This window comes from Streptomyces sp. NPDC038135 (assembly GCF_055601245.1).
This window is the reverse complement of record NZ_JBVJXS010000002.1, coordinates 469,629-583,103: the sequence shown is the minus strand read 5'-3', so window position 1 is coordinate 583,103 and position 113,475 is coordinate 469,629. Positions and strand designations below refer to the sequence as shown.

The 113,475-nt window shown below is 72.8% G+C and carries 100 protein-coding genes, 2 tRNA genes and 1 pseudogene (2 of these 103 running past the window's edge); 32 read left to right on the top strand and 71 right to left on the bottom strand.

Features of this window, described 5'->3' with window-relative positions; all coding sequences use genetic code 11:
- The 3 genes in view from ACZ7JA_RS06940 to nirD are tightly spaced (each overlapping or abutting the next) and all read left to right on the top strand, a layout consistent with a single transcriptional unit that may run on beyond the window.
- On the top strand, positions 1-652 hold the 3' portion of the coding sequence (locus ACZ7JA_RS06940) for an NAD(P)/FAD-dependent oxidoreductase (RefSeq protein WP_470807539.1). It extends 566 nt beyond the left edge of the window; 652 of the gene's 1,218 nt are visible here — the last part of the coding sequence; its start codon lies beyond the left edge, outside the window; it ends in the stop codon at positions 650-652.
- Positions 652-3,273 (top strand): nitrite reductase large subunit NirB, encoded by a 2,622-nt coding sequence (nirB, locus tag ACZ7JA_RS06935; RefSeq protein ID WP_470807538.1) that lies wholly within the window; start codon positions 652-654, stop codon positions 3,271-3,273. Before ACZ7JA_RS06940 ends, nirB begins: the two co-directional genes overlap by 1 nt.
- Positions 3,270-3,620 carry a nitrite reductase small subunit NirD gene (nirD, locus tag ACZ7JA_RS06930; RefSeq protein ID WP_351659644.1) on the top strand — a complete coding sequence of 117 codons (351 nt, stop codon included), beginning with the start codon at positions 3,270-3,272 and terminating at the stop codon, positions 3,618-3,620. Before nirB ends, nirD begins: the two co-directional genes overlap by 4 nt.
- Positions 3,621-3,694: 74 nt before the next feature.
- Here nirD and ACZ7JA_RS06925 read toward each other — a convergent pair whose 3' ends face one another.
- The 6 genes from ACZ7JA_RS06925 to ACZ7JA_RS06900 form a co-directional block, all read right to left on the bottom strand.
- On the bottom strand, positions 3,695-4,618 hold the full coding sequence (locus ACZ7JA_RS06925; RefSeq protein ID WP_470807537.1) for an oxidoreductase: 924 nt from the start codon (positions 4,616-4,618) through the stop codon (positions 3,695-3,697).
- 109 nt (positions 4,619-4,727) lie between these two features.
- Entirely contained in the window at positions 4,728-5,228 is a 501-nt protein-coding gene (locus ACZ7JA_RS06920; RefSeq protein WP_389446810.1) for a GNAT family N-acetyltransferase, read from the bottom strand.
- 84 nt (positions 5,229-5,312) lie between these two features.
- The gene (locus ACZ7JA_RS06915) at positions 5,313-5,981 is read right to left on the bottom strand and encodes a class I SAM-dependent methyltransferase (protein WP_351659635.1); all 669 of its coding nucleotides are present in this window, start codon (positions 5,979-5,981) and stop codon (positions 5,313-5,315) included.
- A gap of 71 nt (positions 5,982-6,052) precedes the next feature.
- Positions 6,053-6,661 (bottom strand): CAP domain-containing protein, encoded by a 609-nt coding sequence (locus ACZ7JA_RS06910; protein ID WP_351659632.1) that lies wholly within the window; start codon positions 6,659-6,661, stop codon positions 6,053-6,055.
- A gap of 305 nt (positions 6,662-6,966) precedes the next feature.
- Positions 6,967-9,687 (bottom strand): pyruvate, phosphate dikinase, encoded by a 2,721-nt coding sequence (ppdK, locus tag ACZ7JA_RS06905; protein ID WP_351659629.1) that lies wholly within the window; start codon positions 9,685-9,687, stop codon positions 6,967-6,969.
- 396 nt (positions 9,688-10,083) lie between these two features.
- Complete coding sequence (locus ACZ7JA_RS06900) at positions 10,084-11,304, bottom strand: ROK family protein (RefSeq protein ID WP_450749232.1); 1,221 nt, start codon at positions 11,302-11,304, stop codon at positions 10,084-10,086.
- 121 nt (positions 11,305-11,425) lie between these two features.
- Here ACZ7JA_RS06900 and ACZ7JA_RS06895 point away from each other — a divergent pair, with 121 nt between their 5' ends.
- Both ACZ7JA_RS06895 and ACZ7JA_RS06890 read left to right on the top strand, forming a co-directional pair.
- Positions 11,426-12,928 carry an MGH1-like glycoside hydrolase domain-containing protein gene (locus tag ACZ7JA_RS06895; protein WP_470807536.1) on the top strand — a complete coding sequence of 501 codons (1,503 nt, stop codon included), beginning with the start codon at positions 11,426-11,428 and terminating at the stop codon, positions 12,926-12,928.
- Positions 12,925-14,862 (top strand): amylo-alpha-1,6-glucosidase, encoded by a 1,938-nt coding sequence (locus tag ACZ7JA_RS06890; RefSeq protein WP_470807535.1) that lies wholly within the window; start codon positions 12,925-12,927, stop codon positions 14,860-14,862. Before ACZ7JA_RS06895 ends, ACZ7JA_RS06890 begins: the two co-directional genes overlap by 4 nt.
- Positions 14,863-15,065: 203 nt before the next feature.
- Here ACZ7JA_RS06890 and ACZ7JA_RS06885 read toward each other — a convergent pair whose 3' ends face one another.
- Entirely contained in the window at positions 15,066-15,569 is a 504-nt protein-coding gene (locus ACZ7JA_RS06885) for a hypothetical protein (protein WP_470807533.1), read from the bottom strand.
- A 24-nt stretch (positions 15,570-15,593) separates the two neighbouring features.
- Between ACZ7JA_RS06885 and ACZ7JA_RS06880 the strand changes: the two genes are divergently transcribed.
- Positions 15,594-17,204 carry an alkaline phosphatase family protein gene (locus ACZ7JA_RS06880; protein WP_470807531.1) on the top strand — a complete coding sequence of 537 codons (1,611 nt, stop codon included), beginning with the start codon at positions 15,594-15,596 and terminating at the stop codon, positions 17,202-17,204.
- A gap of 7 nt (positions 17,205-17,211) precedes the next feature.
- Here ACZ7JA_RS06880 and dusB read toward each other — a convergent pair whose 3' ends face one another.
- Positions 17,212-18,354 (bottom strand): tRNA dihydrouridine synthase DusB, encoded by a 1,143-nt coding sequence (dusB, locus tag ACZ7JA_RS06875; protein WP_351659612.1) that lies wholly within the window; start codon positions 18,352-18,354, stop codon positions 17,212-17,214.
- Between the two features lie 81 nt (positions 18,355-18,435).
- Between dusB and ACZ7JA_RS06870 the strand changes: the two genes are divergently transcribed.
- A complete protein-coding gene (locus ACZ7JA_RS06870) occupies positions 18,436-19,887 on the top strand; it encodes an MFS transporter (RefSeq protein WP_389299646.1) in 1,452 nt (483 codons plus the stop codon).
- Between the two features lie 30 nt (positions 19,888-19,917).
- Here ACZ7JA_RS06870 and ACZ7JA_RS06865 read toward each other — a convergent pair whose 3' ends face one another.
- A complete protein-coding gene (locus tag ACZ7JA_RS06865; protein ID WP_351659606.1) occupies positions 19,918-20,799 on the bottom strand; it encodes a helix-turn-helix transcriptional regulator in 882 nt (293 codons plus the stop codon).
- A gap of 101 nt (positions 20,800-20,900) precedes the next feature.
- On the opposite strand from ACZ7JA_RS06865, the gene ACZ7JA_RS06860 reads away from it, so the two are divergent.
- Complete coding sequence (locus tag ACZ7JA_RS06860; RefSeq protein WP_470807528.1) at positions 20,901-22,331, top strand: MFS transporter; 1,431 nt, start codon at positions 20,901-20,903, stop codon at positions 22,329-22,331.
- Positions 22,332-22,433: 102 nt separating this feature from the next.
- On the top strand, positions 22,434-22,658 hold the full coding sequence (locus ACZ7JA_RS06855; RefSeq protein ID WP_351659601.1) for a hypothetical protein: 225 nt from the start codon (positions 22,434-22,436) through the stop codon (positions 22,656-22,658).
- A gap of 19 nt (positions 22,659-22,677) precedes the next feature.
- On the opposite strand, the gene ACZ7JA_RS06850 is transcribed toward ACZ7JA_RS06855, so the two are convergent.
- From ACZ7JA_RS06850 to ACZ7JA_RS06840, 3 genes are all read right to left on the bottom strand, one after another.
- Positions 22,678-23,280 carry a TetR/AcrR family transcriptional regulator gene (locus ACZ7JA_RS06850; RefSeq protein ID WP_470807525.1) on the bottom strand — a complete coding sequence of 201 codons (603 nt, stop codon included), beginning with the start codon at positions 23,278-23,280 and terminating at the stop codon, positions 22,678-22,680.
- Positions 23,281-23,306: 26 nt separating this feature from the next.
- The gene (locus ACZ7JA_RS06845; protein ID WP_470807524.1) at positions 23,307-24,317 is read right to left on the bottom strand and encodes an aldo/keto reductase; all 1,011 of its coding nucleotides are present in this window, start codon (positions 24,315-24,317) and stop codon (positions 23,307-23,309) included.
- Between the two features lie 171 nt (positions 24,318-24,488).
- The gene (locus tag ACZ7JA_RS06840) at positions 24,489-25,871 is read right to left on the bottom strand and encodes a glycine--tRNA ligase (protein WP_389299631.1); all 1,383 of its coding nucleotides are present in this window, start codon (positions 25,869-25,871) and stop codon (positions 24,489-24,491) included.
- Positions 25,872-26,034: 163 nt separating this feature from the next.
- Between ACZ7JA_RS06840 and ACZ7JA_RS06835 the strand changes: the two genes are divergently transcribed.
- Genes ACZ7JA_RS06835 through ACZ7JA_RS06820 form a run of 4 tightly spaced genes read left to right on the top strand, consistent with a single transcriptional unit; the run spans position 26,035 to position 29,187 of the window.
- Entirely contained in the window at positions 26,035-27,018 is a 984-nt protein-coding gene (locus ACZ7JA_RS06835; RefSeq protein WP_470807522.1) for a metal ABC transporter substrate-binding protein, read from the top strand.
- Between the two features lie 17 nt (positions 27,019-27,035).
- Positions 27,036-27,806: a metal ABC transporter ATP-binding protein gene (locus ACZ7JA_RS06830; RefSeq protein WP_389447058.1), complete on the top strand. Its 771-nt coding sequence runs from the start codon at positions 27,036-27,038 to the stop codon at positions 27,804-27,806.
- On the top strand, positions 27,806-28,708 hold the full coding sequence (locus ACZ7JA_RS06825) for a metal ABC transporter permease (RefSeq protein WP_389299627.1): 903 nt from the start codon (positions 27,806-27,808) through the stop codon (positions 28,706-28,708). Before ACZ7JA_RS06830 ends, ACZ7JA_RS06825 begins: the two co-directional genes overlap by 1 nt.
- Before the next feature lie 59 nt (positions 28,709-28,767).
- On the top strand, positions 28,768-29,187 hold the full coding sequence (locus tag ACZ7JA_RS06820) for a Fur family transcriptional regulator (RefSeq protein WP_351659581.1): 420 nt from the start codon (positions 28,768-28,770) through the stop codon (positions 29,185-29,187).
- Positions 29,188-29,385: 198 nt separating this feature from the next.
- Here ACZ7JA_RS06820 and ACZ7JA_RS06815 read toward each other — a convergent pair whose 3' ends face one another.
- Genes ACZ7JA_RS06815 through ACZ7JA_RS06805 form a run of 3 tightly spaced genes read right to left on the bottom strand, consistent with a single transcriptional unit; the run spans position 29,386 to position 31,279 of the window.
- Positions 29,386-30,225, bottom strand: coding sequence for an isoprenyl transferase (locus ACZ7JA_RS06815; protein WP_470807520.1), 840 nt, complete (start codon positions 30,223-30,225; stop codon positions 29,386-29,388).
- A 33-nt stretch (positions 30,226-30,258) separates the two neighbouring features.
- Positions 30,259-31,005 carry a DNA repair protein RecO gene (recO, locus tag ACZ7JA_RS06810; RefSeq protein ID WP_351659575.1) on the bottom strand — a complete coding sequence of 249 codons (747 nt, stop codon included), beginning with the start codon at positions 31,003-31,005 and terminating at the stop codon, positions 30,259-30,261.
- A gap of 49 nt (positions 31,006-31,054) precedes the next feature.
- On the bottom strand, positions 31,055-31,279 hold the full coding sequence (locus ACZ7JA_RS06805) for a hypothetical protein (RefSeq protein WP_351659572.1): 225 nt from the start codon (positions 31,277-31,279) through the stop codon (positions 31,055-31,057).
- Positions 31,280-31,328: 49 nt separating this feature from the next.
- Between ACZ7JA_RS06805 and ACZ7JA_RS06800 the strand changes: the two genes are divergently transcribed.
- Both ACZ7JA_RS06800 and ACZ7JA_RS06795 read left to right on the top strand, forming a co-directional pair.
- A complete protein-coding gene (locus ACZ7JA_RS06800; protein ID WP_470807518.1) occupies positions 31,329-31,643 on the top strand; it encodes a hypothetical protein in 315 nt (104 codons plus the stop codon).
- Positions 31,644-32,570 carry a dihydrodipicolinate synthase family protein gene (locus ACZ7JA_RS06795; protein WP_351659569.1) on the top strand — a complete coding sequence of 309 codons (927 nt, stop codon included), beginning with the start codon at positions 31,644-31,646 and terminating at the stop codon, positions 32,568-32,570. It abuts the gene before it with no gap.
- Positions 32,571-32,608: 38 nt separating this feature from the next.
- On the opposite strand, the gene ACZ7JA_RS06790 is transcribed toward ACZ7JA_RS06795, so the two are convergent.
- Complete coding sequence (locus ACZ7JA_RS06790; protein WP_470807516.1) at positions 32,609-32,887, bottom strand: hypothetical protein; 279 nt, start codon at positions 32,885-32,887, stop codon at positions 32,609-32,611.
- Positions 32,888-33,156: 269 nt separating this feature from the next.
- Between ACZ7JA_RS06790 and ACZ7JA_RS06785 the strand changes: the two genes are divergently transcribed.
- Positions 33,157-34,617 (top strand): FG-GAP and VCBS repeat-containing protein, encoded by a 1,461-nt coding sequence (locus ACZ7JA_RS06785; protein ID WP_470807514.1) that lies wholly within the window; start codon positions 33,157-33,159, stop codon positions 34,615-34,617.
- 22 nt (positions 34,618-34,639) lie between these two features.
- Here the strand turns inward: ACZ7JA_RS06785 and ACZ7JA_RS06780 are convergent, their stop codons facing one another.
- From ACZ7JA_RS06780 to leuA, 3 genes are all read right to left on the bottom strand, one after another.
- Positions 34,640-35,827: a sialidase family protein gene (locus tag ACZ7JA_RS06780; protein WP_470807513.1), complete on the bottom strand. Its 1,188-nt coding sequence runs from the start codon at positions 35,825-35,827 to the stop codon at positions 34,640-34,642.
- Between the two features lie 55 nt (positions 35,828-35,882).
- On the bottom strand, positions 35,883-36,578 hold the full coding sequence (locus tag ACZ7JA_RS06775; protein WP_351659561.1) for a tellurite resistance TerB family protein: 696 nt from the start codon (positions 36,576-36,578) through the stop codon (positions 35,883-35,885).
- Between the two features lie 184 nt (positions 36,579-36,762).
- Entirely contained in the window at positions 36,763-38,484 is a 1,722-nt protein-coding gene (gene leuA / locus ACZ7JA_RS06770; RefSeq protein ID WP_470807512.1) for a 2-isopropylmalate synthase, read from the bottom strand.
- A gap of 352 nt (positions 38,485-38,836) precedes the next feature.
- On the opposite strand from leuA, the gene ACZ7JA_RS06765 reads away from it, so the two are divergent.
- From ACZ7JA_RS06765 to ACZ7JA_RS06750, 4 genes are all read left to right on the top strand, one after another.
- Positions 38,837-39,907 carry a M4 family metallopeptidase gene (locus ACZ7JA_RS06765; RefSeq protein ID WP_351659556.1) on the top strand — a complete coding sequence of 357 codons (1,071 nt, stop codon included), beginning with the start codon at positions 38,837-38,839 and terminating at the stop codon, positions 39,905-39,907.
- A 21-nt stretch (positions 39,908-39,928) separates the two neighbouring features.
- Positions 39,929-40,195 (top strand): protealysin inhibitor emfourin, encoded by a 267-nt coding sequence (locus tag ACZ7JA_RS06760; protein WP_351659553.1) that lies wholly within the window; start codon positions 39,929-39,931, stop codon positions 40,193-40,195.
- Between the two features lie 70 nt (positions 40,196-40,265).
- On the top strand, positions 40,266-41,579 hold the full coding sequence (locus ACZ7JA_RS06755; RefSeq protein WP_470807511.1) for a GH1 family beta-glucosidase: 1,314 nt from the start codon (positions 40,266-40,268) through the stop codon (positions 41,577-41,579).
- Positions 41,576-42,826 (top strand): MFS transporter, encoded by a 1,251-nt coding sequence (locus ACZ7JA_RS06750; protein WP_470807510.1) that lies wholly within the window; start codon positions 41,576-41,578, stop codon positions 42,824-42,826. Before ACZ7JA_RS06755 ends, ACZ7JA_RS06750 begins: the two co-directional genes overlap by 4 nt.
- A 3-nt stretch (positions 42,827-42,829) precedes the next feature.
- Here ACZ7JA_RS06750 and ACZ7JA_RS06745 read toward each other — a convergent pair whose 3' ends face one another.
- Positions 42,830-43,675 (bottom strand): NAD-dependent epimerase/dehydratase family protein, encoded by an 846-nt coding sequence (locus tag ACZ7JA_RS06745; RefSeq protein ID WP_389446778.1) that lies wholly within the window; start codon positions 43,673-43,675, stop codon positions 42,830-42,832.
- A 123-nt stretch (positions 43,676-43,798) separates the two neighbouring features.
- Between ACZ7JA_RS06745 and ACZ7JA_RS06740 the strand changes: the two genes are divergently transcribed.
- Positions 43,799-44,647, top strand: a complete 849-nt coding sequence (locus tag ACZ7JA_RS06740) for a helix-turn-helix transcriptional regulator (protein WP_470807508.1) — start codon at positions 43,799-43,801, stop codon at positions 44,645-44,647.
- 18 nt (positions 44,648-44,665) lie between these two features.
- Here ACZ7JA_RS06740 and era read toward each other — a convergent pair whose 3' ends face one another.
- Positions 44,666-45,619 (bottom strand): GTPase Era, encoded by a 954-nt coding sequence (gene era, locus ACZ7JA_RS06735; protein WP_351659539.1) that lies wholly within the window; start codon positions 45,617-45,619, stop codon positions 44,666-44,668.
- Positions 45,620-45,793: 174 nt separating this feature from the next.
- Here era and ACZ7JA_RS06730 point away from each other — a divergent pair, with 174 nt between their 5' ends.
- Complete coding sequence (locus ACZ7JA_RS06730) at positions 45,794-47,116, top strand: ammonium transporter (RefSeq protein WP_403678678.1); 1,323 nt, start codon at positions 45,794-45,796, stop codon at positions 47,114-47,116.
- Entirely contained in the window at positions 47,113-47,451 is a 339-nt protein-coding gene (locus tag ACZ7JA_RS06725; protein WP_351659533.1) for a P-II family nitrogen regulator, read from the top strand. The genes ACZ7JA_RS06730 and ACZ7JA_RS06725 overlap by 4 nt, the downstream gene beginning before the upstream one ends.
- 16 nt (positions 47,452-47,467) lie before the next feature.
- Here the strand turns inward: ACZ7JA_RS06725 and ACZ7JA_RS06720 are convergent, their stop codons facing one another.
- From ACZ7JA_RS06720 to ACZ7JA_RS06690, 7 genes are all read right to left on the bottom strand, one after another.
- Positions 47,468-47,830, bottom strand: a complete 363-nt coding sequence (locus ACZ7JA_RS06720; protein WP_389299603.1) for a cytidine deaminase — start codon at positions 47,828-47,830, stop codon at positions 47,468-47,470.
- 65 nt (positions 47,831-47,895) lie between these two features.
- Complete coding sequence (locus tag ACZ7JA_RS06715; protein WP_470807507.1) at positions 47,896-48,918, bottom strand: S66 family peptidase; 1,023 nt, start codon at positions 48,916-48,918, stop codon at positions 47,896-47,898.
- A gap of 41 nt (positions 48,919-48,959) precedes the next feature.
- Positions 48,960-49,319 (bottom strand): MmcQ/YjbR family DNA-binding protein, encoded by a 360-nt coding sequence (locus ACZ7JA_RS06710; protein ID WP_470807505.1) that lies wholly within the window; start codon positions 49,317-49,319, stop codon positions 48,960-48,962.
- A complete protein-coding gene (locus ACZ7JA_RS06705) occupies positions 49,316-50,614 on the bottom strand; it encodes a hemolysin family protein (RefSeq protein ID WP_351659522.1) in 1,299 nt (432 codons plus the stop codon). The genes ACZ7JA_RS06710 and ACZ7JA_RS06705 overlap by 4 nt, the downstream gene beginning before the upstream one ends.
- Before the next feature lie 16 nt (positions 50,615-50,630).
- A complete protein-coding gene (gene ybeY, locus ACZ7JA_RS06700) occupies positions 50,631-51,128 on the bottom strand; it encodes an rRNA maturation RNase YbeY (protein WP_365123631.1) in 498 nt (165 codons plus the stop codon).
- Between the two features lie 12 nt (positions 51,129-51,140).
- Positions 51,141-52,220 (bottom strand): PhoH family protein, encoded by a 1,080-nt coding sequence (locus ACZ7JA_RS06695; protein WP_351659516.1) that lies wholly within the window; start codon positions 52,218-52,220, stop codon positions 51,141-51,143.
- Between the two features lie 147 nt (positions 52,221-52,367).
- Positions 52,368-53,510, bottom strand: a complete 1,143-nt coding sequence (locus tag ACZ7JA_RS06690; RefSeq protein WP_351659513.1) for a carbohydrate kinase family protein — start codon at positions 53,508-53,510, stop codon at positions 52,368-52,370.
- Between the two features lie 275 nt (positions 53,511-53,785).
- Between ACZ7JA_RS06690 and ACZ7JA_RS06685 the strand changes: the two genes are divergently transcribed.
- Entirely contained in the window at positions 53,786-55,021 is a 1,236-nt protein-coding gene (locus ACZ7JA_RS06685) for an MFS transporter (protein WP_351659511.1), read from the top strand.
- Here the strand turns inward: ACZ7JA_RS06685 and ACZ7JA_RS06680 are convergent.
- The 10 genes from ACZ7JA_RS06680 to hrcA all read right to left on the bottom strand — a co-directional run bounded on the left by ACZ7JA_RS06680 (position 54,985) and on the right by hrcA (position 65,840).
- Entirely contained in the window at positions 54,985-55,977 is a 993-nt protein-coding gene (locus ACZ7JA_RS06680; protein WP_470807502.1) for an adenosine deaminase, read from the bottom strand. The two genes, ACZ7JA_RS06685 and ACZ7JA_RS06680, sit on opposite strands and share 37 nt — an antisense overlap.
- Positions 55,978-55,997: 20 nt before the next feature.
- Positions 55,998-56,903 carry a ribonuclease Z gene (locus ACZ7JA_RS06675; protein WP_470807500.1) on the bottom strand — a complete coding sequence of 302 codons (906 nt, stop codon included), beginning with the start codon at positions 56,901-56,903 and terminating at the stop codon, positions 55,998-56,000.
- A 6-nt stretch (positions 56,904-56,909) separates the two neighbouring features.
- Positions 56,910-57,263 (bottom strand): histidine triad nucleotide-binding protein, encoded by a 354-nt coding sequence (locus tag ACZ7JA_RS06670; protein ID WP_389299589.1) that lies wholly within the window; start codon positions 57,261-57,263, stop codon positions 56,910-56,912.
- A 64-nt stretch (positions 57,264-57,327) separates the two neighbouring features.
- Complete coding sequence (locus tag ACZ7JA_RS06665) at positions 57,328-60,534, bottom strand: S41 family peptidase (protein ID WP_470807499.1); 3,207 nt, start codon at positions 60,532-60,534, stop codon at positions 57,328-57,330.
- Between the two features lie 46 nt (positions 60,535-60,580).
- Entirely contained in the window at positions 60,581-61,135 is a 555-nt protein-coding gene (locus tag ACZ7JA_RS06660; protein WP_351659498.1) for a hypothetical protein, read from the bottom strand.
- A gap of 102 nt (positions 61,136-61,237) precedes the next feature.
- On the bottom strand, positions 61,238-61,630 hold the full coding sequence (locus tag ACZ7JA_RS06655) for a VOC family protein (protein WP_351659495.1): 393 nt from the start codon (positions 61,628-61,630) through the stop codon (positions 61,238-61,240).
- A gap of 16 nt (positions 61,631-61,646) precedes the next feature.
- The gene (locus tag ACZ7JA_RS06650) at positions 61,647-62,399 is read right to left on the bottom strand and encodes a 16S rRNA (uracil(1498)-N(3))-methyltransferase (protein WP_351659492.1); all 753 of its coding nucleotides are present in this window, start codon (positions 62,397-62,399) and stop codon (positions 61,647-61,649) included.
- Entirely contained in the window at positions 62,396-63,517 is a 1,122-nt protein-coding gene (locus tag ACZ7JA_RS06645) for a nitronate monooxygenase (RefSeq protein ID WP_470807497.1), read from the bottom strand. The genes ACZ7JA_RS06650 and ACZ7JA_RS06645 overlap by 4 nt, the downstream gene beginning before the upstream one ends.
- Before the next feature lie 169 nt (positions 63,518-63,686).
- Positions 63,687-64,823 (bottom strand): molecular chaperone DnaJ, encoded by a 1,137-nt coding sequence (dnaJ, locus tag ACZ7JA_RS06640; RefSeq protein WP_351659486.1) that lies wholly within the window; start codon positions 64,821-64,823, stop codon positions 63,687-63,689.
- Positions 64,824-65,840, bottom strand: coding sequence for a heat-inducible transcriptional repressor HrcA (hrcA, locus tag ACZ7JA_RS06635; protein ID WP_389299580.1), 1,017 nt, complete (start codon positions 65,838-65,840; stop codon positions 64,824-64,826). It abuts the gene before it with no gap.
- 160 nt (positions 65,841-66,000) lie between these two features.
- Here hrcA and ACZ7JA_RS06630 point away from each other — a divergent pair, with 160 nt between their 5' ends.
- Together ACZ7JA_RS06630 and ACZ7JA_RS06625 are read left to right on the top strand one after the other, a co-directional pair.
- Positions 66,001-66,723 (top strand): MBL fold metallo-hydrolase, encoded by a 723-nt coding sequence (locus ACZ7JA_RS06630; RefSeq protein WP_393430732.1) that lies wholly within the window; start codon positions 66,001-66,003, stop codon positions 66,721-66,723.
- A 34-nt stretch (positions 66,724-66,757) separates the two neighbouring features.
- Positions 66,758-67,567, top strand: a complete 810-nt coding sequence (locus tag ACZ7JA_RS06625; protein WP_470807495.1) for a DUF3097 domain-containing protein — start codon at positions 66,758-66,760, stop codon at positions 67,565-67,567.
- 37 nt (positions 67,568-67,604) lie between these two features.
- On the opposite strand, the gene hemW is transcribed toward ACZ7JA_RS06625, so the two are convergent.
- The 4 genes from hemW to lepA form a co-directional block, all read right to left on the bottom strand.
- Entirely contained in the window at positions 67,605-68,837 is a 1,233-nt protein-coding gene (hemW, locus tag ACZ7JA_RS06620; protein WP_470807494.1) for a radical SAM family heme chaperone HemW, read from the bottom strand.
- Between the two features lie 27 nt (positions 68,838-68,864).
- Positions 68,865-70,676, bottom strand: coding sequence for a SpoIIE family protein phosphatase (locus ACZ7JA_RS06615; protein WP_470807710.1), 1,812 nt, complete (start codon positions 70,674-70,676; stop codon positions 68,865-68,867).
- 187 nt (positions 70,677-70,863) lie between these two features.
- Positions 70,864-72,738 (bottom strand): AMP-dependent synthetase/ligase, encoded by a 1,875-nt coding sequence (locus ACZ7JA_RS06610; protein WP_351659471.1) that lies wholly within the window; start codon positions 72,736-72,738, stop codon positions 70,864-70,866.
- Between the two features lie 261 nt (positions 72,739-72,999).
- A complete protein-coding gene (gene lepA / locus ACZ7JA_RS06605) occupies positions 73,000-74,874 on the bottom strand; it encodes a translation elongation factor 4 (protein WP_351659468.1) in 1,875 nt (624 codons plus the stop codon).
- Between the two features lie 227 nt (positions 74,875-75,101).
- Here lepA and rpsT point away from each other — a divergent pair, with 227 nt between their 5' ends.
- Positions 75,102-75,368, top strand: a complete 267-nt coding sequence (rpsT, locus tag ACZ7JA_RS06600; RefSeq protein ID WP_181795096.1) for a 30S ribosomal protein S20 — start codon at positions 75,102-75,104, stop codon at positions 75,366-75,368.
- Positions 75,369-75,557: 189 nt separating this feature from the next.
- Here rpsT and ACZ7JA_RS06595 read toward each other — a convergent pair whose 3' ends face one another.
- The 9 genes from ACZ7JA_RS06595 to leuS form a co-directional block, all read right to left on the bottom strand.
- A complete protein-coding gene (locus ACZ7JA_RS06595; protein ID WP_389299570.1) occupies positions 75,558-75,953 on the bottom strand; it encodes a nuclear transport factor 2 family protein in 396 nt (131 codons plus the stop codon).
- Between the two features lie 131 nt (positions 75,954-76,084).
- Positions 76,085-77,074 carry a DNA polymerase III subunit delta gene (gene holA / locus ACZ7JA_RS06590; RefSeq protein WP_351659462.1) on the bottom strand — a complete coding sequence of 330 codons (990 nt, stop codon included), beginning with the start codon at positions 77,072-77,074 and terminating at the stop codon, positions 76,085-76,087.
- A 126-nt stretch (positions 77,075-77,200) separates the two neighbouring features.
- Positions 77,201-77,446, bottom strand: coding sequence for a hypothetical protein (locus ACZ7JA_RS06585; protein WP_351659459.1), 246 nt, complete (start codon positions 77,444-77,446; stop codon positions 77,201-77,203).
- Between the two features lie 138 nt (positions 77,447-77,584).
- Positions 77,585-78,523 carry an arylamine N-acetyltransferase family protein gene (locus tag ACZ7JA_RS06580; RefSeq protein WP_470807490.1) on the bottom strand — a complete coding sequence of 313 codons (939 nt, stop codon included), beginning with the start codon at positions 78,521-78,523 and terminating at the stop codon, positions 77,585-77,587.
- 28 nt (positions 78,524-78,551) lie between these two features.
- Positions 78,552-81,131 (bottom strand): ComEC/Rec2 family competence protein, encoded by a 2,580-nt coding sequence (locus ACZ7JA_RS06575; protein WP_470807489.1) that lies wholly within the window; start codon positions 81,129-81,131, stop codon positions 78,552-78,554.
- The gene (locus ACZ7JA_RS06570; RefSeq protein WP_470807488.1) at positions 81,128-82,294 is read right to left on the bottom strand and encodes a ComEA family DNA-binding protein; all 1,167 of its coding nucleotides are present in this window, start codon (positions 82,292-82,294) and stop codon (positions 81,128-81,130) included. The genes ACZ7JA_RS06575 and ACZ7JA_RS06570 overlap by 4 nt, the downstream gene beginning before the upstream one ends.
- Positions 82,295-82,430: 136 nt before the next feature.
- Positions 82,431-83,276, bottom strand: coding sequence for a DegV family protein (locus tag ACZ7JA_RS06565; protein ID WP_351659448.1), 846 nt, complete (start codon positions 83,274-83,276; stop codon positions 82,431-82,433).
- Positions 83,277-83,348: 72 nt separating this feature from the next.
- A complete protein-coding gene (locus ACZ7JA_RS06560; RefSeq protein ID WP_351659445.1) occupies positions 83,349-84,080 on the bottom strand; it encodes a hypothetical protein in 732 nt (243 codons plus the stop codon).
- Between the two features lie 160 nt (positions 84,081-84,240).
- The gene (gene leuS / locus ACZ7JA_RS06555; RefSeq protein WP_351659442.1) at positions 84,241-87,111 is read right to left on the bottom strand and encodes a leucine--tRNA ligase; all 2,871 of its coding nucleotides are present in this window, start codon (positions 87,109-87,111) and stop codon (positions 84,241-84,243) included.
- A 427-nt stretch (positions 87,112-87,538) separates the two neighbouring features.
- On the opposite strand from leuS, the gene ACZ7JA_RS06550 reads away from it, so the two are divergent.
- Together ACZ7JA_RS06550 and ACZ7JA_RS06545 are read left to right on the top strand one after the other, a co-directional pair.
- Positions 87,539-88,831 (top strand): cytochrome b/b6 domain-containing protein, encoded by a 1,293-nt coding sequence (locus ACZ7JA_RS06550; RefSeq protein ID WP_351659439.1) that lies wholly within the window; start codon positions 87,539-87,541, stop codon positions 88,829-88,831.
- A complete protein-coding gene (locus ACZ7JA_RS06545) occupies positions 88,828-90,438 on the top strand; it encodes an NADH-ubiquinone oxidoreductase-F iron-sulfur binding region domain-containing protein (RefSeq protein WP_351659436.1) in 1,611 nt (536 codons plus the stop codon). Before ACZ7JA_RS06550 ends, ACZ7JA_RS06545 begins: the two co-directional genes overlap by 4 nt.
- A gap of 122 nt (positions 90,439-90,560) precedes the next feature.
- Here ACZ7JA_RS06545 and ACZ7JA_RS06540 read toward each other — a convergent pair.
- Positions 90,561-90,633: transfer RNA gene (locus ACZ7JA_RS06540), tRNA-Ala, on the bottom strand.
- Positions 90,634-90,735: 102 nt separating this feature from the next.
- Between ACZ7JA_RS06540 and ACZ7JA_RS06535 the strand changes: the two genes are divergently transcribed.
- Positions 90,736-91,977, top strand: coding sequence for a glycosyltransferase 87 family protein (locus ACZ7JA_RS06535; RefSeq protein ID WP_450744396.1), 1,242 nt, complete (start codon positions 90,736-90,738; stop codon positions 91,975-91,977).
- Here ACZ7JA_RS06535 and ACZ7JA_RS06530 read toward each other — a convergent pair.
- The 8 genes from ACZ7JA_RS06530 to ACZ7JA_RS06495 form a co-directional block, all read right to left on the bottom strand.
- Positions 91,956-92,189 carry a hypothetical protein gene (locus ACZ7JA_RS06530; RefSeq protein WP_006136074.1) on the bottom strand — a complete coding sequence of 78 codons (234 nt, stop codon included), beginning with the start codon at positions 92,187-92,189 and terminating at the stop codon, positions 91,956-91,958. The genes ACZ7JA_RS06535 and ACZ7JA_RS06530 overlap by 22 nt on opposite strands.
- A 541-nt stretch (positions 92,190-92,730) precedes the next feature.
- Positions 92,731-92,803, bottom strand: a tRNA-Ala gene (locus ACZ7JA_RS06525).
- A gap of 130 nt (positions 92,804-92,933) precedes the next feature.
- Positions 92,934-93,608: a histidine phosphatase family protein gene (locus ACZ7JA_RS06520; RefSeq protein ID WP_351660170.1), complete on the bottom strand. Its 675-nt coding sequence runs from the start codon at positions 93,606-93,608 to the stop codon at positions 92,934-92,936.
- Positions 93,599-94,045, bottom strand: a complete 447-nt coding sequence (gene rsfS / locus ACZ7JA_RS06515; protein ID WP_351659430.1) for a ribosome silencing factor — start codon at positions 94,043-94,045, stop codon at positions 93,599-93,601. Before rsfS ends, ACZ7JA_RS06520 begins: the two co-directional genes overlap by 10 nt.
- Positions 94,046-94,146: 101 nt before the next feature.
- Complete coding sequence (locus ACZ7JA_RS06510) at positions 94,147-95,916, bottom strand: LCP family protein (RefSeq protein WP_470807485.1); 1,770 nt, start codon at positions 95,914-95,916, stop codon at positions 94,147-94,149.
- Between the two features lie 16 nt (positions 95,917-95,932).
- The gene (gene nadD / locus ACZ7JA_RS06505) at positions 95,933-96,595 is read right to left on the bottom strand and encodes a nicotinate-nucleotide adenylyltransferase (RefSeq protein ID WP_470807484.1); all 663 of its coding nucleotides are present in this window, start codon (positions 96,593-96,595) and stop codon (positions 95,933-95,935) included.
- 56 nt (positions 96,596-96,651) lie between these two features.
- Positions 96,652-96,816: a hypothetical protein gene (locus tag ACZ7JA_RS06500; RefSeq protein ID WP_351659421.1), complete on the bottom strand. Its 165-nt coding sequence runs from the start codon at positions 96,814-96,816 to the stop codon at positions 96,652-96,654.
- A gap of 141 nt (positions 96,817-96,957) precedes the next feature.
- The gene (locus tag ACZ7JA_RS06495) at positions 96,958-97,122 is read right to left on the bottom strand and encodes a hypothetical protein (protein ID WP_351659418.1); all 165 of its coding nucleotides are present in this window, start codon (positions 97,120-97,122) and stop codon (positions 96,958-96,960) included.
- Between the two features lie 105 nt (positions 97,123-97,227).
- On the opposite strand from ACZ7JA_RS06495, the gene ACZ7JA_RS06490 reads away from it, so the two are divergent.
- Positions 97,228-98,358 (top strand): M48 family metallopeptidase, encoded by a 1,131-nt coding sequence (locus ACZ7JA_RS06490; protein WP_389299544.1) that lies wholly within the window; start codon positions 97,228-97,230, stop codon positions 98,356-98,358.
- Positions 98,359-98,401: 43 nt separating this feature from the next.
- Here ACZ7JA_RS06490 and ACZ7JA_RS06485 read toward each other — a convergent pair whose 3' ends face one another.
- The 5 genes from ACZ7JA_RS06485 to proB form a co-directional block, all read right to left on the bottom strand.
- Complete coding sequence (locus ACZ7JA_RS06485; protein ID WP_351659412.1) at positions 98,402-99,472, bottom strand: SCO2583 family membrane protein; 1,071 nt, start codon at positions 99,470-99,472, stop codon at positions 98,402-98,404.
- An 89-nt stretch (positions 99,473-99,561) separates the two neighbouring features.
- The gene (locus ACZ7JA_RS06480) at positions 99,562-100,131 is read right to left on the bottom strand and encodes an SCO2584 family spore wall biosynthesis protein (protein WP_470807482.1); all 570 of its coding nucleotides are present in this window, start codon (positions 100,129-100,131) and stop codon (positions 99,562-99,564) included.
- An 86-nt stretch (positions 100,132-100,217) separates the two neighbouring features.
- Complete coding sequence (locus tag ACZ7JA_RS06475) at positions 100,218-101,504, bottom strand: glutamate-5-semialdehyde dehydrogenase (protein WP_351659406.1); 1,287 nt, start codon at positions 101,502-101,504, stop codon at positions 100,218-100,220.
- Between the two features lie 144 nt (positions 101,505-101,648).
- Positions 101,649-102,083 carry a hypothetical protein gene (locus tag ACZ7JA_RS06470; RefSeq protein ID WP_351659403.1) on the bottom strand — a complete coding sequence of 145 codons (435 nt, stop codon included), beginning with the start codon at positions 102,081-102,083 and terminating at the stop codon, positions 101,649-101,651.
- Positions 102,084-102,221: 138 nt separating this feature from the next.
- On the bottom strand, positions 102,222-103,349 hold the full coding sequence (gene proB, locus ACZ7JA_RS06465; RefSeq protein ID WP_351660167.1) for a glutamate 5-kinase: 1,128 nt from the start codon (positions 103,347-103,349) through the stop codon (positions 102,222-102,224).
- Positions 103,350-103,651: 302 nt separating this feature from the next.
- On the opposite strand from proB, the gene ACZ7JA_RS06460 reads away from it, so the two are divergent.
- Entirely contained in the window at positions 103,652-104,983 is a 1,332-nt protein-coding gene (locus tag ACZ7JA_RS06460) for a polysaccharide pyruvyl transferase family protein (protein ID WP_450749285.1), read from the top strand.
- Between the two features lie 22 nt (positions 104,984-105,005).
- On the opposite strand, the gene ACZ7JA_RS06455 is transcribed toward ACZ7JA_RS06460, so the two are convergent.
- The 6 genes and pseudogenes from ACZ7JA_RS06455 to rpmA all read right to left on the bottom strand — a co-directional run.
- On the bottom strand, positions 105,006-106,244 hold the full coding sequence (locus tag ACZ7JA_RS06455; protein WP_470807481.1) for a glycosyltransferase family 2 protein: 1,239 nt from the start codon (positions 106,242-106,244) through the stop codon (positions 105,006-105,008).
- A gap of 236 nt (positions 106,245-106,480) precedes the next feature.
- Positions 106,481-108,607, bottom strand: coding sequence for a hypothetical protein (locus tag ACZ7JA_RS06450; RefSeq protein ID WP_351659394.1), 2,127 nt, complete (start codon positions 108,605-108,607; stop codon positions 106,481-106,483).
- Positions 108,608-108,782: 175 nt separating this feature from the next.
- Entirely contained in the window at positions 108,783-110,279 is a 1,497-nt protein-coding gene (locus tag ACZ7JA_RS06445) for a bifunctional cytidylyltransferase/SDR family oxidoreductase (protein ID WP_351659391.1), read from the bottom strand.
- A gap of 689 nt (positions 110,280-110,968) precedes the next feature.
- Positions 110,969-111,391 (bottom strand): annotated as a pseudogene (locus ACZ7JA_RS06440) (alkaline phosphatase D family protein); the annotation flags it as partial.
- A 337-nt stretch (positions 111,392-111,728) separates the two neighbouring features.
- Positions 111,729-113,177, bottom strand: a complete 1,449-nt coding sequence (gene obgE / locus ACZ7JA_RS06435; RefSeq protein WP_351659388.1) for a GTPase ObgE — start codon at positions 113,175-113,177, stop codon at positions 111,729-111,731.
- Between the two features lie 116 nt (positions 113,178-113,293).
- Positions 113,294-113,475 carry the 3' portion of a 50S ribosomal protein L27 gene (gene rpmA / locus ACZ7JA_RS06430; protein ID WP_018846648.1) on the bottom strand. The gene runs 73 nt beyond the window's last position, so 182 of the gene's 255 nt are visible here — the last part of the coding sequence; its start codon lies off the right edge, out of view — the gene reads right to left on this strand; it ends in the stop codon at positions 113,294-113,296.

Here is a 113,475-nt window from a genome sequence, read left to right as displayed (position 1 = left end):
GCTGCGGCACCTGACCGGCCTGGGCGTCGAGGTGCACACCGAGTGCCGGGTGCGGGACGTGCGGTGCGTCGGCGGCGCGGTCCGCTCGGTGGAACTGGCCGACGGGTACGCCCTGGACGCCGACCTGGTGGTCCTCGCCTGCGGGGTCCGCCCGCGCACCGGTCTGGCGGAGCAGGCCGGCCTCGCCGTCCGCAAGGGCGTCCTCGTCGACGACGAGCTGCGCACCTCCGACCCGCACATCCACGCCCTCGGCGACTGCGCCGAGCACGACGGCACGGTCTACGGCCTCGCCGCCCCGGCCCTGGAACAGGCCGAGGCGCTGGCCGCCCTGCTCGCCGGCGACGCCGGCGCCCGCTACCGCGGGACCCGGTCGCTGACCCGGCTCACCCTGACCGGACCCGACTCGCCCTTCGACCTGGCCGCGTTCGGCGAGACCGAGGCCCGCCCCGGCGACGACGTGGTCCAGCTCGCCGACGCCACCCGGGGCACCTACCGCAAGGTCGTGGTCCGCGACGACCGCCTGGTCGGCGGGGTCCTGGTCGGCGAACTCGGCACCGTCGGCGCGCTGGCGCGCGCCTGGGAGGGAGCGGAGCCGCTCCCGTCCGACGGCGGCCCCCTGCTCCACCTGCTCACCAACGACGGAGGCTCCTGATGACCGCCACCCCGGAGGCCGCTTCGGAGGCCACCCCCACGATCGTGCTCGTCGGCCACGGCATGGTCGGCCAGCGCTTCCTCGAAGCGCTCGCCGAGCGCGGCCTGACCGCCACGCACCGCGTGGTCGTGCTGTGCGAGGAACCGCGTCCGGCGTACGACCGGGTGCAGCTCACCTCGTACTTCTCGGGCCGCACACCCGAGGAACTGTCCGTGACCGACCCGGAGTTCATCAAGGACCACGGGATCGAGCTGCACGTCGGCGACCCGGCGCGGACGGTCGACCGCGAGGCGCGGACGGTGACGGCCAGGTCGGGTCTCGTCGTCGGCTACGACGTCCTCGTCCTCGCCACCGGCTCCTACCCGTTCGTGCCGCCGATCCCCAACAAGGACGCGACCGGCTGCTTCGTCTACCGCACCATCGAGGACCTCCTCGCGATCGAGGAGTACGCGCGGACGAGGGCCGCCACGGGTGCCGTGGTCGGCGGCGGCCTGCTCGGCCTGGAGGCGGCGGGCGCGCTCAAGGGGCTCGGACTCACCTCCCACATTGTGGAGTTCGCGCCGCGCCTGATGCCGGTGCAGGTGGACGACGGCGGCGGCGCGGCGCTGCTGCGCACCATCGAGGACATGGGCCTGAGCGTGCACACCGGTGTGGGCACGCAGGAGGTCGTCGTCGGCGAGGACGGCGCGGTCACCGGCATGAGGCTGTCCGACGGTTCCGAACTCGCGACGGACCTCGTGGTGTTCTCCGCCGGCGTCCGCCCCCGCGACCAGCTCGCCCGGGACTGCGGCCTCGCGGTCGGCGAGCGCGGCGGCGTCACCGTCGACGAGCAGTGCCGTACCGTCGCGGACCCGCGCGTGTTCGCGATCGGGGAGTGCGCGCAGGCGTCGGACGGCCGGGTGTACGGCCTGGTCGCCCCCGGCTACGAACAGGCGGAGACGGCGGCGGCGGCCATCGCCGGGGACGAGGCATCCTTCACCGGCGCCGACCTGTCGACCAAGCTGAAGCTGCTCGGCGTGGACGTGGCCTCCTTCGGCGACGCCCACGGCACCGCCGAGGGCTGCCTGGACGTCGTCTACTCCGACTCCCGCGCGGGTCTGTACAAGAAGCTGGTCGTCGGCCGGGACGGCACGCTGCTCGGCGGCATCCTGGTCGGTGACGCGGACGCGTACGGCACCCTGCGCGCGCTGACCGGATCGGTTCCCCCGGTCTCCCCCGAGTCGCTCGTCCTGCCCGCCGGAGCGGACTCCGGGGCCCAGCTCGGCCCGTCGGCCCTGCCGGACGAGGCGGTCGTCTGCTCCTGCCACAACGTCAGCAAGGGCGCCATCCGCGGCGCGGTCACCGAGCACCGGTGCACCACCGTGCCCGAGGTGAAGAAGTGCACCAAGGCCGGGACCGGCTGCGGCAGTTGTGTGAAGGTGCTCGGGCAGCTCGTCACCGCGGAGCTGGAGGCGTCCGGCGTCGAGGTCGACAAGGGCCTGTGCGGCTGCTTCGCCCGGACCCGCGAGGAGCTGTACGAGATCGTCCTCGCCCTGCGCCTCACCTCGTACCAGGAGCTGCTGGACCGGTACGGCCGCGAGGACGCCCGGGGCGGCGACGGCTGCGAGGTGTGCAAGCCGGCGGTGGCCTCGGTCATCGCCTCGCTCGCCCCGGTGATCGGCGCGAGCGGCTATGTGCTGGACGGCGAGCAGGCGGCCCTGCAGGACAGCAACGACCACTTCCTCGCCAACCTGCAGAAGAACGGCTCCTATTCGGTCGTGCCGCGCATCCCCGGCGGTGAGATCGCGCCCGAGAAGCTGATCGTGATCGGCGAGGTGGCCCGGGACTTCGGCCTCTACACGAAGATCACCGGCGGTCAGCGGATCGACCTGTTCGGCGCCCGGGTGGAGCAGCTGCCGCTGATCTGGGCCCGTCTGGTGGACGCCGGCTTCGAGTCGGGCCACGCGTACGGCAAGTCGCTGCGCACGGTGAAGTCCTGCGTGGGGCGGACCTGGTGCCGCTACGGCGTGCAGGACTCGGTCCGCATGGCCATCGACCTGGAGCTGCGCTACCGGGGCCTGCGCTCGCCGCACAAGCTCAAGTCGGCCGTCTCGGGCTGCGCCCGGGAATGCGCGGAGGCCCAGTCGAAGGACTTCGGCGTCATCGCCACGTCCAACGGCTGGAACCTGTACGTCGGCGGCAACGGCGGCGCCACCCCGCGCCACGCCGACCTGCTCGCGCAGGACCTGTCCGACGCCGAACTGGTCCGGCTGATCGACCGGTTCCTGATGTTCTACATCCGCACCGCCGACCGCCTCGAACGCACCTCCACCTGGCTGGAGCGGATCCCCGGCGGCCTGGACCACGTGCGGGACGTGGTGGTGCACGACTCGCTCGGCATCTGCGACGAACTGGAGTCCCTGATGCGGGCCCACGTCGCGCACTACCGGGACGAGTGGGCCGAGACCATCGCCGACCCCGAGAAGCTGGCCCGGTTCGTGTCCTTCGTGAACGCCCCGGACACCCCGGACCCGGTCGTCGCCTTCGTCCCCGAGCGCGACCAGATGAAGCCCGACCTGCCGCTGCTGTCCATCGGCCTGCGACCGGCCGACGACGTCCTGGAAGGAAGCGCCCGACGATGACCCTGGCACCCGAGACGACCGATCTGCTGGTCCAGCTCCGGCTGGAAGACGGCTGGTTCACCGTCTGCGACCTGCACCGCCTGGTGCCCGGCCGCGGCATCGCCGCCCTGCTGCCGGACGGCCGCCAGGTGGCGGTGTTCCGGGACCGCGCGGACCGGCTGTACGCCATCGACAACCGCGACCCGTTCGGCGGCGCCGCCGTCCTCTCCCGCGGCCTGACCGGCACCCACCGGGGCCGGCCCTTCGTGGCCTCCCCCCTGCTGAAGCAGCGCTTCGACCTGGAGACCGGGCAGTGCCTGGACGACGAGTCGGTCCGGGTGACGGCGTACGAGGTGCGCCGAGCCTGACGCACCGGGCGGGACGGCGGCGCCCGGGTACAGCGGTGACCCGGGCGCCGCCGTCCCGTCGTCGCGTGGGCCGGTCAGACCCGCAAGGCGTCGTACCGTACCCCGGTCAGCTCCTCCGAGGCGGCCCAGAGCCGGGCCCCCGCCTCGTCGTTCAGGGTCCAGGGGGCGCGGCGGGAGGGCGCCGGGGAGCCGCGCCACATCGCGAAGGACGGCCCCCAGAACGAGTCAGGCCGTACGCCGGGGGCGGTCGCCGCGTACAGCGTGGGCAGCGCGCCCGCCTCGGCCGGCTGGGCGAAGACGCGGTTGGCGAGCTCGATCATCCGCTCGGCTCCCCGGCGGCCCTCGGCGCGCGGCCCGGCCGTCTGGAGGTTGGTGGCCGCGTACCCGGGGTGCGCGGCGGCCGCGACGACGCCTGAGCCGTGGGCGGCCAGCCGGCGGCACAGTTCGTGGGTGAAGAGCAGGTTGGCGGTCTTGGAGCGGGCGTAGGCGGTCCAGCGCCGGTAGTGCCGCTCGCTGTTGAGGTCGCGCGGGTCGATGTTGGCGAGGACGTGCATGAAGCTGGACACGGTGACGATCCGGGCGCCGGGGGCGGCCAGCAGGGCGGGCAGGAGCAGTCCGGTGAGCGCGAAGTGCCCGAGGTGGTTGGTGCCGAACTGCCGCTCGAACCCGTCGGCGGTGGTGCCGTAAGGCACCGCCATCACGCCGGCGTTGTTCACGAGCAGGTCGAGCCGTTCGTACGGCAGCCCGGCCGTGAACTCCCGGACGGACGCCAGGTCCCCGAGGTCCAGCCGGCCGAGCTCCACCCGTGCGTCCGGCACCTCGCCCCGCAGCCGCTCGACGGCGTCCCTGCCCCGCGTCTCGTCGCGGCAGGCGAGCACCACCCGGGCCCCCTTGCGGGCCAGCTCGCGCGCGGTGACGTAACCGAGGCCGCTGTTGGCCCCGGTGACCACGGCGGTGCGGCCGCTCTGGCCGGGGACGTCCTGCGCGGTCCAGCCCATGCGGGCCCCTCCTCAACTGGACAGGGCGGCCGGGCCGACGGCTCGGCCCGCATCCTGGCGGGTCCAGCGTAGGCGCCGGGGGCACGGTTTCCCGCGGCGACATGACGGTCTACCGCCGAAGCCCCAGGTCGCGCTGGTACCAGGTGCCGCTCTTACCGCCGAGGTGAGCCGGGTCGGCCGGGCCGACGGGCACGAACCCGGCCTTGACGAGCACCCGGTGGGACGCGGCGTTGCCATGGCCGGCGGCCGCCCGCAGGGTGCGCAGCCCGTGCCGCGCCGCCGCCAGCCGGCACAGCTCCCGGACGTTCGCGGTCGCCACCCCGCGGCCCGCGACATGCCGCGCGACCCGGTAGCCGAGCTCGGCGGCGCCGTCATCGATGTCGTACAGGTTGAACCGGCCCAGGACCGAGCCGTCCCCGGCGACGAGCGCGTAGAAGGCGCAGACGCCGGCCTCCTGCTCGGCCAGCAGGGCGTCGTAGCGCTCGGTGAACCGGGCGAAGAACTCGTCGCCGCGGTCGGAGACGGAGGCGGCGAAGTAGGCGCGGTTCGCCAGCTCGAAGGCCAGCACCGCCGGGGCGTCACCGGCCTGCAGCCGCCTCAGCTCGGACACCGCGCGACCGTACTGGGACGACGCGCACGGGCGTCCGTTGCCGCACTGTCCGTTCACGAGCCATACCTCCGAAACCCGGGTTCCTCAGACGGGGCGCTTGGCCATGACGACCACGCCCGGCCCGCTCCACTGGTCCGCGGGGAGCCGGAGTTCGGCGACCGGGTGCAGTCCGGCCTGCTCGATCAGGGCCACGAGCTGCTCCGGCCGCCACTTGTGCGTGGTCCAGCGAACGGGCACTCCTCCGTAGGCCTCGGTGCGCACCACGTCCTCGTCGCCGACGTGCGTGCCGGCGATGAAGTGCCCGCCCGGCTTCAGGGCGTAGGCGAAGTGGGCGAGGACCTGGGGAAGGACGGCGCGGGGGAGGTTGAACAGCGACCACCACCCGAGCACGCCGCCGAGGGAGGCTTCGCCGAGGTCGAGTTCGGTGGCGGAGGCGACGCTGAAGCGGCATCGCGGGTGCAGACGGCGCGCGTTCTCGATCATGCGGGGAGAGAGGTCCACCCCGGACACGTCGAGTCCGCGTTCGGCGAGGTAGCCGGTCACCGTGCCGGGACCGCAGCCGACGTCGAGGACGGGCCCGAGGTCGCCGACGGAGTCGGCGAAGGCGTCGATCGACGCCTTGAGCCAGGGCTGGCGGCGGATGTCCCCCATGCCCGTCGTCAGCACCATGTGGGCGTAGTTGTCGGCCACCTGGTCATAGGACTCACGGACGACGTCGAGATCGGCTGGGCGGTCGATAGGGCGTGTGCGCATCAGCCCACACTAGGACCGTGGGCCGGCGGGAGTGGAGGGAACAGGTCAACGCTGCTTACGCGCTTGGGCGTTCACTGCTGGCAGCGTCCGAACGTCACGACGTACGTGCCCGCGCTGGACGACGAGGCACCGGCCCGGTCCGCCGAGCCCGGCTGGGCCCACGGGCCGATCTCGCGCAGCGACGGCTTGAGGATGATGGCGCGGTGACCGGGGCTGTTCATCCACCAGTTGACGGCCGCCTGCGGAGTCCCCGATCCGCCCCACCCGGTGTACGTGATCTCGCTGAACTCCCACGAGCGGGGGTTGGGACAGTATCCGGCGCCCTGGATGCGGGTCTGCGGGGTCGAGCCGGTCTGCGGGTTGCGGTGCGGGTCCTGGCCCGGTCCCCACCACTTCAGCTGGACGGCCGCGACAGCGTGCTGCTGGGCCGCGTTCGTCAGGGCCTGGTTGATGGCGAGGGCGGGCAGCCCGCGCTGTGTGCGCTGCGCGTTGACCAGGCACATCACGGCGGCCCTCGCCTGCGTGATCGTCGCGGCGGTCGGGGCCCGGTCGGCGGCGGCGGGGTCGCAGGTCACGGCCGCCGCGGGCGACGCCGTGACGGCAGGGAGGAGCGTGGCCGACAGGGCGGCGACCGCGGCGGTGCTCAGCAGTCTTCGTGTGCGCGATATGTGGCTTCGCACGGGCACTCCACCTCCTGTGAAAAAGAAAGGTGTTGTTATCCAGGCTGCCACCGGCCCTGACCCGTCGCCATCCGGGCCCGGAGTGCACACCGAGAGCACACCGAGGACACGGCGGTGTCGGGCCGGTTCGGCGGCGGCCGGCACCAACAAGCCGCACTCCGGCCGGTGTAACCGAAAAGCCCCGCGGACGACGTGTGAAGGGGCGGCACCCCCGCACAGGGTGCCGCCCCTTTCTCGTGCGCCGGAACCGTCGTCGATCGGTGTTGAGGGTCGGGGACCGACGACGGCTCCGGGGCCGGTGGGGGTCAGCGGTGGTCGCTGCCCGCCGACTGGGTGGCCGCGCGGCCCGCTTCCAGGCGGGCGACCGGGATGCGGAACGGGGAGCAGGAGACGTAGTCCAGGCCGGCCTCGTGGAAGAAGTGGACCGACTCCGGGTCGCCGCCGTGCTCGCCGCAGACGCCGAGCTTGAGGTCGGGGCGGGTGGCGCGGCCGGCCTGGGCGGCCGCCTTCACCAGGGAGCCGACGCCGTCCTTGTCGATCGTCTCGAACGGGCTGACGCCGAAGATGCCCTTCTCAAGGTAGGCCGTGAAGAAGCTCGCCTCCACGTCGTCCCGGGAGAAGCCCCAGACCGTCTGCGTCAGGTCGTTGGTGCCGAAGGAGAAGAACTCGGCGGCCTCGGCGATCTGGCCGGCGGTCAGCGCGGCGCGCGGCAGCTCGATCATCGTGCCGATGGCCAGCTTGAGCTTCGTGCCGGTCGCCGCCTCCACGTCCGCGATGACCTGGTCGGCCTCGTCGCGGACGATCTCCAGCTCCTGGACGGTGCCGACCAGCGGGATCATGATCTCGGCGCGCGGGTCGCCCTTGGCCGCCTTGCGCTCGGCCGCGGCCTCGGCGATGGCACGGACCTGCATGGTGAACAGGCCGGGGATGACCAGGCCGAGACGGACACCGCGCAGACCCAGCATCGGGTTCTGCTCGTGCAGGCGGTGGACGGCCTGGAGCAGGCGCAGCAGGTTCTCGTGCGGCTCCTGACGGGCCTCGGCGAGGGCCACGCGGACGGAGAGTTCCGTGATGTCGGGCAGGAACTCGTGCAGCGGCGGGTCGAGCAGGCGGACGGTGACCGGCAGGCCGTCCATCGCCTCGAACAGCTCGACGAAGTCCTTCTTCTGCAGCGGCAGCAGCTGCTTGAGGGACTCCTCGCGCTCCTCCTCGGTGTCGGCGAGGATCAGGCGCTCGACCAGTTCCCGGCGGTCGCCGAGGAACATGTGCTCGGTGCGGCACAGGCCGATGCCCTGGGCGCCGAAGCGGCGGGCGCGCAGCGCGTCCTCGGCGTTGTCGGCGTTGGCGCGCACCCGCAGCCGGCGCTTGCGGTCGGCGAAGGCCATCATGCGGTGCACGGCCTCGACCAGCTCGTCGGCGTCGTCGGCGCCCGGGTGCATCCGGCCCTCGAAGTACTCCACGACCGGGGACGGGACCACCGGGACCTCGCCCAGGTAGACCTTGCCGGAGGAGCCGTCGATGGAGATGACGTCGCCCTCCTCGACCACGTGGCCGCCCGGCACCGTCATCCGGCGGCGCTTGGTGTCGACCTCCAGCTCCTCGGCGCCGCAGACACAGGTCTTGCCCATGCCGCGCGCGACCACGGCCGCGTGGGAGGTCTTGCCGCCGCGCGAGGTCAGGATGCCCTCGGCGGCGATCATGCCGTCCAGGTCGTCGGGGTTGGTCTCGCGGCGGACCAGGATGACCTTCTCGCCCGAGCGGGACCACTTGACGGCGGTGTAGGAGTCGAAGACCGCCTTGCCGACCGCGGCGCCCGGCGAGGCGGCGATGCCCCGGCCGACCTTCTCGACCTTGGCGGACTCGTCGAAGCGCGGGAACATCAGCTGGGCGAGCTGGGCGCCGCTGACGCGCTGGAGCGCCTCGGTCTCGTCGATCAGGCCCTGGTCCACGAGCTGGGTCGCGATCCGGAAGGCGGCGCCGGCGGTGCGCTTGCCGACGCGGGTCTGCAGCATCCAGAGCTGGCCGCGCTCGATGGTGAACTCGATGTCGCAGAGATCCTTGTAGTGGTTCTCCAGGGTCTCCATGATCTGCATGAGCTGGTCGTACGACTTCTTGTCGATGCTCTCCAGCTCCGCGAGCGCGACCGTGTTGCGGATGCCCGCCACGACGTCCTCGCCCTGGGCGTTCTGCAGGTAGTCGCCGTAGACGCCCTGGTGGCCGGAGGCGGGGTCGCGGGTGAAGGCGACGCCGGTGCCGGAGTCGGGGCCGAGGTTGCCGAAGACCATGGAGCAGACGTTGACGGCGGTGCCGAGGTCGTGCGGGATGCGCTCCTGACGGCGGTACAGCTTGGCGCGGTCGCCGTTCCAGGAGTCGAAGACCGCCTTGATGGCGAGGTCCATCTGCTCGCGCGGGTCCTGCGGGAAGTCCCGGCCGGCCTCGGTCTTGACGATCTTCTTGAACTTGGTGACGAGCTTCTTGAGCTCGGCCGCCTCGAGATCGGTGTCGACGGTGACCTTCTTGGCCGCCTTGGCGGCCTCGAGCGCCTCCTCGAACAGCTCGCCGTCGACGCCGAGGACGGTCTTGCCGAACATCTGGATGAGGCGGCGGTAGGAGTCCCAGGCGAAGCGGTCGTCGCCGGCCTGCTTGGCCAGGCCCTGCACCGACTTGTCGGAGAGGCCGATGTTGAGGACGGTGTCCATCATGCCCGGCATGGAGAACTTGGCGCCGGAGCGGACGGAGACCAGCAGCGGGTCGTCGGCCTGGCCGAGCTTCTTGCCCATCTTCTGCTCGAGGGCGTCGAGGTGCGCACTCACCTCGTCACGCAGTGCCACGGGCTCCGAGCCGCTGTCGAGGTAGACCTTGCAGGCCTCGGTGGTGATGGTGAACCCGGGAGGGACCGGCAGGCCCAGGTTGGTCATCTCGGCGAGGTTGGCGCCCTTGCCGCCGAGAAGGTCCTTGAGGTCCTTGTTGCCCTCGGTGAAGTCGTAAACGAACTTCGCTACGTGGGGTTCTTTGTTTTCCGACACGGGTCTCGACTCCTTGAGGCCGCGGTGGCTGCCCTGACGGCGAGGAACATACCCAGATCGAAGGCCCCTGGGTACGTCCACTTGTGCGTCATGCGCCCGTAACCACGCGTCCGCCAGTGGATTGAAAGTCAAGGCTTGGCAAGTGGAGACGCCTCGATGTTTTCACTTCTTGAACGCATCCATCCCCAGAGGGGCGGCTGGGCGCTCATGTGAGCGACCCTCCGACACGTTTGAGTTCGATCGATGAACGATCAAAGGGTGGCACCCAGTGCCACCCTTTGGAGAAGTGCAGTCGCTCAAGATCCGCTCATCTGAGCGCCGCCCTTATCAAGGGTGGCGAGAATCACGCTGTCACACTGAGCCGGATTTCACCATGCGGACGTGGAAACGCCCGGTTCACACGCCGAGCGCGGCGAGCCGTTCCTCCACTCGCCGCGGCGCGTACAGGTGCTCCACGACCAGCGCACCCGCGCCGACCAGCGCGGCCCGCTCCCCCAGCCGCGACGTCACCACGTCCAGCCGGGCCGTCGAGCGGGGCAGCGCCCGCTGGTAGAGCAGCTCGCGCACGCCGGTGAGGAAGGGGGTTCCGGCCAGATCCCCGGCGATCATCAGCACGCCCGGGTTGAGCAGGGTCACGACCGTCGCCAGCACGTCGCCCACCCGCCGCCCGGCCTCCCGGGCCAGCGCGGCCGCCTCCGGGTGCCCGGCGGCCAGCAGGTCCCGCACGTCCGAGCCCGATGCGGCCGGCACCCCGGCCTCCGTCAGCCGCCGGGCCACGGCCCCGCCGCTGGCGACGGCGGCGAGACAGCCGTACGAGCCGCACCGGCACAGCGCCTCCGCGCCCACCCTGATGTGCCCGATGTCGCCCGCGCCGCCGTCCACGCCCCGGTAGATCGAGCCGTCGACCACGACGCCCGCGCCGATGCCGGTGGACACCTTGACCAGCACGAAGGCCGCGCAGTCCGGATGCCCGGTGCGCTGTTCGCCGTACGCCATGAGGTTGGCGTCGTTGTCCACCAGGACCGGGACCGCGGGCGCGCCGGTGTGCTCGGTGAAGGCGCGGGACAGGCGGCCCCTCGTGTCGTAGCCGTCCCAGCCGGGCATGATCGGCGGCTGCGCCACCCGGCCGCTCTCGCGGTCCACCGGCCCGGGCACCGCGAGGCCGATGCCGCAGACCTCCGCCGCCCGGCGGCCCGCCTTCGCGAGCACGTCGGCGAACCAGCGGCCGAGTTCGCCGAGCACGGCCTCGGGGCCGTCCTCGACCACCAGCGTGCCGGCGTGCTCGGCGAGGATCTCGCCGGTCAGGGTGAGGACGGCGGCCCGGGCGTGCCGGGTGTCCAGGTCTGCGGCGAGGACCACCGCGTGGGAGTCGTCGAACTCCAGGGTGATGGAGGGCCGCCCGCCGAGCGGCGAGCCGACCGGGCCGCCGGCCCCCTCGCGCAGCCAGCCGGCCCGGAACAGCCGGTCGAGACGCTGGCCGACGGTGGCGCGGGACAGCCCGGTGGCCTGCTGCAGCGCGCCGCGTGTCACGGCCCGTCCGCTGCGCACCAGTGCGAGCAGATCGCCGGCGCTCGCCTGGCTTCCGCTCTTCCCGGTCCTGCCCGGCCGTCCGGTCATGCGCACCCCCTTGTGTTTCCCAAGCCTGCATTACATATTGGGTTTTGCGTGTTAAATAGACGTAACCCTGCGGTAGCCACAGCCAAACCCGGTTCGGCCGGACGTCTTCGGGGAGCCCCGAGTGGATCGCACTGCCCAGCTCGTCGCACGTCTCCCGGAGCGGGAGCCCGCATACGATTTACCGGCGTCGGCGTCGTCCCTGCACGCCGGAGCCGCGCGGGTGCTGGCGGAGAACTGGACGGGCACGTCGACGGTCCCCTCCCGGAGCCTGTACCCGCACCAGTGGTCGTGGGACTCCGCGTTCGTCGCGATCGGACTGCGCCACCTGTCGCCGTTACGGGCGCAGACGGAACTGGAGACGCTGCTGGCGGCCCAGTGGGGCGACGGTCGCGTCCCGCACATCGTCTTCAACCCCTCCGTACCCCTCGACGCCTACTTCCCGAGCCCCGACTTCTGGCGCTCCTCGGCCGCCGGGCGCGCCGCGGGCGCCCCGCGCACCGTACAGACGTCCGGCATCGTGCAGCCACCGGTGCACGCGCTGGCGGCCTGGCTGGTGCACCGCGCCGATCCGGGCCTGTCCCACGCACGCGGCTTCCTGGCCCGGGTGTACCCCCGGCTGGCCGCCTGGCACCGGTATCTGCTGCACCGGCGCGACCTGGGCGGGGGCGGTCTCGCCTGCGTCGTGCACCCTTGGGAACAGGGTATGGACAACAGCCCCTGCTGGGACGCCCCGCTCTCGCGGATCACCCCGGCCCCGGCCCGCTCCTTCCGCCGCGCCGACCTCGCCCACGGCGCCCCGGAGGACCGGCCGACGGACCTCGACTACGGGCGGTACGTGCGGCTGGCGGCGGACTACCGCGACGGCGGGTACGCCGACGGCGGCGGGGAGTTCGCGGTGGAGGACCCGGCGTTCAACGCGCTGCTGATCGCCTCCGAGCAGGCGCTGGCACGGATCGCCGGGGAGCTGGGGGCGGCCGGCACCGCCCGGTACGCGCGCGCCGAGCGGCTGACGGCGGCTCTGGTGGAGCGGCTGTGGGATCCGGCGAGCGGCCTGTTCCGCTGCCTGGACCTGCGCGGCGGGGGCCAGGTCCCCGAGCGGAGTGTCTCGGGTCTCGTCCCGCTGCTGCTGCCCGGGCTGCCCCGGGAGGTCTCCGGCGCGCTCGCCCGCACGCTGTGCGGACCGCACTTCGGGCTGGGCACGAGCACCGAGCTGGTGCCGAGCTACGACCTGCTCGGCGAGGCCTTCGACCCGCACCGGTACTGGCGCGGCCCGGCGTGGTTCAACACGAGCTGGCTGCTGGAGCGGGGCCTGCGCGCGCACGGCCACCCGGAACGGGCGGACGCGCTGCGCGCGGCGGTACTGCGGCTGGCACCGGCCGGCGGCTTCGCCGAGTACGTCGACCCGTACACCGGCGAGGCGTGCGGCACGACCGGCTTCGCCTGGACGGCGGCACTCGCGCTGGACCTGCTGCACCGGGGCCCGGGGCACGGGGACACGGCCGGCGCCGGGGACACGGCCAGCGCCGGGGGCACGGCCAGGACGAGGGACACGGCCGGGACGAGGGACACGGCCGAAACAAGGGGCACGGCCGGAACGAGGGACCAGGGAGGGGACCGGGGATGACGGATCGGCAGCATCTGCTCGTGCACGGGGCGACGTTCGCCGCCGTGGGCGACCGGGGTGACATCAGCGGGGTGCGGGGCGGCGGCTCCCCGGACGGACTGTTCGTGCGCGACGCCCGGCACCTCAGCCGGTGGCAGCTCACCGTGGACGGCGCGGTGCCGGAGGCGCTCGCCCCGGTCACGGACGGCGACGCGGCCCGCTGTGTGCTGGTGCCGCGCGGCGGCCGGCAGGAGCCGCCCGCCTGCACCCTGTTCCGGGAGCAGGCGGTCGGCGACAGCTCGTTCGTGGAGTCGCTGCGGGTGACCGGCAACCGCCCGGTGCCCACCACGGTCCGCCTCGCCCTCACCGTCGACGCCGACTTCACCGACCAGTTCGAGCTCCGTTCCGACCACCGCACCTACGCGAAGTCCGGCGCCGTGCGCTCCCGCGAGGTGCTGGACGACGGGATCGAGTTCTCCTACCGGCGCGCCGAGTGGCACTCGGTCACGACCATCACCGCCGACCCCGCCCCGGACGCCGTCGAGGAGACCGGCACCGGCGCCCGCCGTCTCGTGTGGACCCTCGGCCTGGAGCCCCACGGCACCGCCGAACTGGTGCTGCGCGTGATGGCCCGCCCGCACGGCGACCGGCGCGCCCTGCGGGTGCCCCGCTCCCCCGCCTCGGTGAACGAGCAACTCGCCGCGGCGGAGGCCCGGTTCGCGGAGGGCGTGGCCTTCCCCACCGGCCGGCCGGAGCTGGCGGCCGCCTGTGCGCGGGGGCTCGCCGACCTGGCCGCGCTGCAGGTCCCGGCGACCGGACCGGACGGCGAGGAACTGCGCGTGCCGGCGGCCGGCGCTCCCTGGTTCCTCACCCTGATCGGCCGGGACGCCCTGCTCACGTCCCTGTTCACGCTGCCGTACCACCCGCGGCCGGCCGCCGCCACGCTGCTCGCCCTGGCCGCGGCCCAGGCGACCGGCGCCGGCGCGTCCCCGCTCGCCCAGCCCGGCAAGATCGTGCACGAGGTGCGGCACGGGGAGCTGGCGCACTTCGGGCAGGTGCCGTTCGGCCGGTACTACGGCTCGGTCGACGCCACCCCGCTGTTCCTCGTCCTGCTCGGGGCCTACACCGAGGGGACCGGCGACACCGCCCTGGCCCGGCGTCTGGAGCCGCACGCCCGCGCGGCGATCGGCTGGATGCTGGACCACGGCGGGCTGACCTCGCGCGGCTATCTCGTCTACCGCGCCGACGAGGGCGGCCTCGCCAACCAGAACTGGAAGGACTCCCCCGGCGCGATCTGCTGGGCCGACGGGACCCGGCCCACCGGGGCGGTGATGGCGGCGGGCGCCCAGGGCTACGCGTACGACGCGCTGCGCCGCACCGCGTGCATGGCGCGCGGGGTGTGGGGCGACGAGACGTACGCCGCCCTGCTGGAGCAGGCGGCGGCCGATCTGCGGGACCGCTTCCAGCGGGACTTCTGGATGGGCGAGCACTCCTTCCCGGCGCTGGCTCTGGACGGCACGGGCCGCCAGGTCGACGCGCTGGCCTCGGACGCCGGGCATCTGCTGTGGTCGGGGCTGCTGGACAAGGAGTACGGGGAGGCGGTCGGACGGCGGCTGCTGGAACCGGACTTCTTCTCCGGCTGGGGCGTGCGCACCCTCGCCTCGGGCCAGCCGGCGTACCACCCGCTCTCGTACCACCGGGGCTCGGTCTGGCCGCACGACAACGCGCTGATCGCCCTCGGCCTCGCCCGCTACGGCCTGCACGACGAGGCCCGTACGGTGGCGCACGCGCTGGTCGACGCCGCGACGGCCAGCGGGCACCGGCTTCCGGAGGTACTGGCGGGCTACGGCCGCGGCACCCATCCGGAGCCGGTCCCCTATCCGCACGCGTGCGTCCGCGAATCCCGCTCGGCGGCGGCCCCGCTCGCCCTGCTCACTGCGGTCGGCGGGGTCTGAGGGGCGCCTTGACCACGGGTTTGCCGGGTGTTTGCCCGGTGCCGTGAACAGGGGCGGACGGGCGCCCGTACGACATGGGCGGCGGGCCAGGCGGGCCGGGGTTGCTTCGGCCCTGCCCATCCTCCCAGCGTGGCCCGCCGCCTCCGTCACGGGTCTCGCACGGAAGGACCTCCGGGTTGCCTCAGCACACGAGTACGCGCCAGTCACCGGACACGACCGGAGAAAACGAGGCCGCCCTCGGCAAACAGAGGAAACGGGAGGAAACGGAACGACCCGCCCGAGCCGGTCAGGCCGAGCAGAGCGAGCGGGTCGAGCGGGCGGGCGAGGCCGAGCAGGGCGAGCCGGCCGAAGGCGCCGACCGAGCCGGGCAGGCCGAGCGGGTTGAACGGTCCGAGCAGAGCGACCGAACCAGGCAGGCCCGACAGGCCGGTCGAGCCGAGGAGATGGGGCAGGCCGAGCGGACCGTCCAAGCCGGCCAAGCCGAACAAGCCGGGCTGGCCGATCGAACCCAGCGGGACGAGCCGACCGCGACGGCCGAGCGGACCGAGCCGGACGGCCGGGCCGGCCCGGTCAAGCCAACCGAGCAGGCCGGGCAGGCCGAGCAGCCTTCCGCCGCCGGTGAGCCCTCCGCATCCCGGGCGGGCAGCCCCGTTCGGCGGGTGCGGGATGCCTGGTCCGGGCGGGTCGGGCGTTGGCGGCGGGCGCATCCGGGGGGTGCCAGGGTGCTGTCGGTGGCCGTCACCGTGCTGGCCGCCGTCCTGGTCGTGGCCGCGCTGGTGCTGCCGAACACCGTGGTCGGGCTCGGGCCCGCCAAGTTCGCGCGCATACCGGGCGAGGCCGTCATCGGGGCCGCCGTGCTGCTCGCGCTGCCGCGCCGGCCACGGGTGGCGCTGGCCGCGGTGTCCGGTGTCGCGCTGGCCGCCATGACCGTGCTGAACCTGCTCGACATGGGGTTCAACCAGTACCTTGGCCGCCCGTTCAACCCCGTCCTGGACTGGAGCCTGCTCGGCGACGCGCAGTCGTACCTGGAGGACTCGCTCGGCCGCACGGCCACCCTCGCCGCCACCGCCGGCGTGGTCGTGCTGGTGCTGCTGCTGGCCGTCCTGCTGGCCCTGGCCACCGTCCGGCTGGGCAACCTGCTCGCCCGGCACAGCGGGGCGGCGACCCGCGGCACGATGATCGCGGGTGTCGTCTGGATCACCTGCTCCGCCCTCGGCCTGCAGATCGCCGGGGTGCCGGTCGCCTCCGACCGCACCACCACCGCGCTGAGGATCGAGTCCCGCCGGGTCTCGGACACCCTCAAGGACGAGGCGCAGTTCCGGAAGGTCGCCGGCGAGGACCGGTTCGGCGCCACGCCGGGCAGCCAGCTCGTCCCCGACCTGCGCGGCAAGGACATGGTGTTCACGTTCATCGAGAGCTACGGCCGCAGCGCCATCGAGGACCCGGTCATCGCCCCCGGCGTCGACGCCACCCTGAACGCCCGGACCGAGGCCCTCGCCAAGGCCGGGTTCCACGCCCGCAGCGGCTGGCTGACCTCAGCGACCTACGGCGGCAGCAGCTGGCTCGGCCACTCCACCACCATGTCGGGCCTGTGGGTCAGCAACCAGCAGCGCTACCGCACGGTCATGGCGAGCGACCACCTCAGCCTGACCGAGGCCTTCAAGAAGACCGGCGCCTTCGACACCGTCGGCGTCATGCCGGGCGTACAGAAGGGCTGGCCCGAGCAGAAGTGGTACGGCCTCGACAAGGTCTACAACGCCTTCCAGCTCGGCTACCGGGGCCCGAAGTTCAGCTGGTCGACCATGCCCGACCAGTACGCGCTGCAGAGTTACGAGCAGCGCGTGCACAGCAAGCGCCCGGCCGCCGGGAAGTCGCGGATGTCGCTGCTCATCCTGACCTCCAGCCACCAGCCCTGGGCGCCGGTGCCGAAGATGGTCGACTGGGACGCGCTGGGCGACGGCTCGGGGTTCAAGGACATGGAGGCGGCGGGCGCCAAGCCGGCCGACGTCATCGCCGACACCACCAAGTCACGTCAGCAGTACGGCAAGTCGATCCAGTACTCGGTCACCGCGCTGACCGAGTGGCTGGAGCGCCACGGCACGAAGGACACCGTGCTCGTCTTCCTCGGCGACCACCAGCCGATCGCCCGGGTCAGCGGCAACCACGCCAGCCGCGACGTGCCCGTCTCGATCGTGGCCAAGGACCCGAAGGTGCTGGACCGGATCGCCGACTGGCACTGGACGGAGGGCCTGCGCCCCGCCCACGACGCCCCGGTGTGGCGGATGAGCTCCTTCCGCGACCGGTTCCTGACGGCGTACGGCTCGGTCCCGCACCCCAAGTAGAGCCTGATCAGCCGCCGGAGGTGTCCAGCTCCGCGTCCTCGCCGACGCCCGCGCAGTCGTACGGGTCCTTCAGCCAGCCGTCCGGCAGCACCACCCGGTTGTTGCCGGACGTACGGCCGCGGGGCCCGTCGGCGCCGGCGGGCCAGGGCTGGTCGAGGTCCAGCTCGTCGAGGCCCGACCGCAGCTCCTGGAGCGAGGAGGTGATCGCGAGCCGCTTGCGCATCTCGGAGCCGACCGCGAAGCCCTTCAGGTACCACGCCACGTGCTTGCGGAAGTCGACGACGCCCTTGGACTCGTCGCCGATCCACTCGCCGAGCAGGGTGGCGTGCCGGACCATGACGTCGGCGACCTCGCGCAGGGAGGGCCGCGCGATGTCGTCCGTCCGGCCCTCGAAGGCGGCCACCAGGTCGGCGAACAGCCACGGCCGGCCCAGGCAGCCCCGGCCCACGACCACACCGTCGCAGCCGGTCTCGCGCACCATGCGCAGCGCGTCCTCGGCCGACCAGATGTCTCCGTTGCCGAGCACCGGGATCTCCGGGACGTGCTCCTTCAGGCGGGCGATGGCCTCCCAGTCGGCGGTGCCGCCGTAGTGCTGGGCGGTCGTGCGGCCGTGCAGCGCGATCGCCGCGACGCCCTCCTCGACGGCGATGCGGCCGGCGTCGAGGTAGGTGATGTGGTCGTCGTCGATGCCCTTGCGCATCTTCATCGTGACGGGGAGGTCCCCGGCGCCGGAGACCGCCTCGCGCACGATGGCCCGCAGCAGGTTCCGCTTGTAGGGCAGCGCGGAGCCGCCGCCCTTGCGGGTCACCTTCGGGACCGGGCAGCCGAAGTTCAGGTCGATGTGGTCGGCCAGGTCCTCCTCCGCGATCATGCGGACGGCCTTGCCGACGGTCGCCGGGTCCACTCCGTAGAGCTGGATCGAGCGCGGCTTCTCGGACGCGTCGAAGTGGATGAGCTGCATCGTCTTCTCGTTGCGCTCGACCAGCGCCCGGGTCGTGATCATCTCGCTCACGAACAGGCCCTTGCCGCCGCTGAACTCTCGGCACAGGGTGCGGAAGGGAGCGTTGGTGATGCCGGCCATGGGGGCCAGGACCACCGGCGGCCGGACGGTGTGCGGGCCGATCTGCAGGGGGGACTCGGGCGTGGGCATTCCCCCATTGTCACGTATCCGCGGAGATCATGTAGCGGTCATTAGTTAACCGCACTATCGAAATCCCGTACCATGAGCCACATGCCCGAGCTCAGCCACCGCCGACGTCTGCTGGTGCTCGCGATCTGCTGCATGAGTCTGCTGATCGTGAGCCTCGACAACACCGCCCTGAACGTCGCGCTGCCCTCGATGCAGCGCGAGCTGCACGCCACCACCTCCGGCCTGCAGTGGTCGATCGACGCCTACACGCTCGTCCTCGCCTCGCTGCTGATGCTCGCGGGCTCCACGGCGGACCGGATCGGCCGCAAGCGGGTCTTCATGACGGGCCTGGTCCTCTTCTCCGTCGGCTCGCTGCTCTGCTCCCTCGCGCCGAACCTGGAACTGCTGGTCGTCTTCCGCATGGTCCAGGCGGTCGGCGGCTCCATGCTCAACCCGGTCGCCATGTCGATCATCACCAACACCTTCACCGACTCCCGCGAACGGGCCCGCGCGATCGGCGTGTGGGGCGCGGTGGTCGGCATATCCATGGCGGCGGGCCCGCTGGTCGGCGGCCTGCTGGTGGAGTCGGTCGGCTGGCGCTCGATCTTCTGGGTCAACCTCCCGGTCGGCCTCGCGGCCCTGCTGCTCACCCTGCGGTTCGTCCCCGAGTCCCGCGCGCCCCGCGCCCGCCGGCCCGACCCGGTCGGCCAGGTCCTGGTGATCGCGCTGTTCGGCTCGCTGACGTACGCGATCATCGAGGCGCCGGACTCGGGCCCCGGCACGGTGGCCCCGTTCGGCGCGGTGGCCCTCGCGGCCCTGCTCGGCCTGCTGGCCTATGAGCCCCGGCGCGAGGAACCCCTCATCGACCTGCGCTTCTTCCGCTCGGCCCCGTTCAGCGGGGCGACGGTGATCGCGATCAGCGCGTTCGCCGCGCTCGGCGGCTTCCTGTTCCTGTCCACGCTCTACCTGCAGAACGTGCGCGGCCTCGACGCCCTGCACGCGGGCCTGTGGATGCTGCCGATGGCCGTGCCGACGTTCCTGTGCGCACCGCTGTCCGGCCGCCTTGTGGGCAGCCGGGGCCCGCGGCTGCCGCTGCTGGTGGCGGGCGCCGCGATGACCGTGAGCGGTGTGCTGTTCGCGGCCTTCGAGGCGGAGACCTCGAACACCACGCTGTTCGCCGGGTACGTGCTGTTCGGCATCGGCTTCGGCTTCGTGAACGCGCCGATCACCAACACGGCGGTCTCGGGCATGCCCCGGGCCCAGGCCGGTGTCGCCGCCGCCGTCGCCTCGACCAGCAGGCAGCTCGGGCAGACGCTGGGCGTCGCCGTGGTCGGCGCGGTGCTGGCCGCGGGCGTGGGCTCCTCGCCGTACCGGGACACGTTCGTCGCGGCTGCCCGGCCCGGCTGGTGGATCCTCGCCGGGTGCGGTCTGGCCGTGCTGGTCCTCGGCTGGATGACCAGCGGCCGCTGGGCCCGGCGCACCGCCGAGCGGACCGCCGAGGAGCTTCAGTCGGCGGACCTGAAGGACGCCGTGGGGGTCACGGCCCGCTCCTAGGAGCTCCGGGGCCCAGGAGCGCTCCCCCGGTCACCGCGGCGCGGACGCCAGTTCGCACAGCCTCTCCAGGCGCTCCCGGGTCTCCTCGTTCTTCGGCGTGTAGGTGACCAGCCGGGGTCCCGCCTGCGGGCCCAGCCACAGGTCCGTGTGCTCCAGGGTCAGATGGCCGACGTACGGGTTGAGGAACTCCTTGGTCTTCGAGCGGTTGCCCACGACCTCGTAGCGCTCCCAGATCTCGCGGAACTCCGGGGACTCGCATTCCAGGCGCCTGAGCAGCATCTTCCAGGCGGGCTCGCCGAGGTGGCCGGCCATCGAGGCGCGCAGCCGGGCGGCCATCAGGCGCATGGTCTGCTCCAGGTGCACGACGGCCGCCCGCCAGTCGCTGTGGGTGTACACGAGGAGCATGCAGTTGCGGTCCTCCGGCGGGACCGCGTCCAGGTCGCCCATGAGGCGGGCGTAGGTGCGGTTGTAGGCGAGGATGTCGTACCGGCTGTTCTGGACGCAGGCCGGGAACGGCTCCAGCGCGCGCAGTGTCTCGCGCAGGGCCGGGGTGACGCTGGGGCAGCTCGCGGCCGGTGTGGGATCGGCGGCCGCGGCGAGCTGGAAGAGGTGGGCGCGTTCGCTCGCGTCCAGCAGCAGGGTGCGGGCCAGGGCGTCCAGGACCTGCACCGAGACCTGGATGTCCCGGGCCTGTTCGAGCCAGGTGTACCAGGTGACGCCGACCGCGGAGAGCTGGGCGACCTCCTCCCGGCGCAGACCGGGGGTGCGGCGCCGGGTGCCGCGCGGCAGCCCCACCTGCTCGGGTGCGATCCGCTCGCGGCGGCTGCGGAGGAAGGCGGCCAGCTCGTGCCGCCGTATCTCGGCGCCGTGCGGGGGCCGCGCGGGGGCGGACACCGGTGCAGTCGTCGTCATGCCTCAAGGATGCTGCCCGACGGATCCTGTTGCCAGGTATTTCTTCTACCAGGATGAGGAGACTCTGGTACCAGTCTGAGCGCGGACGCAGGCTCGGTGCCATGACAGAGACCGTCACCCCTCCCGCCGTCCGCGTCCGGGCGTCGGCGCCGCCCGCGCTGAGCGGGCCGGGGCTGTTCACCGTTCTGCTGGCCGCGGCGCTGCCGCTGGTCGACTTCTTCATCGTCAACGTCGCGCTGCCGACCATCGGCGCCGATCTCGGCGCGGGCGAGGCCGTGCTGGAGCTGGTCGTGGCCGGCTACGGCGTCGCCTACGCCGTGCTGCTCGTGCTCGGCGGGCGGCTCGGCGACCTGTTCGGGCGGCGCCGGCTGTTCGTCGTCGGAATGGCCGCCTTCGGGCTGACCTCGCTGGCCTGCGGGCTCGCCCCGGGCGCCTGGAGCCTCGTGGCGGCGCGGGTCGCGCAGGGCGCCTCGGCCGCCGCGATGCTTCCGCAGGTGCTCGCCACCATCCAGGCCGCGACCAGCGGCACCCGCCGGGCGAAGGCCATGAGCCTGTACGGCGCCACGGCCGGGCTGTCCATGGTGGCGGGCCAGATCCTGGGCGGCCTGCTGGTCGCGGCGGACATCGCCGGGACCGGCTGGCGGGCGATCTTCCTCGTCAACGTCCCGGTCGTCGTGCTGGGGCTGGTGCTGGCCGTGCGGCACGTGCCGGAGACCCGCTCGCAGCGCCCGGAGCCGGTCGACGTGCCCGGCACCGTCCTGCTCGCCGTGTCCCTGCTGACCCTGCTCGCCCCGCTGACCGAGGGCCGCGCGGCGGGCTGGCCGCTGTGGACCTGGCTGTCGCTGGCCGCGTTCCCGTTCGCAGCGGCCGCCTTCTACGCGGTGGAGCGGCGGGCGGACCGGCTGGGGCGGACCCCGCTGGTGCCGCCGAGCCTGTTCGCGCTGGCGTCACTGCGGCGGGGGCTGGCGCTGATGGTGCCGTTCTCGATCGGCTTCAGCGGGTTCATGTTCGTCATCGCGCTGGCGCTCCAGCGGGGCGCCGGCCTCGGTCCGGTGCCGGCGGGGATCGCGCTCGCGCCGATGGCCGTGGCGTTCCTGTTCGTCTCGCTGGCCGGGCCGCGCCTGATCGCCCGGTACGGCACCCGGGTGGTCACGGCCGGCTCCGTCCTCCAGGGCGTGGGCGTGCTGCTGATCGCCCTCGCCGCCTGGCGGGACTGGCCGCACCTGGGCTTCGGCGCGCTGCTGCCGGGCGCGGCGGTCGCCGGCGCCGGACAGGCCCTGCAACTGCCCAACGTGCTGCGGATCGTGATGTCCGAGGTGCCGGCGATCCGGGCCGGGGTGGGCAGCGGTGTGATGGTCACCACCCAGCAGTCGGCGTTCGCGCTCGGCGTCGCCACCCTCGGCACGCTGTTCCTGACCCTGGTCCCGCAGCAGGGCATGCGGGACGCGCTGGTCGTCACGCTGCTGGTGCAGTTCGCGGGCATCGTCCTGACCGGCCTGCTGAGCCTGCGGCTGCCCCGCCGGGTCGGCTGAGCCGGGGCCCGGCGGGGGCAACTCGCCGCCGGGGATCCCCCGTTGATGTTGGACTTGCTGCAGACTCCTTGCGGTCGGACGGGCCGGACGCGGGGAGGCGTCATGTCGCGGGACAACAGCACGAGCAAGGTGAGCCGGTGGGACCGGCACGGCCGGGAGCACGTGGTCCGGGTGCGGCGCACCGGCGTGCAGCGCACGATCAACTGCGACACCTGCGGCTGGTCCCGCAGCGCCCAGTTCCTGCCCTGGCTGAAGGCCGAGGAGCACCTGGCCGAGGCCCACCAGGCCACGGTGGACCCGGCGGGAACCCGGCAGCCGTCGCGCTGACGGCCCGCGGGTTCCCGCCTCACCCCTTCGGCGCGGACGCGCCCAGCCCTCGTATCAGCAGGTCCACGACGGCCGTGAACTCCTCCTCGATGCCGGGCTGCCGCCACTCGGCGGCGTAGCACGGGTCGTGGAAGCGGCCGGTGGCCTGGAAGACGGCGCGGGCCGTGGTGGCGGGGTCGGCGGGGCCGAAGGCGCCCGCGGCCATGCCCGCCTCGACGACGCGGGTGAGCTGGCCGGTCAGGTCGGCGAGGTGGTCGCCGACCACCGTGCCGTTCTCGCCGGTGAGCACGGTGTAGGTGGCGAACAGTTCCGGGTCGTCGCCGGCCTTGTGCCGCTTGGCGTCGAACAGGGCCGCCAGCCACTCCCGCAGCCGGTCCTCGGGGGCGCCGGTCCCGGCGGCGATGCCGGCCAGCCGCTCCGAGGTGCGGTCCAGCCACCGCTTGGTCACCGCCTCGCGCAGCGCCGCCTTGGTACGGAAGTGCCGGTACACGCTGCCGTGGCTGACGCCGAGCGCGCGGGCCACGTCGACCACGGTGGCCTTGGCCGGGCCGTGGCGGCGCAGCACCTCCTCGGTCGCCTCGAGGATGCGCTCGGCGGTCAGGGTCTCGCTGGTCGGTGCCATGCCTCAGACGGTACCGGGGAGCGGGATCAGCGTTCGCTGTCGAGGAGTGCCATCTGCGCGCTCGGGTAGCGGTCGCCCGCCGCCGCGTCCGCCGGGACGGCCTTCTCGATCGCGGCGAGGTCGGCCTCGTCCAGGGTCACGTCGAGCGCGCCCAGCGACTCGGCGAGCCGGTCACGGGTGCGGGCGCCGACGAGCGGCACGATGTCCTCGCCGCGCGAGAGCACCCAGGCGATGGCGGTCTGGGCGACCGTGACGCCCTTGCGGTCGGCGATCTCGCGCAGCGCCTCGACCAGGTTCAGGTTGTGCTCCAGGTTCTCGCCCTGGAAGCGGGGCGAGAAGGAGCGGAAGTCCCCCGCGGCCAGCCGCCGGTCGCGGGAGTAGTGCCCGGAGATCAGGCCGCGGGAGAGCACGCCGTAGGCGGTGATGCCGATGCCGAGGTCCCGGGTCGTGGGCAGGATGTCCCGCTCGATGCCCCGGGAGATCAGCGAGTACTCGATCTGGAGGTCGGCGACGGGCGCGGTGGCGGCGGCCCGGCGGATGGTCTCGGCGCCTACCTCGCTCAGACCTACGTGCCGGACGTAGCCCTTCTCGATCAGTTCGGCGATGGCGCCGACGGTCTCCTCGACGGGGACGTCCGGGTCGAGGCGGGCGAGCCGGTAGACGTCGATGTGGTCCACGCCGAGGCGCTGCAGGGAGTAGGCGGCGAAGTTCCGCACGGCGGCGGGCCGGCCGTCGACGCCGGTCCAGTTCCCCTCCGGGTCGCGCAGGGCGCCGAACTTCACGCTGACCAGCGCCTTCTCCCGAGCGGCCGCGGGGGCGGTGCGCAGGGCCTCGCCGATCAGCATCTCGTTGTGGCCCATGGCGTAGAAGTCGCCGGTGTCGAGCAGGGTCACGCCCGCGTCCAGGGCGGCGTGGACGGTCGCGACGGACTCGGCCCGGTCGGTGTCGCCGTACAGCGCGGACATGCCCATGCAGCCGAGGCCGAGGGCGGAGACCTGGGGGCCGGTGGTGCCGAGATTTCGGGTTCGCATCGTCATGCCTCCACCCTGCCATGACGAATGACAGATTTCAATATCTGTCATTCCATACTTGTCACCCGTCACCGCATCGCACACCGCGGGGCCCGGCTCCCGCGGACAGCACAACGCCCACCTCCCCGCCGGGCGAACCGGCCGGGAAGTGGGCGTGGAGTGCGAGCCGCGCGGGCCTCAGCAGCCGAGAAGGCGCTGGGCCAGGTAACCCTCGATCTGGTCCAGGGACACGCGCTCCTGCTTCATGGTGTCGCGCTCGCGCACGGTCACCGCGTTGTCCTCGAGCGTGTCGAAGTCGACCGTCACGCAGAACGGCGTGCCGATCTCGTCCTGACGGCGGTAGCGGCGGCCGATGGCGCCCGCGTCGTCGAACTCGATGTTCCAGTTCTGGCGCAGCGCCTGGGCGAGGCCCTTGGCCTTCGGCGACAGTTCCGGGTTGCGGGACAGCGGGAGCACGGCGACCTTCACCGGGGCGAGGCGGTGGTCGAGGCGCAGCACCGTGCGCTTCTCCATCTTGCCCTTGGCGTTGGGCGCCTCGTCCTCGACGTACGCGTCGAGGAGGAAGGCCAGCATGGTGCGGCCGACGCCGGCCGCGGGCTCGATGACGTACGGCGTCCAGCGCTCCTGGGCCTCCTGGTCGAAGTAGGAGAGGTCCTGGCCGGAGGCCTTGGAGTGCGCGCCGAGGTCGTAGTCGGTGCGGTTGGCGACGCCCTCGAGCTCACCCCACTCGCTGCCGCCGAACTGGAAGCGGTACTCGATGTCGGCGGTGCGCTTGGAGTAGTGGGAGAGCTTCTCCTTCGGGTGCTCGTACCACCGCATGTTCTCCTCGCGCAGGCCGAGACCGGTGTACCAGTTCCAGCGCTGCTCCATCCAGTACTCCTGCCACTTCTCGTCCTCGCCCGGCTTGACGAAGAACTCCATCTCCATCTGCTCGAACTCGCGGGTCCGGAAGATGAAGTTGCCGGGCGTGATCTCGTTGCGGAAGGACTTGCCCATCTGCGCGATGCCGAACGGCGGCTTGCGGCGCGAAGTGGTCTGAACCTGGGCGAAGTTGGTGAAGATGCCCTGGGCGGTCTCCGGACGCAGGTACGCCACGGAGCCGGAGTCCTGGGTCGGGCCGAGGTGCGTCGACAGCAGACCCGAGAACTGCTTGGGCTCGGTGAACTGGCCCTTGTTGCCGCAGTTCGGGCAGTTGACGTCGGCCAGGCCGTTCGCGGGGGCGTGGCCCTTCTTCTCCTCGTAGGCCTCTTCCAGGTGGTCCGCGCGGAACCGCTTGTGACACGAGGTGCACTCGGTCAGCGGGTCCGTGAAGGTGGCGACGTGGCCGGAGGCGACCCAGACCTCGGGGGCCAGGATGACGGACGAGTCGATACCGACCACGTCCTCGCGCGACGTCACCATGTAACGCCACCACTGGCGCTTGATGTTCTCCTTGAGCTCGACACCCAGCGGTCCGTAGTCCCAGGCGGCACGCTGTCCGCCGTAGATCTCACTGCAGGGGAAAACGAAGCCACGGCGCTTGCTCAGGCTGACGATGGTGTCGATCTTGTCGGCGGCCACGGTGCTCTCTTCATTACGACGACGGGCGTTGAAGCGAGATGCTTCCAGCGAATTGATTCAGGTTACCGGCGCAGGCTCCCCCACAGCCAAATCGGCCCCCTGTCCAGGGTCTCACCCCGGGCGTTGTTGACAACGGTTTCCATGTTTGTTGAAAATGACTGTCATGAACGAACGTCGACGCCGCGCGTCCTCCCGAATAGGCAAGGCCGGGCCCGCGGTCGCGGTCGCCACCGCGCTGGGCCTGGCGACCCTCACCGGCTGCTCCACCGGCAGCGCCGCCGCGGGCCACCCGGGCAGGTTCGAGGTCGTCGCGTCGTTCTACCCGATGGCCTTCCTCGCCGAGCGGATCGGCGGCGGCCACGCCGACGTCACCACGCTCACCTCGCCCGGACAGGAGCCGCACGACCTGGAGATCAGCCCCCGGCAGATCGGCCGGCTCGAGCAGTCCGACGCCGTGCTGTACCTGAAGGGCCTGCAGCCGAGCGTCGACGACGCGGTGGCCCAGTCCCCGGTCCCGGTCAAGATCGACGCGGCCTCGCTGACCACCCTGGAGCAGCACGGCGACGAGGTCGGCGGCCACGCCCACGGGCACGACGAGCACGAGCACGAGAGCGAGGAGCCCGGCGGCAAGGACCCGCACGTCTGGCTGGACCCGGTGCGCTACGCCCAGGTCGCCGAGGGCGTCGGCAAGGCCTTCGAGAAGGCCGACCCGGACCACGCGGCCGACTACCGGAAGAACACCGCGGCCCTGGTGAAGGAGCTGGACGCGCTGAACACCCGGTTCGAGGACGGGCTGGCGCACACGGACACCAAGGTCTTCGTCACCGCCCACGCCGCCTTCGGCTACCTCGCCGAGCGCTACGGGCTCACCGAGGAGGCCATCAACGGCCTCGACCCCGAGTCGGAGCCCAGCGCCGCACGGATCAGGGACCTGCAGCGGATGGCCGGGGCGGACGGCGTCACCACCGTCTTCTACGAGACCCTCGTCAGCGACCGGACCGCGAAGACCGTGGCGGACGACGCCGGGCTGCGGACCGACGTCCTGGACCCGCTCGAGGGCATCACGTCCAGGTCCCGCGGCACCGACTACTTCTCGGTCCAGGAGGCCAACCTCAAGGCGCTCCAGCGGGCCCTGGGCGCCAAATGACCGGCAAGGAGGGGCAGATCATGGAAGAAGCCGTCATAGCGCTGCGCCGAGTGACCGCCGAACTCGGCGCGCGTCCCGTGCTGCGCGGCATCGATCTCACCGTGCGCCGCGGCGAGGTCGTCGCGCTGCTCGGCGCCAACGGCTCCGGCAAGTCCACCGCGATCCGCACGATCATCGGTCAGGTGCCCGCCACCGGCGGCACGGTCGAGCTGTTCGGCACCCCCCGCCGCGCCTTCCGCGACTGGGCGCGCGTGGGCTACGTGCCCCAGCGCACCACGGCCGCCGGCGGGGTGCCGGCGACGGTGAGCGAGATCGTCTCCTCGGGCCGGCTGTCCCGCACCCGCTTCGGCCTGTTCCGCGGGTCCGACCGGGAGGCCGTGCGCCGCGCCCTGGAGCTGGTCGGCATGGCGGACCGCGCCGGGGACCCGGTGGACGCGCTCTCGGGCGGCCAGCACCAGCGGGTGCTGATCGCCCGCGCGCTGGCCGCCGAGCCCGAGCTGCTGATCATGGACGAGCCGATGGCGGGCGTCGACCTGGCCAGCCAGGAGGTGCTGGCCGCGACCCTGCGCGAGCAGGTCGGCCGGGGCGCCACGGTCCTGCTCGTACTGCACGAACTGGGCCCGCTCGAGCCGCTGATCGACCGGGCGGTCGTCCTGCGCGACGGCTGCGTGCTGCACGACGGCCCGCCGCCGAAGGCGCTGGGGCAGCACGCCCTGCCCGGCCACGACCACGTACACCCGCACGCGCCCGCGGGCACCGAACCGATCCGCACGGGACTGCTGAGCTGATGGAATTCCTGAACTACGCCTTCATGCAGCGGGCGCTCCTCGCGGCCGTCCTGGTCGGCGTCACCGCGCCCGCGATCGGCATCTTCCTGGTCCAGCGCCGCCAGCCCCTGATGGGCGACGGCATCGGGCACGTGGCGATGACCGGCGTCGGCCTCGGCTTCCTGCTGAACGCCTCCCCGGTGTGGATGGCCACGGCCGTCTCGGTGCTCGGCTCGGTCCTGATGGAGCTGATCCGCTGGTACGGCAGGACGCGCGGCGACATCGCGCTCGCCATGCTCTTCTACGGCGGCATGGCGGGCGGCGTGATGTTCGTCAACATCGCCCCCGGCGGGTCCAACGCCAACCTGACCTCGTACCTGTTCGGCTCGCTGTCGACGGTCTCCCCGTCCGACGTGAACGCGATCATGGTGCTGGCCGCGTTCGTGGTCGTGGTCACCCTGGGGCTGCGGCGGCAGTTGTTCGCGGTCGGCCAGGACGAGGAGTTCGCGCGGGTCACCGGTCTGCCGGTGCGCGCGCTGAACCTGCTCACCGCGGTCACGGCGGCGGTCACGGTGACGGTCGCCATGCGGGTGGTCGGGCTGATCCTGGTCTCCGCGCTCATGGTGGTGCCGGTCGCCGCCGCCCAGCAGCTCACCCGCAGCTTCGCCGCGACCTTCGCGGTCGCCGTCGCGCTCGGCATCACCGTGACGATCAGCGGCACGATCACGTCGTTCTACCAGGACGTCCCGCCCGGCGCGACCATCGTGCTGCTGACCATCGCCGCGTTCGTCGCGCTCACCGCGGCCGCCGCGCCGCTGGCCCGCCGGCGCGCCCGCGCGGCGGCCGCGGCACGGCCGGCCGGGGATCCCGCGGAGTGCTCGATTCCGGCCGGACGGGCGGCCGGGGACGGCGTCGGAGTCTGACCGCGGGTGGCCCGGGCTGGCACAATGGCCCGGGCAGACGCGAGACGAGGAGGCAACCGGTGACGACGGCTGGACCGCCCGTGAAGGGCCGCGCCACCCGGCAGCGTGCCGCAGTGGCGGCGGCCCTGGACGAGGTCGACGAGTTCCGCAGCGCGCAGGACCTGCACGACATGCTCAAGCACAAGGGCGACTCGGTCGGGCTCACCACCGTCTACCGCACCCTGCAGTCCCTCGCCGAGGCCGGCGAGGTCGACGTCCTGCGCACCTCCGAGGGCGAGTCCGTCTACCGCCGCTGCTCCACCGGCGAACACCACCACCACCTGGTCTGCCGCGCCTGCGGCAAGGCGGTCGAGGTCGAGGGCCCGGCGGTGGAGAAGTGGGCGGAGGCCATCGCGGCCGAGCACGGCTTCGTGAACGTCGCCCACACGGTCGAGATCTTCGGCACGTGCGCGGACTGCGCGGGTGCCTCCGGCGGCTGACCCGCCCGGCACGCCGGCCCCGAGCCCTGGCCTCCAGCTCTACGCCCGCCCGGCACGCCGGCCGGTCCGGCGCGGGGCCGCACACCCGGTACCGGTCCCTCGGCCGGAGCGCCGCCGGGACTACGGAACGGCCACCCGGCACGGATCGCGGCCGCCCCAGGCCACCGGCCCGAGCACGACCGGCACGCCAGCGCCGGATCAGTCCTCCTCGGTGCGGCCTTCCATCGCGGCGAGCTCCTCGTTCGGGATCGCGCCACCGAAGCGGCGGTCGCGGGAGGCGAACTCGATGCAGGCCCGCCACAGGTCGCGCCGGTCGAAGTCGGGCCACAGCACGTCCTGGAAGACCATCTCCGCGTAGGCGCTCTGCCAGAGCAGGTAGTTGGAGGTGCGCTGCTCGCCGCTGGGACGGAGGAAGAGGTCGACGTCCGGCATGTCCGGGTAGTACAGGTACTTCTGGATCGTCTTCTCGCTGACCTTGGACGGGTCGAGCCGGCCCGCCTTCACGTCCTCGGCGAGCCGCTGCGCCGCGTCGGCGATCTCGGCCCGGCCGCCGTAGTTCATGCAGAAGTACAGGGTGAGCAGATCGTTGCCCTTGGTCTGCTCCTGGGCGACCTGGAGCTCCTTGGCCACCGACTTCCACAGCCTGGGCATCCGGCCCACCCAGCGCACCCGGATGCCCAGCGCGTCGAGCTGGTCGCGGGTGCGGCGGATGAAGTCGCGGTTGAAGTTCATCAGGAAGCGGACCTCGTCGGGCGAGCGCTTCCAGTTCTCGGTGGAGAAGGCGTACAGGGAGATGTTGCGGACGCCGATCTCGATGGAGCCCTGCAGCACGTCCAGCACCCGCTCGGCGCCGACCTTGTGACCCTCGGTGCGGGGCAGCCCCCGGTCCTTCGCCCAGCGGCCGTTGCCGTCCATGACGATCGCCACGTGGCTCGGCACCAGCTCGCCCGGGAGCTTCGGCGCGCGGGCGCCCGACGGGTGCGGCTCGGGCGCCCTGTACTCACGGCGCCGGCTTCCCAGGATCCCGCGTACGACCATGTGCTCCTCGACTCCCTCTTGCTCTTCTCGCGCTTACTTCTCGACGTACCGGAGCGAGCGCAGGCCGCGCTCCAGGTGCCAGTGCAGATAGGCGGACACCAGACCGCTGCCCTCCCGGACGTGGCGTGCCTCGCACGCGTCCGCCGTCTCCCAGTCTCCCGTAAGCAGCGCGCCCAGCAGCACCAGGGTCTGCGGGGAGGGCACGACGCTGCCCGGCGCCCGGCAGTCGGCGCAGACCGAGCCGCCGGAGGCCACCGAGAAGAACCGGTTCGGGCCGGGCATCCCGCACTTCGCGCAGTCGCCGAAGCTGGGCGCGTAGCCGTTGACGGCGAGCGAGCGCAGCAGGAAGGCGTCCAGCACGAGGTGCGGGGCGTGCTCGCCGCGGGCGAGGGTGCGCAGGCCGCCGACGAGCAGCAGGTACTGCTGGACGGCCGGCTCGCCCTCGTGGTCGGTGAACCGCTCGGCGGTCTCCAGCATGGCGGTGCCCGCGGTGTAGCGGGCGTAGTCGGTGACGATCCCGCCGCCGTAGGGGGCGATGGTCTCGCTCTGCGTGCACAGCGGCAGCCCGCGTCCGACCAGCTCGCTGCCGCGCGCGAAGAACTGCACGTCGACATGGGAGAACGGCTCCAGCCGGGCCCCGAACTTCGACTTCGTCCGACGCACACCCCTGGCCACGGCCCGCACCCGGCCGTGCCCGCGGGTGAGCAGCGTGATGATGCGATCCGCTTCGCCGAGCTTCTGGGTCCGCAGGACGATGCCGTCGTCGCGGAACAGACTCATGGCTCCATTCTGCCCGCCCGCAAGGGCCGCCGGGCCCGCGGGCGGTCCTTCAGGCCACCGGCCGCCCGTGCCCGGCCGTGCGGGCGCCGGCGTACGCCGTCTCGGCGCGCAGCCGTTCCGCGTGGGTGGCCTCCCGCACGGCCCGCGGATCGCAGTCCCACTCCCGGCCGCCGCCGTAGGGCCGCAGCTGCACGTACGGTCCCTCGTGCCCCATGACGATGCCGAGGCGTCCGGTACGGGTGTCGACGGCGCAGGAGCCGACGGGGGGTTTCATCGCGTCCACCTCCGGTGGCTCCCCTGCCGGCGGCAATTTCACTCATCGCATGCCCCTGGTGGCCCAGCGTGTCTACACTCCCCCGGAGTCCGCCCGCGGCGCCGCCCGCCCTCCCGCGTCAACTCCGCTCCCGCCGCCGCCCGTTGACCGCCCTCGGCGCTGCCTGTGGCGGTCGGGCGTTCGGCTGGGCCATTCGTACGGCAACCACGTCCACGAGGGGCTGCTCGACTGGAAGGCCGACGAGCCGTGCGCGCGGGAGATGCCGGAGTTCTCGGCCGCGTCGTGGCCCGGACACCGCTACCGCTGCCACCATCCTGTGGAGGAGGACCAGCCGATCCGCGACCCAGCCCGCCAGGAGCCGTGAATGACCTTCCCCGCCCCGCTCACCGGTGTCGTCCCGCCCGTCTGCACCCCCCTCACACCGGAACGCGAGGTGGACGTGCCCTCGCTGCTGCGGCTGGTGGACCATCTGGTCGCGGGCGGGGTGCACGGGCTGTTCGTGCTCGGGTCGACCTCGGAGGCGGCGTTCCTGACGGACCGGCAGCGCCGGCAGGTGGTCGAGGCCGTCGCGGGTCATGCCGGCGGACAGCTCCCCGTGCTCGCCGGGGCCATCGACATGACCACCCCGCGCGTCCTGGAGCACGTCCGGGCGGTCTGCGCGGCGGGCGCGGAGGCCGTCGTCGTCACCGCCCCCTTCTACGCCCGGACCCACCCCGCCGAGATCGTCCACCACTACCGCCGGATCGCCGCCGCGAGCCCGGTCCCCGTGATCGCCTACGACATCCCGGTCGCCGTGCACACCAAGCTCCCCGCCGAGCTGGTGCTGGGCCTGGCCGCCGACGGGGTGCTGGCCGGGCTGAAGGACTCCAGCGGGGACCTGGCCGCGTTCCGGGAGGTCGTCACCGGGGCCCGCGCCCATGCCGGCTTCAGCGTGCTGACCGGCTCCGAACTCGTCGCGGACTCCGCGCTGGCGCTGGGCGCCGACGGGGCGGTGCCCGGGCTGGCCAACGTCGACCCGCACGGGTACGTCCGGCTGTACCGCCTGTGCCGGGCGGGCGACTGGGAGGGCGCACGAGCCGAACAGGAACGGCTGTGCGCGCTGTTCGGCATCGTCGGGGTGGGCGATCCGGCCCGCATGGGCGGCAGCTCGGCGGCCCTGGGCGCCTTCAAGGCGGCCCTGCACCTACGCGGAGTAATCACCTGCCCGGCGACGGCCGAGCCCCAGGTGCCGCTGTCGGGCGACGAGGTGGCCCGGGTGGGAAAGCTGCTGGCGGGGGCGGGACTGCTGTAGGCGGAGGCACGAGCGCCCCACACCTCGATCCGACCTGCCTATGGGACCGGGACCCGTTGCAGATGCTGAACGATGAGAGCGAGGTCCGAAATGGACGCCATACAGAATTCCTGGTCCCGAGTGTTCACGGAGTGAACGACGTCAGCGAATGCCGGGTTCCCGAGACCGCCGGCCTCGAGCAGAACGCGGTCCGGTAGCAGGATTCGGTTTCTCCTCGTCCGGTCGAGCACCCATGCGAGCTGAGTGGGAACACCCTTCACGACGTCCTCGATGAACTGGTCGACGCCTTCCCTCGGAGCCTTGTAGCGCCAGCCCATGCAGGCCACCTGGTGGTAGCCGAACTCGTCTTGTATTCGGTCGGCAGCTTGAACCAGGCGAGTTCGCCAAACCTGCTGAGCGCCTTCATCGCATCCACGGTCCATTCTTTCAGGGATCACGATCTCCGGACTACGCGGGCACCACGTGGACCCCGTACAACCATCCGGTCCCCCGGCGGGTCTCGACCGGGTGTGCGGGTCGGCTGTGGCTGCTCGCGTGTTTCGGTGAGCTCTGAGCAGGAGGCCCCGTGCGCAAACGCGCAGTTCGAATGACGCTGGCCGTCGCGGTCGTGGTGGCGGCGTCCGCCGCCGTCGTGCCCGTGGCGCAGGCCGCCCCGGCCGTCGGCCCCGCGAAGGCGGACTTCAACGGCGACGGTGTCGCCGACGTGGTCGTCGCCGCGCCGGACGCGACCGTGAACGGGCGGGCGCGGGCGGGATACGTGGCGGTGACCTACGGCAGCCGTACCGCGGGCCTGAAGTCGCAGGTCCACAAGGTGTTCCAGCAGAACACCGCCGGGGTGCCGGGCAGCGCGGAGCAGGACGACCGTTTCGGGGCCGCCCTCACCACCGGTGACCTCGACGGCGACGGCCGCACCGACCTGGTCGTCGGCTCGCCGGGCGAGGACGACGGCACTCTGGACTCCTCCGGTTCGCTGACGGTGCTGTGGGGCGGCAGGGACGGCCTGTCCTCGGCCACGGTCGTCAAGGGCACGCGGGCCCGGCAGTACCTCGGCGAGGCGCTGACCGCCGGGGACTTCGACGGGGACGGCCATCTGGACGTGGCCACCGGTACCACCGTCCACTACGGCCCCTTCGGCCGGGCCGGTGGCCCGGCCCGCACCGCGGCGATGGACGTCCGGGTGGACGCGCCGGACGACGTGCTGTGGCAGACCCCCGTGCTGGCCTCGGGCGACGTCGACGGCGACCGGGTCGACGACGTGGTCGCCATCGCCCCGCACGGCCAGGACGAGCTGCCGTACCACGGCCCCCGGCTGCTGCAGTACTTCCAGGGTAGCCGGGACGGGCTGACGGCCGCCCGGACGCTGCGCGACGCGCACACCGGCGAGACCCTGGACGGCGGCGCCGACCTGGCGGTGGGGGACCTCGACCGGGACGGCTACGCCGACATCGTGCTCGGCCGCGGCAGCGTGGACGACATGGAGGGCACCGCCGACGTCGACGCCGTGGGCGGCGCGGTCGAGATCGTGCGCGGTGGGGCGGCGGGACCGGACACCGCCGGGCCGCGCACCCGGTTCGACCAGGACACAGCCGGTGTTCCGGGGACCGCCGAGGAGCGGGACGACTTCGGTTCCAGCGTCTCGCTCGGCGACGTGAACGGCGACGGACGCCTCGACCTCGCGGTCGGCGCGCCCCGGGAGGACGTCGGCGCCATGACCGACGCGGGTTCGGTGACCGTGCTGCTGGGCGGCGCCCAGGGGCTCACCGCGACGGGGGCGAAGTCCTTTACCCAGAACTCGGCGTCGGTGCCGGGCACCGTCGAGAAGGGGGACCTGTTCGGCCGCGCCGTACGGCTGGCGGATACCACCGGCGACGGCCGCGCGGAGCTGTACGCCGGGGCCCCGGGGGAGAACGCGGGCGCCGGATCGGTCTGGGCGCTCTTGGGGACCGCCGCTCAGCCGACCGGCACCGGCTCCGTCTCCTTCGGCCCCGGCGCCCTGGGCGCGGTCGCGACGGGGGCGTCCCTGGGCGCGGCCTTCGACCGCCGCTGACGCGCCGCCCGGCGCCGGCCGGTCAGCGCGCCGTCCCCGCAGGCAGCCGCCGGAACTCGATGGTCTCGTACGGCCCCTTCGTCCCCGTCTCGTACAGCAGCCCGACCGTGTCCGCGTCGACGCGGACGAGGTCGGAGTAGGCGGCGGGCCGGTCGGAGAGGGTGAGTGCCCGGCCGAAGGTCCGTCCGCCGTCGGTGCTGCGCCACAGGGCCATCGCCCGGCGGGCCGTGGGCACGGAGGGGGCGGAGAACAGCAACGGGGCCTTCGGTCCCGGCAGTTGCAGGACGCTGCCCTGGACGACCGGGACGTCGTTCAGCATGCTACGGACGATGAAGGGGCCGTCCAGGGTCTCGCCCGCGTCGCTCGACCAGGCGCCGAGCCGGTTGCCTGGGCTGCTGCCGCTCTGGTCGCGCGCGGAGAAGTACAGGCGCCCGTCGCCGAGTTGGGCGGCGCTGGTCTCGTTGGCGTTGGTCACGCCGTCCTTGGCGTCGGCCACGAAGCCCAGGCGCCAGGTGCGGCCGCCGTCGTCGCTGCAGAGGGCGTGGGCGCCGTAGTACCGGGGCTCCTGGCCGGTGTCCGAGGAGCCGGGCGGCGGCGCGGTGGAGTGGTCGGCCGGGACCAGGAGGCGGCCGGCGTGCGGGCCGCGGGTCACGGCCAGGGCGTGGCCGGGGCCGGTCGCGTACCAGCGCCAGTGCGCCGGCTTCACCGCGGCCGTGATGTCCCGCGGCGGCGTGAAGCGGCGGCCGTCGTCCCGGCTGCGCTGCACGAACACCCGGCGGCCCTGCGCGGGGGTGACCTCGCCGCGCATGATCTGCGCCTCGGTCACCGCACCGCTGTTGTACGAGGTGACGAGCACGACGGTGCCGGTGCGCGGGTCGACGACGGGTGCCGGGTTGCCCCGGGTGTCGCCCCGCCCGGCGGCCACCACCGTCAGCGGTCCCCAGGTGCAGCCGCCGTCGGCGGAGCGGCGCAGCACGATGTCGATGTCGCCGCTGTCCCCGGCCCCGTCGTGCCGGCCCTCGGCGAAGGCCAGCAGGGTCCCGCGCCCGGTGACGACGGCGGCGGGGACGCGGTAGGTGTCGTAGCCGCCCTCCCCGGCGGTGTACGGCACCGAGGAGACACAGCCGGGTGCGGACCGGGCGGGGTGGACGGCGGTGAGCGGGGCGAGGAACGCGGTGGCGACGAGGAGGGCGCGGCTCAGCGGGGTCACGGCTCCATGCTTCCCGCGTTCAGCGCTCTCCGCTCACGGGCTTGCCCCGGGAGGGTCAGGACGGCGTGCGCGCCGCCGCCAGGAGTCTGCCGACGTCGTCGGCGCAGATGGTGAGGGCGGCGCCGACGGTGGTGAGGGCGTCTCGCTCGGCGGGTGTGTAGGGGCCGTCGGCCAGGGCGATGCGGGCGGCGTCGAGGAACAGGGACTCGCGGCCGGCCGGGGCGAGGTGCGGGGCGAGCGGGTCCAGGGCCTCGTGCAGCTCTATGGCGAGGCTCGCGCCGCACGGCCCGCCGAGGACCCGGCCGGTGTCGGCGGCGAGCGCCTCGACCAGGGCGGCCAGCCGGTCCTCGGTGCACTCCTGGAAGCCGGCGGCGCGGACGGTGCCGGCGGCCGTCTCCAGGGCCGTGCGGGAGGAGGTGCCGCCCGCGGCGAGGACGGCGAGGGCGACGGTGTGCACCGCGTCGCGGAGCATCGCGGAGAAGCGGCGGGTGGTGGGGTGGTCGAGGACCTCGGTGCCGTAGTGGTGGCCGCAGGCGGCGCACTCCACGACCGGTCCGGTGGCGCCGCGCGGCAGCAGGGGCACGCCGAGGAGGGTGAGGCGGCGGCGGCCGGAGAGCCGCTGGTAGTTGCGGTCGCCTCCGCAGCCCGGGCAGTAGAACTCGCCGTCCCCGACGGGTGTCCAGGCGGTGCGGGTGCCCAGGATGCGCGCAGCCCTGGCGGCACGGCCGTCTCGTCCCCGTACTGGCAGCACGTCGCACCTCCGTAACCGCGCGGCAACATCGCAGCGCTTGCGTGATGTTAGCCACATCCCGGAGGCTGAGTCAGTACCCCGTACGAGACCTTTCCGTGACCTGCACGGCGCGATGGCCGGTATACGACGGTGCCCCGGCCGCCCGGTACGGCGGCCGGGGCACCGAAGAGCCCGGTCAGAGCGGTCAGCGGGCCGCGCGGTTCACCGCGGAGACGACGGCCTTCAGCGACGCACGCGTCGTGTTCGCGTCGATGCCGATGCCCCACAGGACCTTGTCGCCGATCGCGCACTCGATGTACGAGGCGGCCTGCGCGGAGGCGCCCTCGCTCATCGTGTGCTCCTGGTAGTCCAGCAGGCGCACGTCGACGCCGATGGACTGCAGGGCGTCGAAGAAGGCGGAGATCGGGCCGTTGCCGGAGCCGGTCAGGACGGTGTCCTCGCCGTCGACGGTCGCCTCCACGGTCAGCGTGTCGACGCCGTCCGTGTCGGTGGTCGACTGGCCGGTGCGGACCTGGATGCGGCCCCACGGGTTCTCCGGGTTCGGCAGGTACTCGTCCTGGAAGGCCGCCCAGATGTCCTTCGGCGTGATCTCGCCGCCGTCGGCGTCCGTCTTGGCCTGGATGAGCTTGGAGAACTCGATCTGCATGCGGCGCGGCAGGTCCAGCTTGTGGTCGTTCTTCAGGACGTAGGAGACACCGCCCTTGCCGGACTGCGAGTTGACCCGGATGACCGCCTCGTACGAGCGGCCGACGTCCTTGGGGTCGATGGGCAGGTACGGCACCGCCCACTCCAGGTCGTCGACGGTGACGCCCTTGGCCTTCGCGTCGGCCTCCATGGCGTCGAAGCCCTTCTTGATGGCGTCCTGGTGGGAGCCGGAGAAGGACGTGTAGACCAGGTCGCCCACGTACGGATGGCGCGGGTGGACCTCCATCTGGTTGCAGTACTCCCACGTACGACGGATCTCGTCGATGTCGGAGAAGTCGATCTGCGGGTCGACGCCCTGCGAGAACAGGTTCATGCCCAGGGTGACCAGGTCGACGTTGCCGGTGCGCTCGCCCTGGCCGAACAGGCAGCCCTCGACGCGGTCGGCGCCGGCCATCACCGCCAGCTCGGCGGCGGCGACGGCGGTGCCGCGGTCGTTGTGCGGGTGCACGGACAGGCAGACGTACTCGCGCCGGGACAGGTTGCGGTGCATCCACTCGAACCGGTCGGCGTGCGTGGACGGGGTCGAACGCTCCACCGTGGCGGGCAGGTTGAGGATGATCTCGCGGCCCGGGCCCGGCTGGTAGACGTCCATCACCGCCTCGCAGACCTCCAGCGCGAACTCCAGCTCGGTGTCGGTGAAGATCTCCGGGGAGTACTGGTAGCCGAACTCCGTCTCCGGGCCCAGCAGTTTCTCGGCGTACTCCATCACCAGGCGGGTGCCGTCGACGGCGATCTGCTTGATGTCGTCCTTGGAGCCGCGGAAGACGACCCGGCGGAACACGGGGGCGGTCGCGTTGTACAGGTGGACGGTGGCCCGCCGGGCGCCCTTCAGGGACTCCACGGTCCGCTCGATCAGGTCCTCGCGGGCCTGGGTCAGGACGGAGATCGTCACGTCCTCGGGGATCGCGCCCTCTTCCTCGATGATCGAGCGTACGAAGTCGAAGTCGGTCTGGCCGGAGGCGGGGAAGCCGACCTCGAGCTCCTTGTAGCCCATCGCCACCAGCTGGTCGAACATCCGGCGCTTGCGCTCGGGCGACATCGGGTCGATCAGTGCCTGGTTGCCGTCGCGCAGGTCGGTGGAGAGCCAGCGGGGGGCGACGGTGATCCGCTTCTCCGGCCAGGTGCGGTCCGGGATGCCGACCTGGTCGTAGCGGCCGTACTTGTGGATCGGCATGGAACTGGGCTGCTGGCGGTTGGCCATGATGCGTGGGCTCCTCAGGGTGTCCGGATGTCCGAGTGGACGGCCGACGACGCAACGCCAGAGCTCCGCGGGGAGGGGGTCGGCCTTGTCTACAGGCCCTCGCCGCGGCAGCTAAGGAGAAGCAGCCCGAAACGCATGATGCTCCGCAGCCTAGCCGAGCCGCACCGGGTGCGTGGGCCTGTCCCAGTATGCGGGACCGTGGGGACCAAACGGACATAAAGTGCGCAATCCCACTCGGCGACTCCTCTCTCTTACCACTCCGTGACGCAGCGCGACATGGGATGTCCGGGTATTTCACCAATCATGGTTGCGAGTGGTGACAGTCGCATCACTCAGTGCGATGGTGCCGGACATGACCACCAACGGGGGCTTCGAGCCCGTCTTCTGCACGATCGTTCCGCCGCACGTCCTCGACCGGCTCGCACAGGCCGAGGACTCCGCGGTCTCCGGTCCCGCCCGCCGGTCCCTGGAGCACGACGCCTTCCAGCGCACCAAGCGCCGCCTGACCACGGTGCTCGGCGCGCCCGCGGTCGCCCCGCCCGCCGGCGCCGCCGCAGGCCGACCGCACCGCACCGTCTACGACGCCCGGCACCGGCAGGACCTGCCCGGCGTCAAGGTCCGCGAGGAGGGCTCCGGGCCGGGCTCGGACGCCTCGGTGAACCGCGCCTACGCGGGTCTCGGCGCCACCTTCGACCTGTACCAGAAGGCCTACGGCCGCGACTCCATCGACGGCGAGGGCCTGCCGCTGGACGCCAGCGTGCACTTCGGCACCGACTACGACAACGCCTTCTGGAACGGCGAGCAGATGGTGTTCGGCGACGGGGACAACGAGATCTTCCTGGACTTCACCATCCCGGTCGACGTCATCGGCCACGAGCTGACCCACGGCGTCACCCAGCACACCGCCAACCTCACCTACTTCGGCCAGCCCGGCGCGCTCAACGAGTCGCTGTCCGACGTCTTCGGCTCGCTGATCAAGCAGTACAGCCTCGGCCAGACCGCCGCCGAGGCCGACTGGCTGATCGGCGCGGGCCTGCTCGCGCCGGGTGTGCACGGCACCGCCCTGCGCTCGATGAAGGCGCCGGGCACGGCGTACGACGACCCGAACCTCGGTAAGGATCCGCAACCGGCGACCATGGAGCACTACGTCCGCACCGGCCGGGACAACGGCGGCGTGCACATCAACTCCGGTATCCCCAACCACGCGTTCTACCTGGTCGCCACCGCCCTGGGCGGCCACTCCTGGGAGAAGGCCGGGCAGCTCTGGTACGACGTGCTGACCGGCGGCGAGCTGAAGCAGCAGGCCCTGTTCACGGACTTCGCCACGCTCACCGTCAAGGCGGCCCGCGAGCGGTTCGGCGCGGGCGACGAACTGGAGGCCGTGCAGAAGGCCTGGGAGCAGGTCGGGGTGCGGACGCTGTAGTTCCGTACTAGACAGGCACCCATGCGTATTCAGGTACGGCGCACGGGCGGTTTCGCCGGCATCGAGCGCCGGGCCGAGGTGGACACCTCGGCCCGGCCCGACGACCGGGAGTGGCAGTCCCTGGCCGAACGGGTCCTGGCCTCCGGCAGGCCCACGCCACCGGCGGGGGTACCGGACGGCTTCGCCTACGAGATCACGGTCGACGGCCGCACGGTCTACGCGGCCGATCCCCGACTGACCGAGGAACAGCGGGAGTTGATCACCAGAGTGCTGAAGGAGGGGGCCTAGGCGGGCCGTGCGCCCCGGTTTCGCGCCGGGGCGTTGACTTCCGTTACCGACGGTACGGATGATCCGGGCCATGGCGACTGACGCAGGCAAGGCGATTCCCCGTTTCCCGGCCGGCTTCCTGTGGGGCGTGTCCACCTCGGCCCATCAGATCGAGGGGGCGGCCGACGAGCGGGAGCCCTCCGTGTGGGACGTGTTCACGGCCGCGCCGGGGCGGGTGAAGGACGGCTCGACGGCGGCGGTGGCCTGCGACCACTACCACCGCTACCGCGAGGACGTGGCGCTGCTCGCCGGCCTCGGCGTGGACGCGTACCGCTTCTCCGTGTCCTGGCCCCGGGTGAACTCCCCCGGCGGCCTCGACTTCTACGACCGCCTGGTGGACGAGCTGTGCGCGGCGGGCGTGCGCCCCGTGCCCACCCTCTTCCACTGGGACCTGCCGGCCGGCCTGGACTGGCTGGAGCGGGACACGGCCGCCCGGTTCGCCGAGTACGTGTCCGCGGTCGCCGGGCGGCTCGGCGACCGGGTCACCAAGTGGATCACGCTCAACGAGCCGGCCGAGCACACCCTGCTGGGCCACGCCCTCGGCGTGCACGCTCCCGGCCGCGAGCTGCTGTTCGACGCGCTCCCCGCCGCCCACCACCAGCTCCTCGCCCACGGCCTCGCCGTGGGGGCCCTGCGCGCGGCCGGAGCGGCGGACATCGGCATCGCCAACTCCCACGGCCCCACCTGGCCGGCCTCCGGCGACCCGGCCGACCAGGAGGCGGCCGGCTTCTACGACCTGCTGCTCAACCGGCTGTTCGCGGAGTCGGTCCTGCTGGGCGCGTACCCGGAGGGCGTCGGCGAACTGATGCCGGGCGACGTGGAGTCCGACCTGAAGACCATCTCCGCGCCGGTCGACTGGTACGGCGTCAACTACTACGCCCCGACCCGGGTGGGCGCCCCGCAGGGCACCGCGACCGAGTTCGGCGGCATCGACATGCCCGCCGAACTCCCCTTCTCGGTACGGCGGATCGAGGGCCGCCCGGAGACGGACTTCGGCTGGCCGGTGGTCCCCGAGGGGCTGACGGAGCTGCTGACCGGCTTCCGCGACCGGTACGGCGACCGGCTCCCGCCGGTGGTCGTCACGGAGAACGGCTGCTCCTACGAGGGAGTCGACGACCAGGACCGGATCGCCTACCTGGACGCCCACATCCGCGCCCTGCACGCGGCACTCGAGGCGGGCGTAGACGTGCGCGGCTACTTCGTCTGGTCGCTGATGGACAACTTCGAGTGGGCGGAGGGCTACGCGCGCCGCTTCGGTCTGGTGCACGTGGACTACGACACCCTGGAGCGCACCCCGAAGGCCTCGTACCACTGGTACCGGGACGTGCTGCGGGCGCAGAGATGACCGCCGCCGCCCCGGCCGCCCTGGCGGAGCCCGCCGGGCCGGTCCCCCGCGGCTGGACGGCGGCACTTGCGCTGGCCAACGGGGCGATCTGGGTGGGCTGGTTCGGGCCGCTGCAGATCCTGCTGGCCTCCCAGGCGAGGGACTTCGCGCCCGGCGCCGGGATGCCGAAGGAGACGCTCCTGGCCTGGGTGACCGGCGCGGGCGCGGTCGTCTCGCTGGTCGCCAACCCGCTCTTCGGCGCCCTGTCCGACCGCACGACCGGCCGCCGGGGCCGCCGTACGCCGTGGATCGTGGCCGGCGCGGCGGGCGGCGCGCTCTCGCTGCTGCTGCTCGCGGGCGCGGACGGGGCGGGGACGATGGCGCTGGGCTGGTGCCTGGCGCAGCTCACCCTGAACGCGGTCTTCGCGGCGATCACGGCGGCGGTCCCGGACCGGGTGCCGCGCGGACGCCGCGGCGCGGTGGGCGGCTGGCTGGGCGCGGCCCAGATCCTGGGCGTGGTCGGGGGCACGGGTCTGGCCACGGCGGCGGGCGGCACCGCCGCCGGGTACCTGGCGTGCGCGGTGTTCACGCTGGTGGGCGTACTGCCGTACGTGCTGCGGTACGAGGACCTGCGGCTGGCCGCGGCGGACCGGCCGGCCTGGTCCTGGCGCGGCTTCCTGGCGGGCTTCTGGCTGAGTCCGCGCCGCCACCCCGACCTGGGCTGGGCCTGGCTCACCCGCTTCCTGGTCAACCTCAGCAACGCGCTGGTCCTGCTGTACCTGCTGTACTACCTGCGGGACCGCCTTCGGTACGGCGATCCCGGCCGGGGCGTGCTGATCCTGACGGCCGTGAACGGACTGACCCTGCTCGCCACGGTCGTCGTGGGCGGTGTGTGGTCGGACCGCACGGGGCGCCGCAAGCCGTTCGTGATCTGGTCGGGCGTGCTGATGGCGGTGGCGACGGCGGCTCTCGCCGGCTGGCAGACCTGGCCCGGCGCGATCGTCGCGGCGGCGGTCCTCGGGGTCGGCTTCGGGGTGTTCACCTCGGTCGACTTCGCGCTGATGACGGACGTCCTGCCGAAGGCGCTGGACCGCGGCAAGGACCTCGGCGTGATCAACGTGGCCAACGCGCTGCCGCAGGTCACGGCGCCCGCCCTCGCCGCGCCGATCGTGACGTACCTGGGCGGCTACCGGGTGCTGTACCTGGTGGCGGCCGTGATCGGTCTGGCGGGGGCGGTGCTGGTGCGGCGGATCAGGGGCGTCGAGTGACCGTCACAGGACGCCGGCGTCCCGGGCGCTCCACAGCGTCGGGTAGGAGGGGCGGTAGCCCAGCTCGCGGCGGATGCGGTCGGTGGAGGCGAGCCCGTACCAGGGGTCGGGGTCGGGGCCGTCGGCGGGCGGCTCGACGCCGAGGAGCCGGTGGATCTCCAGGACCGTGACCGGGGCGTCGTCGGCGATGTTGTAGATCCGGCCGCCGGCGCCGGGGGCGTACAGCAGGCGCGTCAGTCCCTGGGCGACGTCGGCGACGTGCACGAGGTGGTGCCGCTTGGTGGCCGGCTGGCTCGCGGTCCAGCGGGTGATGCCGGGCAGGTGCGGGTCGCCGTCGCCGTAGACGAAGGCGAGCCGGCCCACCCGCACGTCCAGCCCGTCCAGCGCCAGCAGCGCGCGCTCGGCCTCCAGCTTGGACTCCGGGTACGTCATCCACATGGGGCCGCCGGGCACCGTGGGATCGTCCTCGACGAGCGGCCGGCCGCGCCCGGTGCCGTACGACAGGATCGTGCCGGTCTGCACGAAGCGCCGTGCTCCGGAGGCGATCGCCGCCCGGCCCAGTTCCACCGCCGCGTCCCGGTTGACCGCCCACACCTCCTCGTCCGGCACGCCGCGGAACGAGGCGGCGACGTTGACCACGGCGTCGGCCCCGGCGAGGGCCTTGCCGAGCACGTCGGTGTCACGGAGGTCGCCGACGACGATCTCGGCGCCGCGGTCGGCGAGGTCGGCGGCGCGGGACTCGTCGCGGACGAGCACACGGATCCGCTCGTCGGGCCGCGACTGGGCGAGCAGCCGGGGGACGAATCCGCGTCCCACCTGTCCGGTGGCGCCGGTGATCAGGGTCAGCATGGCTGGGTTCCTCTCGTTCGGTGCTCCCAGCCTCGGCCGTGTCCGGCGGCGCCGGGAGAGACCTCCCGATCGGGGGACCGGCGGTCCCTGGATAACACGGCCGGAGTGCCGCAGCCTGGGAGGGTGAACCGAGCCGAACTCGCCGACTTCCTGCGCCGCGGCCGGGCCCGCCTGGAACCCGCCGACGTGGGCCTCGCGGCCGGCGCCCGCCGCCGTACCCCGGGACTGCGCCGGGAGGAGGTGGCCCAACTGGCCGGGATGTCCGTCGACTACTACACCCGGCTGGAACAGCGCCGCGGTCCCCGCCCGTCCCGCCAGATGCTGACGGCGCTGGCGCGCGCCCTGCGCCTGTCCGACGACGAGCGGGACCACCTCTTCCACCTGGTGGGCGAGGAGCCCCCGCGGCGGGGCACGGCCTCCGCGCACGTCCGCCAGGGCCTCCTGCTGGTCCTGGACCGGCTGTACGACTCACCGGCCCAGGTGGTGACGGACTGCGGCACGGTGCTGGCGCAGAACGCGCTGGCCAAGGCGCTGGTCGGGGACGCGCTCGCCCGCCCGCCGCGCGAGCGGAACCTGACGCGGCGGTTCTTCTTGGACCCGGCGGCCCGCGCGCTGTTCCCGCCGGAGGACCTGCCCGCGCACGCCTTCGACCACGTGGCCGCCCTCCGCGCGGTGGCCGCGGCCCGCCCCGAGGACCCGGAGCCGGCCGCCCTGGCCGCCGAACTGCGTGCGGCGAGCGAGGAGTTCGCCCGGCTGTGGGAGGCGCACGAGGTGTCCCTGCGCCGCCCGTCCACGAAGCGCTTCGTGCACCCGGTGGTGGGCCTACTGGAACTGGACTGCGAGGTCCTGCTGAGCCACGAGGGCCATCAGCACCTCATCATCCACACGGCACGGCCGGGCACGGAGTCGGCCGAGCGGCTGCGGCTGCTGAGGGTGGTGGGGCTGCAGGACATGACCCCGTCGCGCGCCTGAGCGCGTCCCGGGGCGCCCTCAGAAGCCCAGCCGGCGCAGCTGCTTGGGGTCCCGCTGCCAGTCCTTGGCCACCTTGACGTGCAGGTCCAGGAAGACGGGCGTGCCGAGCAGCGCCTCGATCTGCTTGCGGGACTTGATGCCGACGTCCTTCAGCCGCTTGCCCTTGGGGCCGATGATGATGCCCTTCTGGCTGGGGCGCTCGATGTAGACGTTGGCGTGGATGTCCAGCAGCGGCTTGTCGGCCGGGCGGTCCTCGCGCGGCAGCATCTCCTCGACGACCACGGCGATGGAGTGCGGCAGCTCGTCGCGGACGCCCTCCAGGGCCGCCTCGCGGATGAGTTCCGCGATCATGACCTGCTCGGGCTCGTCGGTGAGGTCGCCCTCGGGGTAGAGCGCCGGGCCCTCGGGCAGCATGGGGACCAGCAGGTCCGCCAGCAGGTCGACCTGCTTGTTCGCGGTCGCCGAGACGGGGACGATCTGCGCCCACTCGATGCCCAACTCCTTGCCGAGCTGGTCGATCGCGATGAGCTGCTCGGCGAGGGTCTTGGAGTCGACCAGGTCCGTCTTGGTGACGATGGCGACCTTCGGGGACTTGCGGATGCCGGCCAGTTCCTTGGCGATGAAGCGGTCGCCAGGGCCGATCTTCTCGTTCGCCGGCAGGCAGAAGCCGATCACGTCGACCTCGGCCCAGGTCGTCCGCACGACGTCGTTGAGCCGCTCGCCGAGCAGGGTGCGCGGCTTGTGCAGCCCGGGGGTGTCCACCAGGATCAGCTGGGCGTCGGGCCGGTGCACGATGCCGCGCACCGTGTGCCGCGTGGTCTGCGGCTGGTTGGCGGTGATCGCCACCTTCTGCCCGACCAGAGCGTTCGTGAGGGTGGACTTGCCCGCGTTGGGGCGGCCCACGAAGCAGGCGAAGCCGGCGCGGTGGGCGGTCTCGCCCGACGGCTCGGATGACTGGGTACGAACGCTCATGGCGTTCATTGTCCCTGATCCACGGGACCGCGCCGTACCAACGGCCGCCACCGGCTCTTGATGTGAGCTTGACGAAACCACGGCGCAACGAAACGTCACGGAAACACACCTGTACGCAACCGGAAACGGTGACCGGTGAACCTCTGACGAGCCCCCACACCGTTGGAGACGCCCGTGACCCTCGCCGCAGCCCACGTCGACACCGGCGACACCGCCTGGCTCCTCGCCGCCACCGCCCTCGTCCTGCTGATGACCCCGGGTCTGGCCCTCTTCTACGGCGGCATGGTGCGCACCAAGAGCGTGCTGAACATGCTGATGATGAGCTTCGTGTCGATCGCCCTGGTGACCGTGGTCTGGCTGGCGGCCGGCTACTCGCTCGCCTTCGGGGACGACGTCTTCGGCGGGCTGATCGGCGGCCTCGGGCACTCCGGGATGGCCGGGATCGGCCCGCGCAGCGTGCACGGCACCGTCCCCACCCTGCTCTTCGCCACCTTCCAGCTCACCTTCGCGATCATCACGGCGGCCCTGGTCAGCGGCGCGGTCGCGGACCGCACGAGGTTCTCCGCCTGGCTGGTGTTCGTCCCGGTCTGGGCGCTCGCGGTATACGTTCCGGTGACCCACTGGGTGTGGGGCCCCGGCGGCTGGATCGTGGACCGGCTCGGGGCGCTCGACTTCGCCGGCGGCATGCCGGTGGAGATCACCTCCGGCGCCTCCGGGCTCGCCCTGTGCCTGGTGCTCGGACCCCGGCTCGGGTTCAGGAAGGACGCCATGCGTCCGCACAACCTGCCGATGGTGATCCTCGGCGCCGGTCTGCTCTGGTTCGGCTGGTTCGGCTTCAACGCGGGCTCCGCGCTCGGCGCGAACGGCCTCGCCGCCGCGGCCTTCCTGAACACGCTCGCGGCCGGCTGCACGGGCCTGCTCGGCTGGCTCTTCGTCGAGCAGAGGCGCGACGGCCACCCCACCACCCTGGGCGCGGCCTCCGGCGCGGTGGCGGGCCTGGTCGCGATCACCCCGTCCTGCGGCACGGTCTCCCTGCTGGGCGCGCTGGTGGTGGGCCTGGCCGCCGGTGTCGTCTGCTCGTACGCGGTGAGCTGGAAGTTCCGGCTGAACTACGACGACTCGCTGGACGTCGTCGGCGTCCACCTGGTCGGCGGCGTCATCGGCACCCTGCTGATCGGGCTGTTCGCGGAGCGGGCGATGACCGGCGGCGCCGAGGGCCTGTTCTACGGCGGCGGGCTGCTCCCGCTGGGCCGGCAGCTGCTGGCCGTGGCGGCCGTCGGGGCGTACGCCTTCGGGGTGACCTACGGGCTCGGCAGGCTGATCGACCGGGTGCTGGGCTTCCGGGCGAGCGAGGAGCAGGAGCATACCGGCCTGGACCTTACGGTGCACGCCGAGACGGCTTACGATCACGGGGTCCTGGGCCATGGCGCTCCGGTCACCCACTCCCTCGTCGCCGCCCAGCAGGCACCCAGCCGGAAGGTCGAGAGCCAGGCATGAAGCTCATCACCGCGATCGTCAAGCCCTACCGGCTGGACGAGGTCAAGACCGCCCTGCAGGAGCTGGGCGTGCAGGGACTGACCGTCAGCGAGGCGAGCGGTTACGGCCGGCAGCGCGGGCACACCGAGGTCTACCGGGGCGCGGAGTACCGGGTCGACCTGGTGCCGAAGGTGCGCATCGAGGTCGTGGTGGAGGACGCCGTGGCCGACGACGTGATCGACGCGATCGTCGCGGCCGCGCAGACGGGGAAGATCGGGGACGGCAAGGTCTGGGCGCTGCCCGTGGAGACCGTCGTGCGGGTGCGGACCGGCGAGCGCGGTCCCGACGCCCTCTGACGGGCAGCGCCGTCGGTCACTCGGCGGCGACCGCCGGGGCCGTCCGCCGCACCTCCCCGTCGGGGCCGGCGAGCAGCACGGGCGTCCCGGCCCCGCCGAGGTCCGCCACGGCGGCCAGGTCCTCGGCCGCCGCCTCCCCGGCCTCGCTCACCACGGCCGCCGCCTCCAGCGACCGCGCGCCGGAGGCCACCGCCATGGCGACGGCGGTCCGCAGGGCGCTCAGCCGCAGCGAGGGGAGCTCCACCGATCCGGCGGCGTAGGTACGCCCGGTCTCGTCCCGTACGGCCGCCCCCTCGGGCACACCGTTGCGGGCGCGCACGGAGCGGGCCAGCGTGACGATCTTGCGGTCCTCGGGGTCAAGCTCGTTGCTGTCGGTCATGCCCAGAGCATACGAACCCGCCACGGGCCCGCCCCGCCACGGGGTGCGCGGTCCCGGCGCCGGGGTCAGTCCAGGGTCTGGACGATCTCGCCGCGCCCGGCCGTGTGCACCACGCGGCCGCGGGCGCCGTTCACCAGCGCCAGGTAGGGCGGGACGTGCCCGCACTCGACGTCGGCGACGATCGGCACCCCGAGCGGGCCGAGGGCGTCGAGGACCGCCTCGGCTTGGGTGAGGGTGCGGCCGTCGGGGGCCTTGGTGCGGCCCACGAGGACGGCGGCGGCGCGGTCGAAGAACCCGGCGAGCCGCATGCCGTGCAGATTGCGGCAGATGGTGTAGGCGTTGTCCTCGCACGCCTCGACGTAGACGAGCAGGTCGTCGCCGTCGGCGAAGGACCTGGTGTCCAGCAGGCGGGTGCCCGCGAGGTTGACCAGGGTCTCGATGCAGCCGCCGATCAGCCGGCCCTCGACGTCCACGTCGCCCGTGCCGTCGAGCCGGGTCCAGGCGCCGGCCGTGTCCAGGGTGAGGTCGCGGACCTCCGGGTACAGCGCGTAGTCGTCCCAGCCGGTGGCGCGGTGGCGGCCGGGCGGGGTCTGGACGAGGGGCTGCCCCTGCTGCGGGTCGGTCACCACGTCCAGCCAGGACAGCAGGCCCTCGGGTGTCCGGTAGGGCGTGTCCATCAGGTTGTTGCCGTGCACGGTGGCGACACCGGTGAGCAGGGTCAGCGGGGTGATGATCGTCGAGATGTCCGACCAGCCGACGACCCAGGTCGGCTCGGCCCGCCCGATCGCCTCGAAGTCGAGCAGCGGCAGCAGGTCGACGGCGGTCTCCCCGCCCCACGGGGGCACCACGGCCCGGACGGCGGGGTCGGTGAGCATCGCGGTCAGCTCGGCGGCGCGCTCGGCGGCGGGGGCGCTGATGTGGGTCGAGCCGTCCATGCAGCGGCCCACGACGACCTCGTAGCCGCGCGCCTGAAGGTCCCGGACCGCGACGTCGAGCCGCCCCCGGTGCTCCTTCGCCACTCCGCTGGACGGAGAGGTCACGCCGACACGGTCACCGGGGCGCAGGGGGCGCGGATATCGAACAGTCATGCGCGATTCTGACACGACGTCACCGGGCCGGGGCAAGGCGATTACGGCCGGTCCAGCCGCAGCCGCTCCGCCCTCGGCAGCCCCGCGACGACGAGGTCGTAGGAGTCCTCGACCAGCTCCCGGACCTGACGGTCCGACAGCGGGCCGTCGACGGTCACGGTGTTCCAGTGGCGCTTGTTCATGTGCCAGCCGGGGACGATCAGCCCCTCGTGCTCCGCGCGCAGCCGGACCGCGTCCTCCGGGTCGCACTTGAGGTTCACCGTCAGGGGCCGCGCGCCCAGGTTCGTCAGGGCGAACATCTTGCCGAGGACCTTGAACACGGAGGTCTCCGGGTTGAACGGGAAGTCCTCCACGACCGCGTTGAAGGACAGGCAGAAGTCGCGCAGCTCCCCGGGGGTCACTCGGGCGTCCCCTCCTCGGCGGGCTTGCCGGCCGGCTCCACCAGCACCGTCACGATCTTGTTCCGGCGGCCGGCCGCCGCCTCCGCGGTCAGCCGCAGCCGGCGCTCGTCGGGGAGCTCGACCTCGGCGGACGCGCCGGCGATGGGGACGCGGCCGAGCGCCTTGGCGAGCAGCCCGCCGACGGTCTCCACGTCCTCGTCGTCGTACTCCTCCAGGCCGTACAGCTCGCCGAGGTCGGTGATGTCCAGGCGGGCGGTGACCCGGTACCGGTCGTCGCCGAGGTCCTCCACGGGCGGGAGTTCCCGGTCGTACTCGTCGGTGATCTCGCCGACGATCTCCTCGAGGATGTCCTCGATGGTGACGATGCCCGCGGTGCCGCCGTACTCGTCGATGACGACGGCGACGTGGTTGCGCTCCTTCTGCATCTCGCGCAGCAGGTCGCCGGCGTTCTTGGTGTCGGGCACGAAGACGGCGGGGCGCATGGCGGTGGACACCAGGTCGTTCTCGGCGTCGCGGCTGATATGCGTCTTGCGGACCAGGTCCTTCAGGTACACGATGCCGACGATGTCGTCCTCGCTCTCGCCGGTGACCGGGATGCGGGAGAAGCCGGAGCGCAGGGCGAGGGTGAGCGCCTGCCGGATAGTCTTGTAGCGCTCGATGACCACCAGGTCGGTGCGCGGCACCATCACCTCGCGCACCAGGGTGTCGCCGAGTTCGAAGACCGAGTGCACCATGCGGCGCTCCTCGTCCTCGATCAGCGACTCCTTCTCGGCGAGGTCCACCATCGCGCGCAGCTCGGCCTCGGAGGCGAAGGGGCCGCGGCGGAAGCCCTTGCCGGGGGTGAGCGCGTTGCCGATGAGGATCAGCAGCGAGGGGATCGGGCCCATGATCCGGGCCAGCGGCAGCAGCACGTACGCGGCCGCCGTCGCGGTGTTGAGCGGGTGCTGGCGGCCGATGGTGCGCGGCGAGACGCCGACGGCGACGTACGACACCAGCACCATGACGCCGATGGCGACCAGCAGGGCCTGCCAGGTGGCGTCGAACTCCTGCAGGCAGGCGTACGTCACCAGGGCCGCGGCCGCCATCTCGCAGGCGACGCGGACCAGCAGGGCCACGTTCAGGTAGCGGGTGGGGTCGGCGGCGACCTGGGCCAGCCGGGCGCTGCCGCGCCGGCCGGACTTCACGGCCTCCTCGGCCCGGAAGCTGGAGACGCGCGCGACGCCCGCCTCGGCGCAGGCGGCCAGCCAGGCGACGACGACCAGCGCGATCGCGCCGATCACGATCTGCGGACTCATCTGTGGACCGACCCGCCTACGAGACGGTCGGCGCCGGGGACGGCCCGGTCAGCCCGCGCTCGGACCGCCACCCGTCCACGATGGCGGCCTGGAGGCCGAACATCTCGGCCTTCTCGTCGGGTTCCTCGTGGTCGTAGCCCAGCAGGTGCAGCACGCCGTGGACGGTGAGCAGCTGGAGCTCCTCGTCCATGGAGTGCTGCGTCGGCGCCTCGTCGCCCTGCTTCTTGGCGACCTCCGGGCACAGCACGATGTCGCCGAGCAGCCCCTGCGGCGGCTCGTCGTCGTCCTTCGACGGCGGCCGCAGCTCGTCCATCGGGAACGACATGACATCGGTGGGCCCGGGCAGGTCCATCCACTGGATGTGCAGCTGCTCCATGGCGTCGGCGTCCACGACGATCACCGAGAGCTCGGAGAGCGGGTGGATGCGCATCCGCGCGAGCGCGTAGCGGGCGATGTCGAGGATCGCCTGCTCGTCGACCTCGGTACCGGACTCGTTGTTGACGTCGATCGACATGGGCGTGCTGGTCTACTTCCCCTTGGAACCCTTGGCGCCGGGCCTGCCACGGCCGCCCTGGTGGGTGCCGTTCTCGGTGCCGTGCTTGCTGTCGTACATCTCGTACGCGTCGACGATACGGCCCACCAGCTTGTGCCGTACGACATCCTGCGACGACAGCCGGGAGAAGTGGACGTCCTCGACGCCCTCCAGGATCTCCTGCACCTGCCGCAGACCGCTCTTGGTGCCGTTCGGCAGGTCGACCTGGGTGACGTCACCGGTGATCACGATCTTCGAGTCGAAGCCGAGCCGGGTGAGGAACATCTTCATCTGCTCGGGCGAGGTGTTCTGGGCCTCGTCCAGGATGATGAAGGCGTCGTTGAGCGTACGGCCGCGCATGTACGCCAGCGGCGCGACCTCGATGGTCCCGGCCGCCATCAGGCGCGGGATCGAGTCCGGGTCGAGCATGTCGTGCAGCGCGTCGTACAGCGGGCGCAGGTAGGGGTCGATCTTCTCGTAGAGCGTGCCGGGCAGGAAGCCGAGCCGCTCGCCCGCCTCCACCGCCGGACGGGTCAGGATGATCCGGTTCACCTGCTTGGACTGCAGGGCCTGGACCGCCTTGGCCATGGCCAGGTAGGTCTTGCCGGTACCGGCGGGGCCGATGCCGAAGACGATCGTGTGCTTGTCGATCGCGTCGACGTACCGCTTCTGGTTGAGCGTCTTGGGCCGGATGGTCCGGCCGCGCGAGGACAGGATGTTCTGCGTCAGTACCTCGGCCGGGGTCTCCGGGCCGTCGCTCGTCCCGTTCTCGCTCGCCTTGAGCATGGCGATCGAGCGTTCCACTGCGTCCTCCGTCATCGGCTGCCCGGTGCGGAGCACCAGCATCATCTCGTCGAACACGCGCGAGATCAGGGCGACGTCCGCAGGTTCGCCGACCGCGCTGATCTCATTGCCCCGGACATGTATGTCGGCTGCCGGGAAGGCCTTCTCGATCACGCGCAGGAGGGAGTCGCCGGAACCCAGCACGGTCACCATGGGGTGCTGGGCGGGGACGGTGAGCTGTGCTCGCGCCTGCTCCCGCGCGGGGATGTGAGCTTGGGGTGTCTGAGTCATGGGCCGGCGCTTAAGGCCTGCGGTTCCTCCTCGTCACGGCCGCGCAGCTGAGGGCGGCCTCGCACTGTCCAGAGTACGACGGGCCACCGACAACGCCGCAGGGTTTTTCCACCGGACGGGCGGCTTCGCGGGCGGGCCCCCGGACCGTCAGGCCGAACGCCCGAACCCCAGCGTCGGCACCGCCCGGCGCAGCGGCCACGGCCGGTCCAGCTCCTCGGGCACGAGGCCGTCGAGGAAGCCGTACCGGCGCAGCGCCTCGGGGCTCTGGCCCGGCACCGACTGGACGCGGCGCCACCAGGCCCCGATCTCGGACCATCCCGGCGCCGACAGCGAGCCCCCGAACTCCTGCACGGACAGGGCCGCGGTGAGCCCCGCGAGCGCGAGCCGGTCGGCGAGCGGCCAGCCGGCCAGGGTGCCCGTGACGAACCCGGCCACGAAGACGTCACCGGCCCCGGTGGGGTCCAGCGCCTCCACCGCGATCGCCGGGACCTCCGCGCTCTCCCCGGTGCGCCGGTCCACGGCGTACGCGCCCTCCGCGCCCAGGGTCACGACGGCCACCGGGACGTGCTCGGTCAGCGCGTGCGCGGCCGCGCGCGGGCAGTCGGCCCCGGTGTAGCGCATCGCCTCCGCCGCGTTGGGCAGGAACGCCTCGCAGTGCCCGAGATCGGGAAGCCCGGCCAGGTCCCAGGCCCCGGTCTCGTCCCAGCCGACGTCGGCGAAGATCCGGGTGCCCGCGCGGGCGGCCTCCGCGATCCAGGGGGCGCGCTTGCCCGGGGCCAGGGAGGCGACGGCGGCCCGGGCGCGGGGCGGGAAGTCCGGCGCCGGTTCCTCCGGGGGCGGTTCGTGGCCGTGGGAGACCATCGTGCGCTCCCCCTCGTACGCCATGGAGACGGTGACCGGCGAGTGCCAGCCGGGCACGGTCCGGGAGGGCGCGAGGTCGATGCCCTCGCCCTGGGCGAGGGTGTTCCAGCAGTACTCGCCGTAGTGGTCGTCGCCGAACGCCGCCGCGAGGGAGGTCCGCAGGCCGAGCCGGGCGAGCGCGGTGGCCATGTTGGCGACGCCGCCGGGGCTGGAGCCCATCCCCCGGGCCCACGACTCGGTGCCGCGCACGGGCGCCGAGTCCAGGCCGGTGAAGACGATGTCGAGGAAGACGGTGCCCGTCAGGTACACGTCCCAGGGCGGGTCGCCGGATGCGCGGAGGGCGGCGAGCGGGTCGACCTGGACCTGGCGGCGCGCCGCCTGTGTGAGGTGTTCGGGTTCCTCTCCGGCGACCGGGCGGGACGGGGTCACTGTGCGCTCCCTGAGCTGGTGCGGATCTGGCCAGTGTGCACCACTTCACGCCAGTGGCACGCCGGTCCGGCGGACAGCTCGACCCGTCGGAGCGAGCGCGTCTACCCGAGATCATCCGAACCAAACACAGGAGTGATCCAGATCACTTCACCCGGTCTACTTCTGGAACCGCGTGCTTGATACAACTTGCTCGCGCGTTCCCGTCCGTCGACGGCCGTCGCCCTCCCCTCTCCCCCGGCTCTCGAGCCGCTCCTTCGCCTGCCCTGGGAACGCCCGTGTCCGCCCCCCGCTCCATGCCCTGGCCCCTCGTCGCCCTTTTCACGGCCGGGTATCTCGCCCCGTATCTGCTGCCGACCACCGTCGGCCGGCTGGACACCGGGCTTCCGCTCACCACCACCCAGGCCGGCGCCATCGGCAGTGCCCTGCTGCTGAGTTCGGCGGCCGCCGGCTTCCTGCTGGCCTCCCGCGTCGAGCGGGCCGGCGCCCGCACGCTGGCCCGCCTCGGCCTCACGCTCGCCTTCCTCGGCTACGGCGGGGCCGCGCTCAGCGAGGCCGTGCCGGCCGTCGTCGTGGGCGCGCTGCTCGGCGGCTTCGGCTCCGGCACCGTCACGGCGGTCGCGGCCAGTGGCATCGCCGCCCACCGGGACCCGCACCGGGCCACCACCTTCGGCCTGCTCGGCGTCTCCGCGCTGGCCGGCGCCCTCTATCTGACGATCCCCCACCTCGGCCCCGGCCACGGCCTGCCGCTCGCCGCGATCGCCCTGACCGCGCTCGCGGTGTGGCCGTTCACCGGCCGGCTGTCCGGCGCCACCGCCCCCGCCCGCCGGCCGGCCGGACCGGGCGCCCGGCTGCCCCACCGGCGGGCCGGACTGCTGCTCGCCGCGGCCATGCCCTGCTGGTCGCTGGCGCAGAACGCGCTGTGGGGCGTCAGCGGGCGCATCGGCCTCGGCCAGGCCCATCTGACCGAGGTCACCGTCGGCGCGGTGTTCGCCGTCGCGCTCGGCGCCGGACTGGTCGGCGTGCTGGGCGCCGGGGCGCTCGGGCCGCGGCTCGGCCGGGCGGTGCCGATCGGCGCGGGTACGGCGCTCATCGCGGGCTGCATCGCGCTCAGCGCCTCGGCGGACGGCCTGACCGCCTTCGCGGCCGGCGAGATCTCCTGGAACCTGCTCTACCCGGTCGTGCTGTCCTACGTCATCGGCCTGGCCGCGTCCCTGGACCCGCGGGGCCGCTGGGCGGTGCTGGTCGGCTCGGCGGCGTCCCTGGGGACGGCGGCGGGCCCGCTGACCGGGAGCGTGCTCGCGGCCGGGGCGGGCTTCCCGGTCATGGGCCAGGTCCTGGCCGCCGGTCTGCTGGCGATCGCGGTGCCGATGACGCTGGTCGCGCTGCGCGCGGGCCGGCTGCCGCTGCCGGTGGTGGAGATCCACGTGGAGGCTCCGGTCCCGGCAGCGCAGGGGGCGTACGACACCGCCGCCGCCTATCCGAACTCGTACGCCTCCACCTCGGCGAGGTAGCGGGCCCGGCGCTCCTCGTCGTCCTCCAGGAAGGAGGCGAGGAAGGAGTTGCGGGCCAGCTCCCGCAGGCGTTCGTCGCCGAGGCCCAGATCCGCGCGCACCGCGTCGAAGTTGTCGCCGGCGTACCCGCCGAAGTAGGCGGGGTCGTCGGAGTTGACCGTGCACCGCAGCCCGGCGTCCAGCATGGCGGGCAGCGGGTGCCCGGCGAGCACGTCCACCGTGCGCAGCCGGACGTTGGACAGCGGGCACAGGGTCAGCGGGACGCGGTCCCGGACCAGCCGCTCGACCAGCGCCGGGTCCTCCATGCAGCGCAGGCCGTGGTCCACGCGCTCCACGCCGAGCACGTCCAGCGCCTCGGTGATGTACTCCGGCGGCCCCTCCTCGCCGGCGTGCGCCACGCGGCGCAGCCCCAGCGCGGCGGCCGCCTCGAACACCTCGCGGAACTTCACCGGCGGGTGGCCGACCTCGGCGGAGTCCAGGCCGACGCCGGTGATCCGGTCCAGGTGGGGCCGGGCCGCATCGAGGGTCTCGAGCGCCGACTCGGCGGACTCGTCGCGCAGGAAGCACATGATGAGCCTGGTGGAGACGCCGTGGTTCTCCTCGCTGCGGCCGAGCGCCCGCCACAGCCCCTCCACCACGGTGCCCATGCCCACTCCCCGGGCGAGGTGGGCCTGCGGGTCGAAGAAGATCTCCGCGTGCCGGACGCCCTGCGCGGCGGCGCGGGCGAGGTAGGCGTCGGCCAGGTCCGCGAAGTCCTGCTCGGTGCGCAGGACGGCCATCAGCTCGTAGTACAGGTTCAGGAAGGACTGCAGGTCCTCGAACCGGTAGGCCTCGCGGAGCTCTTCGGTGCCGGCGTAGGGCAGCTCGACGCCGTTGCGGGCGGCCAGCGCGAAGGCCAGCTCGGGCTCCAGGGTGCCTTCGATGTGCAGGTGCAGTTCTGCTTTGGGGAGGGGCATCAAAGCATCGTACGAGGGTTTTATCTCCGTTTCGGAACCGGCACCCGCAGCAGGTCGTGGGCCACGGTCAGCTCGCCCTCGAACCCGGCGGCCCGCGCCTGCCGCTCGAACTCCTCCGGGTCCGGGTAGCGCTGGCTGAAGTGGGTGAGGACGAGGTGCCGCGCCCCGGCGTCGCGTGCCACGGCCGCCGCCTGTCCCGCCGTCAGATGGCCGTGGTCCGACGCGAGCGCGGCGTCCTCGTCGAGGAACGTGGACTCGATGACGAGCAGGTCGCATCCGTCGGCGAGCGCGTGCACCCCGTCGCACAGCCGGGTGTCCATGACGAACGCGAACCGCTGCCCGCGCCGCACCTCGCTGACGTCCTCCAGCGTCACGTCCCCGAGCCGGCCCTCGCGCTGGAGCCGGCCGACGTCCGGGCCCCCGATGCCGTGCGCGGCGAGCCGGCCGGGCAGCATCCGGCGCCCGTCGGGCTCGGTCAGCCGGTAGCCGTAGGACTCGACGGGGTGGGACAGCTTCCGGGCCTCGAGCGTGTACGACGGGCTCGCGGCGAGGACGCCGTCGGCGTCGACCGGCGCCTCGGTGAGGCGGACCGTCTCCCGGTAGGCGGTGGCGTACCGCAGCCGGTCGAAGAAGCGCTGACCGGAGCGCGGGTAGTGCGCGGTCACCTCGTGCGGCACCTGGTCGAGGTTGATCCGCTGGATCACTCCGGCCAGCCCGAGGGAGTGGTCGCCGTGGAAGTGCGTGACGCAGATCCGGTTCAGGTCGTGGGCGGCGACCCCGGCGCGCAGCATCTGCCGCTGGGTGCCCTCGCCGGGATCGAACAGGATGCCCTCGCCGTCCCAGCGCAGCAGGTAGCCGTTGTGGTTGCGGTGCCGGGTCGGGACCTGGCTGGCGGTGCCGAGGACGACGAACTCACGGACGGACATGACCGGTTATCCGGGGGGCCATTCGAGGCCACGGCCGCCGAGGACGTGCGCGTGGGCGTGCCAGACGGTCTGGCCGGCGCCGCTGCCGGTGTTGAAGACGACGCGGTAGCTGTCCAGCTTCTCCTCGTCGGCGACGGCCTGGGTCTCGGCGAGCACATCGGCGGCGAGCCCCGGGGCGCCGGCGGCGAGTTCGGCCGCGTTCCTGTAGTGGGCCTTGGGGATCACCAGGACGTGCGTGGGGGCCTGCGGGTTTATGTCCCGGAAGGCGACGGTGGTCCCGGTCTCACGGACGACCGTCGCCGGGATGGCCCCCGCGACGATCTTGCAGAACAGGCAGTCGTCCTGCGGTTCCCCTGCCATGGGGTGCCTCCTGACGCCGGTGATCAGTACCGGGGCATCGTATCGGGGCCGCCGCGCGATCCGGTCACGGCAGTTCGGGCGGCACCTTGGCGGGTGTCGCCGCCAGCGCCTCCAGGGCCAGCCGGATCGCCTCGTCGAGCTGGACGTCCCGGCCCGCCGCGTGGTCCTGCGGGCGCTGCACGACCTCCACGTCGGGGTCGACGCCGTGGTTCTCCACACCCCACCCGGCGCCCTCCAGCCAGAACGCGTACTTCGGCTGGGTGATCAGGGTGCCGTCGACCAGGCGGTAGCGGCTGTCGATGCCGATGACCCCGCCCCAGGTGCGGGTGCCGACGACGGGACCGATGCCGAGGGCGCGGATCGCCGCGTTGACGATGTCGCCGTCGGAGCCGGAGAACTCGTTGGCCACGGCGACGACGGGGCCGCGCGGGGCGTCCCTCGGGTAGCTCTCGGGCCGCATCCCGCGCGGCAGGTCCCAGCCGACGATCCGCCGAGCCAGCTTCTCCACGACGAGCTGGGAGGTGTGGCCGCCCCGGTTCTCCCGGACGTCGACGACCAGCCCCTCGCGGGCCACCTCGATCCGCAGGTCGCGGTGGATCTGGGCCCAGCCGGGCGCCTGCATGTCGGGCACGTGCAGATAGCCGAGCCTGCCGCCGGACCGCTCGTGGACGTGGGCCCGGCGGTCCGCGACCCAGGCGTGGTAGCGCAGGGGCTCCTCGTCCGCGAGCGGGACCACGACCACGTGCCGCAGTTCGCCGCCGCCGGCCGGCGAGACGGTCAGCTCGACGGGCTTGCCGGCCGTGCCGGTCAGCAGCGGGCCGGGACCGGTCACCGGGTCGACCGGCTGCCCGGCGACCGCCACGACGGCGTCCCCGGGGCGCACGGCGACGCCGGGCGCGGCCAGCGGGGAGCGGGCGTTCGGGTCGGAGGTCTCCGAGGGCAGGATGCGGTCGACGCGCCAGCCGCCGTCCTCGTGGCGGGAGATGTCCGCGCCGAGCAGCCCCTGCCGGGCGCCGTCGCCGAAGCCGCCGCGCGGGGTGACGTAGGCGTGCGAGGTGCCGAGTTCGCCCTGCACCTCCCACAGCAGGTCCACCAGGTCGTCGTGGGTGGCGAGGCGGCCGAGGACGGGCCGGTAGCGGCCGAGGACGCCGTCCCAGTCGACGCCGCCCATGTCGGCCCGCCAGAAGTTGTCCCGCATGATGCGGCCCGTCTCGTCGTACATCTGCCGCCATTCGGCGACCGGGTCGACGGTCTGCCGGATCCGGGTCAGGTCGACGGGGATGTTCGCGTCGCCGTCCTCGTCGTCGGGGGCGTGCCGGTCGGCGGGCACCACCCTGAGCCGGCCGTCGCTCCACAGCAGCACCCGCCTGCCGTCGCCGCTGACCTCGAAGTGGTCGGCGTCGGCGGCGAGGTGCTCCAGGCGCTGCTGGGCGAGGTCGTAGCGCTCGAGCCGGGTCTTGGGGTCGGGGGCGTCGGGCGTGGCGCGGCCCGCGCCGAGGACGCCGCGCACCGGGTGGCGCAGCCAGAGCACCCCGTCCCTGGCCGCGCGCAGGTTGGAGTAGCGGGCGGCCTCGACCGGGAAGGGCACGATGCGGTCGGCGAGGCCGTCGAGGTCGACCCGGGTCGCCGGGGCGCCCTCGCTGTCCGGCGTCTCCTCCTTGTCGGGGGCGCCGAAGGGCCGGCCGTGCCGCTGCGGCCCGAACGGGGACGGGGTCGTCGCGGCGAGGGTGATCAGGTGCGGGCGGACGCCCTCCACGAAGGCCAGGTCGAAGACGTGCTCGTCGTAGACCGGGTCGAAGGCGCGGCTGGAGAGGAAGGCGAGGTGCTTGCCGTCCAGGGTGAAGGCGGGCGCGTAGTCCTGGAAGCGCAGCGGGGTCGCCTCGGTGACCGACAGGTCGGTGGTGTTGGCGAGGCGGAGCTGGGAGAGGGGCTGCGGTCCGGGGTGGGCCCAGGCGAGCCAGCCGGAGTCGGGCGAGAACGCGAGGCCGTGCACGTCGCCGTGCTCGCTGCGGGTCACCTCGCGCACCTCGCCGGTCTCCCGCTCGACCAGCAGCAGCCGTCCGTCGTGCGCGGCGACGGCAGCACGGCTGCCGTCGGGCGCCATGGCCAGTTCCAGGACGCGGCCGAGCTGCCCGGCGGCGAGCCGGCGCGGGGGCGTGCCGAGCGCCGCCCCGGTGGCGGGCGCGAACTCCAGGGCGTCCTCGCCCTCGGCGTCCGTCACCCACACCACCCACTCCTCGCCCTCGGAGCGGAAGGTGCGCGGCAGCCGGGCCCGCACGCCGGGCTGGGCGGCGAGCGCGCGGGCGGGGCCGGAGCGGTGGGTGACCCAGTGCACGGCGCCGCGCACGGCGACGGCGCTGCCGCGCGCGGTGTGGTCCGGGGCGGCGGCGCCGAACCAGTGGGAGGCGTTCACCGGGAACGGCTGGAGGTCCACGCGCGGTCCGCCGAGCCGGATGTCCAGCCGGCGCGGCTCGGCGCCGTCGAGGTCGTCCAGCACCCAGAGTTCACCGGCGCTCGAGTACACGACCCGGGTGCCGTCGGTGGCGGCGTGCCGGGCGTAGAAACCCGTCGGCGGGGTGTGCCGGCGCAGGTCGGAGCCGTCGGCGAGGGAGGAGTAGAGCGCGCCGGTGCCCTCGTGGTCGGAGAGGAACGCGATCCGGTCGCCGGCCCACAGCGGGTACTCGATGTTGCCGTCCAGCTCCTCGTGCAGCCGGACGAACTCGCCGTCGCCCTCCCGGTCGATCCACAGCTTGCCCGCGGTGCCGCCCCGGTACCGCTTCCACCAGGCGGCCTCACGGCCCATCGGGGCGGACAGCAGCACGGTGTGCGGGCCGTGGGCGACGTCGCCGACCGGCCCGTAGGGCAGGGTGGCGGCCGGTCCCCCGTCGAGCGGGACGGCCCGGGCCCAGCTCCGGCGCAGGCTCGCCTGGCCGTGGGTGCTGAGCGCGAGCACCGCGCCGTCCGGGGTCCAGCCGCGCACCTGGGTGCGCCAGCTCCCCCAGTGCGTCAGCCGCCTGGCGGGGCCGCCGTCCACCGGGGCGAGGTGCACCTCGGGGGCGCCGTCGCGGGTGGAGGTCCAGGCGACGGCGGTGCCGTCGGGCGAGATGCGGGGGTGGTTCACGGGGACGTGGTCGGCGCTGATCCGCCAGGCGCGCCCGCCGTCGAGCGGGGCCAGCCAGACGTCGTCCTCGGCGACGAAGGTCACCAAGTCGCCGTGCGGGTGCGGGAATCGGAGGTAGCCGGAGGATGCCGTCGAAGCCGCCTGAGTCACTCCGTCACTGTACGCAGCGACCGGCGTCCCCCGCTCCCGGTTCCGATCACTTGCCCTCGACGGGCCGGCAACCGGGGTCGTCCAGACACCAGATGGTCCGCGTCACGGTCACGGTGACGGTCGGCTGCCCGCCCTGCCCGCCGGGTGGCCGGTACGTCGGACCGGGGGTGGCGCCGCAGTCGCCGAGCCCGCTGACGCGGAAGACCTGCCTGCCACCGACGGTGGCCGTCAGGTCGCCGCGCACACAGGCCCCGTCGACGGCCCGGGTCACCTTCCCCTTGACGGTGATTTCCCGCCCGTCCTTGGTCCGCCCCTGGCAGTCGACGGTCACGACGGTGCTCTCGGACGGCGAGGGCGAACCGCTGGACGCACCGCCGCCCCTGCTCCCGTAGTCACCGGTGCAGGTGAGCCAACTCACGTCCACGTGCCGCCGCTTCAGCTCAGCGGTCGCGGTGCTGTCGGTGGTGTACGCGGCCGACGCCGAACTCAGGTCCCCGGGCTGGCACGCCACCACCGCGCCCGCGCCCAGCACCACGAGACCTGCCACGGCCACACCGCGCACGGCCCGCGGCCGGCGCCGAATCCGCCTCGATGCCCCCATGGAGGGCAGCGTGCCACCGCCGTCCCCGGGACGGAAGGCCGCATACGGCCACTCACCCGTTCGGGCAGCGGCGGCCGGTGCGCGCCGGCGCGCCCCGCGCCGTCAGGGGCACAGGAGGAGCCACTCCTGGAGCTCCACCAGGTTGCCCTCCGGGTCCTTGAGGTGGGCCACGCGCATGCGGTCGGTCATCGGGGCGGGGCCGTGCAGCACGGTCGCGCCCCGGGCGGTGATCTCCGCGCAGTACGCGTCGAGGTCGTCCACGCGCAGCACGACCAGGGAGCGGTGGCCGGTGGCGGTCTCGCCCAGTTCCGCCAGGACGCCGGCCATCATGGTGCGGTCCTGCAGCGCGACCCCGGCCGACCCGGCGTGCGGGCTGAACTTCTCGTACGGTCCCTCGCCGGTGCCGGACTGCGGCTTGAGGCCGAGGACGTCGGCGTAGAAGCGGTAGCAGGCGGCGAAGTCGGTCACGAGGAGCCGGACTTGGGCGAGTTCCACGGTGTTCCCCCAGGTTTCAGGACCAGCGGCCGGTGCGGCCCAGCAGGAGGGCCGCCGCGGCGGTGCCGGCGGTGGACGTGCGCAACACCGTAGGCCCCAGCACGCACGGCTTGGCGCCCGCCTCCTCGAAGAGGGCCAACTCGTCCCGGGCGACGCCGCCTTCGGGTCCGACGACCAGCACGATCTCGCCCTGCTCAGGCAGTTGGGCGGTGGCGAGGGGGGCGCTGTCGTGCTCGAAGTCGGAGTGCAGCACGGCGGCGAAGTCGGCCGCGGCGAGCAGCGCGGCGACCTGCCTGGTCGTCGCGGCGTCCGCGACCTCGGGGAAGCGCAGGCGGCGGGACTGCTTGCCGGCCTCGCGCGCGGTGGCGCGCCACTTGGCGAGCGCCTTCTGCCCGCGGTCGCCCTTCCACTGGGTGATGCAGCGCGCGGCCTGCCAGGGCACGATCGCGTCGACGCCCGTCTCGGTCATCATCTCCACGGCCAGCTCACCGCGGTCGCCCTTGGGCAGGGCCTGGACGACGGTGATGCGCGGCCGGGGCTCGGGCTCCACCGGGAACTCGACGGGCTCGACCACCAGGTGGTCCTTCCCCGAGGTGCTGAGGACGACCCCGGACGCCCCCCGGCCCTTGCCGTCGGTGATCACGACGTCCTCGCCGGGCTGCAGCCGCCGCACCGAGACCGCGTGCCGTCCCTCGGGACCCGTCACGTCGATGACCGAGCCGGGGCCCACGCCCTCGAGCGAGTCCACGACGAACACCGGCGCGGTCATCGCGCGTCACCCCCGGCCGAAAGCGCCGTGCGGGCCGCGGCCAGCTCGGCCGCCAGCACCTCGACGAGCTGCCCGGCCGGCAGCTCCCGGGCCAGCCGGTGCCCCTGTCCCGCCCACAGCGCCATGCCCTGCGCGTCGCAGGCCTTGGCGGCGGCCTTGCGCAGCGGCGCCGTCACATGGTGGATCTCGGGATAGGCGGCGGGGGCGTAGGGGCCGTGCTCGCGCAGGAAGCGGTTGACCAGTCCGCGCGCCGGGCGGCCGGAGAAGGCCCGGGTCAGTTCGGTGCGCGCGAACAGGGGGTTGGTGAGCGCCTGTTTGTGCAGGGCGTGGGCGCCGGACTCGGGGGTGGCGAGGAACGCCGTGCCGAGCTGGGCGGCGCTCGCGCCCGCCGCGAGGACGGCGGCGATCTGGTCGCCGCGCATGATGCCGCCGGCGGCGACGACCGGAATGCGCACCGCCTCGCGGATCTGCGTGAGCAGCGACAGCAGTCCGATGCCGGAGCCGTCGTTCTCGGGGACGTCCCGGTGGGTGCCCTGGTGGCCGCCGGCCTCGACGCCCTGCGCGATCACCGCGTCGGCCCCGGACCGCTCGACCGCGCGCGCCTCCTCCGGGGTGGTGGCGGCGGCCAGGATGAACGTCCCGGCGCGGTGCAGGGAGTCGACGACCTCGCGGGTGGGGACCCCGAAGTGGAAGGAGACGACCGGCACCGGGTTGTCGAGCAGCACGGCGAGTTTGGCGTCGTAGCCGTCGTCGCGGCCGCTGTCCGGGTCGCCCAGCTCGGTCTCGTACCAGGCGGCCTCACCGGCGAGCTGGTGGGTGTAGACCTCCACGGCGCCCGCGTCGAGGGGCGCGGCCGCGGCCGCTCCGGTGGAGCCGGTGCCCGCACCCGGGTACACGGGCTGCGGCACGAAGAGGTTCACGCCGAAGGGCCGGCCGGTGAGTCCGCGCAGCTGCTTGATCTCCTGGTACATGCCGTCGGCGGTCTTGTACCCGGCGGCGAGGAACCCGAGGCCGCCCGCCTCGGACACGGCGGCGGCGAGCTGCGGCACGGAGACCCCGCCCGCCATGGGTGCCTGCACGATCGGCTGGGGGAAGAGATCGGTCAGCGCGGAGGACATGCCCGCATGTTGTCACGTCCTGGGGGAGGCGCCGAATCGGGTCTTCCTCCTGGCACATGCCACTTTCCGGCCCGCCGGTCCTGCCGGTGGGAGAGCGGGGCCCGGGGCCGGGGGACGGGAGCCCCCCGGCGGGGTCCAAGGGGCCGGAGCCCCCTGGACCCGGCGCGCCTCAGCGCCCGTTGAACGCGTCCTTCAGCCGCGAGAACAGCCCCTGCTGCCCGGGCTGGAACTGCCCCTGCGGACGCTCCTCGCCGCGCAGCTTCGCCAGCTCGCGCAGCAGCCGCTCCTGCTCGGGATCCAGCTTGGTCGGGGTGGTGACCTCGACGTGGACGATCAGGTCGCCCCGGCCGCCGCCCCGCAGGTGGGTGACGCCCCGGGTGTGCAGCGGGATCGACTGGCCGGACTGGGTGCCCGGCCGGATGTCGACCTCCTCCAGGCCGTCCAGCGTCTCCAGCGGGACCTTGGTGCCGAGGGCCGCCGCGGTCATCGGGATGGTGACCGTGCAGTGCAGGTCGTCGCCGCGCCGCTGGAAGGTCGAGTGCGGCAGCTCGTGGATCTCGACGTAGAGGTCGCCGGCCGGACCGCCGCCGGGGCCGACCTCGCCCTCGCCGGCGAGCTGGATCCGGGTGCCGTTGTCGACGCCGGCCGGGATCTTCACGGTGAGGGTGCGGCGGGAGCGCACCCGCCCGTCGCCCGCGCACTCCGGGCACGGGGTCGGCACGACCGTGCCGAAGCCCTGGCACTGGGGGCAGGGGCGGGAGGTCATGACCTGACCCAGGAAGGACCGGGTGACCTGCGACACCTCGCCGCGGCCGCGGCACATGTCACAGGTCTGGGCGGTCGTGCCCGGAGCCGCGCCCTCGCCGCTGCAGGTGTTGCAGACGACCGCGGTGTCGACCTGGATGTCCTTGGTCGTGCCGAAGGCCGCCTCGTCCAGCTCGACGTCGATGCGGATCATCGCGTCCTGGCCGCGCCGGGTTCGCGAGCGCGGCCCGCGCTGCGACGCCGTGCCGAAGAACGCGTCCATGATGTCGGAGAAGTTGCCGAAGCCGCCGGCCCCGAAGCCGCCCGCGCCCGCGCCGCCCGACTGGGAGAGCGGGTCGCCGCCGAGGTCGTAGACCTGCTTCTTCTGCGGGTCCGACAGCACCTCGTAGGCGGCGTTGATCTCCTTGAACCGCTCCTGGGTCTTCGGATCGGGGTTGACGTCCGGGTGCAGCTCGCGCGCGAGCCGACGGAACGCCTTCTTGATCTCATCCTGCGACGCGTCGCGGCGCACGCCGAGAACGGCGTAGTAGTCCGTGGCCACTTACGACTCCGCCAGGATCTGTCCGACGTACCGTGCCACTGCGCGTACCGCTCCCATCGTTCCCGGGTAGTCCATGCGGGTCGGTCCGACCACGCCGAGCTTGGCAACCGCCTCGCCGCCCGAACCGTAGCCGACCGACACGACGGACGTGGAGTTGAGTCCTTCGTGTGCGTTCTCGTGCCCGATGCGCACCATCACGCCCGGATCCTTCGCCTCGCCGAGGAGCTTGAGGAGCACGACCTGCTCCTCCAGGGCCTCCAGGACGGGCCGGATCATGAGGGGAAAGTCATGTCCGAAACGGGTGAGATTGGCGGTGCCGCCGATCATCAGCCGCTCCTCGTTCTCCTCGACCAGTGTCTCCAGCAGAGTGGAGAGCACCGTGGAGACCGTACCGCGATCCTCGTGGTCGAACGCCTCCGGCAGGTCCTCGACCAGGCGCGGCACGTCGGTGAACCGGCGGCCCGCGACCCGGCTGTTGAGTCTCGCCCGGAGGTCGGCGAGGGCCGTCTCCCCGAACGGCGCCGGGCAGTCCACCATCCGCTGCTCGACCCGGCCGGTGTCCGTGATCAGCACGAGCATCACGCGCGCGGGGGCGAGCGAGAGCAGCTCCACGTGCCGCACGGTGGACCGGGTCAGGGACGGGTACTGCACGACGGCGACCTGCCGGGTGAGCTGCGCGAGCAGCCGCACCGTCCGCGCGACGACGTCGTCGAGGTCGACGGCGCCCTCGAGGAAGTTCTGGATCGCCCGCCGCTCGGGCCCGGTCATCGGCTTGACGCCGGCGAGCTTGTCGACGAACAGCCGGTAGCCCTTGTCGGTGGGGATGCGCCCGGCGCTGGTGTGCGGCTGGGCGATGTACCCCTCGTCCTCCAGGGCGGCCATGTCGTTGCGCACGGTCGCCGGTGACACGCCGAGGTTGTGCCGTTCGGTGAGCGCCTTGGAGCCGACCGGCTCCTCGGTGCCCACGTAGTCCTGGACGATGGCGCGCAGCACCTGAAGTCTGCGTTCACTCAGCATCCGCGCGCACCTCCAGCATGTCTTCGCCCGGCCCTTCGAATCTTCCCCCTGGCACTCTGCGTGTCCGAGTGCCAGCGTTCCCCCGCCAGTGTACGGCCGTGGGGTACTCACCGGGCAAGGTCGGTCCCTCCCCGCCCCGTCCTACCGTTAGCGTCGCGGCATGACCGTGACTTGGGAAGAGCTGGAGTGGGAGCGGTTGGCCGACGGGGTCGGGCGGTGCCGGCTGCCCGGCTGGGACTGCACCGCGGGCCTGGTGCTGGGGGCGGGCACGGCGCTGATGGTGGACGCCGGGTCGAGCCTCGCCGAGGGCGCGCGGCTGCGGGAGCGGGCGCAGCGGCTCGCCGGTCACCGTGTGACCCATCTCGCGCTCACCCACCCCCACTTCGACCACGTCTTCGGCGCGTCCGCCTTCGCCGGGGCGGAGGTGTTCGCCGCGGTCGGCATGGACGCGGCGCTGGCGCACGGGCGCGAGGAGCTGCGCCTGGACGCGACCCGCAACGGCCTGCCCGTGCCGGAGGCCGACGAGGCGGTGGACGCGCTGGCGCCGCCTCGGCACCTGGTCTCCGGGGAGTGGACGCTCGACCTCGGCGACGGACGACAGGCGCTGCTCGCCAACGTGGGCCCCGGCCACACGGCCCACGACCTGGCGGTGCTGGTGCCGGGCGACCCCGAGGTCGTCTTCTGCGGCGACCTGGTGGAGGAGTCCGGCGAACCGCAGGCGGGCCCGGACGCGGTCCCCTCCCGCTGGCCGGACGCGCTGGACCGCCTGCTGTCCCTGGGCGGCGAGGACGCACTGTACGTGCCCGGTCACGGAGCGGTGGTGGACGCGGCGTTCGTACGGCGGCAACGCGAGGAGCTGGCGGCGCGTTTCGGCGTGTCATGAGCACGAGCCCGCCGGTTCTCCTATCGTCATCCGAATGCGCCAGTACTCCGCCGATCTGACCCCTCCCTGGAAGAAGTCCCAGCCCGTGCCGGAGGTCGCGGCGGAGCCGGGTCTCGTGGTGGAGGAGCCCGGTTCCGGGTTCTGCGGGGCGGTGATCCGCTGCGAGGCGGGCACGGTGACGCTGGAGGACCGCTTCGGCAAGCACCGGGTGTTCCCGCTGGAGCCGCGCGGATTCCTGCTGGAGGGCAGGGTGGTGACCCTGGTGCGGCCGCCGTCGGGTCCGGCGCGGGCCACCCGTACGGCGTCCGGCTCGGTGGCCGTCCCCGGCGCACGCGCGCGTGTGGCCCGCGCCGGCCGCATCTACGTCGAGGGCCGGCACGACGCCGAGCTGGTCGAGAAGGTGTGGGGTGACGACCTGCGCGTCGAGGGCGTGGTCGTGGAGTACCTGGAGGGCGTGGACGACCTGCCGTCGATCGTCGCGGAGTTCGCGCCGGGCCCGGACGCGCGCCTCGGCGTCCTGGTGGACCACCTGGTGCCGGGTACCAAGGAGTGGCGCATCGCCGAGTCGGTGACGAGCCCGCACGCGCTGGTCGTCGGCCACCCGTACATCGACGTCTGGGAGGCGGTGAAGCCGGCCTCGCTGGGCATCGCCGCCTGGCCCCGCGTCCCGCGCGGCCAGGACTGGAAGACCGGCGTGTGCCGGGCCCTCGGCTGGCCGGAGAACACCGGCGCGGCCTGGCAGCGGATCCTGTCCCGGGTGCGGTCCTACAAGGACCTGGAGCCGGAGCTGCTGGGGCGGGTGGAGGAACTGATCGACTTCGTCACGGGCGACGGCGAGGTCTGACGCCCTCGCGGGCGCCGGGCGCCGGGCGCCGTAGTGATCAGTCCACCAGGTCCCGTACCACCGCGTCCGCCAGCAGGCGGCCGCGCAGGGTCAGCGCTGCGCGGCCCTCGTCGTACGGCTCCTCCTGGAGCAGCCCCTCCGCCAGCGCCCGGCGTGCGGCCGCCAGCCCCTTTTCCTTCAGCAGGGACAGCGGCACGCCCTCCCGCAGCCGCAGCTCCAGCAGGATCCGCTCCACCCGCCGGTCCTCGTCGATGAGCAGCTCGCGGCCCGCGCCCGGCGACCGGCCCGACGCCAGCGCCGCCGCGTAGGCCCCCGGGTGCTTGACGTTCCACCAGCGCACCCCGCCCACGTGCGAGTGGGCCCCGGGTCCCGCGCCCCACCAGTCCGCGCCCCGCCAGTACAGCTCGTTGTGCAGGCAGCGCCCGGCCTCGGCGGTGGCCCAGTTGGAGACCTCGTACCAGTCGAAGCCCGCGGCGGACAGGCTCTCCTCGGCGATCAGGTAGCGGTCCGCGTGGACGTCGTCGTCCGTCATCGGGACCTCGCCGCGGCGGATGCGGCGGGCGAGCTGGGTGCCCTCCTCCACGATCAGGGCGTACGCGCTGACGTGGTCGGGGCCCGCGCCGACGGCCGCGTCCAGCGAGGCCCGCCAGTCGTCGTCGCTCTCCCCGGGGGTGCCGTAGATCAGGTCCAGGTTGACGTGCTCGAAGCCCGCCGCCCGCGCCTCCGCCACGCAGGCCTCGGGGCGGCCGGGGGTGTGCGTGCGGTCCAGGATCCGCAGCACGTGCTGCCGCGCGCTCTGCATGCCGAAGGAGATCCGGTTGAAGCCGCCCTCGCGCAGGGTGGCGAGGTACGCCGGGTCGACCGACTCCGGGTTCGCCTCGGTCGTGATCTCCGCGTCCGGCGCGAGACCGAACTCGTCGCGGATCGCCGCCAGCATCCGGACCAGGTCGCCGGCTGCCAGCAGGGTGGGCGTGCCGCCGCCCACGAAGACCGTGCGGACCGGGCGGGGGTCGTCGCCGAGGACCTTCCGCGCCAGCCGGACCTCGTCCGTCAGGGTGTCCGCGTAGTTGTCCCGGGAGGCGAGCACGCCGCCGGTGCCGCGCAGCTCGGTGGCGGTGTACGTGTTGAAGTCGCAGTAGCCGCAGCGGGTCGCGCAGTACGGGACGTGCAGGTAGAACCCGAGGGGGCGGTCGGCGGCCCCGGCGAGCGCGGAGGCGGGCAGTGCGCCGTCGTCGGGGACGGGCTCACCGTCGGGGAGTGCGGAAGGCATGTCCCCCATTGTCCCGTACGGCGGGACTCACCCCGCCTGGAGCACCAGCAGGGCCAGGTCGTCCTCGGGCAGCCCGCCGCCGAAGTCGTGCACGAGGCGGCGGATCCGCTCGGCGATCTCCTCGGCGCTGAGCCCCGCGCAGCCGGACAGCGCCCGCGCGAGCCCGTCGCCGTCGTCGAACTGGCGGGAGCCGGAGCGCCGCTCGGTGACGCCGTCGGTGACGCACAGCAGGCTGTCGCCGGGCCGCAGCTCGACCATCTCGCTGGTGTAGGTCTCGTCCTCGACGACGCCGAGCAGGGTCTGGGGGCGGGCGGCGGTGCGCACCTCGCCGTCGGGACGCAGCAGCAGCGGCAGCGGATGCCCGGCGGAGGCGAGGGTGCAGCGGACGCCGCCGTCCGCGTGGGGCGTCAGCTCGCCGTAGAGCAGGGACAGGAAGCGGGTCTGCGGTCCGTCCCCGGCGGCCACCGGCCGGCCGCCGGCCGCGACCAGGGCGCGGGCTGCGGCGTCGGCGGCCTCGGTGGCGTCGTCCAGGAGGAGCTGGTTGAGCCGGTCCAGGACGTCGGCGACCCGGTAGCCCTCGCGGGCCAGCAGGCGCAGCCAGGGCCGGGCGAGCCCGATCACGACGGCCGCCTCCGGCCCCTTGCCCTGGACGTCGCCCACGGCGAAGCACCAGCGGCCGTCGCCCGCCGGGAACAGGTCGTAGAAGTCGCCGCTCGGGCCGCCCTTGTCGCGGGGCTCGTAGACGAGGGCGCTGCTCATCCCGGGGATCTCGGCGACCGCTCCGGGCAGCAGCCCGCGCTGCAGCACGGCGCTGATGGTGGCCTGCCGGGCGTACTGGCGGGCCGCGCCGATGGCCAGGGCCACCCGGCGGCTCAGATCCTCCACCAGGCCGGTGACCTCGTCGGGGAACCGGGGCTGCCCGCACCGCCCGAGGACCATGGTGCCGAGCGGGCGGCCGCCGGCGATGAGGCGGAAGGCGAGGGCGGTGCCGGGGGCGCCGAGCGCCTCGCCGGGCCAGGGATACGGCTCCGGGTCGGGCCGCAGGCCGTCCGGCGGCCGGGGCGGGTCCTTCTCCAGGGCGCGGTGCAGTTCCTCGGCGCGGTCCTCGCCGTCCACCCAGACACGGGCGGGCGCGCCGCCGTCGCCGCCGCGCGCGGTCGCCTCGTCCTCCAGCCAGACCGCGCACCAGTCGGCGAGCCGGGGCACGATCAGCCGGCCGGTGAGGGCGGCGACCAGGTTCTCGTCGAGCTGCCCGGCGAGCAGGTCGGAGGCCTCGGCGAGGAAGGACAGCGCGCCCCGGCCGAGCCAGTCCCGGTCGCCTCCGGCGCCCTGCGGCCGCGGGGCGAGGACCTCGGCGACGTCCAGCGCGTGGTCGGGGACGGGTCCGTCCAGCGGCTCGCCGCCGGGCCGCAGCCGCGCCCACACGGTTTTCGCGCCCCGGCGGTAGGTGACGCCCCAGGACTCGGCGAGGGTGGCGACCAGGCGCAGCCCGCGCCCGTACTCGGACGTCTCGTACGGGGCGTCGCCGGTGCCGGGATCGCGCGGGGCGCGGGAGGGGTGGCGGTCGCCGACCTCGATGACGAAGGCGCCGGTCGCCTCCAGACGCCAGTCCACGTCTACGTCGGTGCCCGCGTGGACGACGGCGTTGGTGACCAGTTCGCTGACGACGGCCATCGCGTCGTCGACGAACCGCCGGGGCGCACCGGGGACCTCGGCGAGCGCGGCGCGCACCAGGGCGCGGGCGGAGCCGGGGGCGAGGGGGCTGCCGGGCAGGCCGGCGTGCCCGCGCACGACGGGTGCGTGGGTGTCGTTCTCCCGCTGCGTCGGTATGGCCGCCATGTCCATGCGGCCAGGGTGACAGACCGGACGCGCGCCTAAGCGGTGAGTGACCGAAGCGAGCGGCAACGCGTGGGAACTGTGCTGCCGAAGGGTGGGAAGACGGTCAGTTCCGGGCGGGATGCGAAGCGAGTCGTAAGGGGCGGGGGCCGCACCGCCGGTGCCGCCCCCGCCTCCTCCCGCGACGGCGTCAGGACTCCCGGGTCCCGGCGTACATCTCGTCGATGAGGTGCTTGTACTCGCGCTCCACGACGGGCCGCTTCAGCTTCAGGCTCGGCGTGATCTCGCCGTGCTCCACGTCGAGGTCGCGGGGCAGCAGCCGGTACTTCTTGATGGTCTGCCAGCGCTGCAGGCCCGCGTTGAGCTCCTTGACGTAGCCGTCGACCATCTCGACGGTCTGCGGCGCGGCCACCACCTCGGCGTACGGCTTGCCTTCGAGGCCGTTGTCCTTGGCCCACTGCAGGATCGCGATCTCGTCGAGGGCGATGAGGGCGGTGCAGTAGTTCCGGTCGGCGCCGTGCACCAGGATGTTGGAGACGTACGGGCACACCGCCTTGAACTGGCCCTCGACCTCGGCCGGGGCCACGTACTTGCCGCCGGAGGTCTTGATGAGGTCCTTCTTGCGGTCGGTGATGCGCAGGTAGCCGTCGGCGGACAGCTCGCCGATGTCGCCGGTGTGGAACCAGCCGTCGGACTCCAGCACCTCGGCGGTCTTCTCGGGCTGCTGGTGGTAGCCGTCCATGATGCCGGGGCCGCGCAGCAGGATCTCGCCGTCGTCGGCGATGCGGACCTCGGTGCCGGGCAGCGGCTTGCCGACGGTTCCGGTGCGGTAGGCCTCGCCGGGGTTGACGAAGGAGGCCGCGGAGGACTCGGTGAGGCCGTAGCCCTCCAGGATGTGGATGCCGGCGCCGGCGAAGAAGAAGCCGATCTCGGGGGCGAGCGCGGAGGCGCCGGAGACGCAGGCGCGCAGCCGGCCGCCGAAGGCCTCACGGAGCTTGCCGTAGACGAGGGTGTCGGCGACCTTGTGCTTGGCGGCCAGGCCGAACGGCACCGCGTGGGCGCCGGTGCGCCGGAAGTTGTCCTGGGAGACCTTGGCGTACTCGCGGGCGACCACGGCGGCCCACTGGAAGATCTTGTACTTGGCCGCGCCGCCCTCGCGGGCCTTGGCCGCGACGCCGTTGTAGACCTTCTCGAAGATGCGCGGCACGGCCGCCATGTACGTCGGCCGCACCACCGGGAGGTTCTCGATGATCTTGTCGACGCGGCCGTCGACGGCGGTGACGTGGCCGACCTCGATCTGCCCGGAGGTGAGCACCTTGCCGAAGACGTGCGCCAGCGGCAGCCACAGGTACTGCACGTCGTCGCCGCTGACCAGGCCGGTCGCGGCGATCGCCTTGGCCATGTACGCCCAGTTGTCGTGCGGCAGGCGCACGCCCTTGGGGCGGCCGGTGGTGCCGGAGGTGTAGATCAGGGTGGCGAGCTGGTCGCTGGTGATCGCGCCGACCCGCTCCTTGATCAGCTCGGGGTGCTTCTCGAGATAGGCGGCGCCGCGCTGCTCCAGTTCGGTGAGGGTGGTCACCCAGTCGCTGGTCTCGACGCCGGCCGGGTCGATGACGACGACCTTGGTCAGCGCGGGCAGCTCGGCCCGCTTCTCCACGGCCTTGGCGAGCTGGGCCGCGTCCTCGGCGATCAGGACCCGGCTGTCGGAGTCGGAGAGGATGAACGCCGACTCGTCGGCGTTGGTCTGCGGGTAGATCGTGGTGGTGGCGCCGCCCGCGCACATGATGCCGAGGTCGGCGAGGATCCACTCGACCCGGGTGGAGGCGGCGAGCGCGACCCGCTGCTCCGGCTCCAGGCCCAGCTCGATGAGTCCGGCGGCGATGGCGTAGACCCGCTGGGCCGCCTCGCCCCAGCTGAGCGACTTCCAGTCGTCGGGGCCCTCCCCGGAGGCCGGGGGCACGGGATGGCGGTAGGCCTCGGCCTCCGGTGTGGCCGCCACGCGCTCCAGGAAGAGGGCCGCCACGGACGGCGGACGGTTCTCGATCAGGGTCTGTGTGTCGCTCACGACATCCTCCGGGGCCCGCGACGGCGCGGCTGGCTCAGGTGCGGCTGGGTTGACTCACGGTGGGGTTGGGACTCGTTGTTTAACTCGCGAGTAACTATCGAGCAGGGATCAGGGTAAGCGGCGACCGGCCGCTGCGTAAGAGGCATCGGCCTGTCACTTTCCACGCAGAGCGACGCTACGCACGCGTAGGGGCCCGCCGCACTTTCGCACGACGAGCCCCTCGGTGTCCGTTTTGGGCATGTGACCGGGAGTAACCTCCGGTTACTTCTTGCCCTTGCCCGACCCCGCGCTGTCATCGCTGGACAGGACGGCGATGAAGGCCTCCTGCGGAACCTCCACGGAACCCACCATCTTCATCCGCTTCTTGCCCTCCTTCTGCTTCTCCAGCAGCTTCCGCTTACGGGAGATGTCACCGCCGTAGCACTTGGCGAGGACGTCCTTGCGGATGGCGCGGATGGTCTCGCGGGCGATGACCCGGGAGCCGATGGCGGCCTGGATGGGCACCTCGAAGGCCTGCCGCGGGATGAGCTCGCGCAGCTTGGCGACGAGCCGCACGCCGTACGCGTAGGCCGCGTCCTTGTGGGTGATCGCCGAGAAGGCGTCCACCTTGTCGCCGTGCAGCAGGATGTCGACCTTGACCAGGCTCGACGTCTGCTCGCCGGTGGGCTCGTAGTCCAGCGAGGCGTAGCCGCGGGTCTTGGACTTCAGCTGGTCGAAGAAGTCGAAGACGATCTCCGCGAGCGGCAGCGTGTAGCGGATCTCGACCCGGTCCTCGGAGAGGTAGTCCATGCCGAGCAGGGTGCCGCGCCGGGTCTGGCACAGCTCCATGATCGAGCCGATGAACTCGGTGGGCGCCAGGATGGTGGCGCGCACGACCGGCTCGTAGACCTCGTTGATCTTGCCTTCGGGGAACTCGCTCGGGTTGGTGACCGTGTACTCGGTGCCGTCCTCCATGAGCACGCGGTAGACCACGTTGGGGGCGGTGGCGATCAGGTCGAGACCGAACTCGCGCTCCAGCCGCTCCCGGATCACGTCCAGGTGCAGCAGACCGAGGAAGCCCACGCGGAAACCGAAGCCGAGGGCGGCGGACGTCTCCGGCTCGTAGACCAGCGCGGCGTCGTTGAGCTGCAGCTTGTCCAGGGCCTCGCGCAGCTCGGGGTAGTCGGAGCCGTCCAGCGGATACAGACCCGAGAAGACCATGGGCTTGGGGTCCTTGTAGCCGCCGAGCGCCTCCGTGGCGCCCTTGGCCTGGCTGGTGACCGTGTCGCCGACCTTGGACTGGCGGACGTCCTTCACACCGGTGATCAGGTAGCCCACCTCGCCCACGCCGAGGCCGTCGGCGGGGAGCATCTCGGGCGAGTTGGTCCCGATCTCCAGCAGCTCGTGCGTGGCGCCCGTGGACATCATCCGGATGCGCTCACGCTTGTTGAGCTGGCCGTCGATGACACGGACGTACGTCACGACACCGCGGTAGGAGTCGTAGACCGAGTCGAAGATCATGGCGCGGGCGGGGGCGTCCGCGACGCCGACCGGCGCCGGGATCTCCTTGACGACCTTGTCCAGCAGGGCTTCCACGCCCAGGCCGGTCTTGGCGGAGACCTTCAGCACGTCGTCCGGGTCGCAACCGACCAGGTTCGCCAGCTCCTCGGCGAACTTCTCCGGCTGCGCGGCCGGCAGGTCGATCTTGTTCAGCACGGGGATGATCGTGAGGTCGTTCTCCATCGCCAGGTAGAGGTTGGCGAGGGTCTGCGCCTCGATGCCCTGGGCGGCGTCGACGAGGAGGATGGTCCCCTCGCAGGCGGCCAGCGACCGCGACACCTCGTAGGTGAAGTCGACGTGACCCGGGGTGTCGATCATGTTGAGGATGTGGGTCGTGCCCTGGTCGGGGCCCTCGGTCGGGGCCCAGGGCAGACGCACCGCCTGGGACTTGATCGTGATGCCGCGCTCGCGCTCGATGTCCATCCGGTCGAGGTACTGAGCACGCATCTGCCGCTGCTCGACCACACCGGTCAGCTGGAGCATCCGGTCGGCGAGCGTGGACTTGCCGTGGTCGATGTGCGCGATGATGCAGAAATTGCGGATCAGAGCCGGGGCGGTACGGCTCGGCTCGGGCACATGGTTAGGGGTCGCGGGCACGCAGGGTCCTGTCTCTTGAGGCGCCTTATGCCTCGGGTCGGATCGATACGTAGCCTCCATGGTCCCACGCGGAGGGACCGAGGACCGTTTTGGGCCGCTCGCAGGGCCACTGGTACTGTAGATGGCTGTGCCTCATGCCCTCTCAGCGCGAGGTACGTCAGAGAAATTTTGGATCACCGGTCCGGGACTCTTCCCGGTCCGGCACCTGAACCTGAAAAGGCTCCTTCGTGGCGAACATCAAGTCCCAGATCAAGCGGATCAAGACCAACGAGAAGGCCCGGCTGCGCAACAAGGCCGTCAAGTCCTCCCTGAAGACCGCGATCCGCAAGGCCCGTGAGGCCGCTGCCGCGGGTGACACCGAGAAGGCCACCGAGCTGCAGCGCGCTGCCGCGCGTGCGCTCGACAAGGCCGTCTCCAAGGGCGTCATCCACAAGAACCAGGCCGCCAACAAGAAGTCGGCGCTTGCTTCCAAGGTCGCGTCCCTCAAGGGCTGAACCTCCTTTCTGATCTGACCGCCGGCAGGACCCAGAGCGGGCCCTCTCTCATCCGCTCCCTACCGGCATCCCGGATCCGCACGCGGCCTGCGTTCGCCACGCGGGTGCGGATCCTCACGTCTTGAACCGAAGGCCTCGGCTCCCTCCCTTCCCCAGGGCGGGCGCCGGGGCCTTCGGCTTTCCCGTGCCTCAGCCCCAGAACGCGTTCTCCTTGTCCACGTCCTCGACGCACTCGTCGATGTCGGTGACCCTGTCGCCGACGATGCGCAGGACGAGGCATCCGTCCACGCGGTGGCGTCGGCCCTCGCGCTCGGCGGTGACGTGGTGCAGGGCCACGGCGTGGCCCCGGCCGTCGACGAAGACATGGCGCAGATCGGCGCGGAAGCTGCCGCCGGTCTCCTGGAAGAGCCTGCGGTACATGCCGATCACCGCGTCCCGGCCCTTGAGGTCGCCCGAGAAGGCGTGGTCGCCGGGCACGTGGTAGGTGACGTCCGCCGTCATCAGCTCGCGCAGGGTGTCCAGATCCACGCGGAGGAAGGCGTCGTAGACCTCGCGGACGAGGGTCGCGTGCGGGTGCTCAGCCATGGCGATCGCCACCTTCCAGCGCGTCGGCGATGTACGGCTGACACGTCCGATTCTCCTCGCCGGCCGCCACGGGGCGACTGGATCACGTCAGGCCCGTACGGCCCAGCCCCTTCGGACGGGAGCGCCCGGTGTCAGCCTCGGCCTCTGGAGCGGGCGGCGCGGGCGATGATCACGACCGCCTTCTCCAGCGCGTACTCGGGGTCGTCACCGCCGCCCTTCACTCCCGCGTCGGCCTCGGCCACCGCGCGCAGCGCCACGGACACTCCGTCCGGTGTCCAGCCCCGCATCTGCTGGCGCACCCGGTCGATCTTCCAGGGCGGCATGCCCAGCTCCCGCGCCAGGTCCGCGGGCCTGCCACCGCGCGCCGAGGAGAGCTTGCCGATGGCGCGCACCCCCTGGGCGAGCGCACTGGTGATGAGCACCGGAGCCACGCCGGTCGACAGCGACCACCGGAGCGCCTCCAGCGCCTCCGCCGTGCGCCCCTCGACGGCCCGGTCGGCGACCGTGAAGCTGGAGGCCTCGGCACGGCCGGTGTAGTACCGGCCGACGACCGCCTCGTCGATCGTCCCCTCCACGTCGGCGACGAGCTGCGACACCGCGGAGGCCAGCTCCCGCAGGTCGCTGCCGATGGCGTCGCAGAGCGCCTGGCAGGCCTCCGGCGTCGCCGACCGGCCGAACGCGCGGAACTCGCCCCGCACGAAGGCCAGCCGGTCCGCCGGCTTGGTCATCTTCGGGCAGGCCACCTCCCGCGCGCCCGCCTTGCGCGCGGCGTCCAGCAGCCCCTTGCCCTTCGCACCGCCCGCGTGCAGCAGCACGAGCGTGATCTCCTCCGCGGGCGACCCGAGGTACGCCTTCACGTCCTTGACCGTGTCGGCCGAGAGGTCCTGCGCGTTGCGCACGACCACGACCTTGCGCTCCGCGAAGAGCGAGGGACTCGTCAACTCGGCGAGCGTGCCGGGCTGCAACTGGTCCGGCGTCAGGTCCCGTACGTCGGTGTCGGCGTCGGCGGCCCGGGCGGCGGCCACCACGTCGCGCACGGCACGGTCGAGCAGCAGGTCCTCCTGGCCCACGGCGAGGGTCACCGGGGCGAGAAGGTCGTCATTCGCAGCTTTTCTGGCCATCGCCTACAGCATCCCACGCGGCACTGACAGTGGACCGGCCCGCGCACCCGGACCGGACCCCGGCCTCTCCCCGGTCCGAGCCCCGACCGGCACCCCGAGGGGAAGCCGGAGTCGCGGGGCCCGGGATCACGGCTCCTCGCGCCAGCCGTCCCACCGGCCCGCGAACGCGTCAAGCTCGGCGGGGTCGAGCCGGCCGGCCTCGTCGCGCAGCGCCAGCAGCCACTGGGCGTCCTCGGCGTCGTCCTCGCCGGCCAGGGCGTCCCGGACCGGCCGGGGGTCCTCGTCGATGCCGAAGTGCTCCGCGAGCGCCTCGGCCACCTCCTCGGCGGTGTCGCGGTCGGGCAGCACCAGCACATGTCTCACATCACTCACGGAAACATTCTCCGGCACGAGGTCACGCCGGTCCGGCCGGCCTGGTTCAGCCCGCCTCCTGCAGCTCGTTCAGCCCGCCTCGTTCAGCTTGCTCAGCCCGCCTCCTGCAGCTCGTTCAGCCCGCCTCGTTCAGCTTGCTCAGCCCACCTGGTCCCTCTGTCGCACCGTAGGCACCACGGCCGGCTCGATCCCGAACTCCTCCCGGTACAGCGCCAGCACCTCCTCGTCCGTCGCCGGCGCCCGTGTCTCCTTCCTCCCGTCGGGTGCGGTGGTGGTCAGCACGCGTCCGCTGAGGGTGAGTCGCCCGCCGTCCTCGGTCAGCCGCGAGCACACCAGGGACCGCGTGAAGTGCGAACGCGGCGAGGTGCTGTGCCACCAGGCCCCGCCCGTGAAGTCCGCGAGCGCCCGCGGCCGCGTCTCCAGCCGGTACTGCGGTTCGCCGTTCCGCAGCACGTCCAGGTCCGCGCCCCCGGCGGCCGACCCCGGCCCGGCAGTACCGGTCACGCCGGCCGGGTCCGGAGCCGCACCGCTCACGCCGGCCGGGCCGGGAGCCGCACCGCTCACGCCGGCCGGGCCGGGAGCCGCACCGCTCACGCCGGCCGGGTCCGGGCCGGCCTCCGTCACCCGGAACGTCCCGCCGGGGTCCGTCTGCTCACCGCGCTCGGCGAGCGACAGCGGGAAGTGGCTGTGCGCACCGAACCCGACGTCGGCGAGCCAGTCGGCGCCGTCCGCCGTCCGTACCCGCAGCGCGAGATGGTCGTACGGGATGCCGAGACGCCCCTCGTCCCCGTACACCCGTCCCGCCAGCAGCTCGACCTCGTAGCCGAGTGCGGTGAGCAACGCCCCGAAGGCGCCGTTCAGTTCGTAGCAGAAGCCGCCCCGCCGCCGGCCGACCACCTTGTCGAGCAGCCGCTCCTCCTCCAGGACGATCTCCTCGCCCAGGTGGATGGAGAGGTTCTCGAAGGGGACGGTCCGCAGATGGCGCAGGTGCAGCTCCCGCAACGCCTCGACGGTGGGGTGCTGCGGGCGCGCGGCCCCGATGCGGCGGAGGTAGGCGTCTGCCTGGGATGGATTCATGCGTCCAGTCTGGGCGGACACCCGCCGCTCAGTCTCTGGTCACCCGCACCTCCCGCTCCGTCCCCCCGCCGCCGACCGCGAGCGCACCGTCCCGGTCGGTGCGCAGCACCATCGCCCCGCCGGCCCGCAGCGCGGCCACGGTCACCGGTGCCGGATGCCCGTAGGGGTTGTCGGCGCCGGTGGAGATGAGCGCCACCCGCGGGGCGGCCAGCCGTATCAGGTCCGGGTCCTGGTACGCCGAGCCGTGGTGGGCCACCTTCAGCACGTCCACCCTCGCGAGCCCGGCGGCGGCCGGGGACCGCAACAGGGCCTGCTGGGCCGGGGGTTCGAGGTCGCCGAGCAGCAGCAGCCGCAGCCCGCCGGACCGCACGAGCAGGACGACACTGGCGTCGTTCGGGCCGTCGGGCTCCGGTGCCGGCGGCTGACCCGGGGCGGGTGGCGCGGGCGGCCACAGCACCCGCCAGCTCAGTGCCCCGCTGCGCCGCTCCTCCCCCGCCACCGCCGTGCCGAGCGGGATGTGCCGTCGAGCCGCCTCCCTCCTGACGAACTCGGCCTGGTCGGCCGGTTCCGCGTAGTCCGTGGTCTCGATCGCGGCCACCGAGCGGCCCCTCAGCACACCGGGCAGGCCCGTGACGTGGTCGGCGTGGAAATGGGTCAGGACCAGCAGCGGGACGCGTGTGACGCCGAGTGCCCGCAGGCAGTGGTCCACCGGCTCCGGATCGGGTCCGGCGTCCACGACCACCCCGGCGCCGTCACCGGCCGCCAGCACGGTGGCGTCGCCCTGCCCGACGTCGCACATCGCGTACCGCCAGCCCGGGGGCGGCCAGCCCGTGATCACCCGGGTCAGGGGTGCCGGCCGGACCAGCGCGAGCAGGAGCAGCCCGGCCAGCGCGGCGCACCACCAGGGGTGCCGCAGCAACCGCCGCCCGGCCGACACGACGGCCACCGTGACCGCCGCGAGCAGCAACGCCCCGGACCAGCTCGCCGGCCAGTCCACTCCCGCGCCGGGCAGCGCCGCGCCGGTCCGGGCGATCCGCGCGATCCATCCGGCGGGCCAGCCGGCGCACCACGCCAGCGCCTTGGCCGCGGGCATCGTCACCGGTGCCACGGCCAGCGCCGCGAAGCCCAGCACCGTGGCCGGGGCGACCGCCACCTCGGCGAGCAGGTTGCAGGGCACCGCCACCAGGCTCACCCGGGCCGACAGCACCGCCACGACCGGCGCGCACACGGCCTGTGCGGCGGCGGCCGCGGCCAGAGCCTCGGCGAGCCGGGCCGGCACTCGGCGCCGCCGCAGCGCCTCGCTCCAGCCGGGCGCCAGCACCAGCAGCGCGCCGGTGGCCAGCACGGAGAGCAGGAACCCGTAACCGCGGGCCAGCCACGGGTCGTACAGCACCAGCAGCAGCACGGCCGTGGCCAGGGCCGGGATCAGGGATCTGCGGCGCCCGGTCGCCAGGGCGAGGAGGGCGACCGAGCCGCAGGCCGCGGCCCGCAGCACGCTGGGGTCGGGCCGGCACACGATCACGAAGCCGAGCGTGAGTGCCGCCGCCAGCAGTGCGGTCGCGCGCAGCGGTAGCCCCAGACGCGGGGCCAGTCCGCGGCGCTCGGCGCGCTGGGCCAGGCCGGGCGGCCCGAGCAGCAGGGCGAGCAGGATCGTGAGGTTGCTGCCGGAGACGGCGAGGGTGTGCGCGAGGTCCGTCTCCTTGAAGGCCTCGTCGAGTTCCGGCGTGATCCGGGAGGTGTCGCCGACGACCAGCCCGGGCAGCAGCGCCCGGGCGTCGGCGGGCAGTTCCTCGGTCGCCTCCCGCAGCCCGGCCCTGAGCCGGCCCGCGAGCCGCTGCGGACCGTTCGGCCCCGCCACGATCTCCGGCTCGGGATCGCCGCGTACGCGTAGCACGGCCGCGGTGCGGTCACCGCCGGTCAGGGCGGGAGCCAGCCGGGCGGTCACCCGAAGCCGGGTGGACGGCAGCAGCCCGAGCCAGGCCGAACGCGCCTCGCGGGGGCCCCGGGTGACGGGTGCTTCCTCGCCCGGCGGCGCCCTCGGCGCCGGGACGTCCCGGTCCACGACCATCAGTACGGGGCTCCGTGTCCGCACGGTCCGCCCGTCGTCCTGCTCGACGCGCCGCACCTCCGCCCGGGCCAGCACCGCCACCGGCGCCGCGTGGTCGCCCCGCACCCGCGGTCTGCTGAGCCAAGGGTCGCCGCTCACCTCGACCTCGGCTGTCAGGGTGGCGAACCGCCGTGCCGACTCCGGCACCGGGCCCCGCCGTACGTCCGCCCCGTGCAGCCCGGCGGAGCCGGCGGCAGCGGCCACGCACAGGAGCACGGCGGCGACCGGGGCACGCGACCGGGCGAAGCGGCCGCCGGCAGCCCGGCGCCGCGCCGCGAGCAGAGCGGCCCCCGCGACACCGCAGCCGACCGCGAGGACGGCGCTCCAGGCCGGCGAGGCGCCGAGCACCAGGGCGGCCGTCCCCCAGGCGGCGAGGGCGGGCGGCACCAGTCGCAGGTCGGCCGGGGCCTCGGACTCGCCCGGGCGGCTGCTCTCGCAGTGGTCCCCGGGGGCTTCCCGGGCGGACCGCGGCCGCGCTGCTCCGGCCTCTCCCCCGCTCATGGCCGCACCATGACGCGCAGGTCGGCGAAACGGCGGTCGCCGATCCCGTTGACCTGGCGCAGCTCGTCCACCGAGCGGAAACCGCCGTGCCGGGTGCGGTAGTCGAGGATGTGCTGGGCCAGCACCGGACCGACCCCGGGCAGGGTGTCGAGCTGATCCACGGTCGCGGTGCTGAGGGAGACCGGGGCCGCGGGCGCCCCGGCCGCCGCCGCTCCGCCCGCGCCGCCGCCGGGCCCGGGCGCCCCGGCCGCCGTCCCCGGGGGCGCGCCGACCAGGATCTGTTCGCCGTCCACCAGGAAACGGGCCCGGTTGAGCCCCTCGGTGCTCGCCCCCGGCCGGACCCCGCCCGCCGCGCGCAGTGCGTCGGCCACCCGGGAACCCGCCGGAAGCCGCCGGATTCCGGGCCTGCGGACCTTGCCGCCGACGTCCACGACGATCTCCGCGGCGGGCGCGGTCGAGGTGTCCGCGACGGACGTGTGCGCAGCGGAGGCGCCGGTGGACCGGCCGGACTTCGCGTCGTCGTCCTTGCCCGCGTACGGCGCCTCGGCGCGCACCACCTGAGGAGCGCTCACCGTCTCCGTGCGGCCCGCCCAGAAGTGCTGGACGGCGAACACGGCCGCCGCCACGAGCACCACCGCCAGCGCGATCACGCCCCGTCGCTCCACCCCGCACCGCGTCTGCAGCCAGAGCGGCAGCCGCTCCCGAAGTGCGAGCCCCGCCCGTTCCCGCATGCCGGGCACGAGCCGTCCCGCCGGCTCGAAGTGGTCAGCGTCGTCCGCCGGTTGTGTCTCGTGAACGCCGGCCGCATCGGCGCCGGAGGCCGGGGCAGCCGGCTCGGCCTCATGAGCGGGCTCGGCCCTCCCGCGCCGAGCGAGGGGCGGGACGGTCGGTGACGGCAGTCCGGGCGCGGGCCCCGTCACGCTCACCGTGCTCGCGGGACGCCAGGCGTCCGGCGGTGGGGCGTTGCCCGACTCCGGCCAGTGCGCGCCGCGTTCGCCGAAGAGAAGGTCCGCGCGGCGTCGCAGTTCGTCGGCGGGCGCGGGGGCGCGGTGCCGGGCGCGGGGGTGCCCTGCGGGGCGGCGGCGGACGCGCCCGTCGGAGGCGGGGCCACGGCCCGGTCCACTGGTCGGGGTGGCGGTGCGTGAACGTGATCGAAGTGCCATGCGACGAGGATCGGACATCCCGCCGATTCGCGATGATCTTGATTGATTTCCGTGGAGGGACGCTCCGTTGTGGAAAACCGCGCCACCCGCACGAGTGACGACACCCCGCACGAGCGCACCGCCGAGCGGCGCCCCCTCAGCGCGGTGAGACGACCGCGCCCAGCAGTCCGGGCCCGGTGTGCGCCCCGATCACCGCGCCGACCTCGCTGACGTGCAGGTCGGCCAGCCGGGGCACCCGGGCCCGCAGCCGGTCGGCGAGGGCGGACGCCCGGTCGGGCGCGGCGAGATGGTGGACGGCGATGTCCACCTCGGCGCCGCCCGCCCGGTCGGCGACGATCTCCTCGAGGCGGGCGATCGCCCGGGACGCCGTGCGGACCTTCTCCAGGGGTTCGATGCGGCCGTTCTCCAGCTGGAGCAGCGGCTTGACCGCCAGCGCGGATCCGAACAGGGCCTGGGCGGCGCCGATGCGCCCGCCGCGGCGCAGATAGTCGAGCGTGTCGACGTAGAAGTAGGCGGAGGTGCCGGCCGCTCGCTTCTCGGCGGCGGTGACGGCCTCGTCCACGGTGCCGCCCGCCTCCGCCGTCTCGGCGGCGGCCAGGGCGCAGAACCCGAGAGCCATCGCGATCATCCCGGTGTCCAGCACCCGCACCGGAACCGGCGCTTCGCGCGCCGCGAGCACGGCCGCGTCGTAGGTGCCGGACAGCTCGGCGGACAGGTGCAGGGAGACGATGGCGCTCGCGCCGGATTCGGCGACCTTGCGGTAGGTCTCCGCGAACAGCTGCGGGCTGGGCCGGGAGGTGGTGACCGGGCGGCGTTTCTGCAGGGCCTGGGCGAGGGAGCGGGTCGAGATCTCGGTGCCCTCTTCGAGCGCCCGGTCGCCGAGGACGACGGTCAGGGGCACCGCGGTGATGCCGTGGCGCTCCATCGTCCGTGGCGGCAGGTAGGCCGTTGAATCGGTGACGATCGCGACATGGCGGGACATGAGCTGGAGGTTACCCGCCGGAGTGCCCCTACGGCAGCCCGGCCCCTGTCCTCCGGTCCCGGCGCGGTCCGGTCAAGTGGTGCTCTCGGGGCGCGGTTTCTTCTGCCAGGGGTAGGCCGGGCGCGGCGAGGGCGGGGTGAGCGCGGCCGGTGCCGGCGCCTCGTCGGAGCGGGGTGCCCGCGGGCCGGGTCCGGGCCGGGCGCTGCCGTCGGCCGCCGCGGGGGCGTCCGGCCACGGGGGCGGCGCCTGCTGGGCCTCGGTGTGCGTCCAGTGCCGAAGGGCGCCCGTCTCGACGTCGATCTGCGCACTCAGCGAGTCCAGGTCGTCCTCCGCGAAGCGGTGGGCCCGGTCGCGGGCCGCCCAGCGGAGCGAGTCCGCGGAGTCGGTGATCCGCTCCGTGCGGCGGCGCAGTTCGGGAAGGTGCGCGGCGAGTGTCGCCCGGTCCGGCTCGGACTCCAGCCGCTTGAGGTCCGCGTCCAGCTCCTGGCCGTGCGCGCTGAGCCGCTGGAAGAGCCCGAGGGACTCCCGGAGCGACTCGTCCTCGGCCACGCCCGCGTGCAGCGCGTCCTGGGTGGCGCGCATCGAGTTGCGCAGCGCGAGCCGCAGCTGGGCGATCTCGCCCGCCGGACCGACCTGGGCGATGGACCTGGCCCGCAGTGTGTGGTCCTCGACCGTGCGGCGGGCCTGCGCGATCGTGCGGTCGACACCGCGCTTGGCGGCGCCGACGGCCTTGACCGTCGCGTACGCGCCGAGCCCGATGAAGACCAGGAACAGCAGGGCGAACACGGTGATCACTGTTTCCATGCCGCTCCTCCTCAGCCCGATGCGGCGTTCGCCGCTGTGCTCTCCACGGTAAACGCAGCGGGCAGGCCCGGGGTTCCGGAAAAACCCCGAACCTGCCCGTAGGGGACTACCCCGAGGTGTCCGGCACCCCGGTCCCCGGCGCGTTCACGTGGCTACGCGGTCACGCCGGAACGATGTTGACCAGCTTCGGCGCCCGCACGATCACCTTGCGGATCGCCGCGCCGTCCAGGGCGGCGACGACCTTCTCGTCCGCCAGCGCCGCCTTCTCCAGCTCCTCGTCGGAGATGGCCGGCGACACCTCCAGCCGGGCCTTGACCTTGCCCTTGATCTGCACCACGCAGGTCACGGTCTCGTCCACCACGTACCGCGGGTCGGCGACCGGGAAGTCCTGGTGGACGACCGAGTCGGTGTGGCCCAGCTTGCGCCACAGCTCCTCGGCGACGTGCGGGGCCAGCGGGGCGACCAGCAGCACCAGCGGCTCGGCGACCGAGCGGGACACCTCGCCACCGGCCTTGGTCAGGTGGTTGTTCAGCTCGGTCACCTTGGCGATGGCGGTGTTGAAGCGCAGGCCCTCCAGGTCCTGGCGCACGCCGTCGATCGCCTTGTGCAGGGCGCGCAGCGTCTCCTCGCCGGGCTCGGCGTCGGTGACGGTGACCTCGCCGGTGCTCTCGTCCACGATGTTGCGCCACAGCCGCTGCAGCAGCCGGAACTGACCGACCACCGCGCGCGTGTCCCACGGCCGCGACACGTCCAGCGGGCCCATCGCCATCTCGTACAGGCGCAGCGTGTCGGCGCCGTACTCGGCGGCGATCTCGTCCGGAGTCACCGCGTTCTTCAGGGACTTGCCCATCTTGCCCAGCAGGCGGGTGACCTGCTCGCCCTGGTGGTAGTAGGCGCCGTCCCGCTCCTCGACCTCGGCCGCGGGGACCGCGATGCCACGGCTGTCGCGGTAGACGTAGGCCTGGATCATGCCCTGGTTGAACAGCTTGTGGAACGGCTCGGCGGAGGAGACGTGCCCCAGGTCGAACAGGACCTTGGACCAGAAGCGCGCGTACAGCAGGTGCAGCACGGCGTGCTCGGCGCCGCCGACGTACAGGTCGACACCGCCGTGCGGCAGGCCCTCGCGCGGGCCCATCCAGTACCGCTCGATCTCGGGGTCGACCAACTGCCGGTCGTTGTGCGGGTCCAGGTAGCGGAACTCGTACCAGCAGGAACCGGCCCAGTTGGGCATGGTGTTGGTCTCGCGGCGGTACTTCTTCGGCCCGTCGCCCAGGTCCAGGGTGACGTTGACCCAGTCCTCGTTGCGCGACAGCGGGGTCTCGGGCTGGGTGTCGGCGTCGTCCGGGTCGAAGGTGCGCGGGCTGTAGTCCTCGACCTCGGGCAGCTCCAGCGGCAGCATCGACTCGGGCAGCGCGTGGGCGACGCCGTCCTCGTCGTAGACGATCGGGAAGGGCTCGCCCCAGTAGCGCTGGCGGCTGAACAGCCAGTCGCGCAGGCGGAAGTTGACGGTGCCCTCGCCGATGCCCCGCTGCTGCAGCCACTCGGTGATGCGGGCCTTGGCCTCGGTGACGCCCAGGCCGTCCAAGGAGATGTCGTCGTTGGCGGAGTTGATGATCTTCGCCTCGTAGGACGCGAAGGCGTCCTCCCAGGTGGAGGTGTCCGTGCCGCGGCCGTCGGTGGGCTCGACGACGCAGTGGATCGGCAGTTCGAAGGCGCGCGCGAACTCGAAGTCGCGCTGGTCGCCCGCCGGGACGGCCATGATCGCGCCGGTGCCGTAGCCCATCAGGACGTAGTCGGCGATGAAGACGGGGACCTGCTCGCCGTTGACCGGGTTGGTGGCGTACGCGCCGATGAAGACGCCGGTCTTGTCCTTGGCCTCGGCCTGCCGCTCGACGTCCGACTTGGAGGCGGCCTGCGCCCGGTAGGCGGCGACGGCCTCGGCGGGCGTGGCGTGGCCGCCGGTCCACACCTGGTGGGTGCCCTCGGGCCAGGCCTGCGGGGTGAACTTCTCGACCAGCGGGTGCTCGGGGGCCAGCACCATGTAGGTCGCGCCGAACAGGGTGTCCGGGCGGGTGGTGAAGACCGTGATGCGCTCGCCGTCGATCGGGAAGTCGACGCGGGCGCCCTCGGAACGGCCGATCCAGTTGCGCTGCTGCAGCTTGATGGCCTCGGGCCAGTCCAGCGCCTCCAGGTCCTCCAGCAGCCGGTCGGCGTAGGCGGTGATGCGCATGTTCCACTGGCGCAGCTTGGCCTTGAAGACCGGGAAGTTGCCGCGCTCGGAACGGCCGTCGGCGGTGACCTCCTCGTTGGCCAGCACGGTGCCCAGGCCGGGGCACCAGTTGACCGGCGCGTCGGAGGCGTAGGCCAGCCGGTACTCGCCCAGCACCTCGGCGCGCTCGACGGCGCTCAGCTCGTGCCAGGGGCGCCCGCCGGGCACCGCGCGCTCACCGGACTCGAACCGGGCGACCAGCTCGGAGATCGGGCGCGCCGCACCGGCCTCGTCGTCGTACCAGGAGTTGAAGATCTGCAGGAAGATCCACTGGGTCCACTTGTAGTACTCCGGGTCGATCGTGGCGAACGACCGGCGCTTGTCGTGGCCCAGGCCCAGCCGGCGCAGCTGGGCCTTCATGTTCTCCATGTTCGCCTCGGTGGACACGCGCGGGTGCGTGCCGGTCTGCACGGCGTACTGCTCGGCGGGCAGGCCGAAGGCGTCGAAGCCCAGGGTGTGCAGGACGTTGTGCCCGGTCATCCGCTGGAAGCGGGCGTAGACGTCGGTGGCGATGTAGCCCAGCGGGTGACCGACGTGCAGGCCCGCGCCCGAGGGGTACGGGAACATGTCCATGATGAACTTCTTGGGCCGGGCGGCCAGCTCGGGGTCACCGGCCAGGTCACCCTTGGGGTTGGGCGCCGCGTAGGTGCCGTCGGCGTCCCAGAAGTCCTGCCAGCGTGCCTCGATCTCGGCCGCCATGGCGGCCGTGTAGCGGTGCGGCGCGGCCACCTCGGCGGTGGCAGCGGGGTTCGTCTCGCTCATGATCCTCAAAGCTCCATCGATCGTCTCTGCCTGCGCTGCCTGCGGCTGTGACACTCAGGAAACGAAAAATCCCCTCGCACAGGAGGGGACGCCGCGCCGATGCCGACCACACGGTTCGACCGGTGGGTCGGTACTGATCAGCGCGGCCCGCTAAGCAGGAGGCGTACGGCACGCATGGCGCTAGGGTACCGCAGCCCTTGAGCAAGCCGCGACGCGCTTCCGTATGCCTGGTGGACATGACACTTCGCCCCGCCACGACTGAACCAAGGTCAGAGATTACTTCGCGTAACAGCCACTAAGGGACACCGTCCCAGTCGCATTGTCCTTTGATAACAACGCAATAACTCAAAGCTCCTACTGATCGGTATGGCGCCACTTAGAGTTCGGCAGCGGGACCGCTTTCCCGAAACTGCTCGGAGTTGCCCCCATGAACCCTCGTCGTAGTAACAGCTCGCTCCCCAAACCGGGCCGGTCGGCCTACGGGGTGGCGTCCGCCGTCGTCCTGCTGCTCATACCCGTGGTCGTGCTGGTCGGAGGCAGCCAGTTCCAGGAGTTCCTGAACTTCGGAGCGGGCGTGCTGTCCCTGGTCTCGCTGAGCTGTTCGGTGATCTGGGGGCTGTTCGCCCAGGACCGGATCTTCCTGAACACGCGCCAGCGGATCGTCGGCCAGGCAGTGCACCGGACGACCGCGGTCGCCTCCATCGCGTTCCTGCTGCTGCACATCACCACCAAGATCGCGCTGGACCACACCAAGTTCATCGCCGCGGTCATCCCCTTCTCGCTCGGCGTCACCGGAAGCGGCGGCCTCATCGGCCTGGGCTCGCTGGCGGGCCTGCTGATGATCTTCGTGGGCGTCACCGGCGCCCTGCGCAGCAACTTCGCCGCGCCGGCCCCGGTGGCCGCCCGCTGGCGGGCGATGCACATGCTGGCCTATCCGGCCTGGTGCGCGGCCCTGGTGCACGGGCTCTACGCGGGTCGCCAGGCCAAGCCGGTGTTCGTGATCCTCTACAGCCTGTCCCTGCTCGGCGTGATGGGCGCGCTGGCGCTGCGCTCGGCCCCGCGCCCCTTCAAGCGCAAGGTCGCCGACCGGCTCGTCGCCGTCCTGGGCAGCTCCGAGCGACGGGGGCTGGACGAGCTGGACGCGAGCCGCTCGCGGGCCGCCGAGTCCGCCCTGCCGGGCTTCGAGTCCCGGCGCGAGGCGAGGCAGTCGCCCGCCGGCCCGTCGGCCGGCCCCGGGACCGCGCCGCTCTACCAGACGCCGGCCGCGCCGGCCGCCGAGCCCGCCTCCGGCTTCGCGGCCGCCTACCGCGCGGTGAACACACCGGGCCGTCCCCAGCAGCCGTTCGGGGCCGACCGGACCGCGCGCATGGATCTCCCCTTCGACCTGCAGGCGACCGAGGCGATGCCGCGCGTCGACGGCCCCTCCAGCACCTCGGGGAGCTGGCCGATCCCGTCCCCGCCGCCGGTCGGCGAGGCCCCGCCGTCGGCGTACGACCCGCTCCAGGACACCGGATACACCATCCCGGCCTATGGCAATCCGGGCACCGGCGGATACGGCGGACGTGACATGTACGACACCGGTGAGACGAACGCCTCCTACGGGACGTACAACTCGGGTGACACGTTCAACAGCGGTCCCGCCACCGAAACAACCCCCGGCGCTTACGACACGCCGGGTTCGGGCGAACCTTGGAACACGCCTTCCGGAGGCTATAGGTGAACGAGGCCCTGCCCGACGTCCCGGAAGTCCGCGTGGTCGGCCTTCCCCAGCTGACCTCGGGCTTCGACCTTGTGGAGCGGCTCGACCTGCCCATGCACCTGAAGGTGCACGGGCCGCTCGACCCGCTGGGCGGCGAACAGCTCGCCCAGCTCGCCGAGCGCATCAACCTCAGGGGCCGCGGCGGCGCGGGCTTCCCCTTCCACAGGAAGCTGCGCTCGGTCGCCGAGTCGGCGATCAAGCGCGGGGTGCGGCCGGTCGTCGTCGTCAACGGCAGCGAGGACGAGCCGGCCTGCCGCAAGGACACGGTGCTCATCAACCGCGCCCCGCACCTCATCCTGGACGGCGCCCTGCTGTGCGCCGAGGCGCTCGGCGCCCGCACGCTCGTGATCGGGGTGACTCGGGAGTCCACCCAGCGCTCCATGGAGGCCGCGCTCGCCGAACGCGGTCTGAGCAACAGCCGCAGGTCGGCGCTGCGCGCCTGGGTGCAGCGCAACCCGGTCCGGATGGTCACCGGCGCCGCCGCGTCGCTGATCCGGTCGGTCGACGGCGGCCCGGCGATCCCGCCCGGCCGCAAGATCAGCGCCTCGCAGAGCGGCGTGGGCGGTGCGCCCACGCTGCTGTCGAACGCGGAGACGTTCGCGCAGCTCGCCATCGCCGCCCGCATCGGCCCCGAGCGCTACGGCAACACCGGCCTGTACGACGAGCCGGGCACCGTCATGCTCACCGTCTCCGGAGCGGTCGCCCGGCCGATGGTGCTCGAGGTCCCCACCGGTGTGCCGCTGCGCTACGTCCTGCAGCTGGCCGGCGCACCGCCGGTGCCACAGGGCGTGCTGACCGGCGGCTACCACGGCAAGTGGATCGACGCGGCGACCGTCAACGAGGCGATCGTCTCCCGCAACTCGCTGGACGCGGTGGGCGGTTCGCTGGGCGCGGGCGCGATCCTGCCGATCAGCCAGGAGACCTGCCCGCTGGGCGAGTCGCTGCGGGTGGCCCAGTGGCTGGCCGAGGAGAGCGCCGGCCAGTGCGGCCCCTGCTACCTCGGGCTGCCCGCCGCCGCGCGCGGCCTGGAGGACATCCTGAACGGCGGCGGCCCCGCCGCCCTGGAGGCGCTGAAGCAGGTCGCGAAGAACGTGAAGCGGCGCGGGGCGTGTTCGCACCCCGACGGTTCCGCGATGTTCCTGGAGTCGACCATCAAGGCGTTCACCGACGACCTGGCCGCGCATGTCCTCGGCAACGGCTGCGGACGGCCCGTGGAGGGCGTGCTGCCGCTCTTCGAGGGGGGCAGGGCGCCCACGGGCATCCCGGGCGGCGCGGAGCCCGAGGAGACCGGCGGCAGCCGCCAGAAGATCTACGTCGACTGGACGCTGTGCCGGGGCCACGGCCTGTGCGCCGACATCCTCCCCGAGGTCTTCGAACTCGGCGCGGACGGCTTCCCGACGGTGGCGCAGGCTCAGGTGCCGCGCTACGCCGAGGCGAAGGCGCTGCGGGCGGTGCGCCGCTGCCCCGCCCTGGCGCTGCGCATCGAGGAGGACACCCGCGGCCAGGCGCCGTCGCGCAACCTGCCCGTCCTCTCCCAGGGCCGGGGCCGGCGCGCCCTCGGCCGCTGACGACACCGCCGCGCGCGAATGGGGGCGTCCGGACCGGGCGCCCCCCGCCGCGTGTCGGGGAAAGCGACCGGGAACACGACGAAGGCGGATCATCCGTTCGGATGATCCGCCTTCGATTTCTGTGGAGCTAAGGAGAATTGAACTCCTGACCTCCTGCATGCCATGCAGGCGCTCTACCAACTGAGCTATAGCCCCTTGCTTTGTTCCGCCCGGTTTCCCCGGCGGCGACGCCAACATTACACGGTCCCCGGGGTGCAGTACCAAATCGGTTTCCGGTTGGTTCATGTACGGGGGCTAATGTCTGCTTTCGTGACCCTGACAGCGTTCTCCGGAGCCCGGTGCCGCGTGCCGGTGGCGGCGGGCGCGTGCCTGGTGTCGTTCACCGCGTTCTGGCTGGCTCAGCGGGCCGCGCACGTGTCGATGATCGACCTGATGGTGTACCGGGCGGAGGGCGCCACCGTCCTCGCGGGCGGCGATCTGTACGCGCTGCGGGCGACCACCGCGCACCTGCCCACCACCTATCCCCCCTTCGCGGCCCTGCTGTTCACGGCGTTGACGCTGCCGGGCGCCGCGGTGCTGCGCACGCTGGCCACGGCCGGGAACCTGGTGCTGCTGCTGATGTTCGTGCGGCTGTCCCTGAGACTCGCCGGCCACACGCGCGTGGAGACCGTCCTGTGGGCCGCGGCGGCGGCGGTCTGGTGCGAGCCGGTGTGGACGACCGTGCGCTACGGCCAGGTGAACCTGCTGCTCGCCACGGCGGTGCTGTGGGACCTGACCCGGCACCCCGCCGGGAGCCGCGGCCGCTGGGCCGGCGCGGGGCTGGGGGTCGCCGCCGCGGTGAAGCTGACGCCCGCGCTGTTCCCGGTCTTCCTGCTCACCGCGGGGGTCGTGGCCCGGCTGCGGAGCGGCGACGGGGACCCCTGGCTGCGTCACGCGCGCGGAGCGGCCGTCGCGTTCGCCGGGGCCACGCTGCTCGCCGCGGCCGTCCTGCCGTACGACTCGTGGCGGTTCTGGACGGACGCGGTGTTCCGCTCGGACCGGGTCGGGCGGCCCGAGGACACCGCCAACCAGGCCCTGCGCGGGGTCCTGGCGCGCCTGCTGCACACGCCGGACCCCGGAGCCGTCTGGACGGCCGTGGCGGCCGTGGTGACCGCCGTGGGGCTCGCGGTGGCGGTGCGGGCGGAGCTGCGTGGGGCGCGGGCCTGGGCGGTGTGCGCCTGCGCGGTCACCGCGCTGCTGGTCAGCCCGGTGTCTTGGACGCACCACTGGGTGTGGTGCGTACCCCTGGTGCTACTGCTGTGGACGCGCGGCCACCGGACGGCGGCCCTCGGCACGGCCCTGGTGTTCTGCTCGTACGCCCCCTGGTGGGTACCGCACGGACCGGCACGGCCCGAACTGCACCAGAACGGCGCCCAGATGGCGCTCTCGGCCCTCTACGCGGGGGCCGCCGCGCTGTTCCTGGCGCTGGCCCGGACCCCGACATCGTTGCCGGGGCAACCTCGGGGGCCGGCGCTACGTCAAGCGGTGACGAAGGAGTAGAACCTCTTGAGCGTGCAGTGCTCCTCCAGCAGGCGCCCGTAGATCGGCTCGCCCTCCAGCTCGCGGTAGGTCTCGATCGGGTCGCCTTTTATGATCAGCGCCCGCGCGCATTCCTCGCACCAGTACTGGTAGTCGGGGTTGATCGGCTCCATGTCACGGACGATCGGCGTACCACTGCCGCACCAGTCGCACTTCCGCCTGTGTGCACCCATCGATCAGCTCCAGCTGTGGCCGCAGGCCGTGCACACGTAGGAGATTCCGCCGTTGTCGCCGAGCACTTGCGCCACATGCCCGGAACCGCAGGAAGGGCAGCTCAGCCGGGTGGTCGTGTCCCGTATCAACGCAGCATCGAGGAGGTGGCCGACCTCCCCAAGGATGCTCGCAGGCATCGCTACTCCTCCCGTCGGGCCGCGCCACCTCCGGCCGTTTGATTCTGCCACGGCCGGGCCAATACGGTCAGCGACGCCTCGGTACCGGTCCGGACACGGCGGCCCCGGCGACCGGGCCGGCCGGTGTCCGCATGCCCACCGCGAACGCCTCCGGGGAGGTATACGCCCGTGGGACCCCATGTGACTCAAGGCGGTACGGGACCAGTCTGCCCAACTCCACCCCGCCGGGTCAGCCGGACGGCCGGTGCCGCGGGAACGGGCCCCGGACCAGCGGGACAGTCGCCGGAACACAGAGGATCCCGCCCCCTGTGGGGGACGGGATCCTCATCACCGATCTCTGACAACTCGACAGAGTGTCGATCCGTGGAGCTAAGGAGAATTGAACTCCTGACCTCCTGCATGCCATGCAGGCGCTCTACCAACTGAGCTATAGCCCCTTGTCCCACGCGGCGAGCCGCATGGTGTTTCGCCCCGCTCGGCGGGGCGAACAAGAAGAACTTTAGCCTGTGACCTGCCGGAAAGTGAAATCCGGGGCCCCGGGTGGGGAACGGCGGGTCCGGCGGCCGCTCAGTCGTCGTCGCCGAGCACGGGCTCCGGGAGGGTGCCCGCGTTGTGCTCCAGCAGACGCCAGCCGCGGGCACCCTCGCCGAGCACGGACCAGCAGCAGTTGGACAGGCCGCCGAGGCTCTCCCAGTGCGGGGCCTCGAGGCCGAGGAGCCGGCCGATGGTGGTGCGGATGGTGCCGCCGTGGCTGACCACCACGAGGGTGCCGTCCTCCGGCAGCTTCTCGGCGTGCCGCAGCACCACGGGAGCGGCGCGGTCGGCGACCTCGGTCTCCAGCTCGCCGCCGCCGCGGCGGATCGCCTCACCGCGCTTCCAGGCGGCGTACTCCTCGCCGTGGCGGGCGATGATCTCGTCGTGCGTCAGCCCCTGCCAGACGCCCGCGTAGGTCTCGCGCAGACCCTCGTCGCGGGTGACGTCGAGCCCGGTGAGGGCGGCCAGCTCGGCGGCCGTGTCCGCGGCCCGTCGCAGGTCGGAGGCGATGATCGCGTCGGGACCGAGGGAGGCGAGCAGCCGGGCGGCGCGGCGGGCCTGGCCGACGCCGGTCTCGGTCAGCTCGACGTCCGTGCTGCCCTGGAAGCGGCGCTCGACGTTCCACGAGGTCTGGCCGTGCCGCCACAGGATGATGCGGCGGCCCCGGCCCGTGCGGTCGGTCACCTCGCCCGTGGCGCTCACCGCCAGTCCCCGTCGGGCTCCTCGGCGGCCTCGGCGGCCTGCAGCTTGGCGTGCTCCTCGCCCTTGCCGCGGGTGGCCTTGGCGTCGGCGGGCAGCTCGAGCTCGGGGCAGTCCTTCCACAGCCGCTCCAGGGCGTAGAAGACCCGCTCCTCGCTGTGCTGGACGTGGACGACGATGTCGACGTAGTCGAGCAGGATCCAGCGGGACTCGCGGTCGCCCTCGCGGCGAACGGGCTTGGCGCCGAGTTCCTTCTGCAGGCGCTCCTCGATCTCGTCGACGATCGCCCGGACCTGGCGGTCGTTCGGCGCGGAGGCCAGCAGGAATGCGTCGGTGATCGACAGCACGTCGCTGACGTCGTAGGCGATGACGTCGTGGGCGAGCTTGTCGGCCGCCGCCTGGGCGGCGGTGCTGATGAGGTCGAGGGAACGATCGGTGGCGGTCACTACGCGGCTTTCGGTCGGCGGTCTGTTGACCTCAAGGGTCTCACGAGCCGCCTGGCGCACCCCACGCGATTACGGCATCGCGTGGGGTGACCGGGCCGCGGTCAGGAGGAGGCGGGCCGGTAGTCGGCGCCGAGGACGACCGAGACGTCGGCTCCGGAGGACACCGCGCCCTTGGCCACGGAGCCGGCCGGCAGGCCCAGTGTCTTGGCGACCTCGGCGGCGTCCGCCTTGTCGGCGGCGTCGGCGTAGAGCACCTGGGAGGTGGTCCGGGAACCGGACGCGGTGCCGCCCTCGAGGAAGGTGAAGCCGCCGTTCAGGAGCACGACGCGGGCCTTCTCCGTGTCGTCCTTCACACCGGTGGCGTTCTGGACGGAGACCCGCACCGCCGATCCCGCGTCCGGGCTCTTGGCGGCGCCGCCGAGGATGTCCTTGACGACGCTGTCGCCGGTCGCGGCGCTCAGGGTGCCGTCGGGCCGCACGGGCAGCAGTGCCGTGCGGTAGTCGCCGCCCTTGGCGAGGTCGGCGAGGCCCGCGAGGAAGGCGCCAAGGTCCTTGTCGGTCAGCGGCGGGTCGAGGATCTGCGCCAGGGACTGCACGGTGGTGGTGGCGGACGCGGGCTCGGAGGAGAGCTTGCGGAGCACGCCCTGCATGACCTGCCCGAACCGCTCGAGCTGGGCGTTCTGGGACTCGCCGGACGCGCGGTAGGTGGCGTAGGCGACTGCCATCTTGCCGCTGAGCGTCTGCGCCTTGCCCCGGTGGACCAGCGCGGCGGAGCCCTTCTTCTTGGCGTCCGGGTCGGGCACGTCGGCGTTGGTGTCGATCTCGATGTCGCCGACCAGGTCGACGAGGTTCTGCAGGTAGGGGGTGTCCAGACGCCAGGTGCCCTGGATGCTGGTGCCGAGGACGGTGTCGAGCTGCTCTCGGGTGCCGGAGGCGCCGTCGTCGTCCACGGACTTGGCGAGCGTCGTGGTGGAGCCGTCGTCGCCGCTCAGCGCGAGGGAGTTGGGCAGCAGCACGGTGGTGCCCTGCTTGGTGGTGGTGTTGTCCACCAGCAGTGCCGTGGAGGTGCCGGACTTCCCCGTGTTGTGCAGGTGGACGACGAGCACGTCGCGCTTCTGGGCGCCCGCCGGCGTCGCCGTGCCCGTCCCGGAGCCGGAGGAGGACAGGCCGGGCAGCTTCCCGGCGTACCAGAGGTAGCCGACACCGCCCACGGCCACGAGGGCGAGGACGACGACGAGGGCGATGATCCGGCTGCGCGCGCGGCGGCGGGCCTCCTCGCGGCGCTCGGTGCGGTTCTCGGTGAACGCCAGCCAGTCGATGACGTCCTCGGAGTCGCCGTCGGGCTCCTCGACGAAGGCGAACTGGCCGTCGGCGCCGTCCTGTCCACCGGCGGCCGGGGGTTCGGGGGCGGCGGGCGGTCCGGGGGCCTCGGGCTCCCGCGGGGCCGGGGCGCCGCCGGGGCCGGCCTGCTGCGGGATGTAGGCGGTCTGCTCGGCGACCCGGGGGTGCTGCCCGCTCGTCGCCGCCTGCCCGTAGGGGTCGTACGGGGCGGGGGTTCCCTGGGCGCCGCCGTAGGGGTCGTACGGGGTCTGGGAGCCGTAGGGGTCGTAGGAGGGCGCGGCGGGCTGCTGCTGCTGGCCGGCGCCGTACGCGTCGTAGGACTGCGGCTGCTCGTAGGACTGCGGCTGCTGGGGGCCCGTGGCGTACGGGTCGTAGCCGTAGCCCTGCTGGGCGTACGGGTCGTAGGTGTGCTGCGGCGCCTGCTGTGCCGGGATCTGCCGGTACACGGGCTGCCCGTACTCGTCGTAGCCGACGAGTTCGTACGGGGCGGCGCCCTGGGCGGCGTCATCCGCGTCGTATCGGTCGTTCACCGGTGCCCCTCTCGGCTCACTCGCCGCGGTACAGCTCGCGCTTGTCGATGTAACGCACGACTCCGTCCGGCACCATGTACCAGATGGGGTCGCCCTTGGCGACTCTCGCGCGGCAGTCCGTCGAGGAGATGGCGAGCGCGGGAACCTCGACGAGCGAGACGCCGCCCTTCGGCAGCCCCTGGTCGGTCAGGTGGTGGCCGGGGCGGGTGACGCCGATGAAGTGCGCCAGGGAGAACAGCTCCTCGGAGTCCCGCCAGGTGAGGATCTGGCCGAGGGCGTCGGCGCCGGTGATGAAGAACAGGTCCGTGTCGGGGTTGAGGGCCCGCAGGTCGCGCAGGGTGTCCACGGTGTACGTGGGGCCGCCGCGGTCGATGTCGATGCGGCTGACGGAGAACTGCGGGTTCTCGGCGGTGGCGATGACCGTCATCAGGTAGCGGTCCTCGGCCGGGGAAACGTTCCGGTGGGACTTCTGCCACGGCTGGCCGGTGGGCACGAACACCACCTCGTCCAGGTGGAACTGGGCGGCGACCTCGCTGGCCGCCACGAGGTGCCCGTGGTGGATCGGGTCGAACGTGCCGCCCATGACGCCCAGGCGGCGCTTGCCCGCGCGGGCGGTGCCGTCGCCCGGGCGCGGCGCCGGGGTGCGCGCCGGGCCGGTGGGCATGTCCTGCTCTTCCATGCGTGCAGACCCTACCGGCCCGGTCCGTGGGCCCTGGCCGGGGACGGGGTCCCGGTTCAGCGGTCGCGGTTGAAGCGGGTGGTGATCCACAGCAGGAGCAGCAGGATGATCAACGCCCCGCCGCCGGTGACCGCCGGGTTCAGGCTGTTGTGGTTGCCACCGTGCTCCTCACCCTCGGCGGCGAGGGTGACCAGCTGGGCAGCGGCGAGGTGGAGGCTCATCGGCAGGACCTATCGCGTGTGGGCGGCATGAAGATGTCTGCTCATCGTAAGCGTGCGGCCCGGCGGCGATCACCCCGACTCCGCCGTCGCGGCGGACGCGGGGCGTCGGGTGCGGCGCCGGCCGGGAACTCCGGCGGCCCGTCAGTCGTCCTTCTGCTTGTAGCCGCGCAGCAGGAACCATGCGGTCAGTGCGCAGCCGAGGAACATCACGATCAGAACGATCCGGAGCAGGTTGCCCGATCCGTGCTGCTGGGCGGCGGTGCCGGCGGCCTCGGTCAGCCAGGCGGCCGGGGGGCGGTACTCCATGACGTGGTCTCCTTCGCTGTACTGCCCGTCCACGGTAACTCCGCCCGGGCCGGCCCCCGCCTCGGGGGGCGGCAGGGGCACCGACACGCACATGGGGGAGAAGACATGTCCGACGACGGCCGTGAGCAGACCGGGCACGAGCGCGTGCCGAGCAGGCAGCGCAGGCGTTTCCCGGGGATCTCCTCGCGTGCTTACGAGCATCCGGCCGACCGCTCGGCCCTGGTGGCGCTGCGCAAGCTGAGCGGCTTCGACACCGTGTTCAAGGCGCTCAGCGGGCTGCTGCCGGAGCGGAGCCTGCGGCTGCTGTTCCTGTCCGACTCGGTGCGCGTCTCGGAGCGCCAGTTCGCGCACCTGCACGACATGCTGCTGGACGCCTGCTACATCCTGGACCTGGAGAAGGTCCCGCCGATGTACGTCACGCAGGACCCGCAGCCGAACGCGATGTGCATCGGTCTGGACGAGCCGGTCGTCGTGGTCACCACGGGCCTGGTCGAGCTGCTCGACGAGGAGGAGATGCGGGCGGTCGTCGGGCACGAGGTGGGGCACGCGCTGTCCGGTCACTCGGTGTACCGCACGATCCTGCTGTTCCTGACGACGCTGGCCCTGAAGGTCGCCTGGATACCGCTGGGCAACATAGCGATCATGGCGCTCGTGACCGCCCTCCGGGAGTGGTTCCGCAAGTCGGAGCTGTCGGCGGACCGGGCCGGGCTGCTGGTGGGCCAGGATCTGCGGGCCTCCATGCGCGGCCTGATGAAGATGGCGGGCGGCAACCACCTGCACGAGATGAACGTGGACGCGTTCCTGGAGCAGGCCGAGGAGTACGAGGCGGGCGGCGACCTGCGCGACTCGGTGCTGAAGATCCTCAACGTGCTGCCCCGTTCGCACCCGTTCGCCACCATCCGGGCCGCGGAGCTGAAGAAGTGGGCCGAGTCCCGCGACCACCAGCGCCTGATGGACGGCCACTACCCGCGGCGCAGCGAGGACGGCGAGGCCTCGGTGAGGGACTCCTTCCGTGAGTCCGCCGCGAGCTACGCCGGCGATGTGAAGAGCTCGAAGGACCCGCTGATGAAGCTGGTCACGGACCTCGCGGGGGGCGCCGGCGACTTCGGCGGCCGGGTCCGCCGCGGCTTCGACGGCTTCCGGAGCCCGGCCCCGCCGAAGGACGGATCGCGGCCCGGGCCGAAGGACGGGCCGGCCGACGGGCCGCACGGCGCGTCCGAGCAGGACGGGGAGTAGCCGGGACGACGGCCGCGGGCCCCCGGGAGGTCGGGCCCGGGCGTCAGACCTTCGGCTGGGCCTCGGTGGCGAGCGTGCCGCACAGGGCCGTGGCGCTGCCCGGGGCATAGGGGTCGGTGCCCGCCGGGCCGCCGCTACGGGCGGTCTGGCCGGACAGCAGGGGACGCAGGTAGGAGGCGGCGTCCTCGGCGCAGGACAGCGGACCGGCCTGGGTCGAGGAGCCGGCCAGCCGGACCTGGCCCACGCGCAGGTCGTCGCGGGTGAAGCGGAAGGCAAGCTCGCGGCGGACGGTGAAGAGGGACACGGCCGCGTCGGCGGCGGCGCCGGCCGGGCGCAGGGCGTAGACGAAGATCGTGTCGGCGCTGATCTCCAGGGTGGCCGCATCGGTCTCGGCGGCCCGCAGGGTGCCCTGGGCCCGGATCCGGTCGTCGGCCAGGCGCGCGCGGGAGGGGTCGATGCGGACCAGCCAGCCGGTGGGCGCGTGGCGGCCGTCGGCCGCCGGGTGGTCGAAGGCGCGGTCGAACTGGGCGAGCTGGTCGGAGTCGAGCAGGGCCCTGACCGGGCGGACCAGGCGGCCGGTCAGCACTTCGGGGTCGAGGGAGGAGCGGACCAGGTAGTTCCTGGCGATGCTCAGGGCGGCGGTGACCTGGCTGTCCGAGAAGTGCGCGGTGGCGCGGGAGGCGGGCAGCGGGATCCCGGCCGCGCCGACCTCGAAGTGGGCGGCCGGACTGTGCGCGTACAGGCTCTCGGCCTCCGTGGCGCCGGGCACCCTGCCGCGCGGGACGAGGGGGATGACGGTCATCCGCAGGGGTTCGACGGTGCGCCGGGCCTGCGGGGAGCCGTAGGGGTGGCGGACCCCCATGTAGACGGCGGTGGCGAAGGCGACGGCGATCAGCAGGAGCAGGATCAGGGCCTGCCGGGTCAGCCCCCGGCGCAGCGGCGGGCGGCGGCGCACGGCGGGCGCGTGGTCGGTCATGCGCTCCTGCGCGGAGTACTCCTGGAGGCGGGCAGCGCGGACGAACGACTCGTCGAACACGACGGATCGGTACTCGTCCTCGCCACCTGCGGGGCCGCCCTCGGGTGTCCCCTCCGGTGGGTCTCCAGGCCCGCCCATACTTTCAGGGTGGGTTCCGGGGGACTCCGGTAAACGCCGCGCCGGGCGACAACTTCTGACAGGTTCTCACCACGAACGCGGGGCGGCTGTCAGGGCGATCGCGGGAACGCCGAGGCCGCGGGGCGCACCGTGTCGGCGGACGGCCGGGCCGCCGCTCCCTGCTCCAGGCCGGTGGAGGCGGGCGGCGGCAGCCGGTCGCGGGTGCCGGAGGAGGCGCCCCGGTAGACGGCGGCGAAGGCCAGTGCCACCATGCCGACGCCCATCACCAGCGCCAGCACCCAGGCGACGGGCCGGTGCCAGCGGACCTGCCTGCCGTAGGGCCAGAAGGCGCCGTGGTGGTCGTCGCGGGCATGCTCGTCGTCGTCGAATTCGTCGTCGTCGTGATCATGACCGAATCCGATGCCGTCGAGGCCGTAGCCGTCGTCGTAGCGATCGCCTCCGGCGGGGGCCCGGCGGGCTTCCGCCTCGGAGGCCTCGGCTCTGGCCTGGGCGGCGGCCAGGAGGCGTTCGACGGCGGTCGGCTCGTGCACCACGGCCGCCCGTACGAAGGCCTCGTCGAAGACCACGGAGGCGAACTCTTCGTCCGACACCCCGCGGTCGTGGTCGTCGTCGGGCTCCCGGCCGTCCGAGAACGGCGTGCCCCCCACGTCCTCCGGCACGCCTCCAGAGTAGACCTGGGGGGTCAATTTGGGCAGACGGTACGGAAATTCATCCGCCTGCTGAGACGTCTTCGCGCCAGGCCCGGTCAGCGGCGTACGTGCCCGTCGCCGGTGACGATGTACTTCGTGCTGGTCAGCTCCGGCAGGCCCATCGGGCCGCGGGCGTGCAGCTTCTGGGTGGAGATGCCGATCTCCGCGCCGAAGCCGAACTGGCCGCCGTCGGTGAACCGGGTGGAGGCGTTCACGGCGACGGTGGTGGAGTCGACCAGCTGGGTGAAGCGGCGGGCCGCCTGCTGGGACGTGGTGACGATCGCCTCGGTGTGTCCGGAGGTCCACAGCCGGATGTGCTCGACGGCCTTGTCCAGGGAGTCCACGACCGCGGCGGCGATGTCGTGGGACAGGTACTCGGTCTCCCAGTCCTCCGGGGTCGCCTCGACCACGGTGGCCTTGGAGTCCTTCGCGTGGGCCAGCACCCGCTCGTCGGCGTGCACGGTGACCCCGGCCTCGGCCAGGGCGTCGAGGGCCCGCGGCAGGAACTCGGCGGCGATGTCCTGGTGCACCAGGAGGGTCTCGGCGGCGTTGCAGACACTGACCCGCTGGGCCTTGGAGTTGACCAGGATGTCGATCGCCATGTCGATGTCGGCCTGCGCGTCCACGTAGACGTGGCAGTTGCCGGTGCCGGTCTCGATGACGGGGACGACTGACTCGTTGACCACGGTCCGGATCAGGGAGGCGCCGCCGCGCGGGATGAGGACGTCGACGAGCCCGCGGGCGCGCATCAGCTCGCGCACGGAGTCGCGGCTCTCGCCGGGCACGAGCTGGACGGCGTCCGCGGGCAGTCCGGCGCCGCCGACCGCGTCCCGGATCACCCGGACGAGGGCGGTGTTGGACTCGTAGGCGGAGGCCGAGCCGCGCAGCAGGACGGCGTTGCCGGACTTCAGGCACAGCGCGGCGGCGTCCACCGTGACGTTCGGGCGGGCCTCGTAGACGATGCCGACGACGCCGAGCGGGACGCGGACCTGGCGCAGGTCGATGCCGTTGGGGAGGGTGGAGCCGCGCACCACCTCGCCGACCGGGTCGGGCAGCTTCGCCACGTCGCGGACGTCGGCGGCGATGGCGCGGACCCGCTCGGGGGTCAGGGTGAGCCGGTCGACCACGGACTCGCTGGTGCCGTTCTCCCGGGCCTTGGCCACGTCCTTGGCGTTGGCCTCGACGATCTCGCCGGTCCGGACCTCCAGGGCGTCGGCGATGGCGAGCAGCGCGTCGTCCTTCGCGGCGCGCGGGAGCGGCGCGAGATCGGCGGCGGCGGCCTTGGCCCGGTAGGCGGCCTGGGTGACCGGGGACATCGAGTCGTACGGCGAGAGCGTGGTCATGGGGGAAGGGTAGTGCGCGGCGCCGGGCCGTTCAGCCGTCGTCCCACACCGCGAGACGGGTCGAAAAGGGACGAAGGCCGCCCCCTGAAGGGCGCCCCTGAAGCCGGCCGCGGAACCGGGCGCCCGCCGGCGCCGGGCGGCCGTTCAGAAGGGATGCACCCCTACCGGGGTCGCGGGCGCGGGGCCGTATCCCTCGGCGATGCGCTGGTGGTACGTCTCGCGGTCGATGACCTCGAGGCCGACGATCTCCCAGGCGGGCAGTCCGGCGGTCTGCCGGTGCTCGCCCCACAGCCGCAGCGCGACGGCGGCCGCGTCGTGGAGGTCGCGGGCCTCCTCCCAGTAGCGGATCTCGGCGTGGTCGCCGGCGTATCTGCTGGTCAGCAGGAACGGGTGGTCGTGGGCGAGCTGTTCCAGGGCGCGCCGCAGGTCGGGCAGCGGCACCTCGTCCCCGGAGACGCTGAGGGTGACGTGCCACAACCGCGGCAGGTCCCGGAGCCCCTCGCGCCGCTCGTAGGTCTCTCCGGCCGCGACGCTCGTCAGAGCACCACGGGACGCCGGCCCGGGGCGCGCTCGTCTCACGACGGCCTCCTTCTCGCCTGACCCTTGACGGAACGTGTTCCATCGACATGTCCCCGAGGGAAAGTTGAGCAGGCCGCCGGGCTCCGCGTGGCGGTTTTACGGAACGTCCCCCACCGGGGGCGGTCCGTACGCCCTGTTCTACGAGTGGCTTTGCGGGCGTGACGAGCGCAGCAGCACCAGGTCGTCCCTGTGTACGACCTCGCGTTCGTACGCCGGGCCCAGTTCGCGCGCCAGCTCCCGGGTCGAACGCCCGATCAGCAGGGGGATCTCCTTGGCGTCGAAGTTGACGAGTCCCCGGGCCACCGCGCGCCCCGCGCCGTCGCGCAGCTCGACCGGGTCGCCGGCGCTGAACTCGCCCTCCACCGCGGCGATGCCGGCGGGCAGCAGCGAGGTGCGCCGCTCCACGACCGCGCGGACGGCGCCGTCGTCGAGGGTGAGGGAGCCCTGCGGGGTGGAGGCGTGCTGGAGCCACAGCAGGCGGTCGGCGGAGCGCTTGCCGCTGGGGTGGAAGTAGGTGCCGGTGTCGCCGCCGCTCAGCGCCTCCGCCGCGTGGACGGCGCTGGTCAGCACCACCGGGATGCCCGCGGCCGCGGCGATCCCGGCGGCCTCGACCTTGGTGACCATGCCGCCGGTGCCGACCCCGGCCTTGCCCGCGCTGCCGATCTCGACCTCGGCGAGGTCCTCGGGTCCCCGCACCTCCGCTATCCGCGAGGTGCCCGGCTTGCTCGGGTCGCCGTCGTAGACGCCGTCGACGTCGGAGAGCAGCACCAGCAGGTCCGCGTGGACGAGGTGGGCGACCAGGGCGGCGAGGCGGTCGTTGTCGCCGAAGCGGATCTCGTCGGTGGCGACGGTGTCGTTCTCGTTGACGACCGGCAGGGCGCCCATGGCCAGCAGCTTGTCGAAGGTGCGGGAGGCGTTGCGGTGGTGGGCGCGGCGGCTCATGTCGTCGTTGGTGAGCAGCACCTGGCCGACGCGGACGCCGTAGCGGGCGAACGAGGCGGTGTAGCGGGCGACGAGCAGGCCCTGGCCGACGCTGGCGGCGGCCTGCTGGCGGGCCAGGTCTCTCGGGCGGCGGCGCAGGCCCAGCGGGGCGAGTCCGGCCGCGATGGACCCCGAGGAGACCAGCACGACCTCCCGCTCCCCTCCGCCGCGCGCCTTGGCGAGGACGTCGACGAGCGCGTCGACGCGGTCGGCGTCCAGGCCGCCCGCGGCGGTGGTCAGCGACGAGGAGCCGACTTTGACTACGATCCTGCGGGCCGCGCTCACGGCCTGCCTTGCCTCGGTCACCTTGCCCGCTGTCCCCTCGCCCGGTACCGGCCGCCTGAGCGGCAATAGCTGCCTGTGCGGCAATCTACGCGAAGGGGGCCGGGGGGTGCGCGTCGGTCCAGTCTCCGGACAGGCACACGGTAACCGTTTGCTTACGGTTCGCGTACGGCAAAAAGGTTGTACCCGTTGCCTATAGAAATTAAACGCTTCACCAACTTAAATTGACCGTCGTGTCACCTACCGTTCGCCACCCGAAGCGCATCCTCCTCCGATCGGGCAAGAGTCCCTATGACGTCTTCTCCGTGGAGCAAGCCCTCCACCAGGACGTCATCGCCACCAACTCCGGCAACCTGATCTTCCAGGACGCCGCGCACAAGATCCTCGAGACGCCGGACACCGAGGTGTTCTCGAACGGTGGGCGCACCGAAGTGTCCGCGGCGGCCCGCATCAACGCGGAGTACGACGCGTTCGTCGTGCCGCTGGCCAACGCCTTCCGCCCCTCCTTCGAGGTGGCGCTGCAGCGGCTGACCCGCCTCATCTCCAAGCTGCGCATCCCCGTGGTGGTGCTCGGCGTGGGCGCGCAGACCGGGGTGGGCTACGACGCGGCGCGGCTGAAGCGGATCGAGCCGACCGTGCGCGCCTTCTGCTCGGCGGTGCTGGAGCGCAGCGCCTCGATCGGCGTGCGCGGCGAGTTCACCGAGACGTACCTGCGGGACATGGGCTTCAAGGACGTCGAGGTCATCGGCTGCCCGTCGCTGTTCATGTACGGCCGCGAACTGCACGTGCGCAAGGACGACGCGGGCCTGACGGCCGAGTCGCGCATCGCGATCAACGGCTCGCACAGCGCGGTGAAGAAGCAGGGGCTGGCCCGGATCATCAGCCGCACCCACGAGCAGTACCCCAACCTGCGCTTCATCGGCCAGAACCTCAGCGACGCGCGGCAGCTCCACTGGCGGGACATGTCGGACCCGAACGCCGCGGTGACCGCGATACCGACGCACCCGGACCACCCGATGTACCGGGAGGACAAGGTGCGGGTGTACGTCGACCCGATCACCTGGATCGACGAGCTGCGCCCGTTCGACTTCTCCTTCGGCTCCCGCATCCACGGCAACATCGCGGCGCTGCTCGCCGGCACTCCGGCGACGGTGCTGTGCGGTGACTCGCGCACGCTGGAGCTGTGCCGCTACTTCGAGATCCCGCACCAGCGCCTGGACAAGGTCGCCAAGGACCCCGAGGCGGCGGACCCGGCTCGGCTGTACGAGCAGGCCGACTTCAGCGGGCTGACCGGCAACCACGCCGAGCGCTTCGAGCGGTTCACCGGCTTCCTGGACAAGAACGGGCTGCAGAACACCTTCACGCACGGCGACGGCGGCGCCGCCTTCGAGAAGCGGATGCGGTCGCTGTCGTTCCCGCCGGGCGTGCGCCCCTGGAACGACACGGACCTGGCCTCGCTCACCACGCGGTTCGGCTGGCTGCACACCCAGGTCGGCGAGCTGTCCAAGGACAACGACCGGCTGCGCCGGGAGCTGGCCCGGTCGAAGCGGGTCAAGGACGCCGTCCCCGCGCCCGCGGCCTCCGTCTACCGGCGCGCCCGCCGCGTGGTGGGCCGGGCGCTGAACCCGGGCAAGTAACGGGGCTCGGCGCCGGCGGCCGTCAGGCCGCCGCCGCGCCGATCCCGCCGCTCGGCAGCATCCGCCTGATCCTGCGCAGCGCCCGGCGCGGCAGGGAGCGGGCGGCCGGCTCGCGGTAGCCGGGGAAGGCGCGGGCCTCACGGGGCTCGGCGAGATACACGTCGTCGGGGATGCCGGCCGCCTCGGACCGGAAGTGCGGGTAGGCGAGGTACAGGCGGGTGCCGCGCTTCTCCAGCAGCGCGGCGGCCTGCTTCCCGGCCCGCACGAACTCCACGACGTCCAGCAGCTCCTCGGTCCGCTGCTCGGCCACCAGGTGCAGCCGCAGCCGCTCGTGGACCTTCAGGCGGCGGGCCACTCCGGGCGTCCAGTAGGCGTCCATCAGGGGCTTCGCCAGTTCGAGCTTGTTCCAGCGGACCGCCTCGCCGTCCTTGAGGAACTTGGGCCCGAACTGCGGCAGCAGGGTGATGAGGAAGGGCCGGACCATCAGGTCGTCGCGCCGGGGGCCGGCCGGGACCATGTCGGCGATCAGCTTCATCAGGGCGCGCGCGGAGTCGAAGCGCAGCGTGTAGCTGCCGGTCTTCGTCACGTGCTTGCCGTCCTCGCGGCCCACCAGGTAGTAGCAGGTGTGGTCGGCGAGCACGGAGACGCCGTCCGCCCGCAGGTAGGCCTCCAGGGTGAAGAGCGCGTCCTCGCCGGTCCACAGCGACTCGTCGAACCGCATGCCGTGCCGCTCCAGCAGCGCGCGGCGGAAGAGCTTCTGCGCGCTGAGCGTGAACTTGATGTTGGAGGAGAAGACGTCGGTCCGCTCGAGGGTCCGGCCGAACATGGACTTCGGCGGGGTGCGGTTGACGCCCTCGACCCGGCCGAGGACGACGTCGGTGCCGTTCCGGTCGGCCATGGCGACCATGCGTTCCAGGGCCTCGGCCCCGAGCCGGTCGTCGGCGTCGAGGAAGAAGACGTAGCGGCCGGCCGCCTTGCCGAGGCCGACGTTGCGCGGGCCGCTGGGGCTGCCGGAGTTCTCCTGACGGACGACGGTGACCGGCATCGCGGCGCGGGCCGCGAACTCCTCCAGGTACTCCCCCGTGCCGTCCGTCGAGCCGTCGTCGACCGCGATGACCTCCATCCGGGCCGGGCCGATGGTCTGCGCCTCGACCGACGCCAGGCAGTCGACCAGATACGGCATCGCTTCGTACGCCCCGATGACTACGGTCACATCAGGCTGCGTCACGACGGTCACGGTTCCCCCTTTGTCACAGAACATTTCCCCCGAATCACATCAATCGCAACTTGCTAGACGGGTTCCCGTCGACGGCGGTTGCCTGACGCCGAATGATGAGTGAGGCACGCCACACGGGACGCGGCGGCCGCATCCGAAGGTACGCACGGCCGGTAAGAGCTGCTCATCCGTGGGACAGGGGTGCGGTAAGGGAACGTGAAAAAAGGGCCGGCCCCCGGAGTGATCCGGGGGCCGGCCCTTCGGTCCGGGTGGCGCGGACGTCAGACCGCGTTCACGTCGTCCGTCTCGCCGGCGGAGGCGCCGCGCTGGCCCGGCAGCGCGGTGGTCAGCTCGGCGGCCTCGGCGGGGTCGACGTTGGCCGCGCCCAGCCGCGACTGCTGGCCGACGTTGCGGGTCTCGGCCTTCAGGGCGAGGTCGGCGACCGCCGCGTTGAACTGGTCGATCGACTTCGGCTCGTCCGGGCCCAGCAGGTACTGCTTGAGCTCCTTGCGGTCCCCGGCCAGCGGGTCGGCGGACGGGTCGCGGACGGCGTCCAGCAGTTCGCCCAGCTCGGCCGCGCTGTTGGACAGGATCGTCGCGGCGCGCACGGCGGTGTTCTGCCGCTTGAACTCCTCCACGCCCAGCTCGCCGGAGTCCGTGACCGCGTACGGCTTGCCGCTCGCGATGAAGTCGGAGACCACCGAGGAGATGTCGGAGACCATCGCGTCGGAGACGTTGAAGCAGTCGTACAGGCGCGGCTCGGCGCCGGTGATGACCTTGTGCTCGTACGCCGGGAAGGAGTTCCAGTAGGCGGCGTTCCACTCGGTGCGCAGCCGGGCGATCTCCTGGTGCCGCTCGGCGTCGACGATGCCGTCGCGGGTGGCCTCGGCCTCGTCGCCCTTGTCGCCGCCGGCACCGGCCAGCTCGGCGAGGCGGGCCTCGATCCGGGCCAGCTCGGCCCGGGCCCGCTCCTGCGCCGCGGTGTCCGCGGTGAAGCGGGGGTCGGCGGCGCGCTCCGCGGCGGCCTTCTCGACCAGGGCGGTGACGCGCCGGTGCGCGGCGCCGGCCTGGGCGCTGACGGTGCCAGTGAAGGGGTGCGGCTTGTACAGGACGCGCACCGGCGGATCCGCCTTGACCAGCTTGCGGACGATGTTCTCACCGGCCAGCACGATCGAGGTGTTGCCGGGGTTGCCGTCCCAGCCCTCCCAGGTGGGGGCGTAGAGCACGGTCGGGACGCCTCCGCCGGCGGCTTCGCCGCGACGCCCGGGGGTGATCGGCGCGAGCTGCGGGCGGCCGACCTCGACGATGTCCTCGTCGCGGACGCCGACGTCGGCGATGGCGTAGCGGTCGCGGCCCGCCCGGCCGGCGGTCCACACCTCGTCGTAGACCTTGCTGTACGGGTTGACGCTGGCCAGCTTGTCGCTGTCGCCGTGGCCGATGAAGACGTGCTTCATGGTGGGCACGCGCAGCAGGTGGATGTTCTTGCCCACGTTGGCCGCGTAGAGGGCGACGCGCACCGTCGACAGGTCCAGGTTCATCAGGTGCACCCCTCCGGGCACGCAGATGACGGGGACGGTGGTGGGGGCGAGGTTGTTCAGGATGGCGCGCTCGCGCAGGATGATCAGCGGCCGGGTCTCCAGCTGCTCCATCGTCTCCAGCCACATGTTGACCTGGTACGCGGAGTCCTTGGAGCCGGAGAAGTACAGGACCGTCTCCGGCTTGTAGGCGGCCAGCCAGTCGTCCACGGCGGCGAGCACGGCCTCGGCCTTCGGCGGGGTCCGCCGGCCGCGCACGTACGGCAGCAGCACCGCGACGTACAGGCAGCCGAGGGCCACCGTGACCCCGGAGCCGACGAAGCCGACGAACGCGTCGTCCAGCGCGGCGGAGACCAGGAGGCCGGCGACCGCGAACAGGTCGAGGTGCAGCATCTTCTCCGCGGAGCGGTGCAGCAGGCGGCGCGGCGGCGCGTCCGGGATGCGGATGCGGGACTTCAGGTCGATGTTGCGGGTGGCGACCGGCATCCGGCGGCGGTTGCGGATCAGCGTCACGAGCGCGCCGTGCGGAGCCTGCAGGCCGTAGAAGGCGATGAAGCAGGCCACCGCCGCGTAGAAGACCAGGTTGTCCGCGAGGGACATCCGGGCCAGCAGCAGGATGAGCAGCAGCTGCCTGATCAGGAACCGGATCGACAGGCCGGCCCGGACCTTGCTCAGGCGGTTGATGAGATAGCTGCTCCTGCGGTGCAGAAAGTGGTCCGCCAGGTACGTCACGGCGGCCGCGACCACGAAGGCGTAAACGCTGGGTATGAGCGCGGCCACCATGAGGCAGGGGAAGCCCAGCATCATGAGGGCCGCCGCGGCCAGCTCGGCCGCGCTGCCCACCCGGGCGACGCGAATAGCGGTGGATATCACGGAGAAACCTGCTCTGGGAGGGGGGAGTGCCGGTTTTGTTCGGTATTGCCGGAATCAGGCGGCGATCGCGGGCCTTACCGATTTTTAAGAGGGGTACGGACTCAGGCCTCTGCGAACGCCCAGTGAATGAGCGAGCGCAGAGGCCTGAATTCCCAAAAGCTATTTACCGCGATTATTACACGCCGTCCTGACGGTCCAACACGGTGGCCAGAGCCTGCTCGAAACCGGAGGCCTTGGCGGCGCCCGCGGTCGGGTCCTGCTGGCGGACGTCGATGACGTGGCCGGTCAGCTCCGAGAGCAGCACGTCCAGGGAGGTGCGGGCCACCGCCTCGGAGGAGAGCAGCGAGCCGGCCGGCTCCTGGCCGAAGGCCTTGGTGCGCATCGGGGTCGCGGTGCGCTCGGGGTTGATGCAGTTGACGCGGATGCCCTCGGACGCCCACTCGTCGGACAGCGCCTGGGTGAGGTTCACCATGGCGGCCTTGGTGGAGGAGTAGAGGCTGTACTCGGCGCGGCCGCGGGTGTAGCTGCTGGAGGTGTAGAGCAGGAGCTGGCCCTTGGTCTCCGACAGGTACTTGTAGGAGGAGCGCGCGATCTGCACCGGGGCCAGGTAGTTGACCTTCAGCGCCTCCTCGATGGTGGCGTTGTCGGTCTCGGCGAGCTTGCCGATGCGCAGCACGCCCGCGGTGTTGACCACGTAGTCGATCCGGCCGGTCTCCGCGTACGCCTTGGACAGCGCGTCGTCGACCTCCTCCGGGTTCTCCACGTGGGTGCCGGTGGTGGAGCGGCCCAGCGCGTACACGGAGGCGCCGTAGGACTCGGCGAGTTCGGCGATGTCCTTGCCGATGCCGTAGGAGCCGCCGAAGATGACGACCGTCTTGCCGGTCAGCAGCTCGCGGTAGTCCTCCTCGCCGTTCTGCTCGGGGGCGGCCGTGGAGGCGAGCTGGAACAGCTTGTCGGCGATGAAGACGTCGACCGGCTGGGTCACCTTCATGTTGTACTCGTCACCCGCGACGACGTGGATCGGCACGTCCGGCAGGTACTTGAGCACGACGGAGCAGTCGTCCGTGGCCTGGAAGTTGGGGTCGCCGGCGGCGACCTCGTAGGCGCGGCGGATCGTGGACAGCTTGAAGGCCTGCGGCGTCTGGCCGCGGCGCAGCCGGGAGCGGTCCGGGATCTCGGTGATGAACTCGCCGTCCTCGCCGTGCGTGCGCGTGACGATGATGGTGTCCGCGGACGGGATGGCCACGTCCACGGCCTGGAAGCGCTCCAGCGCGGTCACGCAGTCGTCGATGACGCGCTGCGAGAGCAGGGGGCGCACGGCGTCGTGGAAGAGGACGTTGAGGTCCTCGCCCTCGGCCAGGCCCTCACCGAGGGCGGAAATCGCGCGCTCGGTGGTCTCGTTCCGGGTCGAACCGCCCTCGATGACCTTCTTGACCTTGGTGAAGCCGGCCTTGGCCACGATCTTCTCGATGTCCGGCACATAACCGGGCGCCATCAGCACGATGATGTCGTCGATCGAGTCGGCGTTCTCGAAAGTGGTCAGCGTGTGCTCGATGACTGCCTTGCCGGCGATCTTCAGCAGCTGCTTGGGGATCGAAAGACCCACCCGCTGACCGGTGCCACCGGCCAGGACGACTGCGGTGGTTCGGGGCTTGGCTATGTGCTGTGACACAGGCTGACCTACCTTGGGGCGACAGGGAACGTTCGAAATGGTCCCACTTCGGGTAACCGCTGTGCAAGGTGAGTGACGTCCCATGCATATGTGCGCGCCACCTGTCATTCACCTGGCGCCCCGGGTGATTGGCCGACGGCCGGCGTGAACCTCCGTGGAATTGCTGTGAGTAAGTCCACAGGTCCCTCACAGGCCCCGGCGGGAGGGGTTGTTCCTCCGGGGGCGTCCGGGGCTCCGGCGAGGACGGTACCGGCTGCTCGGGCGCCGTGGCCGGCGGGTCCGGGCCGCCGAGGACCCGGGCGCCGAGCGCGCCGGGGCCGCCCAGCGAGGGGGCGGCGATGCGCGCGTCGGCGGGCGCGGGACCGCACATGTTCTCCATATGCGTCACGGCGCCGTTGCGGACCAGCCGGGAATGCAGCTCGTCCCGCAGCCCATTGCCGCGGAATTCGACATCAAGATTCCGCAGCATTTCGGTCTCGGCCAGGAACCGGCCGCAGGAGATTCCCCGGCAGTCCGAGCTGCGCCTCGAAGGTGCGCGGCAGCGCACCCGGCATCATCCTCGCCGGCGGGCGCTGCGTGACCAGCACGTGCACGCGGTCGCCGCCGACCAGCCCGGCGGTCCGGCGGTCCGGCGGTCCGGCGGTCCGGCGGTCCGGGCGATCGTCGCGTCGTCCGCCCGGTGGCCCTCGTCACACGGCCCGGACGCCGGGCTCGCCGGGTTCCACCCGCAGCCGTGCCAGGGTGCTCGCGGCCGACTCCGGCGCCAGGACCGTGTCGACGATCCGCACCTGGGCGTCGAGGCCGTCGCGGCCGATGCCGAAGAGGTGGTGGCCCCGGTGGGCGTCGACCACCTTCCCGTGCGGGTTGTCCGCCTTCAGCGGGTCCCACTGGGCGTGGAAGGCGGCCTGGTCCTGGTCGCCGTCGCTGGAGACGGACGTGCCGACGAACTCGGCGCCGACCACGGCGGATTCCGGGTCGGCGAAGTCCCTGCTCAGGTCCCTGACCATGGTGAGGTGCCGGTCGCCGCAGAGCACGACCGGGTTGCGGACGCCGGCGAACTCCTGGAGCAGGGCGTTGCGTTCGGCCTGGTAGCCGTCCCAGGCGTCGTAGTACGCAGCCAGAGCTGGGCGGAGGCGGCGGCGCCGAGGACGGCGGCGCCCGCGGTCAGAAGGCGGCGTCGGTCGGGCTGCGGTGCTGCTCCGGTCATGCCCCGGCTCCCTTGCCGCACACGGCTCGGGTTTCACTCGCGGACCCTCGGAAGCTCCCACGGCCGCGCTGCCCGGCCGCCGAACGGCGGCATGCGCGTGCATGACAAGCAGACGGACAACAGAAGACCCGCCACGGCGCCGGTCCTCGAAGAGGACGTGGTGGCGCCGTGACGGGTCACGGGCCGTCAGAAGACGACGACGTCGGTGGCGGGGTTCGCCGGGCGGACCCCGGGACGGGGTCCTACTCGAACGGGTCGAACTCGTCGTACTCGCGCAGCGCCTCGTCGCGCTCGGCCTGCTTGTCGCGCCGACGCTGGACGGCCGGCCGCGCCGCGTCGAAGCGGTGGTCCTCACCGCGCCGGCCCAGCATCTCGGCGCCGGCCATGGCGGTCGGCTCCCAGTCGAAGACGACCGCGTTCTCCTCGGGCCCGATGGCGACGCCGTCGCCGACGCGGGCGCCCGCCTTCATCAGCTGGTCCTCGACGCCGAGGCGGTTCAGGCGGTCGGCGAGGTAGCCGACGGCCTCGTCGTTGTTGAAGTCCGTCTGCCGCACCCAGCGCTCCGGCTTCTCGCCGCGCACCCGGAACAGCGGCTCGCCGCCGACGTCCTCGCGGGTGACCGTGAAGCCCGCGTCGTCCACCGCCTTGGGACGGATGACGATCCGGGTCGCCTCCTCCTTCGGCTTCGCGGCCCGCGCCCTGGCGACCAGCTCACCGAGCCCGAAGGTCAGCTCCTTCAGGCCGATGTGGGCCACCGCCGAGACCTCGAAGACGCGGTAACCGCGCGCCTCCAGGTCGGGGCGCACCATCTCGGCGAGGTCCTTGCCGTCCGGCACGTCGACCTTGTTCAGGACGACGATGCGGGGACGGTTGTCGAGGCCGCCGTACTGCTTCAGCTCCTCCTCGATGATGTCGAGGTCGGAGACCGGGTCGCGGTCGGACTCGAGGGTCGCGGTGTCCAGCACGTGCACCAGCACGCTGCACCGCTCCACGTGGCGGAGGAACTCGAGGCCGAGTCCCTTGCCCTGGCTGGCACCCGGGATCAGGCCCGGCACGTCGGCGATGGTGTAGACGGTCGAACCGGCCGTGACGACGCCCAGGTTGGGCACCAGGGTGGTGAACGGGTAGTCGGCGATCTTCGGCTTGGCCGCGCTGAGCACCGAGATCAGCGAGGACTTGCCCGCGCTCGGGTAACCCACCAGGGCCACGTCCGCGACCGTCTTCAGCTCCAGGACGATGTCCTGCAGGTCCCCCGGCTCGCCGAGCAGCGCGAAACCGGGCGCCTTGCGGCGGGCGGAGGCCAGCGCCGCGTTGCCGAGGCCGCCCCGGCCGCCCTGGGCGGCGACGTACGAGGTGCCGTGGCCGACCAGGTCGGCGAGCACGTTGCCGGCCTTGTCCAGGATGACGGTGCCGTCCGGCACGGGCAGGACCAGGTCCTGACCCTCCTTGCCGGAGCGGTTGCCGCCCTCGCCGGGCTTGCCGTTGGTCGCCTTGCGGTGCGGGGAGTGGTGGTAGTCGAGCAGCGTGGTGACCGACTGGTCTACGGTCAGGATCACGTCGCCGCCACGGCCGCCGTTGCCGCCGTCCGGGCCGCCGAGCGGCTTGAACTTCTCACGGTGGACGGAGGCACAGCCGTGGCCTCCGTTACCCGCGGCGACATGCAGCTCGACGCGGTCCACGAAGGTGGTCATGGTTCATGCCTCCAGAACTACGGTGATGTCTCTTGCGTAACACGCGAAAGGCGGACCCGCCTTCCCGCTCGGGAAGTGAGGTCCGCCTCGCGAAAGGTTCGAACGGAACGCTCGGGTCAGGCGACCGGAACGACGTTCACGACCTTGCGGCCACGGTGGGTACCGAACTCCACCGCACCGGGCTGCAGCGCGAACAGCGTGTCGTCGCCGCCACGGCCGACGCCGGCGCCCGGGTGGAAGTGGGTGCCGCGCTGGCGGACCAGGATCTCACCAGCGTTGACGACCTGACCGCCGAAGC

Bases quoted from the DNA above. Each gene is read 5' to 3' on its own strand.
- ACZ7JA_RS06550 (WP_351659439.1), top strand. From the start codon at position 87,539: ATGAACCCTCGTCGTAGTAACAGCTCGCTCCCCAAACCGGGCCGGTCG.
- ACZ7JA_RS06575 (WP_470807489.1), bottom strand. From the start codon at position 81,131: ATGAGCGGGGGAGAGGCCGGAGCAGCGCGGCCGCGGTCCGCCCGGGAA.
- ACZ7JA_RS06795 (WP_351659569.1), top strand. From the start codon at position 31,644: ATGACCTTCCCCGCCCCGCTCACCGGTGTCGTCCCGCCCGTCTGCACC.
- hrcA (WP_389299580.1), bottom strand. From the start codon at position 65,840: ATGCTGAGTGAACGCAGACTTCAGGTGCTGCGCGCCATCGTCCAGGAC.
- ACZ7JA_RS06625 (WP_470807495.1), top strand. From the start codon at position 66,758: ATGCGCCAGTACTCCGCCGATCTGACCCCTCCCTGGAAGAAGTCCCAG.
- ACZ7JA_RS06850 (WP_470807525.1), bottom strand. From the start codon at position 23,280: ATGGCACCGACCAGCGAGACCCTGACCGCCGAGCGCATCCTCGAGGCG.
- ACZ7JA_RS06475 (WP_351659406.1), bottom strand. From the start codon at position 101,504: ATGACCACGCTCTCGCCGTACGACTCGATGTCCCCGGTCACCCAGGCC.
- ACZ7JA_RS06455 (WP_470807481.1), bottom strand. From the start codon at position 106,244: ATGTTCTGTGACAAAGGGGGAACCGTGACCGTCGTGACGCAGCCTGAT.
- ACZ7JA_RS06490 (WP_389299544.1), top strand. From the start codon at position 97,228: ATGTCCGACGACGGCCGTGAGCAGACCGGGCACGAGCGCGTGCCGAGC.
- ACZ7JA_RS06720 (WP_389299603.1), bottom strand. From the start codon at position 47,830: ATGACCGACAGCAACGAGCTTGACCCCGAGGACCGCAAGATCGTCACG.
- ACZ7JA_RS06845 (WP_470807524.1), bottom strand. From the start codon at position 24,317: ATGACGATGCGAACCCGAAATCTCGGCACCACCGGCCCCCAGGTCTCC.
- leuS (WP_351659442.1), bottom strand. From the start codon at position 87,111: ATGAGCGAGACGAACCCCGCTGCCACCGCCGAGGTGGCCGCGCCGCAC.
- ACZ7JA_RS06670 (WP_389299589.1), bottom strand. From the start codon at position 57,263: ATGGCAGGGGAACCGCAGGACGACTGCCTGTTCTGCAAGATCGTCGCG.
- ACZ7JA_RS06675 (WP_470807500.1), bottom strand. From the start codon at position 56,903: ATGTCCGTCCGTGAGTTCGTCGTCCTCGGCACCGCCAGCCAGGTCCCG.
- ACZ7JA_RS06695 (WP_351659516.1), bottom strand. From the start codon at position 52,220: ATGACTCAGACACCCCAAGCTCACATCCCCGCGCGGGAGCAGGCGCGA.
- ACZ7JA_RS06885 (WP_470807533.1), bottom strand. From the start codon at position 15,569: ATGCGCCCGCCGCCAACGCCCGACCCGCCCGGACCAGGCATCCCGCAC.
- ACZ7JA_RS06855 (WP_351659601.1), top strand. From the start codon at position 22,434: ATGTCGCGGGACAACAGCACGAGCAAGGTGAGCCGGTGGGACCGGCAC.
- ACZ7JA_RS06815 (WP_470807520.1), bottom strand. From the start codon at position 30,225: ATGGTCGTACGCGGGATCCTGGGAAGCCGGCGCCGTGAGTACAGGGCG.
- ACZ7JA_RS06925 (WP_470807537.1), bottom strand. From the start codon at position 4,618: ATGGGCTGGACCGCGCAGGACGTCCCCGGCCAGAGCGGCCGCACCGCC.
- ACZ7JA_RS06615 (WP_470807710.1), bottom strand. From the start codon at position 70,676: ATGGCGGCCATACCGACGCAGCGGGAGAACGACACCCACGCACCCGTC.
- ACZ7JA_RS06570 (WP_470807488.1), bottom strand. From the start codon at position 82,294: ATGGCACTTCGATCACGTTCACGCACCGCCACCCCGACCAGTGGACCG.
- ACZ7JA_RS06680 (WP_470807502.1), bottom strand. From the start codon at position 55,977: ATGCCCCTCCCCAAAGCAGAACTGCACCTGCACATCGAAGGCACCCTG.
- ACZ7JA_RS06715 (WP_470807507.1), bottom strand. From the start codon at position 48,918: ATGACTGTTCGATATCCGCGCCCCCTGCGCCCCGGTGACCGTGTCGGC.
- ACZ7JA_RS06790 (WP_470807516.1), bottom strand. From the start codon at position 32,887: ATGGGCTGGCGCTACAAGGCTCCGAGGGAAGGCGTCGACCAGTTCATC.
- ACZ7JA_RS06705 (WP_351659522.1), bottom strand. From the start codon at position 50,614: ATGAGTCCGCAGATCGTGATCGGCGCGATCGCGCTGGTCGTCGTCGCC.
- ACZ7JA_RS06750 (WP_470807510.1), top strand. From the start codon at position 41,576: ATGACCGCCGCCGCCCCGGCCGCCCTGGCGGAGCCCGCCGGGCCGGTC.
- ACZ7JA_RS06890 (WP_470807535.1), top strand. From the start codon at position 12,925: ATGACGGATCGGCAGCATCTGCTCGTGCACGGGGCGACGTTCGCCGCC.
- ACZ7JA_RS06580 (WP_470807490.1), bottom strand. From the start codon at position 78,523: ATGAATCCATCCCAGGCAGACGCCTACCTCCGCCGCATCGGGGCCGCG.
- ACZ7JA_RS06500 (WP_351659421.1), bottom strand. From the start codon at position 96,816: ATGAGCCTCCACCTCGCCGCTGCCCAGCTGGTCACCCTCGCCGCCGAG.
- ACZ7JA_RS06755 (WP_470807511.1), top strand. From the start codon at position 40,266: ATGGCGACTGACGCAGGCAAGGCGATTCCCCGTTTCCCGGCCGGCTTC.
- nadD (WP_470807484.1), bottom strand. From the start codon at position 96,595: ATGGAAGAGCAGGACATGCCCACCGGCCCGGCGCGCACCCCGGCGCCG.
- ACZ7JA_RS06530 (WP_006136074.1), bottom strand. From the start codon at position 92,189: ATGGGTGCACACAGGCGGAAGTGCGACTGGTGCGGCAGTGGTACGCCG.
- ACZ7JA_RS06805 (WP_351659572.1), bottom strand. From the start codon at position 31,279: ATGAAACCCCCCGTCGGCTCCTGCGCCGTCGACACCCGTACCGGACGC.
- ACZ7JA_RS06835 (WP_470807522.1), top strand. From the start codon at position 26,035: ATGAACGAACGTCGACGCCGCGCGTCCTCCCGAATAGGCAAGGCCGGG.
- ACZ7JA_RS06485 (WP_351659412.1), bottom strand. From the start codon at position 99,472: ATGGGCGGGCCTGGAGACCCACCGGAGGGGACACCCGAGGGCGGCCCC.
- ACZ7JA_RS06565 (WP_351659448.1), bottom strand. From the start codon at position 83,276: ATGTCCCGCCATGTCGCGATCGTCACCGATTCAACGGCCTACCTGCCG.
- ACZ7JA_RS06865 (WP_351659606.1), bottom strand. From the start codon at position 20,799: ATGACGACGACTGCACCGGTGTCCGCCCCCGCGCGGCCCCCGCACGGC.
- ACZ7JA_RS06535 (WP_450744396.1), top strand. From the start codon at position 90,736: ATGTCTGCTTTCGTGACCCTGACAGCGTTCTCCGGAGCCCGGTGCCGC.
- ACZ7JA_RS06745 (WP_389446778.1), bottom strand. From the start codon at position 43,675: ATGCTGACCCTGATCACCGGCGCCACCGGACAGGTGGGACGCGGATTC.
- ACZ7JA_RS06785 (WP_470807514.1), top strand. From the start codon at position 33,157: ATGACGCTGGCCGTCGCGGTCGTGGTGGCGGCGTCCGCCGCCGTCGTG.
- nirD (WP_351659644.1), top strand. From the start codon at position 3,270: ATGACCCTGGCACCCGAGACGACCGATCTGCTGGTCCAGCTCCGGCTG.
- ACZ7JA_RS06760 (WP_351659553.1), top strand. From the start codon at position 39,929: ATGCGTATTCAGGTACGGCGCACGGGCGGTTTCGCCGGCATCGAGCGC.
- ACZ7JA_RS06825 (WP_389299627.1), top strand. From the start codon at position 27,806: ATGGAATTCCTGAACTACGCCTTCATGCAGCGGGCGCTCCTCGCGGCC.
- obgE (WP_351659388.1), bottom strand. From the start codon at position 113,177: ATGACCACCTTCGTGGACCGCGTCGAGCTGCATGTCGCCGCGGGTAAC.
- ACZ7JA_RS06900 (WP_450749232.1), bottom strand. From the start codon at position 11,304: ATGACCGGACGGCCGGGCAGGACCGGGAAGAGCGGAAGCCAGGCGAGC.
- hemW (WP_470807494.1), bottom strand. From the start codon at position 68,837: ATGCCTTCCGCACTCCCCGACGGTGAGCCCGTCCCCGACGACGGCGCA.
- ACZ7JA_RS06860 (WP_470807528.1), top strand. From the start codon at position 20,901: ATGACAGAGACCGTCACCCCTCCCGCCGTCCGCGTCCGGGCGTCGGCG.
- dusB (WP_351659612.1), bottom strand. From the start codon at position 18,354: ATGCCCACGCCCGAGTCCCCCCTGCAGATCGGCCCGCACACCGTCCGG.
- ACZ7JA_RS06725 (WP_351659533.1), top strand. From the start codon at position 47,113: ATGAAGCTCATCACCGCGATCGTCAAGCCCTACCGGCTGGACGAGGTC.
- ybeY (WP_365123631.1), bottom strand. From the start codon at position 51,128: ATGTCGATCGACGTCAACAACGAGTCCGGTACCGAGGTCGACGAGCAG.
- recO (WP_351659575.1), bottom strand. From the start codon at position 31,005: ATGAGTCTGTTCCGCGACGACGGCATCGTCCTGCGGACCCAGAAGCTC.
- ACZ7JA_RS06495 (WP_351659418.1), bottom strand. From the start codon at position 97,122: ATGGAGTACCGCCCCCCGGCCGCCTGGCTGACCGAGGCCGCCGGCACC.
- ACZ7JA_RS06800 (WP_470807518.1), top strand. From the start codon at position 31,329: ATGCCCCTGGTGGCCCAGCGTGTCTACACTCCCCCGGAGTCCGCCCGC.
- ACZ7JA_RS06560 (WP_351659445.1), bottom strand. From the start codon at position 84,080: ATGGAAACAGTGATCACCGTGTTCGCCCTGCTGTTCCTGGTCTTCATC.
- ACZ7JA_RS06595 (WP_389299570.1), bottom strand. From the start codon at position 75,953: ATGGCTGAGCACCCGCACGCGACCCTCGTCCGCGAGGTCTACGACGCC.
- ACZ7JA_RS06630 (WP_393430732.1), top strand. From the start codon at position 66,001: ATGACCGTGACTTGGGAAGAGCTGGAGTGGGAGCGGTTGGCCGACGGG.
- ACZ7JA_RS06645 (WP_470807497.1), bottom strand. From the start codon at position 63,517: ATGTCCTCCGCGCTGACCGATCTCTTCCCCCAGCCGATCGTGCAGGCA.
- ACZ7JA_RS06915 (WP_351659635.1), bottom strand. From the start codon at position 5,981: ATGCGCACACGCCCTATCGACCGCCCAGCCGATCTCGACGTCGTCCGT.
- ACZ7JA_RS06765 (WP_351659556.1), top strand. From the start codon at position 38,837: ATGACCACCAACGGGGGCTTCGAGCCCGTCTTCTGCACGATCGTTCCG.
- leuA (WP_470807512.1), bottom strand. From the start codon at position 38,484: ATGGCCAACCGCCAGCAGCCCAGTTCCATGCCGATCCACAAGTACGGC.
- era (WP_351659539.1), bottom strand. From the start codon at position 45,619: ATGAGCGTTCGTACCCAGTCATCCGAGCCGTCGGGCGAGACCGCCCAC.
- ACZ7JA_RS06870 (WP_389299646.1), top strand. From the start codon at position 18,436: ATGCCCGAGCTCAGCCACCGCCGACGTCTGCTGGTGCTCGCGATCTGC.
- nirB (WP_470807538.1), top strand. From the start codon at position 652: ATGACCGCCACCCCGGAGGCCGCTTCGGAGGCCACCCCCACGATCGTG.
- ACZ7JA_RS06650 (WP_351659492.1), bottom strand. From the start codon at position 62,399: ATGACCGCGCCGGTGTTCGTCGTGGACTCGCTCGAGGGCGTGGGCCCC.
- holA (WP_351659462.1), bottom strand. From the start codon at position 77,074: ATGGCCAGAAAAGCTGCGAATGACGACCTTCTCGCCCCGGTGACCCTC.
- ACZ7JA_RS06660 (WP_351659498.1), bottom strand. From the start codon at position 61,135: ATGGGGGCATCGAGGCGGATTCGGCGCCGGCCGCGGGCCGTGCGCGGT.